This window comes from Stappia sediminis, from assembly GCF_009826895.1.
Taxonomy (GTDB): Bacteria; Pseudomonadota; Alphaproteobacteria; order Rhizobiales; family Stappiaceae; genus Hongsoonwoonella; species Hongsoonwoonella sediminis.
On record NZ_WUMV01000001.1, the window covers coordinates 281511 to 396853 of the forward strand.

The following is a 115343-nucleotide window of genomic DNA, read 5'->3' on the forward strand; positions in this document are numbered from 1 at the left end:
CTGACGGAAATCGTCATCGGCAAGGCGCGCCAGGAGTTGGGGCAACACCTGCCGGCGGAAAAGGAACTGCAAGTCGCCTTCAATATCTCCCCGCGCGACTACAAATACGATTTTCTGCGCCCGCTTTTCGACGGTCACGAGCCGGGGACGGCGCGGCTCGGCTTTATCCTGGAGATCGTCGAAACCGAAAGCTTCGACCTGTCGAGCATCAAGCTTGAGATGATGCGGCTTCGCCGTCAGGGCGTGCGCACCTATATCGACGATTTCGGCGTTGGTTTTTCAAATATCGGCAATCTCGCGGAACTGCCGATCGACGGCGTGAAGCTCGACCGCGGATTTTCCATGGCGCCCGACGGAAGCCTTTGGGCCAATATGCTGCCGCGCGCGCTGGAGCTTATCGGCTCCGCCGGCCACCGGGTCGTCGTGGAAGGCGTCGAAACGGGCGAGCGCTTTGAAATGCTGAAAAAAAACCGGCATGCGACTTTCGCTCAAGGATATTTCATTGCAAGGCCGATGCCGGTGGAGGCATTGGTGGCGTTCCTGAAAACATATCCTGGCAATGGGCCCGCCGGGGAACTTCAACCCGTGACAGCTTCTGCCCTGAATATCGTCGATTTCGGCCGGCTGAAGCGCTGATATCCACCGCATTCGGCATTCCCGCTGATAAGTGCGCTTGCTTTCGCTATATTGGTCCAAAGCGCGAACGGATTCGCGCAAATGCCAACAAACAGAAGCAGCGCCCCATGCCTCAACACCCCGGCGATCCGGCAGGCCGGATCGAGCCTCACTTCGACAACGAACCGCAAGGCGCGGCAAAACCCGGCGGGGGTATCGCGGCGCGCGCGCTTGCCGCCGCAAGTCGGGCGCACGATGTCGCGGATTATCTTGGGGGGTTGAACCCGGAGCAGCGCGAGGCGGTGCTGACACTTGATGGCCCGGTACTCGTGCTTGCCGGCGCCGGTACGGGCAAGACGCGGGTTCTGACGACGCGCATTGCGCATATCATTTCGCAAGGCAAGGCCTATCCGGGGCAGATCCTCGCGGTGACCTTCACCAACAAGGCCGCCCGAGAGATGAAGCACCGCATTGGTGATCTGATTGGCGGCAATGTGGAGGGGATGCCCTGGCTCGGCACGTTCCATTCCATCTGCGTGAAGATCCTGCGCCGTCACGCCGAGCTTGCCGGCCTCAAGTCGAGCTTCACGATCCTCGACACAGACGATCAGCTTCGCTTGATGAAGCAGATCATCCAGGCGGAAGGGCTGGACGACAAGCGCTGGACGGCACGCACCTTCGCGTCGATCGTCGACAGCTGGAAGAACCGCGCGCTGACGCCGGAGCAGGTGCCGGAAGGCGAGGCGCGCGCCTTCGGCAACGGCAAGGGTAAGAAGCTTTATGCCGAGTATCAGGAGCGGCTTTCGATCCTGAATGCGGCCGATTTCGGCGACCTTCTCCTGCACACGATCACGCTTTTCCGCAACAATCCGGATGTTCTGGCCGAATACCAGAAGCGCTTCCGCTATATGCTGGTCGACGAGTATCAGGACACCAACATCGCCCAGTATCTGTGGCTGCGCCTGCTTGCGCAGGGGAACCCGAACGTTTGCTGCGTGGGTGACGACGACCAGTCGATCTACGGCTGGCGCGGTGCCGAAGTCGACAACATCCTGCGTTTCGAACATGACTTCAAGGGCGCGAAGGTGATCCGCCTTGAGCGCAACTACCGCTCGACAAGCAATATCCTCGCCGCCGCCTCGCATCTGATTTCCCATAACGAAGGCAGGCTCGGCAAGACGCTCTTCACCGACTTCGAGGACCCCGATGCCGATCGTGTCATGGTCGCCTCCTCATGGGATTCGGAGGAGGAGGCGCGTACCATCGGCGACGAGATCGAGGCTCTTCAGTCGAAGGGCCACAGGCTCAACGATATGGCCATCCTTGTTCGCGCCTCCTTTCAGATGCGCGAGTTCGAAGACCGGTTCGTTACCCTCGGCCTGAACTACCGCGTCATCGGCGGACCGAAATTTTACGAGCGCATGGAAATTCGCGATGCCATGGCCTATTTCCGCTGTGTTGCGCAGCCGGCGGACGATCTTGCGTTCGAGCGTATCGTGAACAAACCCAAGCGCGGTCTCGGCGAGGCGACGATGAAGATCGTCCACGGCCTTGCCCGTGCGGAGCGTATCCCGATGATGGAGGCTGCCGGCATCCTCTGCCAGACTGAGGAGCTTCGCCCCAAGGCGCGCACGGTCGTCAAGAGCCTGCTGACCGACTTCGACCGTTGGCGCGACCAGGTCGAGACGATGCCGCCGACCGAGCTTGCCGAAATCATTCTGGACGAAAGCGGCTATACGGAAATGTGGCGTCAGGATCGATCGGCGGAGGCGCCGGGCCGGCTCGACAACCTGAAGGAGCTCGTGCGCTCCGTTGGCGAGTTCGAAACGTTTGCCGGCTTTCTGGAGCATGTATCGCTGGTGATGGACCGGGATGCCGGCGTTGATGATGACGCCATCTCGCTGATGACGCTTCATTCCGCCAAGGGTCTTGAATTCGACACGGTCTTTCTGCCCGGCTGGGAAGAGGGGCTCTTTCCCCACCAACGTGCGCTCGACGAGAGCGGGCGTGCGGGGCTGGAGGAAGAACGCCGTCTCGCCTACGTGGGCATAACGCGGGCGAAGCATCGCGCTCGGATTTCCTTCGCCGTCAACCGGCGCATCCACGGCATGTGGCAGTCAACGGTCCCCTCGCGGTTTCTGGACGAACTGCCGGAAGATCATGTCGAGGTCATCGAACCCAATTCCAGCTACGGCGGATATGGGGCGGGCGGCTTCGGGGGATACGGCGCAAGCCGCTTCGACAATCGCGATCCCTTCCAGTCGACCTATTCCACGCCCGGCTGGCAGCGCGCCCAACGCTCCCGCTCGTCGGGAAGCGGCGGGTTCGAGGGCAGGTCCCGTTTTGCGGAACGCAATCACCGCCAGGGGCCGAAGACGATCGAAGGCGAACTGGTTGCGAAATCCGTCTCCGACGTGCCCTCCGGCTTCTCGCTGGGCGAACGTGTTTTTCATCTGAAGTTCGGGTACGGCGAGATCGCCTCGATCGAGGGCAACAAGCTGACGGTCGATTTCGACAAGGCAGGCCGCAAGCGCGTGCTCGACAGCTTCGTCGAACGGCACTGAGCGACTGATTCAAGTCGGCTCCCGCACGTACCGTCTGGCCTGCGGGAGCGGGAGCGGCTATACCTCGCGCCCGGTATTCCACCAATTCAGCTCTTCATCTTCACCGAAAGCACGCCCATGCCCACCATCCGCATTCTCATCAAGGCAGAGGAACTCGAAGCCAAGCGGATCAACGACATTCTCGAACGAACCTTCGAAGACGACGGATATGCCACCGCGATCTTCGAGACCGTGCCGGAAGGGAACGAGTGGGCGGCGGAAATCCTGATTACCGACATGAGCGCCGAAGAGGCGGTGGAGCTTGTGCGCGACCGCGTGGGCGCGGATGCCTTCGCCGCCCCGATTGAGGCGGAGGAGCTTCCCGAAATCAACTGGGTGGAAAAAAGCCTCGAAGGCCTGAAGCCCGTTCGTGCCGGGCGCTTCTTCGTGCACGGCTCGCATGATCGCGACAAGCGCCCGTTCAACGCTCATTCCATTGAGGTTGAAGCAGCGCTTGCCTTCGGAACCGGCCACCACGGGACGACGGCCGGCTGCCTGATCGAACTCGACCGTCTTTTGAACCGCCGCTCCTATAGCCGGATCCTGGACCTTGGCACGGGTACCGGCGTGCTTGCGATTGCGGTTGCGATGATGACGAAGCAGGAGGTGATCGCCACCGATATCGATCCTGTCGCGGTAAGGACGACACTGGAAAATGCGGAAAAGAACGGCGTCGGGCCCCTGGTGAAGGCGTTCGCCGCCAATGGCGTGGACGACAGGCGATTCGGCGAGGAAGGCCCATTCGATCTCGTGGTGGCGAATATCCTGGCAAAGCCCTTGACGAAGCTAGCAAGCCCGCTCTCGCGGCGCATGGCATGGCCGGCTACGCTCGTGCTCTCAGGGCTGCTGGAACATGACGGACCGCGGATCGTCTCCGCTTATGCAACGCAAGGCTTCAAGCTCGCCCGCAAGCGCTCTTACGACGGCTGGCTGACGCTGACCTTCGTGCGCGGCCGGCAGGACGCCTGATAGCGCACCGGGATATGTAATCCGGCAACAAAAAAGGCAGGGTGCGCGCACCCTGCCGTTTTTAGAAGAGACGTTTTCGGCTTCATTCAGATGATCGAGCCGAAACGGCTTTCCCTTTCAAGTTCCTTGCGGTCGTAGCCGTATGCGCTCAGCGTCGCGTCGTCCAGCGAAAGAAGGTAGCCGTTGACATAACGGCGCGCCTGACGCTCGCGAGCTGCGACCATACGGTCGACGGCCTTGTTGAAGAGGCCCTTGCCGGAGCTGCGGCCAGCGCGCAGCGAGGTGGATGTGGTGGTGGCGATAGCCATGATAATTCTCCGTTCTGAAGCATATTCCGCCAAATCGGAACCGGATTTGGCGACAGGAATATGCTCAAGGGATTAATCCTGGAGCGGATTCTCGTCACGAAAGCGCTCAAGGTCTCTTGTCGTTTAAGAGCTTCCTCCCTCAAACTCCGGCCAAAAGTATGGGGAGGCGGAGATATGTTTAGTAGACCTAAATCCGCATGACAGGCTTGCGGATTTCGCATGTGCGAAATGCTATGTTGCAATGCAATCTTAACAATCGACGTGCAGACTGATTTAATTCTGTGCGCCCGCTCCGGTGCCGAGGCGCCGCGCGGAGCCTTCTGGCTTCCATTTGTGCATTTGACGATTGCCTTGGCACGAACGCCGGATTAGCGTCCGTCCATGTTTCAGTCCTTCGATAGCGATAACGATCCGACGAAGGGTGCTGCGCGTGCCGCATCGCTTCGGGCAGAACTGGCCGCTCGCGGCCTGGATGGCTTTCTCGTGCCGCGCGCGGATGCGCATCAGGGGGAATACGTTCCCCCGTCCGAGGCGCGGCTTCAGTGGTTGACGGGATTTGCGGGATCCGCCGGCATTGCGGTTGTCCTGTCCGCCCGCGCTGCGATTTTCGTCGATGGCCGCTACACGATCCAGGTGCGCGAACAGGTCGACACGGATGTCTTCGAGCCGAAGCACCTGATCGAGACCCCGCCCGCCGAATGGCTGAAAGCGGTACTAAACCCGGGCGCTAAACTCGGCTTCGACCCCACGCTTCACACGGTTTCCGCCGTCAGGCGGCTTGAGAAAGCCTGCAAGGCGGCGGGTGCCGAGCTTGTCGCGGTGGAAAACAACCCGATCGATGCTGTTTGGGAAGATCGTCCCCAACCGCCTGTCGGGGCCGTTGCGCTCCATCCTCTTGAATTTTCAGGCGAGGGTGCTTCGTCGAAAATCACGCGGATCGCGGAGGATGTTGCGGCGGCGGGTGCTGATGTCGCGGTGCTGACCCAGCCCGATTCGATTGCCTGGCTCTTCAATATCCGCGGCTCCGACGTAGAACATACGCCCTTGCCGCTCTCATTCGCGCTTTTGCCGGCCGAAGGCCGTCCGACGCTTTTCATCGATGCCCGGAAGCTCACCAATTCCGTGCGGGACTATCTTTCGGCTTTTTGCGATATCTCCGCTCCGGAAGGGCTTTTGAGCGATATCGCCGAGCTTGGAAAGCAGGGCCGGCGCGTGATGCTCGATCCCGATTGGACGGGAGAGGCAATAGCCCGTGCGGCAAGACAAGCCGGTGGAACCATCGTCGAAACGGCCGATCCCGTCCTTCTGCCCAAGGCAATCAAGAACGAGGCGGAGATTGACGGTGCGAGGTCCGCGCACCTGCGCGACGGGGCCGCGTTCACCCGTTTCCTCGCCTGGTTCGACCGCATGGTGCACGAAGTCGAACTGGACGAGATCGCCGTTGCCGAGGCGCTTGAAGGGTTCCGGGGGGAAACCGGCAGGCTGAAGGAGATTTCCTTCGACACGATTTCGGCGGCCGGTCCGCACGCGGCAATTCCGCATTACCGCGTCAGCCGTCAAAGTTCCCTGAAAATCCCGGGGAACAGCCTGTTCCTGATTGATTCAGGAGCTCAATATGAAGACGGGACGACCGATATCACCCGCACCATCGCGGTCGGCGATGTGCCAGAAGAGCAGAAACGCCATTTCACGCTGGTACTGAAAGGGCATATCGCGATAGCCACTGCTCTCTTTCCGGCCGGCACCACGGGCGCGCAACTCGACACACTGGCGCGCCATGCGCTGTGGGCGGCCGGTTACGATTTCGATCACGGCACGGGACACGGCGTCGGCTCCTATCTTTCGGTTCACGAGGGGCCGCAAAGGATCGCGAAGACCGGCACCGTGCCTCTGAAGGCCGGTATGATCCTGTCCAACGAACCAGGCTACTACAAGACCGGCAGCCACGGCATTCGCATCGAAAACCTGGAACTCGTGCGCGAGGCGGTCCCGGTCAAGGGCGGCGACCGCAATATGCATCGCTTCGAGGCGCTGACGCTTGCGCCCATCGATCTGCGGCTTGTGGTGAAGGATCTGCTTTCGCCTGCCGAGGTCGACTGGCTCAATACATACCACGCACGTGTGCTTGCAGAAGTCGGTCCGCTCGTCGACAGCGGCACGCGGGAATGGCTGGAGCAGGCGACGCGGCCCATTTGATGGGCCGCATCCGATATCGATGATTTGATTATAGCGTTTATTCGGCGCCGTGCTTTATGGAGCCGCGCGGCAACGGTGAAGTTACCGCTATGGAATTATATGCCGAAGGGCGATATCGATTATGCGAACCAAGGACTTGCTGCTGGCGCCGCTCCACATCGCGGCATTGGCTTCGGGCGCCAAGTCGTTTTGTGACAATCCCATACTCGGTAGTCCCTGGCTCAACGGGAAGGGGCTTCACCGGCAGCGCATCAAGCTGGCGGAAAACATGTCGGACATGCGGCGCCGGCGGCTTGAAAATCTCGTAAGCGGGCAAGAGGCGGAAAGTTTCGAGAGGGATGGCTTTATCGTCCTGGAAAACGTGCTCGCGGATGACGACTTTGCCCGGCTCAGCAACGAGGTGGAGCGCAACAGGTTCCGCGCAACCGAGATGAAACAGGGCAATGCGGTCACGCGTTTTATTCCGCTGCCGCCCCACCTGCTGAAGAGTTATCCCGCCCTTCGCGATTTCACCGGAGGACGGGTCTTTCGGGATCGCTTGCGCTACGTGGCTTCAACCAGAGGCGACCCGATAACGTACCTGCACACGGTCCTGACCGATCCGGGAAAGGGAAAACCCGATCCCCAAACCGCATTCCACTCCGATACATTCCATGCCACGGCGAAGGCGTGGTTCTTTTTGCGGGATGTGCATGAAGAAGACGGCCCGTTTGTCTATGTGCCTGGATCGCACCGGCTCACGCCCGGTCGTCTGGCCTGGGAGCAAGCTCAAAGCGAGCATGCTGCCAGCCATCCGAACCGGTTGCACGCCCGCGGGTCCTTTCGAGCGACCGCGGATGAAATCCGCAGTATGGGCTTTGGCGAACCACGTAGCCTGGCGGTCCCCGCGAATACGCTGATCGTTGCCGATACGCACGGTTTTCACGCACGCGGCCCAAGCAGTAGGCCGTCGGTGCGGATCGGAATTTACGGGTCGCTACGGCGTAGCCCGTTTCTGCCCTGGACCGGTCTGGACCCGTTCTGCCTGCCCGGAATTGTCGGGCGAAAAGCGGTCATGCATGAGTGGCTGGACCGGAAAATGGCGAACTACAAGGGCAAAAAGCCTAGCCTGCTGGACGTCGGGATGCTCCATCCAGGCGATCCGGCTGTGAGGTAGCCCGCCTGTCTTTCAGGGTTTGCCGGCGCATCCGGTCCCCAAGCACGCATAGATCAGCCGATCACAACGCGAAGGACGAGGAGCGAGCCGACGCCCACCGCGATGACGGCGAGAAGCGGCAGGCGAAACGCTGCGGCCGCCGTGATCACGGTAGCCCCGGCCTCCGCGTATCCGGTTGCGAATGCCGTCGGCGCGATCACGGACATCAGCACGGCGGGCGGTACGGCCTGAAGCGCGGTTTCGATCCGCTTTCCCATCCGCACATGGCTGACGAGAACGAAGCCCGCGATCCTCGTCAAATAGGTCGCTGTCGCCATGCCGAGAATGGCGAAAAGCGTCGTCGGATCGATGCTCATCGCGTATCTCCACTGTCAAAAGCCGCTTCGGGAGCGGGCGGCGCGAGCGTTTCAACGTCGGTTGCGAAGGCGGCGGTCGCCACACCCGCAAGGGCGCCGGCGGCGATGTACCAGGCCCCTTCCACGAAGGTGTGCGTGACAACGGCGGCGATGGTGCTGGCGGCCAGGACAGCGCCTGTCTTCGGGCCTTTCCAGAAACCGGCCACCAGAAAGATGAAAACCGCCGGAAACACGAAATCGAGCCCGTAGCGCGATGGATCGCCAAGGGCGGCGCCCACTATGGAGCCTGTCGTTGTCGAAGCGAGCCACGCGGCATAGAGCGGCAGTGCGAGCCCGGCGTACCATGCAGGTGTGATTGTCCGGTCCATCGCGCGCCTCTCCGCGACCGCCCATATCTCATCCACCAGGAAGAAGGCGGCGACATATTTCTGACCTCTGCTGAAGCGCTTCAGCTTTGGCGCGAAGGAGGCGCCCATCAGGATATGCCGGATGTTCACCAGAAGCGCTGAGAACGTCATTACGCCGATGGAGACGGGGTCCTGCCAGATATCGATTGCGACGAACTGCGAGCCGCCGGCGAAGACGGTGGCGCTCATCAGCGCGACTTCTAGCGGCGACAAGCCTTTTTGAGCCGCGACCGCACCGAACAGCAAGCCGATGGGAAGGACCGCGACGACGATCGGCAGGATCGTGACGGCCCCGGCCGTGGCTTGCCCGAATGGTGTCGAGGTCTGATGCGTTTCATCGGACATGGCTGCGGTTTCCTTCGTGTTGGCGAAGGGATTACACGCAATGCGGCTTTCAGGTCTTGGACAGGATTGCTTGTCTTGAAATCAGGCCGCGATTTTGCCGCGCGCGCGGAAAGTGCCCGGCGTCACGCCACTTCTGGCCTTGAAGTGCCTGTTCAGATGGCTTTGGTCGTAAAAGCCGCAATCGGCCGCAACATCGGCCGGCAACGCACCGGTGGAAAGCAGCCTGCGCGCTGCCCTCACGCGAATATCGGTGAGGTAGGCATGTGGTGTCAGGCCGGTTTCCCGCTTGAAGGCCCGCACAAGATGCGAGCGGGTCAGGCCCGAAACCCTCGACAGTGTCGCAAGGTCGATGTCTTGGGCGAAATTGGCATGCAGATAGTCGCGTATTTCCGCAATTCCGCGCCGGTGCTTTAAAGGAGCGGGAGCGGGCTCGAGGTCCGCATAGCGAGCGAGCGCGGCGGCGAAGACGCCATGCATGGCCTCGTCTTCCTCCAGCTTGCCGCCACCGGCTTCAAGCAGGCGGTGGAGTCTGGAAAATCGCGCGGCGAGTTCCGGATCGGGTGCCATCGGAACCCGGAAGAAGGGGACGGACGTCGCCGGCCGGCCCAGAAGGTCCGAGGCAATCTTCCGGATAAGCGGCACGCTCGGATAGCTCATGCGGTATGCATAGCCGGGGCCGTGAGGTTCGCCGTCATGAACTTCATCCGGATTGACCATGCAGATATCGCCGGGACTTGCGTAGCGCATTTCGCCGCGAATGCGGTAGCACTCGCAGCCGGCCTCTATCGTTCCGAAGACGTAGGTTTCATGCGTATGCGGCGCGTAGGTATGCTCGCGGAAGGTAGCCGACAGGCATTCCAGCCCGTCGAAACGCGCTTCGCGCCAGAATTGCGCCCGTTCGCCGTGCGTGAGCGGCGCTTGCGCAAATGCTTCTGCCTGTGTGACGTTGTCCATAACGGTTGAACCATAGCGAAACTCGCCGGTTTCGTCTTGGACGCAATTGCTCTTTTGCATCCGCCGTTTCGGGTTTCAGCGGTGCTCTTCCTGCTCGGCGGCGATGAGGGCGGAGTTGAAGTACCCTAGTGCGCGGACGTGGCTTGCGTATCCGACGACGTGCTTCTTCTCGTCGCCATCTATCACCGGTAGGCGGGACGCGCCGCTCTGGTCGAAGAGCTTCAGTGCCGTCTCCAGCGTATCGCCCACATGCAGATAAGGCGTGCCCGAGCCGAAGTCGAAGACTTCCGGCTCGCTGTCTTCCGGGATTTTTTCCATGAAATTGGACACATGGACGATGCGCACGAGCCACTTGTGCGAGCCTTCCTGGAGCATCACCCCGCGCATTTCGAGCTGCCAGTGGAAGTAGGAACGCCCATGCACCGCCTGGGTGATGCCGGTGGAGATGGAAACGGCAATGAGGAGCGCGATCGATAGCGCGTAACCGCCGGTAAGTTCGAAGACGATCATCGTCGTCGAAAAAGGCGCGCCCAGAACGGCGGCGGCGACCGCACCCATCCCCAGGATCGCATATAGCCCGTGCGAAGAGGCAAGTTCGGGAAAGGCGGAGGCAGCGATCAGGCCGAAGGCGCCGCCCGCCATGGCCCCGAGATAGAGCGACGGCGAGAATATGCCGCCTCCGAAGCGCGAGGCGAGCGTTATTGCCGTTGCCGCCGTCTTGGCCACAAGCAGGGCGAAAAGCATTGTCAACGGCAGTTGGTGCTTCAATGCGGCATCCGTCGCCTCATAGCCGACGCCCAGCACTTCGGGCAGGAAGATGCCGATCACGCCGACGACGGCGCCGCCGATGACAGGGCGCAGCCAGAGCGGCATCGTGATATTGCGCGCGACCCAGTCCGTTCCGATCAGCGCGAACTGGAAGATGATGGCGACCGCCGCGCAGGTCAGCCCCAGGAGAGCGAATGCCGGGATCTCCCAGTAGGACGTGATCTGATACATGGGGATCACGAAGGCGGCGATATCGCCGAACCAGAGGCGGGACAGGAGCGTTCCGAGCGTCGAGGAGATGACGATCGGAACGAAGGCCGAAAGCGCGTAATGGCCTAGGATCACCTCATGCGCGAAGAGGACGCCGGCGATCGGTGCGTTGAAACTTGCGGAAACGGCACTCGCCACGCCGCAGGCCAGGATGATGCGACGCGCGGAATCCGGCAGGCGGAACGCGCGGCAAAGCGCCATGCCGATGGTCGCGCCAAGATGCACGACCGGGCCTTCCCGCCCCGCGCTTGCCCCGCTGCCCAGCGATACCGCGGTAAGTGCCGCCGAGGAGATGCCGGGCCAGAATTCCAGCCCGCGCCCGCCGTGGGCGCGCGCCTCTATGACGTCTGCCACGCCGTAGGCGCGCTGTTTCGGCTGCAGTTTCTCCAGCCAGATGCCGACGATTAGACCGCCGAAAGTGGGAGCGAGCACGATCGCCCACCATGGCAGATCGCGGGCGGCGGATGCCACGCGTTCGCTCATCGTTCCAAGCCAGGGAACCTGAACCAGATCGATGCCCAACCGGAAAACGATTGCCGCAAGCGCCACGAAAACCCCGATCAGGACCGACAGCCCCCAGATCAGCGGCAGCCGGGTGGAGACGAACAGGCGGATATTTGGCTCGATCCAGCGCCGGGCGATGGTGTATTGGCGCAGAATCGTGCGTTTTATCGGGGTCATGGTCCGTTTTGGCGTGGCGATTTCATCTTATCGAATGCCGATATGGCCGGTACCCGGCCCTTCGTGCAATCGGATAGCGCGGATTTCGGTGCAAAACTACTTTTTCGTCAGCCCGATGCTTCTTCCCAGCCGCTCCGGCCGGCCCAACCCCTCGTGCAGGGCTTTCATGCCCTGAAGGCGCGCCAGCACATCTTCCGGCCAGGGAGCGACCTTGCGAAGGCCCATGTCGACATGAAGCGATATCTGCTCCGACGTTGCCGAAAGGAAGCCTTCCTCCGCGTGGTGAAGTTCCTGGTAGAAGTGCGCCCGCTTTTCGTCGAAATCGATCAGATGGACGCTTGCGCGCACGGGGTCTGCCTCCTGTAGTTCGCGCAAGTAGCAGATGTGCACCTCCGCGGTGAAGAACGAGGCATTGCGCTCCTTCACGTAGTCCGGACCAAGGCCGAGCTCGATGAAGGCTTCGTCCACGCAATTGTCGAAGAGCACGTTGTAAAAGGCCATGTTCAGGTGGCCGTTATAGTCGATCCACTCCGGCTTGACGGTCTGGATCGTTCCGACGAAGGGGGCGGAAGTCTTCGATGCCTCTGACATGGTGTCCGGTGATTCCCTCGGGCTTGGCCGCTCGGACGTGAAGGGCGTAAGCATGTTCGGCTTAACCCTTTGGCCTTGCAGCGTGGTTTTGCTACAGTTGGCAGGACTTGAAGATAAACGTAAAACGCTCCGGCACGCGGTGGCAACAGGAGCGGTGGACGGCGCCGCCCAAGAAGGTCACGGCAATCAGGGCCATGGGGCCTGTCGGTCTTGTTTCCGGGAGAAAGAAAATGTCCCTCGCCTCGTTGCAGGCAACCGTTGAACGGGATCAGGCCGCGATCGACCTGGTGGTGGCGAGGCTCGCGGAGCGTTTCGCCGATCGTTTCAGCACGTCCGATGCCATGCGCGAGCAGCATGGCCATACGACCACCTGGCTGCCGAACCAATGGCCGGACGGTGTCGTTTTCGTGCGTTCCACCGAGGAAGTCGCCGAAATCGTCAAGCTTTGCGCCGAACATGGCGTTGCTATCGTGCCGTTCGGGACGGGGTCGTCGCTGGAAGGGCATGTGAACGCACCCGCCGGCGGCATCTCCATCGACTTGTCGCAGATGAACGAAGTGCTCGAAGTTCACCCGGAGGATCTCGATTGCCGGGTGCAGGCGGGTGTGACGCGCAAGCAGATAAACGAATATCTGCGCGATACCGGCCTGTTCTTCCCGATCGATCCGGGCGCCGACGCGAGCCTCGGAGGCATGGCCGCAACGCGCGCCTCCGGCACCAATGCGGTGCGATACGGCACCATGAAAGATGCCGTTCTGGGCCTTACCGCCGTGATGGCGAACGGCGAAATCATCCGCACGGGCGGGCGGGCGAAGAAATCCTCCGCCGGCTACGATCTCACCCGGCTTTTGATCGGCTCGGAAGGCACGCTGGGCATCATCACCGAGTTGACGCTGCGCCTTTACGGGATTCCGGAAGCGATCGCCGGCGGGGTCTGCGCGTTTCCGGATCTGGAGGCGGCCTGCAGCGCGGTGATCCTGACGATCCAATGCGGCATTCCCGTTGCCCGGATCGAGCTTCTCGATACGCAACAGGTCAAGGCCTGCAACGCCTATTCCAAGCTCGGCCTTGCCGAGAGCCCGACGCTGTTCGTCGAGTTTCACGGCACGGACGCAAGCGTGCGTGAACAGTCGGAACTCTTTGGCTCGATCGCGCGAGAATGCGGCGGAGGCGAGTTTTCCTGGGCGACGAAACCGGAAGAGCGCAGCCGCCTGTGGGCGGCGCGCCATGATGCCTACTGGGCGGCGCTTGGCCTTCGCCCCGGCGCCAAAGGCGTATCCACAGATGTTTGCGTGCCGATATCTCGGCTTGCCGAATGCATCGGCGAGACATATCGCGACATTGAGGAAATGGGCCTGATCGCGCCGATCGTCGGTCACGTGGGCGACGGTAACTTTCACGTGCTTGTTCTTGTCGATGTTGACAGTCAAGACGAAATTGCGAAAGCGGAAGAGTTTGTCGAGCGGCTGAACTGGCGCGCGCTTGACATGGAAGGTACGTGCACCGGGGAGCACGGGGTCGGGCAGGGCAAGATGAAGTATCTCGTCCGCGAGCACGGCGCCGGGCTCGATGTCATGCGAACGATCAAGCGCGCGCTTGATCCGCATGGTATCCTGAATCCCGGCAAGATCGTGCGACTCGACTGAGCAATGGACGACAGATCGTCATGAAATACCATTTTGACGAGCAGACCACAGGTCGGTCCCGGGGCAGGAACGGAGGTTCGCGCTGAATTCGGTCTACATTACAGTCGGCGTAACGCTCATCGTGGCGCTACTCGCAGCGCTTATCGGTCCGTTTTTCATCGATTGGACGGCATATCGCTCCACGTTCGAGGCTTATGGCGAGCGTGTGCTGGGTCATCGCGTCGTGGTGCGCGGCGATGCCGACATGCGCCTTCTGCCCATTCCGACCCTGACTTTCACCGATGTCCGTGTGGGCGAGATCGAGGATCCTCTCCTCGCGGTCTCCCGCTTCGTGGTGCGTGTCGAACTGCCGCCGCTCCTCAAGGGCGAGGTCAAGGTCCTGGACATGACGATGGAGCGGCCGGACCTGAGGCTGTCGCTCGACGAGGCGGGCAGGCTCGACTGGTTCACCGCCGCGCCGCGCCAGAGCGTCCTTTCGGAAATCGATCCGGAGAAAGTCACGCTCGAGCAGGTGGAGATCGTCGACGGTACCGCCACGCTGATCGATGCCCGCAACGGCAAGAGCCACTCGATCACCGACATCGATGCATTGGTTACCGCGCGTTCCCTTCTGGGGCCCTTCAAGGTGGATGGCACCGCGACGATGGCCGGCGAGCGCGCGACCGTGCGTCTCGCCACGGGGCGCCAGCAGGATACCGGCGATATTCGCCTGAAATCCCAAGTGACTCCGGTTTCCGTTCCGGCCGAATTCCTGTTCGACGGCAAGCTCTCGCACACCGACGGACGCCCGAGTTACGAGGGCGTGTTCACAGCGAATTCCATAACGCCCGAAGAGGAAAGGCACCGCGCCTGGCGGGCGGAGGGCGAGTATCTCCTCGACGTCGGCGAAATCGCGTTTTCCGAACTGGTTGCCCGGTACGGACCGGAAGAGCGTCCGGTTACGGTCGAGGGTGAAGGCAAGATCCTGCTTTCCGGCGAAGAACCGCGCTTCGATGTGACGGCGCGTGCCAAGCAGATCGACATCGACCGGTTGCTTGGCGCCGGTCCTCAGGAACCTATCGAGATCTCCGACGCGATCTCGCAGTTGCTTGCTGCGCTTCCCCGCATGCCGCGCCTGCCGCTTGAAGGGCACGCTGTTGTCGATATTCCGGCAACCGTCGTCGGCGGCGGTATCGTGCAGGACCTGACGATCGATGCGAAGACGGCCGGAACGGGCTGGAATATCGCGGAACTCAGGGCGCGTCTGCCCGGGCGGAGCGATATTCTGTTGCGCGGCGATCTAAAGATCGAGCCGAGTCCCAGCTTCCGGGGTAGTTTCGCGGCGTCGCTCGAACAGCCGAACGGCTTTGCCGACTGGTACCGTAAAGGCGTTGCCCTGGCGGAACCGGTAGCACCACTTGCCCTGCAGAGCCGGCTTGATGCAGGGCCGAGCGGCGTGTCGCTCTCCGACCTTGAGTTTCATCTTGCCGATCATGTCGGGCGGGGGACGTTCCGCTTCACGGCGGAAGACGACACCCACAACAGCCTGTATGCGGATCTGGACGCTGAACGTGTCGACCTGGATCAGGTGGCGTTGCTTGCAAGGCTTTTCCTTGCCGACCCTTCGGGCGGCCTTGCGGGTTTTGCGGGCGCCAATACCGATATCGTCCTGAAGCTTTATTCCGATGCTGTGGCGGCTGGCGGCGTAACCGCCAGCGATGTGACGATCGATGCCGCCTATTCGGGGGACGTCCTGACGGTAAACGACGTGACGGCCCGCGATATTGCGGGTGCGCGAATTTCGGCCAAAGGTTTCGTTTCCGACCTTTCCACCAGCCCGCAAGGTGATTTGAGGGCGGATGTCGAGGCCAGCGACCTGACCGGACTGGCGCGTTTGCTCGGCACGATTGCGCCGGAAAACCCGGCTGTTTCAGCGCTGAAACGGACGGCCGGCGCGCTGTCGCCTGCCGAGCTTGACCTGCGTTTCACAGGTGAAGGCCAGGATGAGGGAACCGAAGCCCGGTTGCAGGTTTCCGGCACGGCTGGCGGAAGCGATGTGAGCCTGAGTGCCGGTCTGAACGGCAGGCTCGATTCCTGGCGCGAGGCGGACCTTGATATTTCGGGCAAGCTTGCCGGTCCGGACGGGGCGAAGCTCCTGAAGCAGGCAGGTTTTCGGCTTCTGCCGGTCGCGAGTCTTGGCGAGGGCCGTATCTCTTTCGGCATGAGGGGCGTTCCCGCGGATGTCGTCGATGCGAGGCTGAGAGCGGAAGCGGATGGTGCGTCCGTACTTGCCGTCGGCAAGGTCTCGGCCGGTGCGGACGAACCGTACCGCTATACCGGCAATATCGTTTTGAAAGCTGAAGATATTACGCCCTTCGCGCTACTCGCAGGACGCATGCCCCCGCTGCTTGCGGGTGATGCTTCCGTCGATCTCGCCATGTCGCTGGATGGCGAGGGAGATGCATTCCAGCTTCGCGATATCGCGGGCGAAGTGGCGGGAACGCGCATCCGGGCGGATGTGAACGGCGATCTGAGGCGGGATATTGCGGATCTCCTGCCGAAATTCACCGGTTCGCTTGCGCTTTCAGATCTCGATATGCGGTTTGTGAGCGAGTTGCTCCTTGGCGCCGATCAATGGTCCTCCGTTTCTGCCGATTCGAACTGGCCGGAGGGTTCCTTCGGCGCGGAATTCGTCGACGGTATCGACGTTTCGCTCGACCTTGCTGCCGAGAAAATGACGCTCGGCGGCGGCCTTTCCGCGGATAATGCGTCCGGAAGGTTGCGCCTGAAGCCCGGCGATCTTCTGATCGAGGCGGATGAAGCGGGTTTCGCCGGCGGCAAACTGGCTGGCTCGCTCTCCATCAAGCGCTCCCGCGGCCAGGCTGCGGTGAACGGATCGGTGAGAATTTCGAGTGCCGATGTCTCCTCTCTCGTGTGGCGGCGCGACGGGCGGCCATTGGCGACTGGTGCCCTTGACGTCAATGCCGATTTCGAAGGCGCGGGGCGTTCGATCAACGGTCTTGTCGCCAGTCTTTCCGGCGGCGGTACCTTCAAGGCGGAAAACGGTGAAATCCGGGGCCTCAATCCCGATGCTTTCGGCCTTGTCATCCGCGCGGCCGATGCTGGCCTCGACCTTGAGGACGGCAAGATCTCCGATGCGTTCGAAAGTCACCTGGATGTTGGCGTGCTGCCCTATCAGGCCATCGACGGCAGCTTCGTCATTGCCGGTGGCGTCGCTCGTATCCGCAATGTCAGCGTCGACAACAAGTTGGCCGCGCTCTTCGGCAATGCGCAGGTCGATCTGGCAAAGGAAACCGTCAGCGGCGATTTCTCACTCAAGGTCGATCCGGGTGAAAACGCCGTCACGGGCGCCGAACCGCAGGTCGGCATCGTCCTGGAAGGGCCGCTTTACGAGCCCCGCCGCCATGTCGATATCGCGCCATTCACCGCATTTCTCACGCTGCGGGCCTTCGAGCAGGAAGTCCAGCGGGTGGAGCAATTGCAGGCCGAAATCCTGGAACGCGACCGGCTTGTCCGCGAGTTGAGACGCCTGAAGGAAGAACGTGAACGCCAGGCGCGCGAGGAGGAGGAAGCCGCGCGACGGGCGGAGGAGGCCGCCGCGAAGGCTGCCGAAGGCGAGGGAAGCGAGGTGCCGGCAGGCGACGATGATCCGGCTCCGTCTTCCGGGGGCGGAAAACAGTCCGAAACCCTGTTTGAGCCATTGAACGGGGGAGTGGTGGTCGACGGAGACAACCGGAACGCATCAATTCCCGGGCCGGTAAACAAGCCGGTCGAGGTGCTCGCGCCGATCGTCGTGAATGAGCCGGCGCACGAGGCGCCGGGCGGCGGAGCTGCGTCCGGCGCTGCCGATACCGACGCTGCTGCCGGCACGACGAAACCCGCGACAACGCCTTTCGAGGATCAGATTCGCGCCATTATCCAAAGGGAGAGCGCTGGCGATGCGAATGTGCCGGAAGCGCAGCCAGTTCCCGCGGGAACGGAACTCCCGCCGCTTGACACGCGCGTCATATCCGATCCGCAGTTCGAGCTTCCGGGCGTGCGGAATATTCCGACGCCTCCGGCGCGAATTGATAATGATGTGACGGGTACGGTTGCCAGCCGCCGGGCAACCTCCGGCAGCAGGTCGGCGGTCCGCGCAAGCTCGACCGCAAGGAGTGCTAGCCGCGTTGACGATCCTTCCGAAAACTACAAGCGGCTTCCGGGCGGAAGGATCATCGGCTTTCCAAGCAACAGGTAGCTCCTCAGCCGTCGTCCGACTTTGCGCGGCTGCGGTAATGTTCGAGCACCGTCACGCGCACGGCTGATGAAAGCGCGCTTTCCGGATCCCGGCCATCGTCTATGGATGCAATGAAAGCGGCGAGGCTCATCGCCCTGGAAACGGCGATTTCCTCAAGGGCCGCCCAAAATTCCGGCTCCAGCGCGAGGCTTGTCCTGTGACCGTGCAGGGTGAGCGAGCGTTTCTTCAGGCTCATTCGTCGCCCTGGTCGTTCTGCTCGCTCCGGCGGTGACCTTCCAGCCTGTCGTCCGCCATTTTTCTTTCGGCGGCATCGCGCTTTTTCTCGGCTTTGCTGCGTCCGAAAGCCACGCGGTTTTCCTCCGCGCGTTTTTCCTTTTCGCTGCGCGACCTGGCCTTTCGGGCCCGCCTCAGGTTGACGATTTCGCCGGTCATTTCAAGCACCCGACTGCCTGATCCGAACGCGGCCGCGCGGTCCGGATGCCATGAGATCTTAAACGTCAGGTTTTCTTGCGGAACGCGTCGAGGGAAACGACGTCGGCGCCATTGTCGGCTGTTTCCTTCTTTGTTTCCCCGTCGTCCTGAGAGCCGGCGTCGTCTTCCACTTTCTGAAGTTTCGTGTTTGCCTGCTTCGCCGAAGCTTCGCGTCCATCCGTGAGAGCTTCGATCTTCTCCAGAGTTTCTTCCGCCTTCGCCTCTTCCTCGATCACTTCGCGCAATTCGTCCGGCAGCTCCTCCGCCGTCTTGCCCGGCTCGAATTCCAGCGCGAACTGCACGGAAGGATCGAAAAAGCCCTTGACTGCCGAGAAAGGGATTACAAGGCGTTCGGGAATTCCGCCGAAGGACAGGCCGACCTCGAAGAAATGGTCGCTCACGGCCAGGTCCCAGAACTGATGCTGCAGGACGATCGTCATTTCCTGCGGGTAGCGTTCGTGCAGGCGGTTTGAAATCCGCACGCCGGGCGCGTTCGTGTCGAACGCGATATAGAAATGATGTTCGCCGGGAAGGCCGGTTCGGGTGACCTCCGTCAGGATCTTCTTCACCGCGCCCCTGAGCGCGTCCTGGATGACGATGTCGTATCGGATCAGGTCTTCGGCCATTGACGGTAACCGCTCGCAATCTTTCTCATTACGCACACCATGCCGCGACGCCCGGCAAAAGGGAAGCTCGGTCAGCGATTTCGCCGGCCGCGCCACGCGATTTGCACGAAACTTCATGGAATGAAGTGGAGGCTTCTGTTGCCAGGTGCCTCCGGACCCCGCCTGCCGGTGCTACCCGACAGGACTTAAAGGACTACCGGCACCGCATTACGCGGCGACAGCGTTGTCCATAGCATAGTTGTCATTAGCAACTATTGAGTCGGCCCGATAACGGCGGAACCATGCCGGGCGAAAGCACAGTCTTTACACCCTCGTCGATCCTATTTCGCCCCCACCGGAGCCCGCTTTCTCAACGGGCTCGGGTGGAGGCGCCGGGTACCGCCCCCGGGTCCGAAAGGCTTATTTCACTGACCATTTATCGCCATAGCCGGCGTGAACCGGCAGGTTTTATATAAGCGCTGGGTGAGGTTTAGAAAAGGGGGAAGGTTCGATTGCTTGTGAATGCATGTGAGCACAATCGACACTATATAGAGGGTTCGACGATTTTCGGGGCAATGGGCGCTAGGAGCGTTGGGGGATGAAACTGTCACGGCGCAACATATTGATCGGACTTGTGATTTTGCTCTGCGCCGCGGCCGCCGCAGGCGGTTACAGCTATTACAGGATCTTCTACGGGGCCGATACAGGCCTCGTTTATACCGGTCTCGTAGAGGGAGTGGCCGTCGGCGGTTATGATCCGGTTGCATACTTCAAGAAAGGCGAGCCGGTAAAAGGTTCTCCCGACATCACGCTAAGCTATAAAGGCGCGATTTGGCGCTTCTCCAGAGAAGAAAATCGGGAGCTTTTCCGAAATTCGCCGGACGAATACGCACCTGCCTACGGCGGATACTGCGCCTGGGCCACGGCACAGGGGTATCTTGCGAAGGGTGACCCGAATGTCTGGGATATTGTGGGCGGAAAGCTTTATCTCAACTACGACAATTCGATCCAGGAACGTTGGCACAAGGACGTGCCGGGCTTTATCGACAAGGCGGAGAAGGAGTGGCCGAAGATCGTCGAGGAGAAATCCTGAGACGGCAAATTCGGCGTCAAAGCGGTGAAAAAAGGTTCCTCAAAATTCCGCCGGCGATTTATGGGCCTTGTGTTCGGCGCATCGCGGGCCGACCCTTGAGTGTCATTCGAATCGCGGGAGCCTGACCTTGCGGCAGTATCTTGACCTCATGATACGCATACTCGAAGAGGGCGTGGATAAGTCCGACCGGACGGGTACGGGCACGCGCTCTGTCTTCGGTCATCAGATGCGTTTCGACCTCGGCAAGGGTTTCCCCCTCGTCACGACCAAGAAGCTGCACCTGAAGTCCATCGTTCACGAACTCTTGTGGTTCCTCGCCGGCGACACGAATATCGCCTACCTGAAAGAGCACGGTGTGCGCATCTGGGACGAATGGGCCGACGAGAACGGCGACCTCGGCCCGGTCTACGGCTATCAGTGGCGATCATGGCCGGCGCCGGACGGTCGCTCGATCGACCAGATCGCCAATCTTCTGGAGATGATCCGCAAGTCGCCGGATTCGCGCAGGCTGATCGTCTCCGCCTGGAACCCGGCGCTGGTCGACGAGATGGCGCTGCCGCCGTGCCATTCGATGTTCCAGTTCTACATTGCCGACGGCAGGCTTTCCTGCCAACTCTACCAAAGATCGGCGGACGTCTTCCTTGGCGTGCCCTTCAACATCGCTTCCTACGCGCTCTTGACGATGATGGTGGCGCAGGTGACGGGCTACGAGCCGGGCGACTTCGTTCATACCTTTGGCGATGCGCATCTTTACCTGAACCACATCGACCAGGCGCGCGAGCAGCTTTCGCGCGAACCGCGCCGCCTGCCGACGATGCGCATCAACCCGGATGTGACGGACCTGTTCGCTTTCCGCTTCGAGGATTTCACGCTTGAGGATTACGACCCGCACCCGCATATCAAGGCGGAAGTTTCCGTTTAATCAATGAGTTGAAGGGTTGCTTGATGGTTCTTCCGTCGCGCGTGCGGGCGAAATGGCCCGCCTTGATGTTCGCCGCAGCCGCGATTTTCGCCGGATTGGCGCAGCCTGCCGGAGCTGACGAAAATCGCCCGGTCGTGATCGCACACCGTGGCGCACCGGCCTATCTGCCGGAACACACGCTCGCCGGAAAGGCGATGGCCCATGCCTTCGGCGCGGACTTCATCGAGCAGGATGTGGTGCTGACGAAGGACGGCGTGCCGATCGTCATGCACGACATCACGCTGGATGCGACGACGGATGTGGCGAGCGTCTTTGCGGGCCGGGCGCGCGAGGACGGCAAGTTCTACGCCATCGACTTCACCCTGGAAGAAATCAGGCGCCTCAGGGTCATGGAACGCCAGCGCGACGGGCAGCCCGCCTTCGACGGCCGCTTTCCGCGCGGCGGTGCGACGATATTCCGCGTGCCCACGCTCCAGGAGGAACTGGACCTCATCAAGGGGCTGAACGCCTCGACCGGGCGGCGCGCAGGCGTCTATCCCGAAATCAAGAGCCCGGCGTTCCACCGCGCCGAAGGACAGGACATTTCGCGGGTCGTTCTCAACGTGCTGGCCGAAAACGGCTATTCGGACAAGGATGATCCGTTCTTCCTGCAATCCTTCGACTGGAACGAAGTCCAGCGCATTCGCTCGGAACTCGGTTTCAAGGGAAAGCTGGTCCAGCTCATCGGCGAAAACCGATGGGATCTTGCACCGGATGTCGATTTCGACCACTTGAAGACGCCCGACGGACTGAAGGAAATCGCCGCCGTTGCCGACGGAATCGGCCCCTGGATCGGCCATGTCCTGGACGATACGGACGGAAACGGCGAGGCCGAAGCGCTGAAGTTGGCCCCGAACGCCCAAGACCTCGGCCTCACGATCCACGCCTATACTTTCCGCGCCGACCGGTTGCCGAAATGGGCGGCAAGCTTCGATATCCTCCTGAAAGCGGCGGTGGAAACGGCAAAACTCGACGGCTTGTTCACGGATCACGCCGATCTGGCATTATCCTACCTGAACGGACACGGCGAGTGAGCGGGACCGGCGAGGCAGGCGTGGCGGACAAGGCAGGCGTGGCGGACAAGGTGGGCGAACCGGAAATCGTGCTGATCGCGGCGGTTGCCGACAATGACGTGATCGGCGCGGGCAACGACATGCCCTGGCGGCTGCCGAGCGACCTGCGCCGCTTCAAGAGATTGACGGTCGGACGCCCCGTCATCATGGGGCGCAAGACGTTCCAGTCCATCGGCAAGCCGCTGCCCGACCGCCCCAATATCGTCGTCACGCGCGACGCGTCATTCGACGCCAAAGGAGCGGATGTGGTTGCGACCGTGGAGGCGGCCATCGAGCTTGCGCGACGGCTCGCGCGGGACGGCGGTGCCGACAGCGTAATCGTCATGGGCGGGGGCGAGATCTACCGCGCGACCATCGCTCTCGCCGACCGGCTGGAAATCACGCGCGTTCACGCTATGCCGGAAGGCGACACGCATTTTCCCGATATCGATGCGGGACAATGGCGCGAAACGGCGCGCGAGGGGCCGGAACGCGGCGAGAAGGACAGCGCCGAAGTAACGTACCTTACGTATCGGCGTCGCGTGTAAGCCCGATTACGTCGCCCCGCGTACTTTCATCGCATTGCCGCCTGTCCTAGGATCGGGGCCAACAGAGATCGGCCGCGTATCCGCTTGCGGCCCGAAGGGGAGATTTGACTGATGGATGTCAGAGCCGCCGTTGCGCACAAGGCCGGAGCGCCGCTCACGATCGAGACCGTGCAACTGGAAGGGCCGAAGGAATTCGAGGTCCTTGTCGAGATCATGGCGACCGGCGTGTGCCACACGGATGCCTTCACGCTGTCCGGCGCGGACCCGGAAGGGCTTTTTCCCGCGATCCTCGGCCATGAGGGCGCCGGCATCGTGCGCGAAGTGGGCAAGGGCGTGACGTCTCTGAAGGCGGGCGACCACGTGATCCCGCTCTATACGCCCGAGTGCCGCAACTGCGAATACTGCCTGAACCCCAAGACCAACCTTTGCCAGGCGATCCGCTCCACGCAAGGCCAGGGCCTGATGCCGGACGGAACGAGCCGCTTTTCCATCAACGGCGAGCGGGTGTTGCATTATATGGGCACCTCAACCTTCGCCAATTTCACGGTGCTGCCGGAGATCGCACTTGCCAAGGTGAACCCGGACGCACCCTTCGACAAGATCTGCTATATCGGCTGCGGCGTGACGACCGGCATCGGTGCGGTCGTCAACACGGCAAAGGTGGAGCCGGGCTCCAATGTCGTGGTTTTCGGGCTTGGCGGCATCGGACTCAACGTCATTCAGGGTGCGCGCATGGTGGGGGCCGACAAGATCGTCGGCGTAGACATCAACCCCGGCAAGCGGGAGCTGGCCGAGCGCCTCGGCATGACGCATTTCGTCAACCCAAAGGAGGTGGAAGGCGATCTCGTGGCCCATCTGGTGGATATCACCGGTGGCGGGGCGGATTATTCCTTCGAGTGCATCGGCAAGCCGCAGGTCATGCGCCAGGCGCTGGAATGCTGCCACAAGGGGTGGGGCGAAAGCATCATCATCGGCGTCGCGGGTGCGGGCGAGGAAATTTCCACGCGGCCCTTCCAGCTCGTTACCGGCCGGTCCTGGCGCGGCACGGCCTTCGGCGGCGCGAGGGGGCGCACGGACGTGCCGAAGATCGTCGAATGGTACATGGACGGCAAGATAGAGATCGACTGCATGATCACGCATACGATGCCGCTGGAAGAGATCAACAACGCCTTCGACCTGATGCACGAAGGCAAGTCGATCCGTTCCGTCGTCACGTTCTGAGGTTTCACAAGACCTTGCAATCAGGCGGCGCGGCCCATTTCGGCGACCGTGCTGCCGCTCAAACTCCGAATGATGGAGACGAGGCCATGAGCAACACCGCAACGATCTGGTCGACGGTCCCCGAAAAATCGTCCATCGGCCAACGCATCCGCCACGCGCGCGAGGCGTCGAACCTTTCTTCCGCCCAGCTTGCGCGCAGGCTCGGCGTAAAGACGGCAACCGTCAGCGGGTGGGAAAGCGGACGAACCGAACCGCGCGCCAACCGGCTGACGATGCTGGCGGGTTTCCTGTCCGTCAGCCCCACGTGGCTGCTCTACGGCCTTGGAGAAGCGCCGGCGGACGAGACGTTTTCAAGCGAACTTGCCGTGCTGCAGGCGAGCCTGAAATCGGTCAAGGACCTGCACGAACGCACAGGCCAGGCACTGGTACGGCTGGAAGAGCAGATTGCCCGCCTGAGCCCGGCCAAGGAGCGGTGAAGGATTCTTCGCTGAAACGACGCCGGCTTGCGCCCACCGCGCGACGGCCATCCCGTACGCGGTATGGCGTTTGCTTTACGATGAACGTCACCCCGGACAAGTGAGGCGAAGCCGAGCGATGATCCGGGGGCCAGATATATGACGCGGGCAACGCCCGCACGGAACAATTTTGAAGTGCGCTTGCGCGCATCGGGCACGCTGGATCCCGGCTCTCGCGATGCGCCAAAGCGCACGCGGGCCGGGATGACGTTCTTCGTATATCGATGCTTTTGGCCGTTATTGCGGTATCGTTCCTGTGAATCCGCACGGGATAATACCAGTTGGTTCCGGCCTGACATAAAGCTCTTGTTTGGCCGCTGCCACCGGAGACAATCCAAAAATGACTGAAACGCGGAAAAATCCGCTTCTTTTCACGTGGAAGACGCTCGACGAATTCAGCCCGAGGTGCCTGCACGAGGTTTACCGGCTGAGGGTCGCCGTCTTCATCGTCGAGCAGGACTGCGCCTATCCGGAAATCGACGATCTGGACGTGGGTGCGCTGCATCTCGTCATCAGTTACGCAGAGGGAGACGGGGAGGGCGCGGTCGCGGCCTATTTGCGGCTGATCCACCCCGAGGGTGAGAAGCCGGTGAAGCTTGGGCGGATCGTGGTCGCGCCCGCATGGCGGGGAACGGGGCTTGGACGGCGCCTGATGGAAGCGGGACTTGAGAAGGCGCAAAGCCTTTACCCCGGCAGGCCGGTATTCTTGAGCGCGCAGGCGCAAGTTGTGCGCTTCTATGGCACTCACGGTTTTGAGGCCGTATCGCCGGAATACCTTGAAGACGGCATACCCCACGTGGATATGCTGCGCTCTCCGCAAGAAAACCAAAGCCTGGAAGCACACAAATGACGCTGCAACTGATTTCCAACGCCAGGGCCTTCGGCGGCGAACAGCGGGTCTACCGCCATCGCTCGTCCTCGACCGGGACCGATATGGATGTCGCCGTTTTCCTGCCCGAAGAAGCGCTGAGAGGCGAGCTTTGCCCCACGCTGTTCTATCTCTCCGGGCTTACCTGCACCTGGGAGAACGTGACGGTTAAGGGCGGGGCGCAGCGCCCGGCGGCCGATCACGGCATGATCTTCATCGCCCCCGACACGAGCCCGCGCGGGGAAGGCGTCGCCGACGACGAGGCCTACGACCTTGGCCAGGGGGCGGGGTTCTACGTCAACGCCACGCAAGAGCCGTGGGCGGCGCATTTCCGAATGGAAGACTATGTGGCGCGCGAACTGCCGAAGCTCCTTGCCGAAAGCCTGCCGGTGGATGCGGATGCGATCGGTGTGACCGGCCATTCCATGGGCGGGCACGGCGCGCTGACGCTTGCCATGCGCCACCCGGACGTTTTCCGTTCTCTTTCCGCCTTCGCGCCGATAACCAACCCGCTCGACTGCCCATGGGGGCACAAGGCGCTTGGCGCGTACCTCGGCGAGGACAGGGCCAAATGGGCGGAGCATGACGCCTGCGAACTGGCGCGATCCAGAGGCTTTCGCGGCGATATCCTGATCGACCAGGGACAGGCCGACGGCTTTCTGGAAGAGCAGCTGAAACCCTGGGCGTTCGACGCCGCCTGCCGGGAGGCGGGAATCGACCTCACCCTGCGCCTGCTGGGCGGATACGACCATTCCTACTATTTCATCTCCACTTTCATGGAAGATCATGTCGCCTGGCACGCGCAGCGGCTGTTCGGGTGAGAGATTTCGGCGTTTTGTCGCCTTGAAGTGGGGGTATGCAGACACCACGTGGCAACTGCGGGCCGGAACAGGCAAGGCTGCACGGGGAAGGGGTGTATGATCGACCGAAGCGAGGGGTGCACGACGCGTTGAAAGCGCCGGGTAACTTTCCTATAACCCCAGTCAAGCCAAACATTATCGGCTAAGGTGATGGACTCATAAAGAAGGCTGGAATGGCGCTTAAAACGGCAAAGAGATGCAAGGAGAAGAGCGCGGGGCGGGTCGGCCACCCGGTCGAGCGCTTCGACGAAGCAGGTCGAAGCCGTTTACGCGTCCTTTCAGGATATGGCGGATTTGCCCGGCAACGTCGTTGCAAGCCTTTGAAAACCAGACGGTTTCCTGCAGGCCTGCGCCTCGTATCCGAACAAATCCGCGTATACCATTTCAACCTTGTTTATGGGTCCATCACCTAAGATTCAATAGCGGCTGTCGGCAAGGGGTGCCCCTTCAGGAAACGGCCCACGAAAAAGGATGTCTTGATGCCTTGGAGCAACCAGAACGGGGGCGGCTGGAAGGGCGGCGGAAGCGGCGGCCCTTGGGGCAACCCTGGCGGAGGCGGCGGTGGCGGCCCCTGGGGTGGCGGCCCGCAGCGCGGCGGCGGAGGCGGCAACCCGCCCGATCTGGAAGAGCTGCTCCGGCGCAGCCAGGACAAGCTGAAAACCGTACTGCCCGGCGGCGGCGGAAGCCTGGGCGGCAAGGGGATCGCTCTTGCCATCGCGATCGGCGTGCTGATCTGGCTCGGCACCGGCTTTTACCGCGTGCAGCCCAACGAGGTGGGCGTGGAACTCGTCTTCGGCAAGGTCACGGACCAGACACCGCCGGGCCTGAACTACAACTGGCCCTACCCGGTGGGAACGGTCTATACGCCCGAAGTGCTGCGCCTTCGCGAAATCACGGTCGGCCTTGAGGAATTCGTCACCAGCGGCAACGTGCGCCAGCGCGATGTCACGGAAGAAAGCCTGATGCTGACGGGCGACGAAAACATCGTCGACGTCGACTTCAAGGTGCAATGGCGCATCCGCAACACTCCGGACGACGTTTCGAACTTCCTGTTCAACATCCAGAGCCCGGAAGGCACTGTGAAGGCGGTGGCCGAAAGCGCCATGCGCGAGGTGATCGGCAAGTCGCGCATCGACTCGGTGCTGACCGAAAACCGCGCGCCGATCCAGAACGACGTTCAAACGCTGATGCAACAGGCGCTCGACAGCTACGGCGCCGGCATCGAGATCACCCAGGTGCAGATGCAGAAGGTCGACCCGCCGCAGCAGGTGATCGACGCCTTCCGCGACGTGCAGGCCGCGCGCGCCGACCAGGAGCGCATCCAGAACGAGGCCCAGGCATACGCCAACCGCGTCGTGCCGGAAGCGCGCGGTGAAGCCGCACGCATCACCGAAGCGGCGAACGCCTATCGCGACCAGACGATCGCCGAGGCGAACGGCCAGGCGCAGCGTTTCGTCAAGGTCTACGAGGAATACGTGAAGGCGCCCGACGTGACCCGCGAACGCCTCTATCTCGAAACCATCGAAAAGGTGCTCGGTGCCAATGCGAAGGTGATCATCGACGAGGCGCAGGGCTCGGGCGTGGTGCCCTATCTGCCGCTCGACCAGCTTCGAAACCGGCCGAACACGAACACGGGCTCCGCAACGGGCGGAGGTAGCCAGTGATGAAAAACGGATTTCTCGGAATAGTCGGCATTCTCGCCGTGGCAGCGGCGGCGCTGGCCTATCTTTCGACCTATGTGATCGATCCCACGCGCCAGGCGCTGGTGCTGCAGTTCGGCGAGGTGAAGGAAAGCGTGCGTGACGCGGGGCTGCACGTCAAGGCGCCGCTGATCCAGAACGTGATCTTCATCGACAAGCGCATTCTCGACCTCAACGCGCCGCCGATCGAGGCGATCGCGGCCGACAAGAAGCGCCTCGTCGTGGACGCCTTCGCGCGCTATCGCATCACCAATCCGGTGCTGTTCTTCCAGACGGTGAACAACATCAACGAGGCGAACCAGCGCCTGTCCACCTTCCTGCAATCGTCGCTGCGTACCGAACTGGCGCGGGCCACCTTCGAGCAGATCGTGCGCGACGACCGGGCCGATCTGATGGAAAACATCCGCTCCGACGTCTCAAGCCGGGCGACGGCGATCGGCATCGACGTGGTGGACGTGAAGATCCGCCGCGCGGACCTGCCGCAGGCGAACTCCGAGGCGATCTTCCGCCGCATGCAGACCGAACGCCAGCGCGAGGCGACGGAAATCCGCGCGCAGGGCGAGGAGCAGGCGAGAAGGACGCGCGCGCGCGCCGACCGGACGGCAACCGTCATCCGCGCCGATGCGCAGCGTGACGGCGAAGTCATCCGCGGCGACGGCGACGCGGAGCGAAACCGCATCTTCGCCGAGGCCTACAACAAGGACCCGGAGTTCTTCGCCTTCTACCGTTCCATGCGCGCCTACGAGGACGGGCTCGGCAACGGCAGCGACACCTCGCTGGTGCTTTCGCCGAACTCCAAGTTCTTCCGCTTCTTCAACAACCCGACGGGAAAGCCGGACGGACGGGCGACCCCTTCCGACAATGAGGGAGGCGGACCGCCAATCGCGGGCACGAGGAGCGGACCGGCACTCGCCGAGGGACAATGAGCGACCTCCTTTCGGCCGTCGGCCTGGTGCTTGCGCTGGAAGGAGCGCTTTACGCCGCAGCGCCCGGCGCAATGAAGAACTTCATGCGCCAGGCGCTCGAGATGCCCGATCAGCTCCTTCGGACAGCCGGTGTCGCCGCGCTTGCCGCCGGCGTGTTCGTCGTGTGGCTGGTGCGCGGGTAACGCGGCGGCGCCGGCCGGAACATGGTGATCGTTCAGAAAATGGTGATAAGGACGGATTTGCCGCTAAGTTCCGTTTCGGCCACGTCCGAATTGGGCGATCATGATGAAAATATCCGCCGGGCGTCGCCGGCGTGGTAAAAAACAATCAAGCGGGCGCGGCGCGAGGCTGCGCCCCGCGGTTTTCGAAGGAGAACGGCCCATGGCCAACTCGTTTCCGGCGGCATCCTTCCTGCAGCGGTTCACAGCGGCTGTGGCCGCGTGCGTGATCGCCGCGGGCCTTGCCGTCGTGCCGCCGGCACCAGCGCTTGCGCACGGGCCCGACAGCGTGCCGGACCTCGCCGAACGGCTTCTCGACGCGGTGGTGAACATTTCCACGGCTCAGACGGTGACCGCGCGCCGCTCGGTGCCCCTGCCGCAGGTGCCGGAAGGCTCCCCCTTCCAGGAATTCTTCGACGAATTCTTCAACCGCGAAAACCAGAACGGAGACCAGCCGCGCCGCGTACAGTCGCTCGGTTCCGGCTTCGTCATCGACGGAACGAAGGGCATCATCGTCACGAACAACCACGTGATCGAGGGCGCCGACGAGGTTACCGTCAACTTCAACGACGGCTCGAAGCTGCCCGCCGAAGTGCTCGGTTCCGACTCCAAGACCGATCTCGCGGTGCTGAAGGTGGAGCCTGACACGCCGCTGCCGGACGTAAGCTTCGGCGATTCCGAAGTCCTGCGCGTCGGCGACTGGGTGATGGCGATCGGCAACCCCTTCGGCCTCGGCGGCACGGTGACGACGGGCATCGTCTCGGCGCGTAACCGCGACATCAACTCCGGGCCCTACGACAACTACATCCAGACCGACGCCTCGATTAACCGGGGCAATTCCGGCGGGCCGCTGTTCAACCAGGACGGCGAGGTCATCGGCATCAACACCGCGATCATCTCGCCGTCTGGCGGATCGATCGGCATCGGCTTCGCCATCCCCTCGCAAACGGCGATGCGGGTCATCGACCAGCTTCGCCAATTCGGCGAAACGCGGCGCGGCTGGCTTGGCGTGCGCATCCAGGAGGTGACGGACGAGATCGCCGAAAGCCTCGGCATGAAATCCGCCGAGGGCGCGCTTGTCGCCGGCGTCACGGAAGGCGGGCCGGCTGCGGCCGCCGGGCTGGAGCCGGGCGACGTGATCCTGCGCTTCGACGGACGCAGCGTGCCCGAAATGCGCGACCTGCCGCGCATGGTCGCCGATACGACCATCGGCAAGCAGGTCGAGGTTATCGTCCTGCGCAAGGGCACGGAAGTGACCGTCATGGTGGAGCTTGGCCGCCTCGAGGAAGCCAACCTCGACGAGGCGGTGGGCACCGAAGGCGAGAAGAAGCAGGCCGAACCCGAAAGGGACACCGTGCTTGGCATGGAACTTTCGGAACTGACCGACGAGCTTCGCAAGGAGCACAACATCAACGAGGACGTGAAGGGCGTGCTCGTGGCCAAGGTCGAGCCCGGCTCCTCGGCGGAGGAAAAGCGGGTGCAGGCCGGCGACGTGATCGTGGAAGTGGCGCAGGAGCCCGTCTCCTCTCCCGCCGACGTGGTCAAGCAGGTCGACCGGTTGAAGCAGTACGACCGCAAGTCGGCCCTGCTGCTCCTCGCCAACGGACGCGGCGAACTGCGCTTCGTACCGGTGCGGGTGGAAGAGTAAACGTCTGAAACTTTCGGGCTAACGAAAACGCCGCTTCCGGACCGGGAGCGGCGTTTTTTGTTTGGGCTGATGGTTGTGCGGCAAGGATATTGCCGAGATATCGGTTCTGCGCCGATTTCTTGGCGATTGGAATATCCCTTCGGCGAAAAGTGGTTCAAGTCAGTCACTGATTGCGCTTTTTCCGCACCGCACGGACGGTTTCAGGTGCCTTCGAACTCAGCGTCCTTTTTTGTTTGGGCGAATTGTTATGAGACAGGAGGCTTTCCAATGCCCCCTTCAGACTTCTCTCCGCCCGGCGTCGATCATCTGCATTCATGGCCTCGACATCCAGTTCAAGGCGAAGATGTGCATGATTTTCTTGAATACGCCGGCGTTCGCGGCCGAGATTCTCGTAGCTGTTGACAACCCGGTAGGTCGCCACCGGATAAGCCACGCCTCTCACTTCCGCCATGCCTCGCTCCTCACAGAAGATCGCTTCGCTGACATGCGCGAAGGTTTCGAAAGAGATCAGGATTTCGCCCGGTTCCGCCATTTCTTCGAGCCGGGCGGCGATATTCACGGCACTGCCGACAATGGTGTAATCCATACGGTCTTCGCTGCCGAAATTGCCCACGGTGCAGTAGCCCGTGTGGATGCCCATTCGCACTTTCAGCGGCTTTTCAATGCCGGCTTCGCGCCATACGTCCTGAAGTTCCCGCATTCGGCGACGCATGGCGATCGCCATCATGGCGCAGGCTAGTGCATCGTTCTTTACGCCCGAAGTCTCGGGGTCGCCGAAAAAGATCAGGATCGCATCGCCCACATATTTGTCGATCGTGGCTCCGTGATCGAGAGCGATGCGGGACATCTCGGTCAGGTATTGGTTGAGCAGTTGTGTCAGTTCCTCCGACTCAAGTCGGTCGGCTGTTTCGGTGAAGCGGGCGATATCCGAGAAAAAGATCGTCAGTTTTTTGCGGCTGCTTGCAACCTTCACTTCCTGCTTGCCGGAAAAAATCGAATCATAGACCTGAGGCGAAAGATATTTGGCGAGTTGCTTAGAGAGTTGTTCGAGTGCGCCTGATTTTTCGGCGAGCTTGGTCTCGCGATCGTCTATCACCGCCATGTAATGCATCAGCGAGGTTGAGATTTCTCCGATTTCATCCGGGATCGAGTCTGCGAATGTCCGGTCTCGGGTTTCTGCGAATGTACGCAGGGCATCGCGAATTCGGTCCAATCTGCCGAATACGCGGCGCTTCAGGACATACCAGATGAAAAAGTTTCCGATACCGAACGCAAGCGCCACAACAAAAATCGAGGCGAGGGTGAGCCGCGTGGTGTCGTTTACCCGCGCGACTTGCGCCTCAAGTTCATTACTTGCGCGCCAGAACGTATTGCTGGCGCTGCTGAGCAGCCGGTTGGCGACAAGCGAATTCTCTTCAGCGAGAGCCTTGATCCTGAATTCGTTCGCCAGTGCCGATGCTTTATCGGAATAGACTTTGTCCTTCTGCCCGGACCAGAACTCGACGAATCTCCGAGCGGTGACGACCCGCTCGTCGACATTTTTTGACAACGAGTTGTCGCCGGCCGCAAGTGTCTCGATCAGGACTTGAACATCCGAGTCGATCTCGTCCTGGTTATGCGATAGACGGGCGCGGTTAGGATCGAGGAGCAAATTCAGGGTTTTAAGGATGGCCCTGCTCCCGACTTCCCCCACGCGCGCCAAAAAGATCGCATCACCATCGGGCGCTATCCCTTCCCGCTGCGCGCCCGTGCCTTTACCATCTGACAGGACCTCAAGCAGCCCGCGCAGGAAGATTTCGTGATCCTCGAGCCGTTCGCTGATCGCGATCTGTTCACGCACAACATCAGTCAGGGCTGCCAGATTGGCAGTCAGGAGATTTCCATTTTTCCGAAGGGTGTTTGAGGGGCCCTCATCCCCATACAGTCCGTCGAGTTCCTCGATCAGTGTTCTCTGCGAGTTCTCCTTGTCATTGATGCGAGAAAGTAATGTGTCGAATTCACTTCGCGAGGGGTTGCTGCTAAGCGCCGGTGCGATTGAACTGGTCGCAGAGGCCTCCTGGGAAAGCTGGGCAAGTTTTACCAATCGAGGGAGAGCGTTATCGCGCAACTGCGAAAGTTCCGACCGTATTTCGAACAGGCGGACGGTCATCACGATCAGTCCCATCAACACGAGACCCGCGATGCAGGCAAAAATGGCGAATAACAGGGTCGAGATGCGCCGTCGCACCCTTGTTTCCACGATGTCGGGGGGCGCCACAGCAGGGGCCCGCTAACGGAAGGGCGGGGTGTACAACAAGCCGCCATCCTTCCAGAGCCGGTTGGCCCCGCGTTTCATCTTCATTTCGCTGCCTTCGCCGAGATAACGATCGAAAATCTCGCCGTAGTTCCCCGCACCCGAGATGACATTGCGGGCCCAGTACGGCGACAGGCCTACGGCTTTGCTGCCGGGGCTCTCATCAACTCCGAGGAGCCGGCGTGCGACCGGGTCGCGACTTTCCAGGTGATCGCGATAGTTCTTGCTCGTGATGCCCTTTTCCTCGGCAAGGATGGTGGCGAAGATCGCCCAGCGAACGACATTCCCCCACATCATATCCATTGCGCTGACATAGGCGACGAGCGGCTCCTTCGAGATGATCTCGTCGTGCAAGACATAATTGTAGGGGTCGTCCATCGCTGCGGACCGCATAGTCGCCAGCGCAAACCGATCCGTGGTGAGCAGGTCGCATCGCCGCGAGAAAAATGCGTCGTTACGGCCTTGCGAAGATTCGAATGCTTCAATGCGCCAGGAAAGGCCATGAAGTGCAATATAATCCTCAAGATTGCCTATCGTCGTGGTGGCTCGGGATACGCAAACGGTCGCGTCGGAAAGCTCCGTAAGAGCACCTTGAACCGTGCCCCGGTGCGACATGAAGCCTTGCCCGTCATAGTAAAGCACAGCGGCGGGCGTCAGCTTCAAGGACATGTCCCGGGAGAAGGTCCATGTGACATTCGACACGTAGATATCGACTTCCCCTTCGGAGACGCTCTGCAATCCGTAACGGATCAGCGTCGGCGACATTTCAACCGCATTGCGGTCGCCAAAGAGCGCAAGTGCCACAACCCGGCAGAATTCGGGGAAAAATCCCTCATATCCGGTTTCGCCAATACGCGTATCGCCGACAAGACGGTTGCCGATCGCGCATTTTACGTAGCCACGCTCTCGCACGCGGTCGAGGATACTTTCAGACGCCGCCGTGGCTTCGCCAAATGCTAGCGAAAAAAGAAGTGCTGAGAATACAATAGTAGCCGTGAAAGGTTTCATGAACGACCTCCCCGGTTCATCATATTGTAGCACAGGTTATGCATACGAGCGATCCGAGCGCGTCTTGCCAAGAAAAGTGGTTGCTTTTCCTTTATGGGTCCAGACCCCAGGTCACGTGATCGTACGCGGCGCCGATCCTGAAGGTACAATCTGGCTCGGACGTTCCCGCGTTGATCCTGTTTATTCCGCTCAATTCCAGGACCCAGTTGGCCCCCGATGCAGCCAAGCCGATCCGGATTCCGCATGCGCGGGCTACGTACGATTGAACCTTCGGCCCGGCAAGCGCGAGGCAATCGGGCGGCGAAATTCATCTGTGGCGGGCTCGGAGCTATCGTTCAAATCGTATTCCGCTAACGGCTACTCCGCCCCACTCCCGCCATCCCACCCAAGCCCTCACAGCTGTGCTACCCTCATTCCGTAACGGCAGATTTCGACTACGGCACGGGAGAAAATCATGACCGCGATGAACATCGTCCGCGCAGTGGTGAAGCCCGGGTGCGAGGAGGAGTTCCTCAAGATCCACCGGGAAAGGGAACTCGACGGTTTCGAGGGCTTGCGCTTCATGCGCCTGGTGAAGACGGGCGAGCGGGAGTTCATGTTCGTTGGCGAATGGGAAAGCATGGACGCCCTTGTTGCCGCGCGGCCGGCGATGGTTGAATCGCTCGACAGAGTGCGGCACATGCTGGATGACCTCGGCGGCGACCTTGGCGTCACGGACCCGCGCTCCGGCGAGGTTGTCATCGAAAGGCGGCCATAGGCGATTTTACCGGGATCGCCGCCAGCGCAAATATCGGCGTGCCTTGCGGCACCCCGCAAGGCCGAAACCCGAACGGCCACAAGCGGAAACATTCATAATTTTCAGTAACGTTACGGCAATATTCTGCTTTGGCGGAAAGCGCCCTTGCGGCAAGATAGCGCCTTGGGGCTCGTGCCTGTGCCGCCGCCGATTGCCTGTCACCCGGCGCACGCTGGCGCGCCCTTTCATGCCGGAGTGGGAGGAGGGATGCGTAATGCCGGCGAGCGCGGCCTGCGCATTTGAAACGCTGATCTCCGCCTTCAACGGCACCCTGCCGCCGGAAGATGCGTGGGACGATGTCATCAAGACGGCGAACCGCCACCTTGTCGCGCCCGCGCTTTTCGCTTCGCTGCGGGAGAGCGGGCTTCTCCAAGACGTTCCGCAGGAGGTGCGCGCTTATCTGGCATTTCTCCACGAACGGAACGAGGAACGCAACCGCCGCCTGCGAGCGCAAGCCGCACAAAGCATCGAGGCGATGAACGCGGCCGGGATCGAGCCGCTTCTTATCAAGGGAACGGCTCTCCTGATGCTGCTTGACGATGAGCGCCTGGGAAGCCGGATGATGAGCGACATCGATCTGGTGGTGCCGGAAGCGGACAGGGACGCGGCGCTGTCGCAAATCGGGCAGCTTGGCTATGCGGCGATTGAGGATTCTTCCGGTCCCCATGCGCTGGGAAAGTTCTCCCGCCCGCAAGACGCGGGCGCGCTCGACCTGCACAGCCGCCCTCCCGGGCCGCAGGCCCTGTTTGCGAAAGATGCGCCGGACGCGCGCCGCACGGTCGGGCAGGGGAAATTGCGGTTCGTCGTCCCCACTTCCGAGGAATGGATCGTGCAGCTTGTCGCCCACGACATGATCCGTGATCGCCGCCTGTTCACCGGGATTGTCGATCTTCGCAGGCTTCTTGATTGCCGCGAGATCCTTTCCATGGGCAGGACGGTGGATTGGGAGAGGGTTCGCCACCGGCTTTCATCGCCGATGCTGGCGCTCGCCCGCGACGTGTTCTTCCTCAATCTGGAGCGCTTCGCGGGTGTGCCGGTCAGCGGGCGCAAGGCGGGCGCTCTCGCGCGCCTTTTCCATCGCCGTCAACTGGCGATCGAATGCAATTCCTCGTTTCGCCGAATGGATGCCCGCGCGATTTCAACGCTGCTTGCGGTCTGGAGAGGAGCGCGCGGGATGAAACCGCAATGACGAACGACTCGCTCCGCAGGATGGCACCAGCCCCGGAAAACGGCTTCCTGCCTGCAAATGGCGTGCGGTACTGCAGGCTTGGCGAGGATTGCCTTGTCTTCGACGAGGCGGCTCAGGCGATTTCCCGTCTCGATCCGCTTTCCGGTGCGCTCTGGGAAGCGCTTGCTGCGGGCCGCGCACGAGAGGAAATCGCGCGGGACCTTGCCGATGCGCTCGGGCGCGGCATTGGCGAGGCGGAAGCCTTCATCGCCGCCTGTTTCGACGAGTGGAGGGCGCGGGGACTGCTGAATGGCGGGGAAGGCGAGCGGGCGGACGCGCCGGCGGGACCCGTCGGCCGCATGGCCCCAAGGCGGAAGGTTTCCGCCGGCAAGGCCTACCTGATTGGCGGGCTGACTTTTTCCGTGAGTTTTCCGGATGCCGAGACTTTTTCCGCCTGGGAGGCGGTGGCCGGTCATATGCGAACCGGCGCGTCCGGCAGGGGTGCCATCGCGATCTCCGTGCTGAGGGATGGTGCCGGATACAGGATCGACCATCCGGGCAGAACGGAAAGGGGGCTTGAGGACGCGAGTGCGGTTGCCGTCCATCTGAAGGAACAGGTGCTGCGCATCATTCTGGCGGAGACGGTCGGCGGATTCGCGCTTCACGCCGCCGCGCTCGAACTTGATGGAGCGGCCATCCTGATTGCCGGAGGCTCGGGCCGGGGCAAGACGACGCTTGCCGCCGCCCTCCACGCCAAAGGGCTTCCTGTTATCTCCGACGACGTGGTGCTGATCGAACCCGCGCGGCTCGCCGTTGGCGGATTGGCCTTCGCCTTCGCGGTGAAAACGGGCGGTGCCGGCGTGCTGGATCCGCTGTCTGGGGGACTGTCCACCGAACGGGAATTTCTGCGCCCGGACGGCAAGATGGTGAAATACCTGCGTCCGCGCCGCTGGTCGGCGGGTGCGGCCAGGATTGGGGCGATCGTCTTCCCGCGCTTTACGCCCGGCCACCCTTGCACAATCGCACCCTGCACCAGGGCCGACGCGCTTACGACGCTGTTAAGCGAAGCGGTGAACACGGACCACCGGCTTTCGCGCGAAGGATTTGCAGCGTTATGCGCCTTGCTCAAGGATGCCGATTGCCTCGTCGCCGATCATGGCGATGCCGCGGAGGCTTCGCGCCGGCTGCTGGTCCGGCTTGATGATGGACCGGCATGAAACCTGCCTGTTCAGGATGGTTCCGCCAGAGCCGTTTATTCTCATTTGGACAGGCCAGGGGGGCCTGAATGCTCGTGGTTCTTGTCGCCATAGCCCCAACCCGGCTTGCCGCCGGACCCGGCGATGGCCGGAGAGTTCATGGTCGTATGAAGCAGGAGCGTTACCGCCGGAGGCGTGAAGGCCGCGAAACGGCCAGCGCGCGCGAGAAACTCCCGACGCCCCGGATCAGCTTGATCTGAAGAACCGGCTTTGTCGGTTGACTGGGCAGACTTGTTACACACCGCTGAATACTCCTGCAAACATAAGTGTTTCAATTTATACTCGGGAAGGCTCGGTTGCGAGACAGGAAAAACTGAAGAGATATAGTTTGATGCGAAATAGAAAAACTATTCCCATCCAATCTCGTTGGCTGAGGTCTTTCGATTTGCCGTATTGATGGAAAAATTGAAATAATATAGAAGTAATTCCGATCGAACTCGAAGCGAATTAAATTCAGCACGTTAAATTAATAGATCCGGCTTGCCGCACGGTTCCGAAAGCCAGGCCAAGGGCAGCCGAAAGCGGACGTTCGGGGCGGATATTGCCAGTCGCAGCGCTTTCGAAAATGAAGCCTTCTCGAGCCTCAGGGTCTGGACCCTAATCCCGCGCCGCAAATTCACCGACGGAATAGCCCTGAAGATAGAGCAGGGCCGTCAGGTCGCCAAAGTCGATGCGCGCATCCGCCTGTTCGGCGACCCTGGGCTTGGCGTGATAGGCAACGCCGAGGCCGGCAAGCTCGATCATGGCAAGATCGTTCGCCCCGTCGCCGACGGCAAGGGTCTCGTCCAGATCCAGGCCCTTTTCGCCTGCAAGCTCCTGCAGGCGTGCCCGCTTGGCATCACGCCCGAGGATCGGCTCGGCGACCTTGCCGGTCAGTCTGCCGTCGTCCGTCAGAAGCGTGTTGGCGCGGTTCTCGTCAAAGCCGATCTCAGCCGCGATATGTGTCGTGAAGGCGGTGAAGCCGCCGGAGACGAGTGCGCAATAGGCTCCGTTCGCGCGCATGGTGGCAACGAGCGTGCGCGCGCCGGGCGTCAGCGTGATGCGGTTTTCGATGACGCTTGCGATCACCGAGGCTTCGAGCCCGGCGAGCAGGGCCACGCGCTCGCGAAGGGCGGGCTCGAATTCGATCTCGCCGCGCATGGCGCGTTCGGTGATGGCCGCGATGCGGTCCTTCAGGCCAAGCTCGGCGGCGAGTTCGTCGATGCATTCCTGGCCGATCATGGTGGAATCCATGTCGGCAATGAGAAGACGCTTGCGCCGTGCAGCACCCGTCTGCGCGAAAACGTCGATCGGGCGCTCCTTCACGGCCTCGCGCATGTTCGCCGTCGTCTCGTGGGGCGGCGTGCCGTCCACCAGCGCAAGATCGACGGCGATACGCTCATTGAGCACACGCGCTTCACCGGCTATGGAGAAGTGTTTTCCGAGCCGCGCAATGAGCTGGTCGTCGATTGCCTTCGCGTTCGGTTCGGAAACGAGAGTGGCGATCAATGGCATGCTGGCGGGTACTCGCGATGGATTTCGGAAAGGCGTGAGGGTGAATTTTTCTTCGCTCCTGATAGCGGGGCCGACGGCAAGCGGCAAGTCCGGCCTGGCATTGAAACTTGCCGAAACGCTGAATGGCGCCATCGTCAACGCCGATTCAATGCAGGTCTACAAGGACCTGCGGGTGCTGACCGCACGGCCGACCGTGGACGAGGAAAAGCGCGCGCCGCACCTGCTCTACGGACATGTGGATGCCGGGCGCGCCTATTCGGTGGCGCAGTGGCTGGCCGATGCGCAATCGGCAATCGCGGATGTCGCCGCCATGGGCAGGCTGCCGATCTTCGTCGGCGGTACGGGGCTTTATTTCAAGGCGCTCACCGAGGGCTTGTCGGAAATCCCTCCGATCGACGAGGCGATACGCGCGCACTGGCGCGGCGAGGCGCAAAATCTCGGCCGCGAGCAACTCCACCAGCTGCTGGCCGAGCGCGATCCGGAGATGGCCGAACGCCTGGAGCCCGCCGACACGCAGCGCATCGTACGCGCGCTTGAGGTGATCGATGCGACCGGCCGTTCTCTTGCCGAATGGCAAAAAGCCAGGACGGCGCCGCTCGTTGCGCCGGAATCCGCCATTCGCATCGTGCTTGCGCCCGACCGCGCCTGGCTGCACGAGCGTATCAACCGGCGCTTTGCGGAAATGGTCCAGCAGGGCGCGGTGGAGGAGGCCGTGACGCTCACCGCGCGCGGCCTTGACGCTTCGCTGCCGGCGATGAAGGCAATCGGACTGCGCGAACTGGCAAGTGCCGATTCAGGCGAGATTTCCCTGGAGGAGGCGACAGAGCGTGCGAAAACCGAGACCAGACGCTACGCGAAACGGCAGGAAACGTTTCTGCGCGGCCAATTGAAGGACTGGCGACGCGTGGACCCGCTGGATATTGATATTAAAGGACTATCACGCGAACTCACGAAGGCGTGATAATTTGCCGTGCTCGCGTTCACAGAAATGCCGCAGCGTTGATATATGGATTGCGCGGAAAAAATTGGACGAAACGGAATTGCGTCACCATTTACTCACGATTAGACTTTAGTCTAACTAACGATGCATCACGCGCCCGTGAGCGGTATAAGGCTGCGAATCGCGTGCCAAGCTGCGAAAATAGATAACCAGAACCCTAACAAGGCCGAATAACGGCCGTAGCCGAGCGGGACGATTTGGGGAAAGGCTCCACCGCGAGCCAAAGGAGGAATAAATGGAAACTCCGACAATTTTCGAGACGGAAAGGTTGCGCGTTCTCGGTTTCTCGATGTCGGATCTCCCTCTGTTGAAAGCCCTTCACTCCGACCCGGAAGTAAACCGGCACCTGGTGCCGGGCGACGAGATACAGTCGGACGCGGAAGCGGCCGAACGGCTCGACAATTTCATTCATAAGCAGGAGCGCTTCGGCTTCGGCCAGTGGAAAGTGGAAACGCTCGACGGCGAATTCGTCGGCCGCGCCGGCTTCCTCGTATTCGAACAGACCTCCGAAATCGCCCTCTCGATCTGCCTCGGCACGAAGCACTGGGGACAGGGATACGCGTCCGAGCTCGCCCCGAAGTTGATCGACTGGTTTTTCGAGAACACCTATTACACGCATCTCATCGCCTTCGTGCTCGCCGGAAACGAACCGTCACGCCATGTGATGGAAAAGGCCGGCTTCACCTGCACCAAGCGCGTGCTGATCGACGGAAGGCCCTACGACAGGCTGCAGGTGCTTGCGCCGGCTATCGCGCGCCGCTATCCCATGACGGCATGAGCCTTGGGTAATCTCGACGCATCCCGAAAGCATCCTTGTTGATCGAGCTTGTGCCTGTCAGACAACTCGCGGTCCGCCTGACGGGCGCGGCATGGCGTTTCGAAGCCGAAAACGCGGAAAAGATCGATGCGCATTGGCAGAAGCTGACGGCTGGAAATCCGCATTTGTGGAACGGCCGCGTGATGAAGCTTGCAAGCTTCGAGATTGACGGCGGCGTGTTTCGCGGCTCGATGGTGGAAGCCTCCTACGCGGCGTTCCTGGCCTGGCGCGACTGGAATTATCCCGACCCTCATATTCGAAACCTTTTCGGCTCCGCCGTCATCCGCGCGCGCGGCGGAGAGCTGGTGTTCGGCAAGATGGCCGGCCATACGTCCACGGCAGGCCAGGTCTATCCGCCCGGAGGCAACCTCGATCCGGACGACCTGCGCGAGGACGGCGAAGTGGACGTGGCCGGCTCAATCGTCAGGGAGCTTGGCGAAGAGACGGGGCTGGATGCGGGCGAAGCATTGACGCACTCGACCTTCGCACTCTTCGACGGGCCCAGGATCTCGATCTCCCGCCTGTTCGAATTTCCCTATTCGGCAGCCGATATCGTGGCAAGGATCGACGAGCACAACGCCCGCGAGGAACGCCCGGAACTGGAAGAGGCAATCGTCCTTGCCAAACCTTCCGACGCCGACGGGCTGACCATGCCGCCATTCGCACGCGCTCTCGCGGACCGGCTGCTGGCAAAATGATTTGCCCCTGTTCTTGACGCTGGAAACGCGGCGGCTGCCATGCAACAGTGCGGCCCGAATTTCAGGATCGAGAAAGAAGGTTTCGCCGATGGCCCGCCGCTATGCCCTGCTCGACGTTTTCACCAATCGCGCGCTTGCCGGCAACCCGCTTGCCGTGGTGCTGGACGGTGAAGGCCTTTCTGACGAACGCATGCAGGCTATCGCCAAGGAATTCAACCTTTCGGAGACGGTCTTCGTGCTGCCCGCGGAAAACCCCGCCCATTCGGCGAAGGTGCGGATCTTCACGCCAGGGCGCGAGCTTCCCTTCGCCGGGCATCCGACCGTCGGGACCGCGATCCTGCTGGCGCACGAGCGCTTCGGCGACGTCGAGGGAGATGCCGATGCCGTCGTCGTGCTGGAGGAGAAAATCGGCAACGTACGCTGCGGCGTGGTGCTGAAGGGCGGAGCCGCCGGGTTCGCGGAATTCGACGTGCCGAAGCTTTCCAGCCCAAGCATGCCCGTCGGCGCGAAGGAGCCGATCGCGGCCGCCCTTGGCCTGTCCCCGCATGAAGTCGGGTTCGAAAACCACGTGCCTTCCTGCTTCGAGGCGGGCGTGCCCTTCGCGTTCATTCCCGTCGCGAACCTCGATGCCCTGTCTCGCGCCAAGCCGCAGATGCAGGACTGGGACGGCGCCTTCGCAGCCGAACCGCACCGCGACGTCTACGTCTATTGCCGGCAGACGACGGCGCATGATTCCGCCTTTTCCGCACGCATGTTCGCGCCCACGATGGGCATTGTCGAAGACCCGGCGACGGGCGCGGCGGCAGCCGCTTTCGCCGGCGTCGTCCGCCATTTCGACGAGCTTCTGGACGGCACGCATTTCATCCGCATCGAGCAGGGCTACCACATGGGCCGCCCGTCGCTGATCGATCTCGAAATCGATCTCGACAACGGAAAGCTTCACGGTGTGCGCATCGGCGGGCAGGCGGTCGTCGTCGCGCGCGGCGAGCTTTATCTTTGAGGCGGAGTATCTTGCTTTGCCGCAAGGGATGCGCTACCAGTCTTTGCGTTAACGCTTTTCTAGCGTTTGCGGCCGACCATCTTGCGGCCGATTTCGCTCACCGGGCGGAATTCGAAACAGGCAAGCGCCAGAGCCAAGGACTTGAGCACGAGCGATGATCGCCAAAGGTCACATTGCAGGTTCCAAAACGAACGCAATTGACGCGATCCGTGCGCGCGCGCTTGGCCGCGACCTCCTCCTACTCGGCGACCTCCTCCTTAGATGCCCCTGAGCGTCGGCTGACCCAATAGTCGAGGACGGGCGCTTAGGGGATGAATAACGTTTCACCCGACAGATTTTCGCGCCCCGCCCTGATTGCCCAGGGATGATCAAGGCTCCGGCGGCGGCGCAGGCAGCTTGAGGAAGTTCGATCCATGACCGCTGAAAGCAACAACGGCGCGGTAGCCGCGAGCGACGAAATCCGCATCTTCGACACCACCTTGCGCGACGGCGAACAGTCGCCCGGCGCATCCATGACGCTGGAAGAGAAGCTGCAGGTCGCCGAAATCCTCGACGACATGGGCGTCGACATCATCGAGGCGGGCTTTCCGATCGCCTCCAACGGCGACTTCGAGGCGGTCTGCGAGATCGCCAAGCGCACGAGACGTTCCGTCATCGCGGGGCTGGCGCGTGCCATCCACGCCGATATCGACCGCGCGGGCGAGGCGGTGCGCCATGCCGAACGCGGGCGCATCCACACCTTCGTTTCCACCTCGCCGATCCATCTGCAGCACCAGATGAACAAAACGCAAGAGCAGGTGCTCGACATCATCACCGACACGGTGACGCGCTCGCGCAACCTGATCGACGACGTGGAGTGGTCGGCGATGGACGCAACGCGCACGCCGATCGAATACCTCTGCCGCTGCGTCGAGGCGGCAATCAGGGCGGGGGCTACGACGATCAACCTGCCGGACACCGTCGGCTATGCGACGCCGGAGGAATACCGCGCGATGTTCGAGACGATCCGGGACCGCGTGCCGGACGCCGACAAGGCGATCTTCTCCGTCCACTGCCATGACGACCTGGGGCTGGCGGTCGCCAATTCGCTGGCGGGCGTCGCGGGCGGGGCGCGGCAGATCGAATGCACGATCAACGGCCTCGGCGAGCGCGCGGGCAACGCGGCGCTGGAAGAGATCGTCATGGCCGTGCGCACGCGCGGCGACGTTCTGCCCTATAGCTGCAACGTCGATCCGAAGTATCTGACGCGCGCTTCCAAGCTCGTTTCCGCCGTCTCGGGCTTTCCAGTCCAGTACAACAAGGCGATCGTCGGCAAGAACGCCTTTGCCCATGAAAGCGGCATCCACCAGGACGGCATGCTGAAGAACTCCGAGACCTACGAGATCATGCGCCCCGAGGATGTGGGCGTGAAATCGACCTCTCTGGTCATGGGCAAGCACTCCGGCCGCCACGCCTTCCGCGACAAGCTGAAGGAGCTGGGCTACGAGGTCGGCGACAACGCCTTCCAGGACGCCTTCCGCCGCTTCAAGGAACTGGCAGACCGCAAGAAGCACGTCTACGACGAGGACATCGAGGCGCTGATCGAGACCGAGATCGCGACGCAGGGCGAGCAGATCAAGGTGATCGCGCTGACCGTGATCGCCGGGACCGGCGGGCCGCAAAAGGCGATCCTGACGATGGATATCGACGGGCGCCACGAAACCCGCGAGGCAACCGGCGACGGCCCGGTGGACGCGACGTTCAACGCCATCAAGGATATCGTGCCGCATGACGCGACGCTGTCGCTCTATCAGGTGCATGCGGTGACGGAAGGCACGGACGCGCAGGCGGAAGTTTCCGTGCGCCTCGAGGCGGACGGGCGCATGGCGACCGGCAAGGGCGCCGACACCGACACGCTGGTCGCCTCCGCGCGTGCCTACGTTTCGGCGCTCAACAAGCTGCTGGCCCGCCAGAACCGGCCCGGGCATCAGGAGCTGCGGGCCGTTTGAGGCAGTTCTACGTAGATAGCCAGCTATAAAAAAGGCCCCGGAAATTCCGGGGCCTTTCGCTTTCGCTTCCGCCGGGCCTCACCGAATGAACGTGCCGGCCCTCAGTTCGTTGAAGGCCTGGGCGAGTTCCTCGCGCGTGTTCATGACGATGGGGCCGTGCCAGGCGACCGGCTCGCGGATCGGCGCGCCGGAAACGAGCAGGAAGCGGATGCCTTGCTCGCCCGCCTGAACGACGACTTCATCGCCAGTGTCGAAGACGACGAGCGTGCGGTTGCCGCTTTCATCGCGGATGTTCAGCTCTTCGCCCTCGAATTCCTTTTCCGTCAGCACGCCGAAGGGCTTCGATGCATCGCGGAAGGTGCCGGACCCGTCGAAAATATAGGCGAAGGCCTTGCGGTAGGTGTCGACCGGAAAGGCCTTGCGCTTGCCGGCGGGCACGAAGATATCGAGATACTGCGGCTCGGCTGCAATGCCGTCGACCGGCCCGCGCTTTCCCCAGAACTCGCCGCAGACGACGCGCACTGAGGTGCCGTCATCATCGACGATGACGGGAATGTCGGCGCCCTTGACGTCCTGATAGCGCGGCTCGGTCATCTTCAGCGAGGAGGGCAGGTTCGCCCAGAGCTGGAAGCCGTGCATGCGGCCTTTCTCGTCTCCCTTCGGCATCTCCTGATGGAGAATGCCGCGACCGGCTGTCATCCACTGCACGTCGCCCGCGCCGAGCGAACCGGCGTTTCCAAGGCTGTCGCCATGGTCGACGGTGCCAGCAAGGACATATGTGATCGTCTCAATGCCGCGATGCGGATGCCAGGGGAAGCCGGCCTTGTAGTCCTGCGGGCGCTCGTTGCGAAAATCGTCGAACAGCAGGAACGGATCGGCAAGATCGGGATCGCCGAAACCGAAGGCGCGGTGAAGATGTACGCCGGCACCTTCCAGCGTGGGCTGGGCGCTGCTCAACTGCTTGACGGGGCGGATGGACATGGGCTGTCTCCTGATTTCACTTGAAGCCAATGTAGGGCGGAAAGTGCCCGGCTTACAGGTGGGCAGGGGGAACGGTATGTTCACCAGCTGCGAACGATACCATTCCCGGCCATATTCAGTTGCGCAACTGCGGCCAGAGGCTGACGGGATCGACCCGCCTGCGGTTCTCGAACGCTTCAAGATGAAGATGGGCGTGCCTCTGGGTCGATCCGCTCTTGCCGACGGTGGCGAAGGCTTCGCCTTTTTTCAGCCGGTCTCCGGGGTTCACCGAATAGCTGTCGACATGGGTGAAGAGCGCCCGGCGCGTCCCGTCGACGGAGCGCAGTTCCACGCCCTTGCCGTAGCGCGGCTCGCCGCGAAAGAGATCGCTCGCCTCGACGACGATCATGTCTTCCGGCGTGAAGATCGGCGTGCCGATAGGTGCCGCGATATCGACGCCTTTGTGGAACGTCCCGTCCTTGCGAATGACGCCGAAGGACACCGCCAGACGGCCCTTCACGATATCGACCGCGCCGGGCCCGGCAAGGGAAGAGGTGGCAAGCGAGGCTCCGACGCCTGTCAGCGCGAGCGAAAAAGCAGCGGCAAATGCAAAGGAAAAGCGGCTTTTGCGGGCGGGAAACCGGCCCTCCAGAATATTCGTCATTCTCATCTTTTCGGTCCTGAATTGGAGAGTTGAGAAAGTGGCAGGCGGGCACGGCATTACCCGATCCGTTGGGATGCGCAGGGCCGACAGCAGGATTCTTGCATAGGCCCTGCGCATTTCTTTTGGCGCTTTATCGAGAGCGGCCGCATCGGCGCGGAGCTCCGCCGCCAGACGCCACCGCCCGGCCAGAGCGCGCGCGAAGGGGTTGAACCAGAAGATTGCCACGATCAGCGAAAGAGCAGCTGCGACTTCGGGATCGCGGGCCTTCAGATGCGCCTCCTCATGCGCGACGATCATTGCAAGCTGTTGGGGTGAAGAAGTGAGAACCAGCGCCTGCGGGAGGACGATGGACCGTCGCCATCCCGCAATCACGAAAGCGGGAATGGGAGTGTGCGTGATACCAACCGGCCAGGCGCTTCGTGGCAGGGCGGGATCGGGCGTGGCGTTCGCGGCGATTGCCGAAAGCCGCTGCCATGTGCGCGACAACCGGAGCAAGTGAACCGCCGCGCCGAAGACATAGAGTGTGATGGCGATACCGGCGCAAAGGGTTTGCCATCGAAAGGATGGGCGCGGATGCGCCAGACCGGCCTGCATTTCGGCCGGGGCGTGAAGAGCGATGCCGCCCTGCAGCGCCGAAAGACCGGACAAAGGCTGAAGTGCCGGCAGGACCGGCAACCCCAGCCGGATGCCCGCAAGCATCAGGATGACGGGTACGACCAGGGAGACGATCAAGGCCAGATGGAAGGATGGACTCACGCGCAGGGAGGGAGCGGCTTTCGTCAATGCGACGGCGCCAACCCGGAGAACGCCGCCCCAGACAAGACTGAAGGCAAGCGCGGCGAGGAACATGGTCATGCGTCGTCATCCTTCGCCAGAAGCGCTTCCAGTTCGCGAAGCTCGTCGTCGCTCAAAAGGTCGCTTCCCGAAAAGGTCGAGACGGGAAGGGGCGCCTTCAGCCCAAGGACATTCTCGACGAAATCGCGCGTCATCGCGGCGATGGTCGGCAGCTTTTCGGCGCTCGCCTGATAGACATTGATGCCGTGAAGATCCCGCCGGGAAACGAGACCCTTGGCGACCATGCGATCGAGCGTTTTGCGCGTCGAGGAAGGCGACCAGCCGAGTTCACCGGCCACCATCTCATGCAGTTCGCGTGCGCTCAGTTCTTCCTTCTGCCACAAGGACCTGAGAAGAAGGAGCTCGCTCGCAGAAGGTTTCATTCCGGATTCTGCCTTGATCGTGGAATCGATGTCGCGAAGATGCGACATACGTCGCGCGCCGTCAATCCGAATCCGCTCTTTCCATCGCCGTCCGGTTCTGGCACTGTCCGCGAGCCTTTGTTCAGCCAAGGCACATCGGTACGGTATCCTGCGGCTTTCGGCCGCCGCGGGCCCGATTCCCTGTTCATGAAATTCCTGCCCACGCGAGTATCCAGTTGCGCCCCATGCAGCCAATTTTGAATGTCAGTGGACTGTCCAAGACCTATGACAGCGGCTTCGAGGCGCTGAAAAAGGTCGATCTTGCGATCAACCGGGGCGAGGTCTTCGCGCTTTTGGGCCCGAACGGCGCTGGCAAGACGACGCTGATCAGCATTATCTGCGGCCTCGTGAACCCGAGCGCCGGGAGCGTTACGGTGGACGGAAACGATATCCTTTCCGATTACCGCGCGGCGCGCAGCCTGATAGGCCTTGTGCCGCAGGAACTGACGACGGATGCCTTCGTCACCGTCTGGCAGACGATCTCCTTCTCGCGCGGGCTGTTCGGCAAGCGCAAGAACCCGGACTACCTGGAGAAAGTGCTGAAGGACCTGAGCCTGTGGGACAAGAAGGACGCGCAGATCATGACGCTTTCGGGCGGCATGAAACGACGTGTCCTGATCGCCAAGGCGCTTGCGCATGAGCCGCAGATCCTTTTCCTCGACGAGCCGACGGCCGGCGTCGATGTGGAACTGCGCCGCGACATGTGGGAGGTGGTGCGAAAGCTGCAGCAAACGGGCGTCACCATCATTCTCACCACGCATTACATCGAGGAAGCCGAGGAAATGGCCGACCGGGTGGGCGTCATCTCAAGGGGTGAGATCATTCTGGTGGACGAAAAGGCGGAGTTGATGCGCAAGCTCGGACGCAAGGAGCTGACGCTGCATCTGCACGATCCGCTGGATAGCCTTCCCGCCTCGCTCAACGGCCACGACCTGGAGCTTGCCGGCGAGGGGTACGAGATCGTCTACCACTACGACACGCAAGGGGAGCGGACGGGCATCACCTCGCTCCTCAAGGACCTTGGCGATGCGGGCATTCGCTTCCGCGACCTGCAGACAAAGCAAAGCTCGCTTGAAGAAATTTTCGTAAGCCTTGTCAGGGGACGCAAATGAACCTGCGCGCGATTCAGACGATCTACCTGTTCGAAATGGACCGCATGCGGCGCACGGTCGCCCAAAGCGTGATTTCTCCGGTGATTTCCACCGCGCTCTATTTCATCGTCTTCGGTTCGGCGATCGGCTCGCGCATTCAGCAGATCGACGGCGTGGACTATGGCGCCTTCATCGTGCCGGGCCTGATGATGATGACGCTTTTGATGCAAAGCATCTCCAACGCGGCCTTCGGCATCTATTTTCCACGCTTCGTCGGGACGGTCTACGAAATCCTGTCAGCGCCGATATCCGCCATGGAGATCGTGGTCGGCTATGTCGGCGCGGCGGCGACGAAGTCCCTGATCATCGGGCTGATCATCCTGGCGACCGCGCATTTCTTCGTGGCGATCGAAATCCGCCATCCCGTCTGGATGCTGGCGTTCCTTGTGCTGACGTGCGTCACGTTTTCGCTGCTCGGTTTCATCATCGGCATCTGGGCCGACAATTTCGAGAAGCTGCAGCTTGTCCCGTTGCTGGTCGTGACCCCGCTCGCGTTTCTGGGCGGCAGCTTCTATTCCATCAAGATGCTGCCGGAGTTCTGGCAGACGGTCACGCTGTTCAATCCGGTCGTGTACCTGATCTCCGGCTTCCGCTGGAGCTTCTACGGACAGGCGGATGTCGGCATCGCGGTCAGCCTGTCGATGACCTTCGCGTTTCTGGTCGTCTGCCTTGGCGTCGTCTGGTGGATCTTCAAGACCGGCTACAGGATGAAACCGTAATTGCACAGGAAAGCGAATTCTGTAGGCTGCGGTGAACGGGTTTTCGGATTTTGTAAAGGTTTGCCGATGGGCAGCGCGCGTATCCGCACACGTTTGAACGGCTTTGTCGCAGCTCTTGGCCTGCTTGCGCTTGCCGCCTGCCAGAGCGTGACGCCGCAAGGTGCCGCCAGCGTTCCGTCCTCCACGACGGCGGCTCCGGCGGTCGCAGCCGTCAATACCCTCTCGCTGGCCCCGGTTCCCGCAAAGGCGGAGGCGAGGGCGCGCGCGGAAATCGTCATCGACGCGCGTTCCGGCAAGGCACTCTACGAACTTGACGCCGATGCGCCGCGCTACCCGGCCTCGCTCACGAAGATGATGACGCTCTACCTCCTGTTCGAGGAGGTATCGGCGGGCAAGCTCAACCTCGACAGCCCGCTCAGGGTATCGGCCAATGCCGCCTCGCAGCCGCCGGCGAAGATTGGCGTGAAGGCGGGCTCGACAATCAGCGTGAAGGATGCCGCCCAGGCGATCGCCGTAAAATCCGGCAATGACGTTGCCGTGGTGATCGCGGAAAACATCTCCGGCTCGGAACGGGCGTTTGCCCGCAAGATGACGCAAAAGGCCCAGGCGCTGGGCATGCGCCGCACGCGCTTCGTCAATGCTTCCGGCCTGCCGGATACCGCACAGGTGACGACGGCCCGCGACATGGCGACACTTGCGCGCGCGCTCAAGACCCGCTTTCCGCAATACGCGAGCTACTTTCGTGCCCGCTCCTTCAGCTACGGCGGGCGAACCTTCAAGGCGACCAACAACCTGCTTGGCCGCGTGGCCGGCGTCGACGGCATGAAGACGGGCTATATCCGCCTGTCGGGCTTCAACCTCGCAGCTTCCGCCCGGCGCGGGGGAAAGAGCCTCATCGTCGTCGTCATGGGCGGGCCGAGCGAAGGCGCGCGCGACCGGCGGGTCGCGGAGCTGATCGAGGAAAATTTCTGATCTTTTACGCGGCCGCCGGCGATAGCTCGATCCGGTCGCGGCCCCGGTTCTTCGCCAGATAGAGGCAGTCGTCGGCGATCTTCATGACCGCGTCGAAATCGGGATGCGACGAGCCGGCGTGATAAATGCCGGCCGAGACCGTCAGCCGGTAGCCGTCTTCGGTGACGTCGAGCGCTATTGCGGAAACCGCTTCGCGGACCCTGTCGGCGATCCGGGCGGCTTCCTCGCGCTCGATATCGACGAGGAGGGCGGCGAACTCCTCGCCACCGAGGCGGGCGAGACAATCCTGCGGGCGAAGGGCGTCCCGGATCGCGCTGGCGCAGAGCCTCAGCGCCTTGTCCCCGGCGGCATGGCCGAAACGGTCGTTCACCTGTTTGAAGTGGTCGATGTCGAACTGGACGATCGCGAAACGCGGTGCCTTGTCGTCTTCAAGCAACGTGTGCAGCCGGTTTTCGAAGTCGCGCCTGTTGTAGACGCCGGTCAGCGGATCGCGAAGGGCCGCTTCGCGCTGTTCCGCCGCGTTTCGCTCGTAAGCGATGGTGAGCGAAAAGGCGCCGCTGGAACTCGTATAGACCAGCGCGACGACAAGATGCAGGACGAGCATCATGTCGTCCGGAAGCTGATAGGCCATCTCGTTCCCTTCCAAAATCCCTTGCAGGACGCGAAGGGCAAACGAAAGGCCCATGAGGGAGTAGCTGAAAACGAGACCGTAGCGCGACAGGAGCCCGTCTCGCCTGTCGCGGAAGAATTCCGCCGCCGTGCCGAGGGCCAGGATCGCCAGGATCAGGTTCACCACCGTATAGACGGCCCCGTAGGAGGCGATGAACCAGGGGACGGCGCAAAGGGCGGCGAAACATGCGAATGGCGCTACCGCATAACCAAGCGGCATTTCGCGGCCGGCGAATTCACGCGCGCCGCACCAGCGCAAGGTGAACCCAAGGATCAACAGCCCGTTCGGGGCCACCACTATAACCGAGGCTGGCAGGTGCGGTTCTGCCATGAAGAAGATCAGCGATACGCCGAGCAGGAGGTTGGCGACCGCCCACGACTTCCAGTAACGCGCGTCGGGCTGCTCCAGCCAGGTTGCGTAAAACGCCGCCGCGAATACGAAGAGAATGATGGCATTCGCGGCAAACAGCGAAAAATTGTCCATCCGGTTCCGCCCCAGATACCCCCCTGAAAGGAAGCGGCCTGCTCTATCGACCGGGAATCGATACCGCCTTGAAAATTTACGTTAGGTACGAATTGGGTATTACGAAACCGCAGGACCGGTCCAGAGATTATGGAAACTAGCGTCTGGAATAGTTAACGGCCCGCCAATGGCGGGCCGTATATTTCGGTGTAATTCTGGCTTTCAAAAGTCTCAGTTCCGGGACTTGTCGACCAGCGCGCCCTTCTTGATCCCCCGCGTCCTGCCGATAGGCAGGCGCAATGCGAGAATCCGTGATCGAGAAGGGCAGAGCCGACCTCAGTTCCGGGACTTGTCGACCAGCGCGCCCTTCTTGATCCAGGGCATCATGCCGCGCAGCTTCTCGCCGACTTCCTCGATCTGGTGAGCGTCGTTGAGACGGCGCGTCGCCTTGAAGCGCGCCTGGCCGGCCTTGCACTCCTGCATCCACTCGGAGGTGAACTTGCCGGTCTGGATGTCGGTGAGGATGCGCTTCATCTCCGCCTTCGTCTCGGACGTGACGACGCGCGGGCCGGACATGTACTCGCCCCATTCCGCCGTGTTGGAGATGGAATAGTTCATGTTGGCGATGCCGCCCTCGTAGATGAGGTCGACGATGAGTTTCACCTCGTGCAGGCACTCGAAATAGGCCATTTCCGGAGCGTAGCCGGCTTCAACCAGCGTCTCGAAACCGGCACGGATAAGTTCGACGAGGCCGCCGCAAAGCACGGCCTGCTCGCCGAAGAGATCGGTCTCGCATTCTTCCTGGAAGGTGGTCTCGATGATGCCGGAGCGTCCGCCGCCGACGCCGGAGGCATAGGCAAGCGCGACATCGAGCGCATTGCCCGAAGCGTCCTGATGGACGGCGACAAGGCAGGGCACGCCGCCGCCGCGCTCGAACTCGCCGCGCACGGTGTGGCCCGGGCCCTTCGGCGCGATCATGATGACGTCGACCGTCGACTTCGGCTCGATCAGCGCGAAATGGACGTTGAGGCCATGGGCGAAGGCGATCGCCGCGCCGTCGCGAATGTTGTCGGCGATGTGATCCCGATAGATGTCGGCCTGCAGCTCGTCAGGCGTCGCCATCATCATGACGTCGGCCCAAGCGGCTGCTTCGGCGACGGTCTTGACCTCGAAGCCGTCGGCCTCGGCCTTGAGCGCCGTCGTGGAGCCCGCACGCAACGCGATGGCGACGTTCTGCACGCCGGAGTCCTTGAGGTTCAGCGCATGGGCGCGGCCCTGCGAGCCGTAGCCGATGACGGCGACCTTCTTCGACTTGATCAGATTGAGATCGGCATCGCGATCGTAATAGACACGCATCGGATCATTCCTTCCTTGGGTTGTTGTTCACTCGTTCATGCGCCGGCCCCGAAGAGCCGGTAGAAATGGCCCACCGCCTTTTTGGCGCGGGCGGAAAAATCAGCCTCCGCATCGCTCAAGCGATCGCCGAGCAGGAGGCGGCCATGAAGATCTCCGACGATGAGGCCGTAAAGCGCCTGATAGGCAGCCTCCACATCGTCGAATGCAAGATACCGGTGCCTGCGGCCGAATTCGAGAAGGGCGCGCGCGCGCTGGCCGATCGGCAGGCGCCCACGCTCGAGAAGTAGCCGGCCGAGCGGCGCGCCGTCGCGGCTTGCGTGGGATATCGCCAGGCGGTTGAGCGCAAGCGAGGTGTCGCCGGCGAGAACCGTCAGCAGGTCTTGCGCGAACGTCTCGAGCTCTTCGCGAAAAGCATCGCGACCATGGGCGGCGAGGTCATCGGCGATGCGCACCTTGCTTGCCTGGTAGGCGACGACGCCGGCAAGCAGGCCGTCCCGGTCGCCGAACCATTTGTAGAGACTTTCCTTGGAGCAATTCGCGGCCCGCGCGAGACCAGCCGTGGTCAGGGCCTTGTCGCCTCCTTCCACCAGCAGCTTGAGGGCGACCGCTAGAACCTCGCGCTGGCGCGGCGTGAAGGCACTATGCGTCTTCATGTCCTCAGCCTTGCGCGAATTCGTCGGTTGTTCCAGCACTGATGGCGCCCCGGCTTGCTGACCAGCTTGAGATGCGAACTGTACCGTACGGTACGCATCCGAAGTGATAGCGGAACGCTTGCAGGGGAGCAAGCGGAAATTACGATATCTGTCGGGAAAAGATGCGCATGGACCGCGCCACCGCGCTTGTGCAGACCCCATGCCATGGCCGAAGGGTATTGGTTTTGGAAGTAAATATCGAGTTGCGCGTTATCGTAGCGTTAAAGCAGTGCGGGAAGACGAATCCGGTGTTGTTTTGGCATCACGCCGGCCTAACAGCTCAATTACGAAAAAATAACGGGCTTTAGAAGAATTTACTTCCACACCAATCCTTTAGGACAAGAAGAATTGATGCCCACCGAGGCAAGCGGACGAGTGCCGGCCGACTTTCTGCGGCCCGCGCTCACGGTACACTATCTTTGCGCCTATTATTCACAGTTCGCGCATTTGAAAGTCGCCCCCAGAACGCCGGAGCTCTGGGCCGCGTTTCATTTTTGCCGCGCCGTTAAACATCGGAAAATAAACGGCTATTGCGAATTTCCGCTGAATTCGGGGACCGTGAGAATTGATGCATCGAACGTCGCGCTGGCGCGAAAGCTTTTCGGGGTAGCCATCCTCAAGGTCTATGAAAAACATCGGTGCGCCGAACCGCTGCTCGTTCCCGTGCCGTCGAGGGACTCGGTAAGAAAGGCAAATTTCCGCACACTGGATATGCTCAAAGGTTCCCTAACGTTAGAAATGCGTGATTTGATAGCCTCCGCCTTGCGCTTTCACAGTGACCTGCCGCCGGTTTCCGGAACCGGCGCGAGGGAAAGGAATGCGATTTTCGACGCACTGAAAATCGCGGCCGAGGTTGGGGGCCGCAATGTGATCCTCGTCGACGACATCGTCACGAGCGGCAATACCTTGCTGGCGGCTTCAGATGCAATCGAGGCCGCGGGTGGCAAGGTCGTTTGCGCGGTCGCATGCGGGCGAACGGTCAAGAACCGGATCAGGGCGTTCAAGCTGCGTTCGTTCGAACTCGTGCGGAAAAGACAGCCGGAAGAGCCTAGCCCGGTTCAGGCATGAAACCGGCTGAGAATCCAGACGCGATCAACGCGAGGAAAGCGCAAGCGAGCCACCGAACGCGATCATGATCGACCCGATGATGCGGCGCACCACCCTGATCACGCGTGGGTTGTGAAGGTAACGGCGCAGCCAGCCGCTGGCGAAAGAAATGAGAATGTGTTTGGCGAAGACGATGCCGCCGTAAGTGAGTGAAAGGATGATCACCTGCGGTAGATACGCCGACTTCGAAGAGAGAAAGGGCGGAAAAAGTGCCGAGATGAGGAATAGGGCCTTCGGGTTTGTCACGGCGACAAGAAAGGCTTCCGATACGAGGCGCAGTCGCGATGGCGAGGCATCCAGGCTCGATACGCTGCCTGCAAGCGGTGACTTGCCGAGCCAAAGCCGCATTCCGAGGTAGCAAAGATAGGCTCCGCCCAGCAGCTTCAACAGGAGAAAAGCTGCGGCGGACGCGGCGATCACCGCTGCCAGGCCGAACGAGACGACCATGCCGACGACGATCATGCCGGCCGAATTGCCCAAGGCCGAAAAAAACGCCGCGCCATGACCGAAACGCAGGGTATTGCTGAGCGCCAGCATCGCCGAAGGACCGGGGCTCATCACCGGCACGATGGTGACGACGATGAAGAGAAGCCAGGTTTCGATCGACATGGCGGATCCGTTCGCTCCGTTTTCCGCTTGGACGTGGTAGGCGGTGCGGAAGGGAGCCCGCCCTGCCGGCGAAGTCAATATCCGCAGCGTAAGGTAGCTTGAAGGCAGATTTCGCCGCGCAGGTAGCGGCAAATGCCGGAAGGCTTTTGGACGTACTTCCCGGCGGCTCGCATTTTCTACTCGATCAATCCTCCGGTGATGGAACCGATGCGCTGGTCTGACCGTTAAACAGATGTGCGCGGCGGGACGACAGGCATAAATGGCGGTTTTGCCGCCTAGAGCATATCCCGCGAAATCCGGATCGGATTTCTCGACAAGGATATGCTCAACGCATTGATTCTGGAGCGATTTCTCATCACGAAAGCGACCCTGCTTTCGTGGAAGGCGCTCTGGCGCGGATGACGCCGATGATAATTCGGTGTCCGCCGAAGTCCCGTCGCATGAAAGTCAAACTGATATTGGAGGATTTCATGTCGGTCAGTTTTATCGGCGACATCAAGCTTTCCAGCTACGCCAAAAAGAAGATGGAGCAGGAAAAGGCTTCGATACTTGGACGCGTGGGCCATTCAGGCGCGGGCGATCAGGCCGATCCGGAAAGCACGCTTGCACCCAACTACATCGGTGAAACCAGGGAAAGGGCGCGTGATGGGCATTGAAGTTGGCGGGTTGCTCGGTCTGCTCGTGCTTGCAGCCGATATCTACGCTATAATCAAGACCATTGGTTCGGGCGCGAGCACGGGCGCAAAGGTGATCTGGACGCTGGTGATCCTGATCCTGCCCGTACTGGGCGTCATCTTCTGGTTCCTGTTCGGCCCCTCCGAACGAGCCATCGCGGGCTGAGCCAACACAAAAAAGGAGGCTTCGACGATGATCGACAGGCTCCCCCAGGTTTCCGGCCAAACGCCGGTTCCTAACGAATACGCGATACCCTACGGCCACCCTGACGAAGTCTTGCGCGATCCGACGCTTTCGGAAGCGCAGAAGCGTGGTGTCCTTAACCGATGGGCCGATGACGTACGCATCGCGGCAAGGGGTGAGGAGCATACCGTCTCCTGGGATCCGAAAGCCCTGATGCGGGAGATCGACAGGGCGATTGCAAAACTTGCGCCACCGTCCGACGTGTGACCGGCAGCTCGCGGTTGACCGTGCATCTGGTCTGCCGGATAGTTCTGCGCGCCGGACCATCCCGGCCGGCACCACTATCCGGACAGGTTTATGGACATCGCCGCACTGCTGATTTTCGCCGGGGCCCTGATCGTGGCCGCGGGGTCGCCGGGGCCGAGCATCGCCGCGCTTGTCGCCCGCGTATTGGCGCGCGGCGCGCGTGACGTCCTGCCGTTTCTCGCCGCCATGTGGATCGGCGAGGCGATATGGCTGTCTCTTGCTGTCTGGGGGCTTTCGGCGCTTGCCCAGTCGTTCCAGCCGGTCTTTGCCGCGATCAAATGGTCCGGCGTTGCCTATCTGCTTTATCTCGCCTGGAAAATGTGGAGCGCGCCGGCCAATATCGAGGCGTCCGGCACACCGCCCAAGCGCGGCGGGCTGCGCATGTTCGCCGCCGGCCTTGCGGTCACGCTCGGCAACCCGAAGATCATGGTGTTCTACGTGGCGCTTCTGCCGACGATCATCGACGTCGCGTCGCTGACCATCGCCGGCTGGGTGGAACTGACCGCGACGATGGTCGTGGTGCTGATCGCGATCGATCTTGCCTGGGTCTTTCTTGCCGCGCGCTTGCGCGTTCTCCTGAAAAGCCCGGCGGCGATGCGCATCGCCAACCGCTGCAGCGCCGGAATGATGGCGGGCGCCGCCACCGCGATCGCCTCGCGGTAAGCGGTTAGAGCCGGAGCCGATCAAAGGTGCTTGTACATGACCGTCGTGGGATCGTAGCGATCCTCGACCGTATCCCGGCAGAAACCGGGAATGATGCCGGCGGTTTCATACCCAAGCGAAGCGTAAAGCGGCTCCGCCGCATCGCCCGTGCGCGTGTCGAGCGTAATGAGCGTGCGTCCAAGGCGGCGCGCATGAGCCTCCAATGCGCCCATCAGGCCGCGCGCAAGGCCATGCCCCCTGAAATCGGGATGCACCATCAGCTTTGCGACTTCGGCGCGATGGGGTTGATTGGGCGGCGTTCCATGGTCGAGCTGAACCGTACCCACGATGCGACCGTCCACTTCGGCGATGAACAGGACGCGTGTGCCGGCGCGAACATCAGGCAGGATCCTTGTTCGCCAGAAACCCTCGCTGTCGGCCATTGAAAACGGCAGGACGAAATTGATGCTGGCACCGGCGTGAACGCAATCGCGCATGAGAGCGGCGAGTTCGCCCAAACGGGGCTCGACGCCTCCCGCCGGCAGGATGGAGATTTCGGCGGCTGATCTTTCCGGCATGGTGCCTCACACGATGAAGAGGTGATACTTCGCGCCCTGATCCTCGGGCGTTGAAAAGGTACTAGGCCCCGACAGGCAGTAGCGCAGACAGTCGCCCGGGGTCAGTTCGTGGCCGACACCCTCGACGGTGACGTCCAGCCGGCCCTCGATCAGCAGGAGATGATGCTCCAGGCCGGGACGCGGCGGCGCGTCATACTCGATCACCACGCCAGCAGGCAGCGTGCACGCCAGAAGTTCGCCGGCTAGCGAGGCGGCGGGCGGGGAAACGCTTAACCTCGCAAAACCCGTTTCCGGGTCGGACCAGAAGGGCTGGGCATCGCGGCGCACCAGCGCTTCGAAGCCGTCTTCCACCATGCGGATCAGCCGGGACATCGGCAGCTGGTAGGCCGCGCAAAGCCTGCCCAGCACGTTGGCGGTCGCGCTGACTTCGGCGTTTTCAAGCCGCGAAAGAGTTGCGCGGCTGACCTTGGCGCGTTTTGCAAGCTCATCGAGAGACCAGCCCCGCTCGCCGCGCAGCACCTTGAGGCGTTCCGCTATACGCTGGTCGATCGTTGAATTTTCGTGTTGTTGTTGTCCCATATACGGGAAAATATCCCGAATATGAAATTGAATCAATCGAACTTGTCTAAAATGGGGCGCCGATCGCCCGATTGACTGATTATCGAGACGTTTCTGGCCAAAAACAAAGGAAATTTCCCGCGTCCAGAAGTTGCATCAAAACAAAAGAAGTATGATATCGCGTAATTTTGTGGCTGATGCGCAACGCCCGAAAAGGAATTGTCCCCTCGAGGCCCCATAAACCTCGATTTTACTTTTGTGCCCGAATCTCGGCCTGAGGCGAGTCTACCTCGCTCCTGTCGAACTCGGGGAGAAAATCAATGTACTTTCCTGCAAGGTTCGGCCGCCTCGCAGCGGCTGCTGCGGCGTTTTATGTGTTTTGCGTTCTGACGCCCCAGGAAATCAACCCTTTCGTGTCGCCGGCACAGGCAGTGCAGGCGCTCAAGATTCAGAAATCGGCCAAGGCGCCGAAAGGCTTCGCGGCAGTATGCGGACGCTACCGCTGGGCCTGCTCCAGCAGGGGCGGGAAGGTCAGCGATTCCAGAAAGCTTCAGCTTGCGCGCAAGATCAATTCGAGCGTCAATCGCAGCGTGCGCTCCGCGACGGATGCGGCACTCTACGGACGCGAGGAATTCTGGACCTTGCCGCGCAAGGGCCGGGGCGATTGCGAGGATTACTCGCTTCTCAAGATGAAGCAGCTGATCGAAGCGGGTGTCCCGGCTCGTGACCTGATGCTCGCCACGGTCCTGACCGGCAGTGCGCAGCATCATGTCGTGCTGGTCCTGCGCACGGGTGAGGGCGACTATTTCCTCGATAATCTCAGGGGATCGCTCAGGACCTGGGAGCGCTCGGGCTATACCGTGGTGAAGATGCAGAACCCGCGGCGCAAATCGTCCTGGGGGCTGGTTCTCAAAGGGCCGCTGGCGGCGAGCGCCGACACGAAAACCGGCTCGAGCGTGGCTGCCTTGCGCTGATTGCGCATAAGCCGCAAGGCCGATTTTCCGGATAAAGCCAAACGGGAGGCATCCTGATCGGACGCCTCCCGAACGTTTTCCTAAATCCGGCCCCGGGCATATGTGCCCGAGGGCGCGAAAGGGATGCTATTTCTTGCCGGCCACACCGCCTCGACCATGGCCGCCGCCCTTTCCGGTGTTGCCGTCGTCGGCCGAGTGACCGCCCTTGCCGGGGTCCTCGCCAGCGTTGCCTACGGGCGAGTCGTTGCCGGGATTGCCAGCAGCGCCGGAACCACCGTTGCCGCCGCCGCCGGAGCCACCGTTGCCGCCGCCGCCGCCGGAACCACCGTTGCCGCCGCCGCCGCCGGAACCACCGTTGCCGCCGCCGCCGGAACCACCGTTGCCGCCGCCGCCGGAACCACCGTTGCCGCTGCCGCCGGAACCACCGTTGCCGCCGCCGCCGGAGCCGCCATTGCCGCCGCCGCCGGAGCCGCTGTCGCCAGAGCCTCCGCCAGTGTTGTTGGAGACAACGCGTCCGTTTATATTTCGCGATTCATTTTCGTCTGCCAACGGCAGGTTACTGATCGCAGCGGTCGCGAAATCGGTGCAGATTTCTGCGTTTTCCGCAGTCAGCCGGAAGAAGCCGAAGTTATTGAAGCATTCCATCGGCACGCCATAGCGATTGGCGCTCATCCGCTGAAAGATTGTCTGCGCATCGGCGCTTGGCAAACCTGCGAGCGAGGCCAATACGAAGGTCAGGCTGGCAGCCGATGCCAGCAGCACTGTCTTGCGCACTGCTTTCCTGGCTGTAAACTTCCGACCGCCGGTTTCTTTAGTTCTCAGGGCTTTTCGTGAACCCTCGAGGGAATTCGAACCTACGCGATACATTGAACTACGCCTTCCCAATTACTCGTTACCATCATGCCTCTTGGGAACGTTCCTGAGAGGTTATGGGTTATTTACAAATTATCAACCAATGTATTCGTTGTAAATTCTCATAAATATTTAAATATATTTAAGGTAAACTTCAAAGGCGGCGGTACTTTCGGCGGCGAAACTGAAGTCCGCTTGGTGATTGCGTCCTCTATGCCAAAAGGACGTGCCAAAGCGTGCGATTCAAAGATCTATTCGATTTCAGGTTTCATTAACCAAGAACTAAACTTTTGATCGCGCCGGGTGCGCTCGGGCTAACCCGTGGTGAAGATGCGGAATCCGCGGTGCAGATCGTCCTGGAGTGATTGTTGAGCGTGGCGCGATCAAATGGGACGCCTCAAGCGTGGCTGCCTTGGGCTGATTGCACATATGCCAAATGGCCGATTTTCCGGGCAGACGAACGGAAGGCGCCCGAACCGGACGCCTTCCGCAAATTTTCAGCTGATATTTCGGCATCTGTTTGAGGGTAGGCGGCTCTAGTTTCCGCCAGTCCCGCCGGCGCCTCCGCCGGCACCGCCGCCCGCGCCTGAGCCCGTGCCGCCCGCTCCGCCGGAACTGCCGCCGCTGCCGCCGTTGCCGCCAGCGCCGCCGCCCGAAGTGCCGCCGCTGCCGGACCCGCCGGTGCTGCCGCCGCCCGAACCGCCGGTCGATCCGCCACCCGAACCGGTGCCGGTTCCTCCGCCCGTCCCGGCACCGCCGCCGCCATCACCGCCGCCCGTGCCGCTGCCGCTGCCGCCGGAGCCGCTGCCCCCGGAGCCGCTTCCGCTGCCGCCGCCGGAGCCTGAGCCCGATCCGCCGCCGGAACCGGAGCCGGAACCACCGCCGCCGGTACCCCCGCCACCGCCGCCGGTGCTTCCGCCGCCGCCGCCGTTGTCGCCGCCCCCGGAGCCCCCGTTGTTGCCGCCTGAACCCCCGCTGGAGCCCCCGCCAGTGTTGTTGGAAACGACGCGTCCGTTTACATCCCGCGATTCATTTTCTTCCGCCAGCGGCAGGGGGGTGGTGGCCGCTGTTGCGAAATCGGTGCAGATTTCCGCGTTTTCCGCCGTAAGTTTGAAGAAGCCGAAGCTGTTGAAGCACTCAGCCGGCACACCATAACGCTTGGCACTCATGCGCTGGAACATGTTCTGAGCTTCCGCGCTCGGCAGGCCGGCAAAGGCCGTCAGCGCAAATGTGAAGCCGGCCGCAGTAGCAAGCAGTAGTGTTTTGCGCAAGGTTGTCTTGGCTGAGGGCTTCGGGCCGTCAACCTTTTGATTTTCCAGGATATTTCGAGGAGATTCAAGGGTATTCGATCTTACGCGATACATTGGACGACCCCTTCCCACATACTCATTACTAACGCTCCCCTTGCGATATGTGACGAAGGGGTGGTGGTGAATTAATAATCTATCAACCAATCTATTCTCTGTAAATTCGTATAAAGCTTTAAATTTATTTAAGGTGAATGCGAATCTTCGTGCTGGCTGCAGTGTTGAAATATCGCGCCGGTCGGTTTGAGTTAAACCGCAGTGGCAACCGACCTGGCAAAGACGCCTGATGCAAAGGCATTTTCGTGTTCGCGGAGCCGGCCTTGATCGTCGCACATCGACATTCATGACGTGAGGGTCACCGCCGCCGAATTGAAGCGTATCGCCACCGTACCGCCCGGGGCGGAAATTGAGGGCCTGTTCGTTCATGGCGGCGACCTGCTGAACGATTTCGCAAGGGCAAGCTTCGGCGTTATTTCCAGTGCCGATTTCAATGCGGCGGAGATCGCGCCGCCGAAGAACGTTCATTCCGAAATCGACGAGACCGCGCGCCGATGCCGGTGCGTCAGTATCGACATTTGCACGACATTCGCCTTGACTGGTAAGCCGCAACTATCGCTCAGCCCCGGTCTTTAAACTTGTTGACGGAAGGCGCAGAAAATAAGAAAATAAAAAGTAGAGGCGAAGTAAACGCTTCTTACAATCTAGCATAGCACTGATCTGGTGACGAAAGTTGCCGGTGGAAATCAATCGGATATAGAGCGGGCAGACAAAATCCAAACGTCTTCGCCCATCTGATTGAACGGGCGGCGGGCCGTTTCCCGGGACGGCACCGCCGCCTATTATTTTGGGCTTTGGTTTGGCGAAGGGGGCGGTCCGGCGGCCGCTACGCGAGTTTTCCGAACGCTCTGGCGTGGAATTCCTCTGAAACATGCATCTTCAATTGCTGAGCCGTGGGCAGGCATTCCGCCGAGAATCTCTGCGTGGCATCCAGCGTGCTCATTCGGATGACGGCCTCCATCGAGCGAACCCCGTGGACGTAGCCTTGCTCATGGATGAATGCGGATGCGACGTTGTGGTCGATCTTGGCTTCTCCGTCTGTTTTCTGGCCAGCGAAAATATGCTTCGCCCTGATGTAGAGAAGGTCGCGCAGTACAATAGCGCGCTTCATGGCAAACCTGCGTGCGGCGGAGTTGGAGAACATCTGCGAAGATTCATAGGGTTTCTTGGGTGTGATCCCCTGCACGTCGATATGCGCCTGCAGTCTGCTCAAAAAGTCCGTTCCCTTCGTCGCGGGATCCTGTTCTGCCAGTTTCTTGAATTCGTCGAAGGAGTGTGTCGTCCCGCCGGCAAATACGAATATGGATTTTCCGATTGGGTGCGTCGTGTGACCCGAGGTGAACACACCGTCCTGGAGTGGGGCGAGAAAGCGTTTGAGCCAGAAAAGCTTTTCATCTCCGACCGTGCAGTCAAACTCGTCAAAAAAAAGGACTGGCACTTTGCCTTTCAGTCTCAAATCCCGCGCTTTCTGGAAGAACGGCGCAATGTCGTCCGGATTGTTCAACCCAGCAAGATTGCAATCGATGAAGCTGTTGTCGGTAAGCTCTTTGGCCCGACTTTGGAACGTTTCGAAAACGCTTTTGACCGTGAATCCCTTTCCGGCGCCGGGGGGACCGAAAACTGCCAATCCTATCGGAGTTTTCCCGCGACGGTCATCGGCAATATAGGAATTCGTAAGCCGCCGAATTGTTCTCAGGCTTTCGATTTCTCGACGCGAGATTGTCTTGATCTTCCCAATGTTGCAGATGGGCAAATTTATTTGTGTTTCTCCCCCGATCGACTCTCCGGATTTCCGTATCGCGACGGTTTTACCGTTCTCAACATACTGAATGAAAGGTTTGGCGGTTTGCGGGAAATCGCGCTCCAGTATGTCGAACAGCTCTTTTTCCGGATTCTCAAGCCACTCCTGATCCAGTGACAGGCATGTTAGTTCGTAGTTTTTCTGGTCTTTATTTAATCGCGCCTTGTCTTTGTCATTCATGGCACGGAGGTAGGGATTGTCGAATATGTCGGGTCTATGAGAGTTGGGCATTGAAGCTTCGGGCTTCCTGTCGCTCTCTTTGGCCTTGGCATTCGAGTTATCCTTGGCGGGAAGCGCAAAAACAGACTCGTGAAATGTCAGGTTCGTAATCTGTTCCTTGATATCCTTTCGCGTACCTATCTTTTCAAACATGTTTTCTTCGTTTACCGGGCTAAATCCGCATTGAAGAACACGTTGCTTTGCTATCAGCGAATATGTGAGCAATATTTCTATTTCGCCGTTCTCAAAGGATAGACGTCCCTTGTCTTGCAATATGTGATAAATGTTAGCCGCCAAAGCGCTGGTAAAAATCGATTGCGCGCCAGGCATGAAACCATCAAATCGTGTGCGGAATTCTCCTTCGCTACGGTTGATCGAGAAAAGCAGGACGGAGCGCTCGACGACTATCTGATCATTTTTCCTGTTTATCTCGAAATAGGCTGTGGCGTCATAGTCGAAAGTCACGATTAGATGCTTCGGAAGGTATCGGATACGATTGCTTTCAATATGTCTGATAATGTCTTTTGCCGATTGGCCCCAGGAGAGAGAACGAGTGATTGCAAGGTCTCTCCTGCGTAAATCCTGAGCGTCCATGATGAGTATCGTACGGCTCGAACAACATTCTAGAAGGTCCTCATAAAATGGAAACTCGTCGGGAGAACTGTTATTGGTTTCAGGAAATATTGTTTCGGGTTCATGCGTCTTGACTATCACCCATGGTGCGATTCTTTCCTCAGATGCGGCTAGCTCTTCCTTTAGAGGTTCAATTCCGTTCCGCCTCAATTCCGTTCCGCAATCATTGAAAATTAGAAGCTTAGGATCCTTGTCCTTTTCGAATACCACTCTCGGAGAGTTTGGATTGACCTCACCGTTGCCTTCCGCCGGTGGCTCAAAAAGATGGCGTAAGAGATTATTTTTCTTATGCCGGCTATTCGGCAAGGTGAACCCGGAGTTTCCGCTTTCGGTAATCCGATAGGATCCGTCTTTTCCTTTGTTCAGGCGATAGTGGAGGTTCAGGAAATCACGAAAATCATTGGGATCAGCAGCCAGTTTTTCGCGCTCCGCCTTCAGTCCCTTGAAATTCGTTTTCCATGGTTCCTCGCTTGCGAGAACTTGGTCGGTTTTGAAGCCTGATTTCCAGACTGTTAGCGCCATCGATATTCCGCGCTCGAGCAGATAAGCTCCGCCGAAATGGCGCGCGACAAACCGATTTGGGAAGCGATTTTCGAGCGCCGGATAGGGAAACGCCTCCTCGTCCGAACTACGTAAATACTCCCAATATTTTCCGGAATATTTGTCCGTAAATTCATATTCGTAGTTGTCTATAGCGATGTCGCCGTAAATGCGAATGGTCATGACAATAGGCCTTTCTAATATCAATAAAAAATATGTTATTAGAGGCATATAATATCATCAAGAAATATTTGAATCAGTTTGATTGTGTGGGGCTTTTGCTTGCTTTGATGTTCGCTACGGCTGCGGCGCATTTGGCCTGGCAAGGCCGTTCCAAACGAAGGTTCATTTCTGCCCGATAACTTCCGCCCATTTCTGCGACCAGGCGCCGAGGGGAACAAGCATCGAGTAAAGCTCCTCTCCCATCGCGGTTGCCCGGTATCCATTTTCCGAGCGTTCCACGAGGCCCGCCTCGCGGAGTTCCTTCAGCCGCTTGTTGAGAACGGTGGGCGATACCGAACCGCAGAGTTCCTGCAGGCCCCTGAAGGTGCTGGGCCCGTGTTTGTTGAGGGTCCAGAGAATGCCCATCGCCCACGTGCGCCCCAGAAGGTCGAAGACGGCCATGATCGGCTCGCCGGATTTCGAGCCGCGCACCGGTTGGCCGGGAAGGGGGATCGCGATCATGTTACTCCTCTTGCTACATTATACGTAGCAATGCCTGGTTCATTCGTGTATCCGTTTGCTACGCAATTGATAGCATCGACGGGACGATCCGCAAATGGCGATCCTCGCACTTTCCGCAGCACTTGGCGCTTCCTTCACGTGGGCGGCGGCGGGCCTCATTTCTCATGTGCCGGCCATGCGGCTTGGCTCGTTCGAGTTCACGCGGGTTCAGCTCATCAGCTCCTCGGCGATCCTCGCCGCGCTCGTCACCGCGGCGGGAGGCTGGGTGACGGTCGATTGGGGACACTGGTCGGGTTTTGCCGGAAGCATCCTGTTTGGCGTGCTCATCAGCAATCTGGCAATGGCGGCTTGCCTGCGGCGTGGCGGACCGAGGCGCACCCAGCTTCTGATGTCGATGAACGCACCGATTTCAGCAATCTTCGGCTATTGGCTGCTTGGAGAAACACTGACTCCCTCCGCCTTGCTTGGAGCCGGGTTCGCGCTTGCCGGACTTTGCCTGGCGATCCTTTTCGGGCGGTCGGACTCAAAGGAACTGGAGCCAGTGGAGGGTACGCTTGCCGGCGTGGTCATTTTCGGGCTCGTCGCGGCGGCATCCCATGCGGCGGGCCTGATTGCGCTCAAGCCCGTTCTGCTATCGGGAACCGATCCGCTTGCCGTCTCGGCCCTTCGCACCGGCGGGGGAGCCTTCGCGATTTCGCTGGTCGCGCTCTGGCCGGCAAAATCGTTCGAGCCCCTTATGAAGCCCGATGCAAGGCTTGTCGCCTGGACCATCCTGCCCGGCGTCATGGGCTATGTGGTCGCCGTCAGCCTGCTTCTCTATGCGCTGGCGAACTTCAATACCGGGATCGCGGCTGTGCTTGGTTCTCTTTCGCCCGTGCTGATCCTGCCGATGATCTGGCTGACCAAAGGTGCGATGCCACGTCCGCAGGCCTGGGCGGGCGCTTTGCTCGTGGTTTGCGGGATCGCGCTGATCATTTTCGGATAACGGCAAGAAACCTTCCGCACCGCAGTAGAACTACGAGGTGCTGAAATGCTGCTGTGCGCGGTAGTCTTTTGCCATGTTCATGGAAGAGCGGAACGCGGGCAGATGACAAAACATGTTTCCGAGAGGGTGCCAAAGCTGAAAAACGCGGATATGAACCTGCGTCTCGACAAGGAAACTTACGAGAAAAAGCTCGCGGAGCTTCAACGCAAGCTTGCGCAAATCCAGCAGGCCTATCTTTTTTCCGGCCAGTCGGGCGTGATTGTGCTGGAAGGGTGGGACGCTGCCGGAAAGGGCGGCACGATACGCCGGATTTCGGCGGCGCTGGACCCGCGCAGCTTCAAGGTCTGGCCGATCGGCGCGCCGCGCCGCTATTATCTTGCCCGCCACCATCTGCTGCGTTTCATGGAACGCCTTCCGCCATCCGGCGCGATTACCGCCTTCGACCGGTCATGGTACGGGCGCGTACTTGTGGAACGCGTCGAGGAACTGACGCCCAGGCAGCGCTGGCAGGCGGCCTATCGGGAAATCAACGATTTCGAGCGAATGCTCGTCGATGACGGAACGCGCGTGGTCAAGCTCTTCTTCCATATCACGCCGGAGGAGCAGCTTGCACGCCTGGAAGAGCGCGTGAAGAACCCGCTCAAGCGGTGGAAGCTTTCCTACGAGGACTTCAGGAACCGCAGCCACTGGGACGAATATTCCGAGGCGATAGACGAAATGTTCGACAAGACGTCGACGGCCGTTGCGCCGTGGCATCTCATCCCGGCGAACAACAAGAAGTACGCCCGGATCGCGGCGATGAAGGAAATCGTCGGATGTTTCGGCAAAGGCGTCGACCTCGATCCGCCGACGCTCGACGAAAGCGTGCTGGCGGAAGCGCGAAAGCACTTCAATCTCAAGCCGGATCTTCTGGAGAGCCTCGCCGGCAGGACGGAGTAAATCCCGCCCAAGGCCTGGCGAGCGGCCTGCGGTTGCGTTCGATCAAGGACGAACCTTTTCTGCCATACATACTTGGGAAATGGTTGAGCAATCCGCGGGCAAGGTCGACATCATCGGATGCGAAGAGGCCGGCACGCTTCCGGGCCTCTTTTATATGCGCGCCGGTCGATGCCCGCACGACTGCGCTTATCGCGAGTTTCGTGGCGGGCGATGGACGGATTTCGACTGGTCCGAAATGACGGATCGGGTCGGCCATTTCCGTTCATGCCTTGAAACTCTCGGGCTCAAGCGTGGAGACCGTGCCGCCGTCCTGCTGGCGAATGGTACCGACTGGGTGGTCTTCGACATCGCCGCCATGGCGAGCGCTCTGATAACGGTGCCGCTTTATGCCCACGACAGCCCGCAGTCGGTCGCTTTTATCCTGAAGGATTCCGGTGCGCGGCTTCTTTTCACGGACGACGAAGCGCGCTGGGCCGCCATCCGGCCATACCTTGAGGATTGCGGAACGCTTGAATATGTCTGGCTTCGCGACGGGTCGTCCGCGACGCAAGAAGAGATGCCTTCCAAACCGAAGGTCATCGCATTCGCCGAGTTGGGCGATGATGTCCCTGCGGGCGATGCCACGCCGCTTTGCGAAAGCGGCGATATCGCAACCCTTGTATATACCTCTGGCACAACAGGGCCTCCCAAGGGCGTGATGCTGACGCACGAGGCGCTTTTGTGGAACGCCGAGGCGGTCACGAAATTTATCCCGCCGCTCAGGAGCGACGTCTTTCTTTCGCTCCTGCCGCTCGCCCATACGTTCGAGCGGACGATGGGGTATTACCTGGCGATGATGGGCGGAGCTTCGGTGACATATGCTCGGTCGATCGAAACGTTGCGGGAAGATCTGCGCCACATTCGCCCGACGATCCTGATCGCGGTGCCGAGGCTCTATGAGCGAATTCATGACGGGATCCTTAGCAAGGCGCCGGGCGGCCTGAAACGAGCGCTCATGGGTCGCGCGGCGGAACTCGGCTGGCGACTGTTCGAGGCGCGCCACGGAAGGGGCGCGCGTCCGGGCATGCTCGAAAGGCTCGTGTTGTGGCCCTTGCTGCGCCGTCTGGTGGCCGCGCCTGTGCTTGAAGCCTTCGGTGGGCGCTTGCGGGTCGCCGTCAGCGGCGGTGCGCCCTTGACCGTCGACGTCAGTCATTTCCTCATCGGGTTGGGGTTGCCTCTCGTGGAAGGGTACGGCCTCACGGAAGCCTCGCCCGTGGTAACCGCTACGACGCTTGAAGACAGCCTGCCCGGCTCGGTCGGCAGGCCGCTGACCGGCCTGGAGGTGAAGATAGGGAAGGGGGGCGAACTTCTCGTCCGCTCGCCTTCGCTCATGAAGGGGTACTGGAAGGCACCCGATGCGACGCGTGAGGCGATCACGGAGGATGGCTGGCTCAGAACAGGCGATATTGCCGAAATCCGCGACGGCCGCGTCTTCATCGTCGGGCGGCTGAAGGATCTCATCGTGCTTTCGACCGGAAAGAACGTGGCACCCGGGGAAATCGAAGCGGCGATCCGTGCAGACCGGCTGTTCGAGCAGGTCTGTGTCATCGGCGATAGCCGACCCTGCCTTGCCGCTGTCGTGACCTTGGATGCCGGCGAATGGGCGGCGTTTTGCGAAGCCAACGGGCTGAGCCCTAAAGATCCGCACAGCCTGGCGGCGCGATGTGCCGTTCTGAAAAGAATAGACGGCCTTACCGCTCACCTGCCAGCCTACGCTAAAGTGCGGGCCATATACCTCTCGCTTTCTCCATGGACGATAGAGGATGGCATCCTGACGCCAACGCTGAAAGTCAAACGGCACGCGATCGAAAAGCGCTATGAGCAAGAAATCCGGAGCCTTTATGAGGAACTCGAAACAGCCGGCAAAAGAACCGCCGCTGAAGGTCGTTGAGGCGGAAGCGGTCGATCCGCGTACGCTTTCGCCGCCCGAGCGGCGAGAGCTGTTCGACCGGTTGTTCACGGTGCACGAAGCGATATTTGCCGGTGTCGACCGGAAGGATTTCGCCAAGGCCCTGATGCGCGACGATGCCAGAAGAAGCCGTATCCAGCTTTATCGGGACGAGTTCGGGCATATTGTCGGCTATTGCGCCGTGCATGTGCTTGAACGCCGCTACAACAGGCGGGTGATTGCGGTTTTGCGCGCCGAGGCGGGGCTCCTTCCTGCCTATCGCGGATCGGGAATGACGCTGTGGTTCGGTGCCAAGGAAGCCTTTCGCTACAAGGCGTGTCACCCCTTTCGAACGGTCGTTCTCTTCACAATCGCTGTTCATCCATCGAGCTTTCACATGATGAGCAAGTATTTCTGGCGCTGTTACCCCTATCCTGGACGAAAGATACCGTTGCGCTGGCGCAAGCTTCTCATCTTCCTGGCCCGCACCAGTGAAGACGAACCCGTCGATCCGAGCGAGCCGTTGATCCTCTACGACCGGTGGATCACCCGCGAGAGCGCTCAAGATGCAGTTGCCTGGCGCGAGAGCACGCATGAGGATGTGAGATACTTTCTGGCGATCAACCCGCGTTACCACGAGGGGGAGGGCGTTGCTTTCATGGCACCGCTTTCCATTCCGAACCTCGCCGTCTCGCTTGTGCTCTACCTCTGGCACTTCCTGCCGCTGGCGATCAGGCGCATGACCGGCCGCCACACCCGCGCAGGCCCTCCGAAGGGAGCTGCAAAAGCGTAAGCACGATCGCCGCGTCGAAAATCCGCAAAAGACCCTGCGAGCGGAACGGGCAAATCGATACAAAGGTCTTTGTTTATGTTAATTTTCCGCTGCGGAAGGAAAATACGCGAATACGAACCATAACGCCTTCCGCAGATTTGGTCGCTCGAACGTCTCAAGGGAGGCAGACAATGGCGACATGGACTCCTGACCCCAGTTTTTATCCATCCCCCCGCATGGCCATGAAGGCGCCGCAGGAAAAGCTTGCCTATGTGGCGGCTTTCGATCCGGACCGGAAGAAACCGGATGCGATCGCGGTCGTCGACGTCGACCCCGCTTCGGGCAGTTACGGCTCTATCGTCGGGCAGACGGATATGCCTGGCGCCGGCGACGAGTTGCATCACTTCGGCTGGAACGCCTGCAGCTCGTGCCTGTGCCCCAATGCGCCGCATCCGCATTCGGAACGGCGCTATCTCGTGGTGCCGGGTCTGCGCTCGTCCCGGCTGCATTTCCTCGATATCAAGCCCGATCCGAAGCATCCGAAGATCGTCAAGACGATCGAGGCAGAGGAGATTGCGGAAAAGACGGGCTACTCACGTCTGCATACGATCCATTGCGGCCCGGAAGGGATCTACGTGAGCGCGCTCGGCAACCCGGAAGGGGACGGGCCGGGCGGAATTTTCCTTGTCGACCATGAAACCTTCGAGGTGCGCGGGCGCTGGGAAGTCGAACGCGGTCCCCAGGAACTGGCCTACGATTTCTGGTGGCACCTCGGTTTCGACACGATGGTCACCAGCGAATGGGGAACGCCCAAGACCTTCGAGGGGGGGCTGATCCCGGAAGTGCTGCTCGGAGCGAAATACGGCCGCCGGATTCACTTCTGGGACCTGCACAAGCGCAAGCACCTGCAGGAAATCGACCTGGGCGACAAGTACCAGCTCGTGTTCGAGCTTCGCCCCGCGCACGACCCGACGAAAGCCTACGGGTTCGTCGGCGTGGTCATCAGCCTTGAGGATCTCTCCTCGTCCATCTGGACCTGGTACAGGGAGGGCAACAAATGGGCGATCAAGAAGGTGATCGATATTCCGGCCGAACCCGCCGATCCCGATCAGCTGCCCCCGCTCCTGAAAGGCTTCAAGGCGGTGCCGCCGCTTGTCACCGACATCGACCTTTCGATGGACGACCGCTTCCTCTATGTCTCGTGCTGGGGTACCGGCGACATGCACCAGTATGACGTGAGCGACCCCTTCAACCCGAAGCTGACCGGCAAGGTGCGCATCGGCGGCATCGTCTCGAAGGCGACGCATCCGGGTGCGGCGAACGGGGCGCTGAACGGCGGGCCGCAGATGGTGGAGATCAGCCGCGACGGGCGGCGGATCTATTTCACCAACTCGCTCTATGGCGCGGTTGACCCGCAGTTCTATCCCGAAGGCATAGACGGCTGGATGGTGAAGCTTGACGCCGGCGAAAACGGCGGCATCGAATTCGATCCGAAGTTCTTCGTCGACTGGCCGAAGGGGCATCGTCCGCATCAGGTGCGCCTTGAAGGCGGGGACTGCTCGTCAGATTCCTACTGCTATCCGTAGGGCGGCGCTTCGATGCGGTTTGAACACGGGCTGCGATGACGATCTGGCCCTGGCTGACACTTGTGGGGTTGGGCGCCTATCACGGGCTCAACCCCGCCATGGGCTGGCTGTTCGCGGTCGCTCTCGGCCAGCACCGCAACAGCCGGCGCGTCGTGTTTTTGTCCCTGATCCCGATCGCGCTGGGCCATGCCGCGGCCATCGCCACGGCCGTCGCGCTCGTCGTCGGGCTCGGCGTCTTCCTCGATGCGGACCTGATCCGCATCGGCGGCGGCGTTTTGCTGATTTTCTGGGCGGTTTATCACCAGGTCTATGGCCATCGTCACAAGGTGCGCTTCGGCATGCAGACGGGGATGGTCGGGCTCGGCGTGTGGTCGTTTCTCATGGCGACCGCGCACGGCGCCGGGCTTATGCTGGTGCCGGTGCTGATCCCGCTTTGCCTTTCGGGAACGCCGGCGCAGGAACTGACGGCGGCGGGTTCGCTGGTCATTTCGCTCGCCGCCGTAACCGTCCACACGCTTTCCATGCTCACGGTCACGGGCGTTATCGCGCTGAGCGTCTATCAGTGGCTCGGCCTTGCGTTTCTCCGCCGCGGCTGGATCAACCTCGATCTGCTTTGGACGGTCGCCCTGGCGGCGGCGGGTGTCATCCTCATTGTCTTTTGAACATTCGCGGCGGAAGGGCGGTGTTCGGCCACGTAATCGCCGCCGTAGCGTAATTTCCTGTATAATCGAGATGCGCGGGGAAACCGGGCAGCGATCAAGAACCTGCCGATGCCCGGCCCCGGATGAAGGAGGCGCGGCATGGAACGTCGGCTCGCCGCGGTCCTGGCTATCGACATGGTCGGTTATTCCCGTCTCGTCGGCGAGGACGAGCGCGGAACGCTTGCCGCCTTCCGCCGCCACCGGAAGATGATTTTCGCCCCGGCAATCGCCCGCCACCACGGGCGCATCATCAAGCTGACCGGCGACGGCGCGCTGATGGAATTCGCAAGCGTGGTGGATTCCGTCGCCTTTGCCGTCGGAGTTCAGCTTGCGCTTCTCCAGGATAACGAGGGGCAGCCGGAAGAGCGGCAATGCCGATATCGCATCGGCATCAATATCGGCGACATCATTCCCGACGAGGAGGACATCTACGGTGACGGCGTGAACCTCGCCGCGAGGATGGAGGGTGTGGCGGAGCCGGGCGGGGTTTGCATGTCGGGGCCGGCCTATCAGCAGGTCAAGGGCAAGATCGACCTCAATTTCGAGTTCGTCGGCGAAAAAAATGTAAAGAACATCGCAGAGCCTGTCGCCTGTTATCACGTCGTCATGGACGACAAGGCCCGCGCACTTGCAAGCGCACCGTCGGATGAAGAGCCTGCGGCGAGGGCGAAGTCGCGTCTGAAACTTGCGGCCACCGCCGTTGTGGCGCTTCTGGTTGCGGGCGGGGTCGCATTCTGGTGGCAGGACCTCTTGCCCGTTGACGGGACGGCGGCAGTCGGTACCGAGAAACTTCCCTTGCCCGACAAGCCTTCGATCGTCGTCATGCCGTTCGCGAATGTCAGTGGCAGCGATGACAACGACCATCTCGCCAGAGGCCTTACCGACGATCTCACAACGGAGCTTTCCAAGGTTTCGGGCATGTTCGTGATCGCCCGCAATTCGGCCTTCAAGGTAGGCGAAGAGGAGGGCGATCTATCCAGGGTGGCCCAGAAGCTTGGTGTGCGCTACGTCCTTGAAGGCTCGCTGCGCCAGGCGAAATCCCGTTTGCGCGTCAACGTGAAGCTGATCGAAGGCGATACGGGGCGTTCGCTCTGGGCGGAACGTTACGACCGCGAATATGCGGATCTCTTCGAGGTTCAGGACGATGTCATCGGGCAGATCATTTCGTCACTTGCCGTGAAACTCACGCGTGGCGAGGAAAACAACCTGGCGCGCATACCGACGGGCAACCTGGAGGCCTATGACAACTACCTCAGGGCCGAGCAGGAGGGCTTCTATTTCGTCGACGTCGACACCTATCGCCGCGCGCTTGACTACTACCAGCAGGCGATCCGGCTCGATCCCGATTTCGCCGACGCCTATGCCGGTATCGCCCGGATCGCGGTCGATGTCTGGCGGTACGATTACAATTTCATCTGGACGACCGCCGTTGCCCGCAAGATCGCTTATGACGCGGCCGGTTATGCACTGAACCTCGATCCCGACAATGCCCGCGCCCATTCCGTGCTGGCGCTCCTGCAACTTGTCGACAAGCGGCCGGTGGAGGCCACGCAGTCCGCGTTAAGGGCGGCGGAAATGCAGCCGAACGATCCTGAAGCGCTGGCCAATCTGGCGCTTGTGCTTGTCCATACCGGCAACCGCGCGCGGGCGGTGCGCGAGCTGGAGAAGGCGTTGAGGCTGGATCCCGAACCGCCGCCGCCGCTGCGCCTTCTGGCGGGGGTCGTCTACTACATTGCACGCGATCACGAGCGCGCCATTCCGTACCTAGAGGCCGCGCAGGATGCGCTGCCGAACGCCGAACCCGCACCCGAATATCTGGCGGCCGCCTATTCGCACACGGAAAACCTGCCAGGCGCTCAAAAGGCCGCGGAGCGTCTGCGCGAGCTGTTTCCGGTGACCAATCTCACCTACTACGGCTATTTCTACGATTACTGGAACGAGGTTGACCGGTTGCACCATATCGACGGGCTGAGGGTGGCCGGCATCAGTGAATGGCCATTCGGTTTCGAGGGCAAGGAGGAAGACCGCGTTGCTGGCGACGAGCTGCGTGAGCTCGTGAAAGGCAAGACGTGGGCCGGAAATCACAAGAACGGCGCGGCCTTCATGCAGTATTTCGATGATTCTGGGAATACGGCCTACAGGAGCGTGAACGCAACCGTGACCGGTGAGGTGGAGGTGAACGGCTCCAAGCTTTGCCAGAAGTTCGAGGGGAATTTTCTCGATCGCAAAATCTGCGGCTATGTCTACCGGAACCGGGAAGGCGCGGGAGGCGACTGGGACTATGTTCACGTCAGCCCGTTTGCGCTGAGATATTTTTCCGTTTCGGACCAATAAAAAGCGGGCCGGAATGAGCCCGCTTTCTTCAATTCGAAGCTTGATGCGCTCTACTTCCAGACGCCGGCCTGTTTCTCCTTGGCCAGGACTTTCTGGACCATCGGCCAATGCTTCTGGGATTCGGTGACCTTTTCGGGATGTTCTTCAAGGCCCGCGGCCGCACCGGGATCATAGTTCAGGTAGAGCTTGCCCTCGATGATGCGCCAGGCCTGCGGGTCTATGTTCGTCGTGATCGTTCCGAAGGATACGCCGTCGGCGCAATGCCCGCCATATTGCGGAGCGTATTTTACCGGCGCGCTTTTGAAGAGATCGCGGTTTTCGGCACTTGAGAACTGCCAGGTCGCGCCAAGCCAGTCGTAGGAAAATTCCTTGCTGCCTTTGATGGCCTTGCTCTCGGTGAAATAGGCGACCGGATCGTAGCCCTTGATCGCGACATTGCCGAAATAGCCTGTATTGACGAATTCGCTGGCCGCGGCCGGCAGGGCGACCACCGCCGCGAACGCCAGCGCGGTCGCCTTCATGCCAATCCGTCTCGTCGGACCGTACTTCAACATCGCTTCTCCTCCGTAACCTTTTCGAGCCGCGATTAAGCCGCGCTCATTGATGGCGTTTCGAACACTCGGTGAAGAGCCAATCGCCGACGACATCCGCCGGTTGGCATTGCGCGCCCGCATTCATCAGCAAGCCCGCCGCTTCCCAGTGCTCGCGCCAGCCGGCCTGGGTCAGCGGCGTATAGCCGTTGCGTTCGCCTGCCTCTATGTCCGCCTTCCTGTCGATCAGAAAGGCGACGATATCGGTGTGTCCCTCTTCGGCGGCCGCATGCAGCGGCGTCATCTTGTAGAAATTGTCCGCCTGATTGACATCGGCCCCGCTTTCCATCAGCCGCCGGACGATCGCAAGATGCCCGCCGTAGGCCGCCGCGTGCAGGGCGGTCAGGCCCCCCTTGTTTCGCACGTTCGTGTCCGCGCCCTGTTCGACCAGCAGGGCCACGATGTCTTCATGTCCGGCAAGTGCGGCTATCAGCAGGGGAGGTTCGCCAGCGTCATCGGGGGCTGAAAGTTCAGCGCCTTCGGCGATCAGTTGCCGGGCCTTTTCGACATCGCCCGCGCCGGCGGCATCGTGCAGGGGATCTGCAACGGCGAATGTCGCGCCGAGCAGAAGTGCCGTCAGCGATGCAAGCAACATCTTCATGGATATCACTCCGCCCCCCCATCCACATGGGCGGAAAGTATTAAGTATTTACCACGATGTGTTTACGTCGGGCAAGATGCGGCGTGTCTGGGGTGGCGGGGCTTTTATATTTTCGGATGTATGAAAATTAACTTTCTGGGCTGAATAACTTATCAATTTTCGCCTGTTGTATTATTTGTTTGTTCGATCGTCGTTGCTTTATGGTGCTTGATCTAAGCAAAACGCCTTGCGCCCGGCAACGTGTGCAGCACCTCCCGGACATTGGCGAGTCTCATGCGTTTCAACGTCAGCCAGATGGATGCGCCTGCAATATTCGATGTGTTGGAGCGCGCGATGGACTGTTGTCATCGCACATGACCTAACGGCAGCATTAAAAAGAGGTGACAAATCGTTCTTGAGTCAAACTGAGATACGTCGTTCTTGAGAAGGGGAAGCTCATGAAAATACTTTTGGTTTTGTTTTTTTCATGATTTCCGACCCTACCGTGTGACGGGCCAGGTCGACACGTCCACATTCGCAAGCCTCTGGAAGGAGGGGGCGAGCTTCGCCTTATCCCCCTATCCGCCGTATCATCCATACTACCCGTATCCGTATACCTATCATCCGGGCGCAGCGGGCGCGGCAGCGGCGCAGCCGGTCTATGTCTACCCCATACCCTCGGGACCGATTCCGCCGTATTGTTACGTCAATAGTTCGCATACGCAGATGATCTGCTCGGTGCCGCTGCCACAGTAATGACTGGCATATCGCCAAGCTACGTGCCTGGATCGCAGGGGAAAATATTAAAATGGCGAACCGTAAATTTGTATTCGGTAAAACGTCGTTCGTATTGAGTTTGTTTGCGGTCAGCTATGTCGGCATAAATAACGTGGCCGCCCAGGATATATCCAGTGCCTATACAAAACTTGATTTCGAACATTCATGCGGTTTCGTCAGGAAAACGGAAGAGGGAATGTCCGTTGCCAAGACGTGCCCGGGATACGGCACTTATGTCGTCCACTTCGCGGAAGGCGACTTGAGGCAATCCGCGACATTCAGCCACTCCGGCATCGGGCCGAGGCGCGATTACTGGCAGAGTTTTTCGGAATGGAACTCGGCCAGCGACACGATCGAATGGCGGCTCGCCGACGGCCGGCCCTACGCCACGATCCTGAGGTGGTTCATCGACAACGTCGATCCGAACACCGGTTCGGCGGATGAAAGCCATCGCGGCCAGGTTCTGGTGATTTCAACGGTCGCCGAAACGGAGCCAGAGCAAGGCTGCGTTGCGGGCTACGTGGATGCGCGGGCGAACCGGGCTGCCAATGAAATCGCCCGCCGGGTCGCCGATGAGATCGCGCGAACTTTCGACTGCGAGCGCGACGAACCGCGCTATCACGGCGAGCGCGGCCCCTTCTCGGGAACCCCGTCCTGAGCCATCGGCGAAAAAGTTCATTGAGAATTCCAGAATGTCCGGATAGGACGCCAAATCGTCCGAATTGAATTCCTTTCGTTGCCAGCTTTGATGGAGCGCGCCATGGCCGCCATGTCCCACACTTTCACCCATGCGATCACGCGGGCACCGGGGATAAGTGTCACCAAAGGATTGAGGGCCGTCGATACCGGCGCACCCGACCTGGAACGCTTTAGGGCGCATCATCAAGATTACGTTGAAGTACTTCGGTCGACCGGCGCGAAAGTGACGGTGCTGGAGCCCCTCGAAGACTATCCCGACGCCGTTTTCGTTGAGGATACCGCACTCTGCCTGCCGGAGGGCGCGATCGTCATGCGGCCCGGCGCACCGTCGCGTCTTGGCGAGGCGGCGGCGATGGCGCCGGTTTTGCGTAAATTCTACGGCGATGTGCTCGCCATCGAAGGGCCCGGCTTCATCGAGGGCGGCGATATTCTGACGACCGAACGCGAAATCCTCGTCGGGCGGTCGGCAAGAACGGATGGAGCCGGTATCGAGGAACTTCGCGGACTCGTTTCACGCTGGGGTTATGCGGTCCGCGAGGTCGAAACGCCGGAAGGCGTGCTGCATTTCAAGACGGACTGTTCGCTCGTCGATGAGGAGACGATCCTTGCGACCGAGCGGCTTGCGGCGAGCGGCTGCTTCGAAGGCTACCGCGTGATCTTGACGGGCGAGGGCGAGGAGGCGGCGGCCAATTCCATCCGCTTCAACGATCTCATGCTCGTTCCGGCGGGATTCCCGAAGACCGCGGAACGTCTCTCCAATGCGGGATATGAAATACGCGAGATCGGCAACTCGGAAGCGGCCAGGCTCGATGGTGGCATGTCGTGCCTGTCACTGAGATTTTCTCCGGCAAAATAATCCCCGCTCCCGCAACCTGCGATAGAGTTCATCCATGGCGCCGGGCGGACACGGTTCGTTTCCGGCAAGACTTCGCAGCGCGGGATGCACAGCTATGGACTTCAATCGTAAGATATTTTTCGATTACATTCGCCCACCTATCTTCAACGGCAGTATCGGCGAAAGCGCGGTTGCCAATATCGGAAAGATCCTCGACCACTGGTTCGAAAATCATGCCGAAAACCCGCCCGCTCAACTGGCTTATGTGCTGGCGACCGTCTTTGCCGAAGTCGGGCGCAACATGGCGCCGGTTCGGGAAAGTTTCGCCGACAGCGACGAAGAGGCGCGTCAGAAGCTGAGAAACCGCACCTATGCCGCGCCCGCCGGACCTCACGACCATTCGTACTACGGCCGGGGTTATGTGCAACTGACCTGGCTCAAGAACTACCAAAGGCAAAGCGACAAGCTTGGAATCGACTTCGTGAAGGACCCGGACAAGGTCCTGGAGACGGAAAACGCGCTGAAAATCCTGGTCGAAGGCATGCTCGACGGCGACTTCAACGGCGAGGGCCATGGCCTTTCATATTACGTAAATGACAAGAAACAGGATTTCGTCGAAGCGCGAAGGACGGTGAACGTTCAGGATCGCGCGCATGAAATCGCAGGTTATGCGAGAGCCTTCCTAGCGGCGATCGAAGCGGCGGCAAACGGCATCGCCGTGTCCGAGCGCAAGGAGCCGAGCGTCAAGAAGGCCGAAAAGGACCGGGAGCGAGAATACTTCCTGAGTGCGAAGCAGCAGGAAAAACTTGCCGTCGTGATGGACGACAAGCTCGATATTCCTTTCGTATCCGATGGATCGGAGCGGCAGATTTTCCTGAAGATTGTCCAATCGATAGACCGGAACGTTTTCAGGGTCGTGCCGGAGGAAATCGTCAGCATCGTCAACAAGGGCGATTCCGTTATCAGCCCCGAGGTTTACCAGGGCATGAAGGAATATCTGGCGTCGTTTCTGGGCGATATTGTTCCGGTGCCCTTCCTTCCGGGCTTCATCAAGCGGGAAATTCTGGAATATGCCATCGACATCATCCTTCGAGCGCTCTCTGAGTTCACGACGATCGACGATCTGCTGGAGGATGTGCTGGGCGAAAAGCTGGCTGCTTGAAATGGGCGGGCGTGGAAACCAAAGCGCTTTCCAAGAAAGCGGGACCGCTTTCTTGGTTCAAGAAAACGCTTCAGAATCAATGTTTTGAGCATATCCTTGCCGCGAAATCCGATCCGGATTTCGCGGGATATGCTCTAGGGAGCGTTGCCGTCCTGTTTTTACCCCGCGAATAGCATTCTCAGGCCAGCGCCCGCGGTTATTCCGAACGATGCGACAAGCAAGGAAACGCCATCGATATACCAGCGCCATTCCGCCCGCAGCATATCCAGCATCTCTGCGTTTTTCTGCCTGAAGAAATCCGCAGTTTGCGCCTGGATGAGTTCATCGTCACTCGCGATCAGCGACAGCCGGCATAACTCTTCGCGCACGCTGATGGATCGCCATGCCCCCATGAGCAGAAAGAAAGACCCCACGCCGCCGCAAAGATCGGAAACCAGTTTGCCGGGCGTGGTTACGCCCCAGTTTGTAGCGGTCATTACGGCGATCGCCGCAATCACGAGCACCAAACGGGTGAGCCACCAATTTCGCGGCGGCATGGTTATTTCGTCATTCTCGTGAGTATCGCACATGGGGCGCCATCCCCGATAATGAAATGGAAAAACCGGTCTTAAGTGAAAGGCGGGAAGCTTGGGATTCTCAGGAAGCTCGGTATGCAGCCTTCCGTTCTTTTCGAGGAAGCTCCGCGGACACAAGCTCATCCGGCGTCGAATAGGGTTCCGTCTCCGGAGGCTTCGAGTGAGCGCTAACGTCAATCTCGAAATCCAGTCGATAGGCGATTTCCGCAAGGGTTTTCAGATTGGGGGCATGACGGATCTGACCGCTTTCAAGCTGAGAAACCCGCCCGGGCGTAAGCCCGAGGATTTCCGCAAGCTCGCTGCGGCTGAGCCCGCGTGCCTCGCGCATCGCCTTGATCAAGTCCGCATTGCGTTGAACGTAACGGATGGTGGCATCGGCCACCCGCACTTCATCCACACTGGTGCCGACGATCTCGGCGACTTGATCGGCACTCAGGTCGAGGTTCGAGAGATCAACCTGAGTTTCCTGCTTCACGTTGCTCATACTCTGCTTCCCAGTCTCTGCCGATCTACCGTAACGTCCAGTGCGTATTCAGATTGCCGCGCGCCGCCCGTGAAGGTCGCGAAGACGTGCAGAACGGTCGTTCCATTGCCGGCGTGTTCATAAGCCAGCCAGATCTGGCGCCGTCCCTGTTCCGTGTCGAACGGATCGCTTATCCAGACGTAGAACTCGGGATTGGAATCTTGCGCGGTGCCGAATGCGTCAGGCGCGCGCCGTCCGCCATCAATATCCGCCAACCGTCTCATGAGTTCGATACGGACCAAGGACGGAATTTGGGAATCCTCCAGCACCGCACGGAATTCATCCCTGGAAGAGCTTCCACGATGATCAATATATCTCACCTGAACCTCTTTATAGCAATAGCTAATTAAAATAGCAATAGCTAAAATCTATTGCCCTAAGGTTATATTATAGCCCAACCCTGTGTTGCACGCGACCGGGTAATTGCACTCATGCGGTATTTGGGGAGGGGCCAATGAAAATCGGGCGTCCGATGAAGCCGATTGTCATTGGCCATCACCCGCAAAGAACCCTTCCAGTTCGGCGAAGCCCATCGCCTGTTCGGAGAAGCGGAAGGTGCCGTCCTTGCGCATCTCGCGCGCTGCCTGGACGAAGGCCCCGAAGGCAAGACGGGCGAGGGCCGAGCCGACGCTGATCCGCTTGACGCCGACTTCCGCGAGGTCCTGCATGCCGAAGGTCGCCCCCGGCATGCCCATCACCACGTTGACGGGTTTGGAAACCGCGTCGCAGACGGTTCTGATCGTATCGAGATCATGCAGGCCGGGCGCGTAAAGCACATCCGCGCCTGCCGCCTCGAACGCCTGAAGGCGTTTGATGGTGTCATCGAGGTCCGGACGGTCCCAGAGAAAATTCTCGCATCGCGCGGTGAGCACGAAATCATGGGGCAGGGAGCGGGCGGCCTCGCAGGCGGCCTGAATTCGCTCGACCGCGAGGCCGAAATCGTAGATCGGGTCGCCCCGGTCGCCCGTGTGATCCTCAAGCGAGCAACCGGCAAGCCCGATCTCGGCGGCAATGCGGATCGTCTCGGCCGCACTTTCCGGGCTGTCGCCGAAGCCTTTTTCAAGATCCGCCGAAACGGGAAGGGGCGTTGCCTTGACGATCTGCCGGCAGTGGCCAAGCGTCGCCTCCCGGCTCACCGCACCTTCCGCAAGCCCCAGTGAAAAGGCCATTCCGGCACTGGTCGTGGCAAGCGCCTCGAAGCCCATGGCCGCCAGAATCCGCGCGGTGCCGATGTCCCAGGGGTTCGGGATGATGAAGGCGCCCGGACCTTCGTGCAATTTCCGAAATGCGCGGGGCTGCTTGTCCATTGTCCGTTCCTTCGCCGCGATTGTCCGGCGGGAGCCTAGCGCGGGGAGGTTTGATCGTTCAAGAACAAAAAGGGAACAATTTTAGGTGATCGGCGATGCGAGGCAGGTGCTTTTAGCGACGCATTTATATGAAGCCGGCGAACTGCTCCTGTCATGCCCGCGCAGGCGGATATTCAGTGATCATCGCCCAGTCTCTGGGGATTAAAAGTATATCGTATCGATAGCGTTAATCATTTGTTTCACCGAAGAAATCGGCGAAACATCTAGAAAAACTGAGATGGTGTTTCTGCTTGTTGCGATAGGCCTGGCGATTCAAAGATAAGGAAAAGGGTGACGAGATTCTAAGGGAGATGCTCAACACTCAGCTAGATCTGTGGGATAAGCGGAAGGACGGCAACGAAGAAGGGAAAAAAGATTCGCTACACCCAAAAATTTGTAGTTCACTTCCCGAATGACAGAAGAAAATATCATTCCAGATACCATCAACATCCCTCAAGGCACGATCGAAGGGTGGTTATCCATACCTTCCAACGAGACAGTTGAGATTGCAGTTACGAGGCAGGACTTGGACAATTTATTTTTCGCTATAAATCATATGGTTACTGCGAACGGCGCATTGCAGCAGTGTCTTATTAGCTATAGCAATGGAAATTTAGAAGCTGCCAACCAACATATGGTTGAGTCGCAACGCGCTAACGCAAGTAGCTTAAATAGTCTGCGATTGCTTTTTAACGCGCTGATGTCGAATGCAGCTGCCGCAAGAACGAGGGGTCAGTGATGTCTGACTCATCACCATCGGCAGAGGACTACACGAGGCCAAATGTTGTGAAATTTCCCCCGCATTTATTTCAGGAAGGATCGGAAGCCCACGGTCCGATAACTGGCGGAGGTGGAGGCACAGGAATGAGTGATGGTGAGAGAATATCACGCCTTGAAACGCACTTTGAGTATATCCGCAAAGATCTGGACGATATCAAATCGGATCAGAGGGAAGTGCTGCAAAGAGTACGTGACTTGCCCTCAAAGGGTGATTTGTGGGCATGGAAACTACAGTGGACAGCAATTGCTGTGGCCGCAATTGCAATTATTGTTGGCGGGATTATCGGCGGATTAAGCTGGATTAAATCCGATTCTGCGCCTGTTTACGTGCCTACGCAGGAGTTACCTCATCAGTCACTAGACACAAATACTGGGAACTAATTTTCTGCGCAGTTTTAGGAAGCTTTTCGCCTTCGCTTAAGCGCATGAGGTTTTGTGAAGCCGGCAATAGGTGAGGCGTTTTCCGCGAGCACTTGCTGCTAACCTGCCAGCGTACTCCTTGCCTCTCACGCAGGCAGTTCCCCCAGCGCCACTCGGTAAAGGCGCACGGTTTCGGCGAAGCCGTAAATAAGGGCGTCCGCCGTGAAGCCGTGACCGATTGAAACCTCCCGCAGGAACGGCATTTCGGCAACGAGCGGCGGCAGGTTGAGAAGGGTCAGGTCATGCCCGGCGTTGACGCCGAGGCCTGCCTTATGCGCGGCCTTGCCCGTGGCGACGACCCTTGCGCGCTCGCGCTCCGCCGCTTTTTCATCGTCGTAACAGGCGCCATAAGGGCCGGTGTAGATCTCGATCCTCTCCGCTCCAAGCTGCGCGGCAAGCTCCGGCGCTTCCGGGTCCGCGTTGACGAAGAGCGAGACGCGCACGTTCCACTGTTTCGTCTGCCGGGTGACGGCGGAGACGATTTGGCTGTCGCGGGCAAGGTTCCAGCCATGATCCGAAGTGAGCTGGGTGGGATCGTCCGGGACATAGAGCACCTGGTGCGGGCGGTGCTTTTCCACCAGATCCAGGAAATCCGGGCTCGGATACCCTTCAAGGCACAGTTCCTTGTCGGGGAACTCGTCGTTGATGAGGGCGGTCAGGTCCGCGACGTCGCTCTTGCGGATATGCCGCTCGTCCGGACGCGGGTGGACGGTGATGCCCTTCGCGCCCGCCTGCATGGCGATGCGCGACATGTCCACCACGCTCGGCCACGGAAGGTCGCGCCGGTTGCGCAGCATGGCAACGGCATTGACGTTGACGGACAGGCGGCTCTGGTCGCTCATCTTTTGGCTCATTCGAAAGAGGGTAGTTTGAACAAAAGAGGGTAGTGCAAAAGAAAACGGGACGAACAGTGCCGCCCCGCTTTTTTTAATGGTGCCAGACCATTAGCGCATGTCCCCCAAAAGTGGATGCCGGTATTGGGATAAGGACATGCGAAATATCAATAAGTTAGAGCCTGTCCACCCGCAATTGGCGGATGGCGGCCGTGCCCGGTTTCAAAGCGCCTGCGCACCGCGCTGGAGGGCGGCGACGCCCGTGCGCGACACCTCGATCAGCCCGAGCGGGCCCATGATGGAGATGAACTGCTCCACCTTGTTCGTGCGGCCCGTGATCTCGAAGACGAAATGCTCCGTCGTCGCGTCGATGACGGTGGCGCGGAAGGCATCGGCAAGCCTGAGCGCCTCAAGCCGCTTCTCGCCAAGGCCCGCGACCTTCACCAGCGCAAGCTCGCGCTCAAGCGGCTTGTCCTGGTTCTGGTTGTGCGCCTCCACCGTCAAATCGGTAACGCGGTGGACGGGCACCAGACGCTCAAGCTGATGGCGGATCTGCTCGATCACCTGCGGCGTGCCCGTGGTGACGATGGTGATCCGCGACAGGTGCTTTTCATGCTCGGTTTCCGACACCGTCAGGCTGTCGATGTTATAGCCGCGGCCCGAGAACAGCCCGATGACGCGGGCAAGCACGCCCGGCTCGTTATCCACGAGAACGGATAGCGTGTGCGTTTCTTCCTTCTCGCTCACCTCTGCCATGAAGTAGGCGGAAGGCGCGTTGAGGTTTTGTGCGTTCATTTTCTTTTTCCCTTGCGCGGCTCAGACGAGCGCCTTGCCTTCCTTGCTGATGGCATTGGCCACCGCTTCGTCGTTCGCCTCGTCCGGCAGGAGCATTTCGTTATGCGCCTTGCCGGAAGGGATCATCGGGAAGCAGTTGGCTAGATTGGCGACGCGGCAGTCGAAGATGACGGGCTTCGGCGTTTCCAGCATCTCCGCGATCGCATCGTCGAGAGCGGCCGGCTTGTCGACGCAGATGCCGTGCCAGCCATAGGCATCGGCAAGTTTCACGAAGTCCGGCAGGCTGTCTGTATAGGAATGCGACAGGCGATTGCCGTGCAGGAGCTGCTGCCACTGGCGAACCATGCCCATGTACTGGTTGTTGAGCACGAAGACCTTGACCGGCAGATTGTACTGGGTCGCCGTCGACATCTCCTGGATGTTCATCATGATCGACGCATCGCCCGCGATGTCGATGACCAGCGCATCGGGGTTCGCGACCTGCGCGCCGATCGCCGCCGGCATGCCGTAGCCCATGGTGCCGAGGCCGCCCGACGTCAGCCACCGGTTCGGCGCCTCGAAACCGTAGAACTGCGCGGCCCACATCTGGTGCTGGCCGACTTCCGTCGAGACGAAGGTCTTGCGGTCCTTCGTATGCTCGTAAAGCCGCTGGATCGCGTATTGCGGCATGATGAAATCATCCGACGCACGGTAGGCGAGAGAATTGCGCGCCCGCCAGGTGTCGATCTTCCCGCCCCAGGCCTTCATCGCCGACTGGTCGAGTTTCTTTCCGCTAGCGCGGAAGATGCGGACCATATCCTCAAGCACGTGGCCGACATCGCCAATGATCGGCAGGTCGACGGAAACCGTCTTGTTGATCGAGGAGGGGTCGATGTCGATATGGATCTTGCGCGAGCCGGGCGAGAAGGCGTCGAGCCGGCCCGTGATCCGGTCGTCGAAGCGTGCGCCGACGTTGATCATCAGGTCGCATTCGTGCATGGCCATATTGGCTTCATAGGTGCCGTGCATGCCGAGCATGCCGAGCCACTGCTTGCCGGAGGCCGGATAGGCGCCAAGGCCCATCAAGGTGGAGGTGATCGGAATGCCGGTGATCTCCACCAGCTCGCGCAGCAGCGCGCAGGCCTGCGGGCCGGAGTTGATGACGCCGCCGCCGGTGTAAAGCACCGGGCGCTTCGCGGAAGCGATCATCTCCACCGCGTGGCGGATCGCCTCGATATCGCCCTTGATTTGCGGGCGGTAGGACTTATGCGCGATGTTGTTGCTCGGGCCTTCGTAGTCGCCGGTCGCGAACTGGATGTCCTTCGGGATGTCGACGACGACCGGGCCGGGGCGCCCGCTCATCGCGACATAGAACGCCTCATGCATGATGCGCGGCAGATCCTCGATCCGCTTGACCAGCCAGTTGTGCTTGGTGCAGGGCCGGGTAATGCCGACCGTGTCGCACTCCTGGAAGGCGTCGTTGCCGATGAGATGGGTTGGAACCTGACCGGTGATGCACACAAGCGGGATGGAATCCAGCATCGCGTCGGTCAGCGCGGTGACCATGTTGGTGGCGCCCGGACCGGAGGTGACGAGAACGACGCCGGGCTTGCCTGTCGAGCGCGCGTAACCTTCCGCCGCATGGCCCGCGCCCTGTTCGTGGCGGACAAGGATATGCTCGATATCGTCCTGCTGTATGATCTCGTCGTAGATGGGAAGTACGGCGCCGCCGGGATATCCGAAAACGTGTTTGACCCCTTGGTCCCTCAAGGCTTGCAGCACCATTTCGGCGCCTGTCATTTCCCGTCTCATCTTTTCTTTCCCTGGCCTGTCCCGCCTGGCCTTTTCATGGTTGGCGGAACTAATCTGCGTTTGGTCGATCTGGTTCAGGCAATAAAAAAGGCCCCCGAGGAGGCCTGATCGCGCGCTAGCCCTTCCGGACGATGGTCACATCGCCCAGGCAGCGCGCCTTCCTACTACGAGAATAAGCTGGGCGGTCGTTTTCGCCACGGCTCACCTTGCTCCGGTTTGGCCGGGCGATTGAGATCGATTACCCGACTTCGGTTTCAGATGCGGCGCAAACTATCCCCGGCCCGATGGAGGGTCAAGCGCTAATGTCACGAAATTTCACGTAACCCCTTCATGGCTTGGCGAATGTTGCGCCAGGGCGCGAAGAGGAGGGGGCGGGGCGCGCGGATGCGCTGGCAAGAAGCGAGGTGGGCAAGGGGAAGGACCGGCAAAGGGCGCGCGCGGATTTCGCCTCGCTCGCACGGGCTTTATCCCCAGTTGAAAAAAGCGCTGCTTTGGCCTTGCAAGAGAAGAAAAGGCCCGATATATACGCCCCACATCGCGAGGCGCCGGGCGCAAGCCAAGGCGTTGCGGCCATGGCCAAAATGGCCGAAAATGCGATGCTAGCCGATACGGCGAACGGGTGTATAGCTCAGTTGGTAGAGCAGCTGACTCTTAATCAGCGGGTCCAAGGTTCGAGTCCTTGTACACCCACCAAAATTCCCGAAACCTGGCATCGGAACAGGATTGAGTGAATTTCACTTTTCCGCGTCCAGATCGAAAGCTATTGCTTCGAAGCGCCTTTCATAGGTGACTACAGTCATCCACCCAAGATTGAGAAAAGTCGAAATTTGCAGCGGATTCGCTGCGCCGTTTACCATCACGGCCGGAAGTTAATCAGGGTGCCTGCATGCCAGCTTGCAGGAGCCGAGAAGACGCCGCGCGCAGGCTGTTCAATTCGGCCTTGTACTAGGGTCAGGACCCTAAGAAACGCCTACTAATTAGTTCGGGCACTTTGTAAGCATACGGCCCGAAGCTGCCTGCGGTGCTCTGCGCGCCGCAGCCCTGGTTCAAGCCCGAAGCGGACGTTGAAGTGTCGTCCTTTTTGCGTTCGGAGACAGCTCTTTGCGTTCGGAGGCAGCTCTTTCTCACGGCAAAAGCACAAGTTTGCCCGCGTATTTCTTCGATTTGAAATCCGCCTGGGCCTCGGCAATGTCGCGTAGCGGGTAGGTCCGGGCGATGATCGGCTTGACCCGACCTGAAATCACCAGGTCGATCAAGCCCAAGAATACGGCTCGCGACATGAAGGAGCAGCCGTGAATGGTGATGTCCCTTAAGTAGATCTCACGCAAGTCCGCCTCGACAATCGGCCCCGCAATGGCGCCCGACACAGCGTAGCGCCCACCCGGCTTCAGAGATCGAATCAGGTCGGGCCAGATATCTCCGGCTACAACGTCGATGACGACGTCATACTCTTCTGTGGGGATTGCCGCCGAGCGCGGCAGGGTCTCGCTCGCACCCGACTGCTGCACGATCCCAGACTTCTCCTCCGCAGCAATCCCGGTCACCCGGGCGCCGAGAAGCGTTGCCAGCTGCACCGCGGCCAGCCCGACCACGCCGGACGCTCCGGTCACCAGGATTTTCTGTCCCTCGCGCACTCCAGATCGAACGAGGAGATTATGGGCCGTGCCGAAACCGCATGGAATCGCCGCAATCTCCTCGTCGGAAAGCGATGACGCGCTGACGTCGAAAACCTCATCTTCCCGTAACAGGCAATATTCGGCGAAAGCGCCATCCAGTTCCGAGCCGAGCGCCACGAAGGCAAATGGGTTGTCCAGCGTCGGTCTTGGAATGTTGATCTGGCTGGTCACTCGCGCGCCGGTCTTGACGGTCGTGACACCGTCACCCAAGGCGACGACGCGGCCGCAAATGTCACCTCCCTGGATGCGTGGGAAGTCGATCGTGCCACCCCAACCGCCGGCCTCGACATCAGAACCGCCGGTCATGTCCTCGGTCGCACCGGAGACTTCGGAAGAATACCAACCGATGCGAGTATTGATGTCGGTATTGTTCACGCCTGCCGCCAGAACTTTCACCAGCACCTCGCCCGCACCGGGAGAAGGCACGGGAATATCGTCCCGCCATTCCAAGGCATCCGGACCACCGTGCCGGGTCAGATAGACGCCTGACATGAGTTTTGGGAACATGGGCCGCCCCGCAATATGTTCGGGCTTCCTGAAACCCGAAGCATTATTTTCAGGATAGGTTTGTTGGACTTTTCTGGCAACGATCGCCACCGGCCGGAGCATGCAGGGCCTTGCCCTTGAACACCGCGCGGCTGATTTCCACTCCGTATGCTCAAAGGGGTTTCAGCTGTCACTGCCTGACCGCTTCGTTCAAATGATCATCTGCAGCCCGAAGTTGATGCGTGGAGCGGGGCGTCGAACAGGCGAAGGGCGTCGTCGGCGACGAGCTCGGCGTTTGTCAGTTTCAAATCATGGTCACATGGCACTGATCCGTTCGGCGCGCTATCCTGATTTTGGGCAGCCGTTGGGAGGACGCGATGCTTGAATTCGAACATGTCGATGAAATCGACCGGGTGCTGCGCGGCGTGGAAACCGGGCGCGACAGCCTGGTCACGGAGAGCTGGCGACGTTGCGTTCAGACATATGGCATGGATCCCTCGCGGCCGGACCCGGCCCATGTCGTTACGGAGACCGAGCTGCGCGAGCACCGCGAGCAGTCGGAACGGCTCATCGCCACGGCGCGCTCGGGCCTCCAGACGCTTTTCCAACAGGTCGCGGGACAGAACTATGTTCTGCTTCTTGCCGATGCAAAGGGTGTTTGCGTCGATTTCTTCGGCGATCCGCGCTTCGAGGATCAATTGCGGCAGGCCGGACTCTATCTCGGCTCGAACTGGACCGAGGACCTGGCCGGAACCTGCGGTGTCGGGTCCTGTATCGTCACCGGGAAAGCTATCACCATCCATCAGAGCGACCACTTCGGGCTTGCGCATATGCCGCTGTCCTGCACCGCTGCCCCGATCTTCGATACCAAGGGCGAGTTTTCTGCTGTGCTCGACATCTCGCTCTTGCGTTCACCTTCGCCGAAATCCTCGCAGAACCTGGCCATGGGGTTGGTGACCGCCTCGGCGCGGCGGGTTGAGATGGCCAACTTGATGGCGATGACCCGGCGAGATTGGGTGCTGCGCTTCTCGACCAGCCCCGAGTTTCTGGAGGTCGATCCCGAAGCCGCCGTGGCGCTCGACGCAGCGGGCCGGATCGTCGGTATGACGTCGGGGGCACGGAGAGCGCTGGACCCCGAGGCGGGCGGCAGCCTGATCGGCTCACGGATCGACGATTGGCTGGAATTGTCGGTGGATGACCTGCCGGACCTCATGCGCGGACGGCCCACAGAGGAGCGGGTGTTGCGGCTGAAGGACGGGCGCCGCCTGTTCGGCCATGCCATCGCACCTCAGACCCCGCAGATGATCACTGCACTCAGGCAGCGCGAAACGACCCTGCCTGGAGCGCTGGGCAGCTTCGCCGGGGCCGATCCGGCACTGGGGCGCCTTCTGGAGCAGGCAGCGCGCCTGGCGCCAACGCAGGTGCCACTGCTGATCACGGGTGAGACCGGTACCGGCAAGGAAAGACTGGCCCGTGCCATCCATGTAGCCGGACCCAAGAACCGCGGCTTTCACGCCATCCGCTGTACCGGACCGGGCGCTGTCGAGTCCCTTGCCGACGCGGCGCCTGGCACACTGTTCCTGCGCGGGATCGAGGACATGCCGCTGGACGGGCAAGCCGCCTTGCTGACGCTGCTCGACCGGCGGACCGATCTTCGCGTCGTGGCATCCTGCCGCTGTGCCGCCTCTGAGCTGTCGAGCGCTCTTCGCGACGACTTGTTCTATCGCGTTGCGGGTGCCACCCTGGCGTTGCCGCCGCTGCGTCACCGGTCCGATCTGGACTGGCTGATCGACCGTCTGCTGCGCTGGCGTTGCTCTGCCGATATGCGTCTTTCCCCCGCAGCTCGGGCCGAGCTGAAATCGCGCGTTTGGCCGGGAAACATACGGGAGCTGGAACAGCTTTTGGATGTCGCCATTGCCATGTCGGAAGGATCAGTCATCGACCTGCCGGACCTGCCAGCCGCGCCGAAGCGGGCCGGGCCGGAGCCTGACGACATCGACGATCTGGAAGCATTGATGGCGGCCTGCGGCTGGAACATGGCGCAGGCGGCAAGGCGATTGGGCGTGAACCGCTCGACCGTCCTGCGGCGCATCCGCAAGGCGGGCCTTACGCCACCAGCCTGACGCAACATGGCCGTTGCAAGCCGTTGCGCACGCAACGGCGCACGGGGTTCAATCCCCATTTGCCCTGCGTCATGCCCGGATGCCGTTGCCTGCGGGCGCGTCCCCTTGATAATCGCGGTGCTGGAGGAACAGCTCAAGGTACGAAAGGGAGGAACACATGCTCGATAAGTCTGTTGCCGGCCGGACCCAGGCTTTTCTGGATGGATTCGGCGCCGCACTGGCTCAAAATGACATCGCCAAGGCGCGGGAGATGTTTCTGGACGACTGTTATTGGCGCGACCTTGTAACGTTCACCTGGAACGTCAAGACAGTCGAAGGCAAGGACCAGGTCGAGGACATGCTGAAACACCAACTGGCCGCGACCAAGCCCAGGAACTGGAAACTGGCCGAGGACGAGATCCCTACCGAGGACGATGGCGTCACAACCGCCTGGATCCAGTTCGAGACCGAAACGGCGCGGGGCTATGGCCTCGTTCGCCTGAAGGACGGCAAGATCTGGACCCTGCTGACCACGATGGTCGAGCTGAAGGGGTACGAGGAGCCAGCAGGCTTCAAGCGCCCGCTCGGGGCCAAGCACGGGGCCGGGAAGAACCGCGAGACCTGGAAGGAAGAACGTGAACGCGAGGTTGCCGAGCTTGGCTACAGCACCCAGCCTTACTGTCTGATCATCGGCGGCGGTCAGGGAGGCATCGCTCTGGGTGCCCGCCTGCGCCAGCTCGGTGTGCCGACAATCATCGTCGAGCGCAACGACCGGCCCGGAGACAGCTGGCGCAAGCGCTACAAGTCGCTCTGCCTGCACGACCCGGTCTGGTACGATCATTTGCCTTACATCAAGTTCCCCGAGAACTGGCCGGTATTTGCGCCCAAGGACAAGATCGGTGACTGGCTCGAAATGTATACCAAGGTAATGGAGCTCAACTACTGGACCCGCACCACTGCCAAATCCGCCAGTTTCGACGAGAAGACGGAGGAATGGACTGTCGTAGTGGATCGCGACGGTGAGGAAGTCGTGCTGCGTCCCAAGCAGCTTGTCATGGCGACCGGAATGTCCGGCAAGAAGCGGATGCCCGACTTTCCCGGCATGGGCAAGTTCAAGGGCGTGCAGCAGCATTCGTCGGAACACGAAGGCCCGGACAAATGGAGCGGCAAGAAGGTGGTCGTCGTTGGCTCCAACAACTCGGCCCACGACATCTGCGCCGCGCTTTGGGAACACGACGCTGACGTGACCATGGTACAGCGGTCGTCCACACACATCGTGCGGTCGGACACGCTCATGGAGATCGGTCTCGGTGCACTCTACTCCGAAGAAGCGGTCCGCAACGGTGTGACGACCGAAAAGGCCGATCTGATATTCGCCTCGCTGCCATATCGGATCCTGCACGAGTTTCAGATACCTGCCTATGCGCAAATGAAGGAACGCGACGCCGCGTTCTACGAGGGTTTGGAAAAGGCTGGCTTCTGGCTCGACTGGGGGGACGACGAATCCGGCCTTTTCATGAAATACCTGCGCCGCGGCTCTGGCTATTACATCGACGTAGGCGCGAGCCAGCTCATTATCGACGGCGAGATCAAGCTCAAGCGCGGCCAGGTCGTCTCGCTCGACGAGACCGGGGTCAACCTTGACGACGGCAGTCATCTCGACGCCGATCTCGTTGTCTACGCCACCGGCTATAACTCCATGAATGGCTGGGTGGCGGACCTGATGGGCCAGGAGATGGCGGATACCCTCGGCAAATGCTGGGGCCTCGGCTCCGATACCACCAAGGATCCCGGACCCTGGGAGGGTGAACAGCGCAACATGTGGAAGCCGACACAGGTACCGAACCTGTGGATGCACGGCGGCAACCTGCACCAGTCGCGCCACTACTCGCAGTTCCTGTCGCTGCAGATCAAGGCGCGGATGGAGGGGATCCCGACACCAGTTTACGGGCTGCAGGAAGTCCACCACCTGGGCTGATAAATTGGCTTTCGGCCAATCCTTGAGGTCGGGCACGGCGCTTCACTGCCTGCGGTGAGCCAGCGTGTCCGGCCCCTTGTTAGCGCAGGGCGAGAGTTGCCAGAGGTAGCCTTCGCAGGAAGTCGCGTTTGATCGCTTGAACAGGCCGGGGATGTTTGCGGCGCTTGGAAACGATATATGTTCAGCGTTGTTCAGGCACTGCGGCAAGCTGCACTCTTGTGCTTAGCAACGACGCGGCGGCTGAGCTCGGTCCGACCAAGATCTCGAACTCGCCCGGCTCTATGCAAGGAGAGAGATCGGTCCCGAGGAACGTGAAAGCATCCGCCGGGACGGCGAACCGAACAATTCCGCTCAAGCCGGGAGCGAGATTGATCTTCTCCACGCCCTTAAGCTCAAGAATTGGGCGAGCGACGCTGGCGACGGGGTCGTGCAAGAACAGCAGTACAGTCTCCTCGCCGGCAGCTGCGCCGACGTTTGTCACCTTGACTTCGACAGTGAGAGTTTCATCCGGCAGCAGTTGAGCGGGTTCGGCGCGTAAATCACTCAATGCAAATTGCGTATATGACAAGCCGTGCCCGAACGGGAATAGCGGCTCGACTGTCAAATCAACGTATTTGCTGGTGTCGTGCGAGGCGGGGTCGGCCGGCCGGCCGGTGCGGCGCTGCGAATAGAAGACGGGGACTTGCCCAACGTCCACCGGCCAGGAGACCGCCAGGCGCCCCGTCGGGTTCCAGCGTCCGCTGAGCACGTCGGCGATGGCGTTGCCGGCTTCGCTGCCGAGGAACCAGGTGGCGAGCACCGCATCCGCCCTGTCAAATAACCAGGGGACGAGCAGCGGGCGTCCTGACGACAGCAAAACCGCTGTTGGCTTGCGCAAGTCAAAAACGGCTTCAGCGAGTTCCCGCTGGCGGCCGGGCAAGTCAGGTCGGCCGCGGCTCGCCGCCTCGCCGCTCATAAGGGCGGCCTCACCAAGCGACAGCACAACGAAATCGGCATCGCGCGCGACTGCGACGGCAAATTCAATACCGCTGACATCGCAGCTATCGATGTCAACGCCGCGTGCATGTCGGATCTCGGCAGCGGGAAAGGCGTTGCGGACCGCTTCCAGAATACCGACTACTTCCCGGGGATTGCCGGCTGAGGCCCAGGGGCCGAGCATCTCGCAGCGCGCGTCCGCCAGTGGTCCGACAAGCGCGATACGCCCCGTCTCGGGAAACGGCAACACACTATTGCGGTTCTGCAAAAGTACGATGGATCGGCGTGCGGCTTCGAGCGCCAAAGAGCGTCGCTCCGCACTTAACGGAAGAGCTTCCTTGTTGTTGCCGCCGACTTGACGCCGGTATGGATCATCGAACAGGCCCAGCGACCATTTGAGCTGAAGCACGCGCCGCACCGCGTCGTCGATTTCGCCCATGGCAACGCGGCCGCGCTCGAGCGCGGTCGCCAGCCCGCGCTCGTAGGCCGCGCCCATGAGATCGATGTCGATGCCGGCCCGCAGCGCCAATGCGGCCGCGTCCGCGACGTCGGCTGCGACCCCGTGGCTCATAAGTTCGGTGATGGCGTTGTAGTCGCTGATATAGATGCCTTCGAACCCCCATTTGGCGCGTATGAGGTCGCGAAGAACCGTGACGTTGGCACTCATTGGAATGCCGGCAAGATCGGTGAATGCAGGCATGATCGAGCTCACGCCTGCGTCGACTGCGGCCTTGAACGGAGGCAGGTAGGTTTCGAGCAGGGTTCGCTCGGAAATGTCGACCGAAGCATATTCGCGCCCGGCCGTTACCGCTCCGTAGGCGCCAAGGTGCTTGGCGGTCGCGGCGATGCTCGTTGGCGCAGAAAGATCCTGGTCCTGGAACCCGCGGACCTTGGCAACGGCGAAATGCGATGCAAGCCAGGGATCCTCGCCCGGGCTTTCGGCCATGCGGCCCCAGCGTGGATCGCGTGTCACGTCGAGCATCGGCGCGTAGGTCAGGCTGAGCCCGTCGGCCGTCGCCTCCTCGGCGGCGGCGCGCGCCGTGCGCTCCCACAGTTCCGGATCGAACGCTCCCGCCTCGGCCAGCGGGATGGGAAAAATTGTCCGATGGCCGTGCAGGACGTCGGCACCAAACAGAAGGGGGATACCGAGGCGCGTTTCTTCGATGGCGACGCGTTGAATTTCATCGGTCTGTCGCCTGCCCCACAGGTGGGAAACGGTGCCGGCCCGGCCTGCCCGAACCGCAGCGACGCATTCCGCGGGGATACGCGGACCGTTTTTAGTCTGCTCGGCCATAACGAGGGTCAGCTGGCCGATCTTTTCCTCGATCGACATTTCATCTACGAGCGCGTCCAGTCGATGATTTGTTTCAGTTTTCATGCTCGTGCCGCCCAGCGCCGGACTCCCGCTCAAGTAAATGTAATGATGTACGCTCATGTAAATGCAATCATGCAGCGGTTTGCCGCTTTTTTCTGGCTGATAGCCGCAGTGGCCCAGATCCTTGCACCGAGGCAATATCGCGCCGCTGCCGTGATCCGGAGATGTCTTCGTTATGACGATCCCTGATGACGCGCCAACATCCCATGTTGCGGGGAGTCGGCAAGACCGCGCGGCTTGGCGAAGCGTTTTTGCACAACTCGGCTCTCTGCTGCATGCGCTCGGGGCTTCAACGGAACGGCGGCGATTGGTTCTGCTGGCATTGGGTATCGTTCTCGTCCTGATCGCCACCGTGGCCGGTCAGGTCAGACTAAACCTCTGGCAAGGCAGCTTCTACGACGCACTGGAACGCAAGGATATACAGGCTTTCATGCAACAGATCGTGGTGTTCCTCGCCATAATCAGTGTGCTGCTGACGCTGGCCGTCGGCCAGACCTGGTTGCAGGAAATGATAAAGGTCAGGCTGCGTGAATGGATGACGCACGACTTGCTGGACGAGTGGCTGATGGGCAACCGCGCCTACTGGATGCAGTTCGCCGGCGAGATTGGCATCAACCCGGACCAGCGTATGCAGGAGGATGCGCGCCATCTGACGGAGCTTTCCGCGAGCCTGGGCATCGGGTTTCTGCAAGCCTCGCTGCTTCTCGTCTCATTTCTCGGGGTGCTCTGGGTGCTGTCGGAGCAGGTCATGTTCTCGCTCAATGGCCACAGCTTCTCCATTCCCGGCTACATGGTCTGGTGCGCTCTTGCGTTCGCGACCGCAGGCTCCTGGTTGAGCTGGTGGGTCGGGCGCCCGCTCATCCAGCTCAATTACGATCGCTACAGCGCCGAGGCCGACCTTCGTTTCGCCATGGTGCGGGACAACGAAAACGCCGAGGGTATCGCGCTACGTGACGGCGAGAAGGATGAGCGCAAACTGTTCGACGGAACGATCGATCGTCTAATCGGCGTCATGTGCCGGTTGGCCAACGGCCTTGCGCGGCTGACCTGGGTTACGTCCGGATACGGCTGGCTCGCGCTTGTGGCACCCATTCTCGTTGCCGCTCCCGGCTACTTCGGCGGCAGCCTGTCGTTCGGCGGCCTCATGATGGTGGTGGGCGCCTTCTTTCAGGTTCAACAGTCGTTGCGTTGGTACGTCGACAATTTTGCCGGGATAGCGGATTGGCGTGCCACGCTCTCGCGCATCGTCAACTTCCGGGATGCCCTGCTGAAAGTCGACGAAATGCACCGCAATGTTCCGCGGATCGCGATGTCCGCGAGCGCTTCCGGCAATCTGGTACTGGACGACGTCACTCTCTATCTCCCCAATGGCCAGGCGGCCCTGGACGCGCCTCATATCGAGGTGGCACCGGGCAAGCATGTCCTGATTGTCGGCGGTTCGGGATCGGGCAAGACTGCGCTCGTCCTGGCGTTTGCCGGACTATGGCCCTGGGGCACCGGCACAATTCGCATGCCCGCGCAGGAAAGCGTGCTGTTCTTGCGCGAGCGGCCATATCTGCCATTGGGCACGCTGCGATCCGTCATGGGATATCCTGCGCCGCCAAAGCCGATCGACGATGCGATGATCTGCGGGGCGCTCAAGCAGGTCGGGCTCGAGTATCTGGACGCTTCGCTCGACCGCGAGGAGCGATGGGACAAAACCCTGGCTCTCGACGAGCAGCAGCGCCTTGCTTTCGCGCATCTCCTTATCTACGCGCCGAAATGGGTTTTCCTCGACGATGCCCTGAGCGCTCTCGATGAAAAGCAGCGTGAGGAGCTGATGGCCGTCTTCTACGGCCCCCTGTCCGGAACGACCGTTATCAGCACCAGCCGAATGCCTGAGCAGGATCACTTCTACAACCGGACTTTCAATCTTCGCCGGCTTCCGGGCGGCGAGCGCCTCCCGGTCCAATCCAAAGACAGCCGGAATGCAGCTCCAGATGCGATTGCGGCGCAGGCGCCTGTCCAAGCCTAGGTCACCAATATGACACAAGGGGTCCGACGGTCGATGAAGCACTTGCTCGAGCTGGACGATGCCGCACTGCTCGAACTCGTCCAGAGGCAGACCTTCGGCTACTTCTGGGATTTTGCGCATCCCGTCAGCGGGCTAGCGCGCGACCGCAGCGGCCCGTACTTCAGGTATCATGTTGATCTGGTCGCAACGGGCGCGTCCGGGTTCGGCATAATGGCGATCGTCGTTGCCGCCGAACGTTCCTGGATCACGCGTATCGAGGCTCTGCGCCGGGTCTTGCGGATGGCCCGGTTCCTCCGCAGGGTCAAGCGGCACCACGGCGTCTTCCCGCATTTTTTCAATGGCAGAACCGGAGCAACTATTCCATTCTCAGACAAGGACGACGGTGGCGATCTCGTCGAGACGTCATATCTCGTCGCGGGCCTTCTTGCCGCGCGCCAGTATTTCGACCGCGACACCGGCGAGGAACGCGAGCTTCGTCAACGCATCGACGAGCTCTGCCAGGACGTAGAATGGAGCTGGTACACGCGGGGCGGCTCCGACGTTCTTTTTTGGCATTGGAGCCCGCATCACGGCTGGGAGATGAACCTTGAGATCCGCGGCTGGAACGAGTGTCTGATCACGTATGTGCTCGCCGCGTCCTCCAGCGCCCACGCGATATCCGCCGACGTCTATCATCGCGGATGGGCCGGCGGTCCCGACTTCAAGAACGGCAAGGAATTTTACGGGATACATCTGCCGCTGGGGCCGGACTACGGCGGCCCGCTGTTTTTTGCACATTACTCGTTCCTGGGGCTCGATCCGCGCTTGCTCACAGACCGCTACGCTGACTACTGGGAACAGAACGTCAACCACACGCTCATCAATCGTGAGCATTGCATTCGCAATCCGCAGGGCTGCGAGGGATATGGGCCCGCGTGCTGGGGGCTCACCGCCAGCGATGACTATTTGGGCTATCACGCCCACTCCCCCGCCAGCGACATGGGCGTCATCTCGCCGACGGCGGCACTGTCGTCCTTTCCCTATACGCCCGAGCATTCAATGGAGGCCCTGCGACATTTCTGTGCCGTTCACGGCAAAAGGATCTGGCGCGAATACGGCTTCGTGGATGCGTTCAGCGAGACGCGGGGCTGGTATGCGAAATGGCACGTCGGCATCGACCAGGGGCCGATCGTCATAATGATCGAGAACCACCGTTCGGGCCTCATCTGGAAGCTGCTCATGAGCTGCCCGGAGGTCCAGAGCGCCTTGCTCCTGCTCGGCTTCACGGCTCCCGAACTCAGGTGAAGGAGCGACTTGGATCTCAGATAGGCGGGATCGAAAGATGACACTCGAAAGGGAACGAGCCTGGTGGCAGCGGTCGGTCATCTATGAGGTCTACCCGCGCTCGTTTCAGGACATCAACGGCGACGGTATCGGCGATCTTCGGGGCATCATCGCGCGGGCAGACTATCTGGCATGGCTCGGCATCGACGCGGTGTGGATTGCACCATTCTATCGTTCGCCGATGGCGGACTTCGGCTATGACATCGCAGATTACCTCGATGTCGACCCCATATTCGGCACACTTGCCGATTTCGACAGGCTGGTTGCGGCGCTGCACGCCCGCAGTATCCGCATCATCCTCGATTTCGTTCCGAACCATACCTCCGATCAACACCCGTGGTTCAAGGAGGCGCGCAGCTCGCTCGATAGCGCGAAACGCGACTGGTACATCTGGCGCGATCCGAAAGCCGACGGGGGGGCGCCGAACAACTGGCAGTGTTTCCCGGCCGGTAGCGCATGGGAACTCGATAGAGCGACCGGTCAGTACTATCTGCACTCCTTTCTGGCTCAGCAGCCGGATCTCAACTGGCGCAATCGCCGCGTGCGCGAAGCCATGTATGATGTATTGCGCTTCTGGCTCGACCGCGCCGCAATGCTTGCCGGAGCCGGATTGTTGGCGCTTTCGATGGCAATTGCCGTCTTTCTCGATAGCTATTGGATGCTGCTGGCGCTCTGGTTTGCGGTCGGCATGGCCTATTCGCTGGCGCAAGTGCCATCCGGGCGGCTGTTGCGGCGTTCCGCGCATGAGGCGGACCGGCCTGCGATCTATGCCGCCCAATTTGCGCTGTCGCACGCCTGCTGGCTGGTGACGTATCCCCTGGCCGGCCGGTTCGGCAACCTTGCGGGCCTGTCCGCCACAGCCCTGGTACTGGCGGGGATTGCGGGTTTCGCAACGGCCGTGGCGATGTGGCTCTGGCCTGCGGACGACCCGGAAGAGATCGAGCATCAACACCGCGAACTGCCGCCGGACCATCCTCACCTGAAAAAGGGAGAGAGGTCCGCTCAAAAACGTCACCGCCACGCATATGTCATCGACGAGCTGCACCCCACCTGGCCGACTTCGCATTGATGGGATAACGGCCGGTCGGGCTCAGGCTCGATCTATTGCTTGTCGGTATAAAGGCCGGTCCACTTGTCGTCGCCACGATCGAGATCTATCTTCAGTTTTTTGCACTGGCCAAACTCGATCGAACCCCTCTCTGAGGCCCATAAGCGGTGGGATAGGGCGCTCGTCGGATCGTGCCAGTAGTAGACGCCCTGTATGCGGACAGGCAACTCGCCCTTGTTGGCAAGGCCGTCGCAATCGCCGAACGCCCCTCGGGGGGTATGCGCCGTAACCCTTAATCATGGATCGCCGTCAGGTAGGTGGCGGCGAACTTGTCGATACCGACGATTTGCCGCGTCGTGGAATTCACCCTGGTTGCGTGGCCATCAATCGCGCAGAAAAGACCGGGCGCTCCGCCTCGACCCCGTCCAGCATGGCCGCTGTCGGTAGATCATCGCGAAACGCGTTGAAACGAATGCCATGGCCGGGAATAACGTCGACGTGCGGGTTTCCGTCTCATCTTCGCTCTTCACAGGGCTTTGATGATCCAAAAATTCTTCCATCGAAATTGATCGCTTCTGTATCGCGCGATTGCCGACGGCTTGCGATCTATGCCTGTTCGCCTGCGCGCCTCACAATCAGAAAGCCGGTGGAGGAGATGAAACCCGCGGTCGCCCAGTAGGTAACCCATGCCTGGGGGCTCGTGCCGGACGATTCCACGAACATTGCAAACCCCATTTGTGCCGAGAAGAACAGGAAACCCGATACGATGATTGCCACACCGTATTCCGTGTAGCGTTCCAGAACGCGAAAGATGGCGGCAACGACGAGCATTAGAACGGTCGCGTTATGAGCCACCGTCCCCGCGGCGGCATGTTGATGATGTCCGGTGAAGACCAAAGCTGCAACCGCGACGCCCACTACAACGGGAAGCGAAGGGGGGATATTGCCCGCCCTGAGAATGACAAGACCGCACAAGCCAAGCGCCAGTACAAGGCCCATGAGTCCAACATGCTCTTGTTCCGCATGTCCGGCCCCGTCGAATATGCCCAACGGGGGATGCATGATGAAAGTATCCACCAGGATATAGATCGCACCGGCGCAGATTGAGAGCCATGCTTCAATTCTCGTGAGGCGAACTCCCTTGTCGCCGGAAAGTATGGCGAATGCACCAAGCGCCACCAGAAACGCGGAAGGTCCGAGATGTCCAAAAAATTGATCGACCACATTCCGTTCCCGGCTGGGCACAAGCAATATCCATAGCGTAACGGCCGCAAGAAACTGCAAGGCCGAGATAGCCCAAATGAACCGGTTTCGACTTTTCTCCATCTGACCGCCTCCCTCACCCTCGAAACGAAGAATATATAAAGCAATCAGGAAAGGATATTAAGCGAACCTGATAATCGTATGCCCCTTTTGACGCTGTATATAAACGGATTTTCTTTCTTCTCTGCTTGCAGAAGTTGCTGGCGAGCGGGTTCGGTGGCAAGGCGCGTGCTTGTCGTGGCGGTATGCGGTTTCGGTGACGATGTGCTCAAGACATTGATTCCGGGTGGTTTTCTTGTCACGAAAGCGGTTCCGATTTAGTAGAAAGCGCAACTGACAAACGTCGCGGAAAACTCGAGACCGCCATCATCGCGACGCGAACTGGTTATAGCCCTCAAGCTGAAGCCGCTGGAAGGCTGGGTATGAGTGCTGATCGAGGGGCTATTGGCGTTTGCGGCCGGATCCGGATTTTCCGCAGCTTCCAAGTTCCGCCATTTGGACTATCGGTCTGCTGACAGGCATCAATCTGCTTTCGTAGGGTTGGGCTTCTTTCTTCATCGCTCCGGCTGCAGGCATCAGATCTGCCGCTCATTCCCTGTTCCGCCGTGAAAGGCACCCACAAGGTCCATATGTGACGCGAAAAAAGCGTTCTCTCCGACCATCCGGCTGACGCCATATCGGTCCAGCTCGGCCCTTACCTCCGGCTCGACCATGACGAATACGAGCCGGATTCCCCGTTTCTTTAGGTAATCGCAAACCGTAACCAGCGCCTGTCCGGCCGAAAAATCGACCTCGTCGATCGCGGAAGCGTCTATGCAGAACCAACGCAGGTCGCGCTCGGTCTCGGTGAGCGACACGACCTCTCTCGAGAACTGTTCCGCATTGGCATAGTACATGCTGTGCGAAAAACGATAGACGAGAAGTCCGGGCTCGAGTTCGCCCGGATTATCGATCGGCTGGGCGCGCCATCCGATCCCGTCCGCTTTCACAAGGACGGCATTCTTCGGTCGATAGCCCCTGCGTGTGTGGTTGATCAGGGACAGGGCCATCGCAAGCAGCACGCCCTGTTCGACGCCAACCAGAACCACCACCGCGGCGGTGACAAGAGCCACCCAGAACTCCGACCGCGCCTGACTGAAAATCTTGTGCATGCCCCGAATGTCGATCAGATCGATGCCGATCATGAACACGACAGCGGACAAGACGGCTTGCGGCATCAGGGCCAGCGGACCCGTGAGGAACAGGATTACGACCAGCACCACGGCGGCAGTCACCAGCTGCGCGAGCTGATTGCGCCCGCCGGCCCTGTCGACCATCTCGGTCTTGGTGGGGCTGCCGTTGACAACGAAAGTGCCCGATAGACCGGCGCCGAGATTGGCCAGACCGAGACCGACCAGGTCGGTGTTTTCGTCGAAGCGCTCGTCATATCGTGCGGCATAGGCAATGGACGTGGCGGCGCTCTGGGCCAGGATGACGACAACCATGGAAAGCGCGGTCGGCAGCAAATTCTGGATCAACTGCCAGTTCCATTCCACGTCCGGCAGGCCGATCGTTGGAAGACCGCTGGGGATCGTTCCAAGTGTGGAGATGCCATAGGATTCAAGATCCATCGCCCAGCTTGCGGCGATGACGCCGACCACCGCCAGCAGCGGGCCCGGGATCCGCGGCGATATACGACGGCATCCGATGATCAAGATGAGCACTGAGGCTGCGACGGCAAAGGTGGGACCGTTGATCCGGCCGAGTTCGTGCAGCGCGCGGGTTAGCTTCTCCGCCGTCCCGTGACCGCCGTCATCGATCCCCAATAGCCTCGGCAATTCACCGAGAGCCACCTGGATGCCGACACCAGTCAGAAAACCCACAAGCACGGTGCGCGAGAGAAAATCGGCCAGGAATCCGAGACCTAGAATGCGCGCCATGATGAGCAGCAACGCCGCCAGCAGCGCCAGTAGCGAAGCCAGCGCCACATATTCGCTGGAGCCTGTTGCGGCAATTCCGGCCAATCCGGATGCAAGGATCGCGGCGGTTGCTGAATCGGCGCCGACGACAAGATGTCTTGAGGAGCCGAACAGCGCAAACAGCGCCATCGGAATGAGGATGGTGTAGAGCCCGGTGATGACCGGAGTTCCCGCGATCTTGGTGTATCCCATCACCTCGGGGATCGCGAGGCTGGCAAAGGTCAGTCCGGCCACTATCTCCGCCGGAACGTCCGCCATGCGGATCGGCAACATGCCTTGAAGGAAAGGCAGCCTGAATTCCCTGGTCGTGGATTTCTGGGAGGTCATCGATGCCGTCTGCTGATCTTGGTAGCATGGCCGCCGCGCCCGGCAGCCGGGATTCAGGCATTTGTCTTCACGGTCTCGGGTCCTTCGCGAGCGGTCCTGATTTCGTCGTGGGCCTTTTTGTCGGAGCGGTTTTCCGCCTCGGTCGGGGCCGGCTCTTGCTGGCCTTCGTCGAGATAGGGCGTATCCGTCAGCCCGTCCGCGCGCAGATAGTCCTCCAGGACGCTCCAGATTGTTATGAACAGCCCGGCGATGACGGGTCCGATGATCAGGCCGACGGCACCGAATATGGCAAGGCCGCCAAAGGTGCTGACAAGAACCAGAAGGTCGGGCATCTGGGTATCGCGGCCGACGAGAACGGGGCGCAAAATGTTGTCGACGGTTGTCACGGCGAGAGCGGTCCAGGCGGCAAGGCCCGCCGCGGCAAGATACTGCTCGTTGACGGCCAGCACGATGACGCCCGGGACAAGAACGAGCGTTGGTCCGATACCGGGAATGACGGAGAGGACCGCCATCACGCAACCCCAGAAGGCGGCGCCGGGCAAACCGGTCGCCCAAAAACCGAGCCCTCCAAGAAACCCTTGCGCGACGCCGATCAGGAAGGTGCCCTTGATCGTGGCCCGGCTGATGGAAATGACCCGATCGCCAAGCGTTTTCTGGACGCCCTGAGGAAGGCCGGAATGCGCCAGCATCTGCCGGAACATGTTGGACCTCTGCGGCAGAAAGAAAATCATGGCATAGACCATGATGAACAGATCGAGAAAGAACCGCACCGTGCCCCTGGTCGCCTGGGAGAGAACCGACACGAACAGGTTGGCGATCTCGCCGGCTGCTTCGCTGATCTTGGCGGCGATCCGCGCGCTCAGCGCGGCAAAATCGAGCTTGAAGGGAATCCAGGCCGGAAGGGAGGCTTCTATGGCTTTCAGATCGAGGGTTTCCGCCCACAAGGTGACGTCCGCGGCAACACTCACCGCCTGCTGGGCGCCAAGCACAATCACCGCAATCAGGGGCAGCAATACGCCCGTCGATAGCGCCAGCAGGGTCAGGGCAACGGCAATTTTCTGACGCTTGCCCACATGTTCGTGAATCCAGCGGTAAATCGGTGATGCCATCGCGCTGAAGATCGCGGCCAGAAACAGCGCGATCAGGTAATCCCAGACAAGACCCAGAAAAACGGCGCCGATGGCAAGCGCGGTCATTCCCACCAGAAGAAGTTGAAACTGGGCCTTGCCGAGCCGCACTCCGGCTGCCGGAACACTGGTGTTTTCCATCACGACCTCGTGCCGACCGTTCAATGCGTCGTCAGCGTAAGATCAAACCGGCTGGCGGTATAGTGCAATTGGTGCAGGCAAAGTCTTGCAGGGCGGTTGAAGATGGCGACCTGCCGAATTCACGAGATAAGTGTAGCAATCGCCAAGATGTTGCCGTGCTGAACTGGAATTGCGAACAGAGCATATCCCGCAAAATCCGACCCGAATTTCGCGACGGGAATTCGCTCCGGTTGAGCCTGCGGGAGCGGGCAGGTTTCACGTTCGGACACCGCCTCATCCAGGCGTATTCGGGAGAACCGAACTTGGTATCGCCCTTGTCTTGCGCGGTAAAATTGGTACCCGCGCGAAGACAAGAGCGATTTGCCCGACTATTCGAAGGTGTCGCCATGGGTCGCGTGGCCGACGTCGAAGCATGGGCGCTTTTTCAAGCGGTCACGAGGCATCCTGCGTTCATGAGCCCGCCTGCCGGCGTTACCGCTTCAGCGGGTCTGCTCGGCGCGTCCGGCCCGTTTTCTGCCGGTAACCATTGCGCGGACCAGGTTTTCGCGGTGCTCGAAGCTTGCCACGGCAACGCCTGCCAGATGCAAGCCGACAAGCAGCAGCGCGAAATTGGCGAGTGCTTCGTGAACCTCCTCCACCCATTCGACGCCCCAATAGGCATCGGTGGTCATCATGATACCCGTTGCGCAGATACCGCCTATGGTGACGATCAGCGCCACGACCATTGCACCGCCCGCGGGATTGTGGCCGATGTAGCGTTTGGCTTTCAGCCTCGCCGTATCGGCCAGATATCCGGCCACTGCCGACGGCCGATAGATGAAGTCCGAAAACCGGGCGTATTTGGTTCCGACAATTCCCCAAACGATGCGAACGCCGAGCAGGCCGGCGATGGCATAGCCGGTCGCTTCGTGAAGCGTCTTGAGTTCATCGCCTGTCAGCCAGGCGATGGCAAACGTTGCCGCCAGCGCCCAATGAAATATCCGCACGAGCGGATCCCAGACACGTACGGTGCCGGAGCTTGCGTCTGCCGATGCCGTCACCGGCGGCATAACGCCGCCGGCTTGGGCTGCTTCCCTGACGGCTGACATCAGTCGTCCCGATCGCTCTTCAGCATCTCGCCGGTCACGGGGTGGACGTAGGCCTCGATGCGGTGGCCGTCCTTGTCTATCGCGTAGATTTCATAGGCGCCGTCTTCCACCTTGACCTGGCGCACGTCATAGCCCTCCGCCTTGTATTTCTCCGTCACCTGGGGGATGGAGAGCCATTGATCGCGCGGGGCGTTGATACGCAGGTCGTCGTCACCCGAGGCGAATGCGGCTCCCGCGCCGGCTGTCAGAAGTACGGAAAGGGAAGATGCGATCAGAAACTTGTGCATGGGATAAACTCCGTTTTCGATGTGTGAAGCGGCCTCCTGCCGCCCGACGCAACGGACCATGCTCGAAATGTCCTGACGCCACGCTGTTGATGCATGTCAGCGAATTGTCAGTCTGTATGGGGTATTGATCCCGATTGATGAAAACCCTGTCCGACAAACGCTTCATTGCCCTTGTCGCCGCCGCCGTCCTTTCCGGCGGCGTGACCGCGCTTGCGGATGACGGTAAATACGATGACCATAGCGACCATGAGCGTGCGCGCCATGCTTTGGAAAAGGGTGAGGTTCGCCCCCTTGCCGATATCCTCGACAGCGTGGGGGGCGATCTTGGCGGCAAGCTCGTGGGCGTCGATTTCGAACGCGAAGACGGACGATACGTTTACGAATTCAAGGTCATAACGCCATCTGGCCGATTGCGCGAGGTGTATGTTGATGCCAACACCGCGCAGATCCTCAAGAGCGAGGACGAGTGATGCGCATTCTCCTCGTCGAGGACGAGCCGCGGATCGTCGCCGATGTCGCGACGACCTTGCGGTCCGCGGGCTACGTGGTGGAGATCGCCGATAACGGCGAGGATGCGTGGTTTCTCGGAGATACGGAGGACTACGATCTCATCGTTCTCGATCTCGGCCTGCCGAAGCTTGACGGTCTCGCGGTTCTCAAGCGCTGGCGTCACGCAGGGCGCACCATGCCTGTACTCGTTCTCACCGCCCGTGGAGCCTGGGCGGAACGGGTGGAAGGTATCGACGCCGGCGCGGACGATTACCTGCCGAAGCCTTTTCGCATGGAAGAGCTTATCGCCCGCGTGCGCGCCCTGATACGCCGGTCCACGGGCAACGCCTCATCGCTGATCGAGGCGGGGTCGCTGAGCCTTGACGTAAAGCAGATGCGCCTTGCCCGAAACGGTGTGCCGGTCTCCCTTTCCCCGCTCGAATACCGCCTCGTAGCCTATCTCATGCATCACAAGGGGCGGGTGGTGCCGCCGGGCGAACTTCTCGAACATCTTTATGGCGACGACGACGCGCGCGACCCCAATGCCCTGGAGGCCGTCGTCGCGCGATTGCGCAAGAAGATCGGTGCCACCGGCACGATCGAGACGCGCCGTGGCTTCGGCTACGCGATACCAGACGATGCGAAATGACCCGTGGTTCGCTGCGCCTTCGCCTGCTTGTCGCCGGGGCCGCGTCGATACTGATCGCCCTTGGTGTTTCCGTGCTCGGCCTGATGTTTTTGTTCGAACGCCATGTCGAACGGCGTGTGGAAGCCGAGCTTGGCGTCTTTCTCGACCAGATCGTGTCTGCGCTCGACAAGACGCCGGAAGGAACGCTTGTCTTGTCGCGCGATCCTGCCGATCCGAGATTTCGCGTTCCGCTTTCCGGGCTCTACTGGCAAGTCGATACGGGTGACGGTCTCATTCGCTCCCGTTCATTGTGGGACACGCAATTGCAGCTTCCAGCGGACGAGCTCTCGAATGCAGGGGTTCACCGGCACCGCATCGACGGGCCCGCGGGACAGCGGCTGATCACCCTGGAGCGCAGCGTTCTCCTGCCCACGCCCCTCGGCGGGGGCAAAATCCGGGCTGCGGTCGCGCTCGATGCCGCCGACGTCACGGCCGCGACCATGGCATTCGCAGCCGATTTGCTGCCCTACCTCGCGGTATTCGCGCTGGTCCTGATTGTTGCGGCCTATGTGCAGGTCTCGGTCGGCCTTCGTCCGCTCGCCGCGATCCGCCGTCGCCTTGCCGCCATCGGCGAGGGCCGCACGTCCCGGGTCGGCACGGGATTTCCCGACGAGATCCTCCCCTTGGCAAGGGAACTCGACGGTTTGCTCGAGGCAAGGGAAATGCAGGTGGAGAGGGCGCGAGCACGCGCGGCGGATCTGGCGCATGGCCTGAAGACACCCCTTCAGGTGCTGATCGGCGACGTAAACCGCCTGCGTACGAAAGGGGAAACGGTAATTGCGGACGAAATTGACCAGGTGGTCGACACCATGCAGCGCCATGTCGAAAAGGAACTCGTGCGCGCACGCGTGGCGGCGGGGGCGCTGGATGCAACGGCGGATGTTGCGAGTGTTATCGAACGCGTTCTTTCCGTGGTCGGCCGAACGCCGGAAGGGGCAAAGCTTAACTGGTCGCTCGACATGGCAGACAAGGCGGTGGCGCGCGTCGACCCCGACGATCTGGCCGAAGCCCTCGGCAATCTTCTCGAGAATGCGGCCCGTCACGCCCGCAGCCGGGTCGTTACGACGGTGCGCCTGCAAGGGCAGATGCTGTCGATCCGGATCGTCGACGACGGACCGGGTATCCCGGAAGACAGGCTCGCCGAAATGACACAACGCGGTGCGCGCCTGGATAGTGCGGGAGATGGGGCGGGGCTCGGCCTCGCGATCGTGCAGGACATCGCGGAAGCGTGGGGCGGCAATCTGCAAATCTCCAACGCCGGGCCGGGATTTGAAGCGACACTGGCGCTCGAGCGCGCCAGCTCACATTCCCCGGCATAAGCCCTGGCGTCGAAACCTCCGCCGTCATCATTGCAGAACGCGGTGCGCGAATGCGCGAGGGCGGCGATCTTATTTTCCGGCTTCGTGATAAGGCACAGGCTTGGGAGCGCGCCCTTCGATCACGGCGTCACGATATCCCGTTCGCCCGTTGCAGGGTACGAACATATTCGACAATCTTGGCGATATCGTTTTCCGTCAGGCCCTCGACCGGCGGCATGTCGCCGAAGGGCCAATGATGGGCGCGCACGCCACGTGCCGCCGCAAGATAAAAAGCTCCATCCGCATGATGTCCCGGCTCGTAGATTTTATGAACCAGGGGAGGGCCGAAGCCTTCCCTGCCGGCGGCATTCTCGCCGTGACAACTTGCGCAATTGGCGGAAAACAGGGCTTCGCCGGCCTCGGCAACGCCCGTCATTTCCGGCACCTCGACTGAAACGATAGCCTTGCCGGCTGGCGCCTTGCCGGTGTCTCGGCTTTCGAAGCCGAATCGATAGGCGACGGCAGCGGCCGCCGCGATGCCGACCAGAAGCAGAATGCCCTTTTGCTTCATGCGTCGTGCTTCCCGGCAAGGTCGTCGATGATCGGGCACTCCGGGCGGTTGTCTCCGCTACAATGCGAGACGAGGTGTTTCAGGGTTGCCTCGAGCGATTTCAGTTCGCGGATTTTTTCCCTGATCTCCGAAAGCTTCGCATTGGCAATGGTCTTGACGTCCGCACTGGAGCGTCCTTCATCGTCGTAAAGCGACAGAAGCTGGCGGCATTCATCGATCGTGAAGCCGAGGCTTCTTGCACGCTGAAGAAATCGCAGCCGGTGCACATCCTGAACCGAATAATCCCGGTATCCGTTTTCCGCACGGCCCGGTTTGATGAGGCGGATATCCTCGTAGTACCGGATCGTCTTCGCGGGAAGGTTCGACTTTTCCGATGCGTGACCGATGTTCATTGCCTAGCCCTCAAGCGCCTTGCGGCGTTCCTCGTATTCGGCCACGTCAATCTCGCCACGGGCCAGGCGCAATTTCAACGTTTCCAGCGCGTCGCCGCTTTTCTTCGAAGCGTTGTCCCGATCCATGAACCAGCGCACGGCAATGACGACCAGAAAGATGATGAGCGCCCAAAACAGAAACATCATCCCGAAGCCCATGAATCCGAAACCGTAGCCATCTCCCCACATGTGGCCATGGTAACCTCGGAAGTCGTTCGATTGTGCCACTGCGGCGCCATTCATCGCCGCAAGCAGCGTCATGCCGCCGAGGGCCGTAGATAGATACCTGTTCATTTTTCTCTCCATTTCGCTTTTTTGAAATTCATGCGTTGACCCTAGAGCCGTTCTCCGAGCAATAACCTGTTGGGGAAATAACCGATTGATATACCTCAATTTTATAGGCCTCTTTTCAGGTTGCGATAATCCTCGCTTGCTTTCCCTTACGTTTATTGCGCCGTCAAAGCCGGATGTTTCGGAGCCTCAACGAATTGGTGATGACCGAGACCGAGGAAAGGCTCATGGCGGCCGCCGCGATCATCGGCGAAAGAAGCGTCCCGAATACCGGATACAGCACGCCGGCGGCGATCGGCACGCCGAGCGCGTTGTAGACGAAAGCGAAGAACAGGTTCTGCTTGATGTTCCTGATCGTCGCCTTCGCGAGCTTTCGCGCGCGGACTATGCCGTTCAAATCTCCCTTGACGAGCGTGAGGCCGGCACTTTCCACCGCGACGTCCGCCCCGGTGCCCATCGCGATGCCGACATGGGCGCTCGCAAGAGCGGGAGCGTCGTTCACGCCGTCGCCCGCCATGGCGACGGAACGGCCCTTTGCATGGAACTCCTCCACCAGCGCCTGTTTGTCTTCCGGCAGCACCTGCGCCCGCACATCGTCAATACCGAGCTTTCCGGCGACCGCGCGCGCGGTTCGCTCGTTATCGCCGGTTGCCATGATGATCGTCAGGCCAAGCTCGTGCAGCGCGCGGATGGCATCCGCCGTCGTTTCCTTGACCGGATCGGCCACAGCCAGGAGCCCGATCAGTTTACCTTCGCAAGCAACGAACATCGCCGTCTTGCCTTTGTCGCTCAGGTCTTGGGCCTTGTCGGATAAACGGTCCGTGGCAATGCCGAGATGGTCCATCATCGCCCGGTTGCCGAGCGCAACGGACTTGCCGGCGATTTCCCCGGTCACGCCCTTGCCTGTAATGGCTTCGAACTCTGAAGCCGATGAAAGCTCAAGGTTGCGTTCGCGCGCGGCATCGACGATCGCATCGGCAAGAGGATGTTCCGATCCCCGCTCAAGGCTTGCGGCAAGCCGCAGGACATCCGCCTCATCGCCATTCTCGGCGATGACATCCGTGAGCTTCGGCTTTCCCTCCGTCAGCGTTCCCGTCTTGTCGACGATCAGCGTATCGACGTGGGCGAAGCGTTCCAGCGCCTCGGCATCCTTGATCAGGACGCCCGCCTGCGCGCCGCGTCCGGTCGCCGTCATGATCGACATCGGCGTCGCAAGCCCCAGCGCGCAGGGACAGGCGATGATCAGCACGGACACCGCCGAAACGATGGCGAAGATCATCGATGGCGGGGGCCCGAAGATCGCCCAGACCACGAAGGCTACGACCGCGACAAGCACGACGGCGGGAACGAACCATGCCGCAACGCGATCCGCCAGCCCCTGAATCGGCGCCCGCGACCTTTGCGCCTTCGCCACCATGTCGACGATGCGTGAGAGCATCGTGTCCGCGCCGACGCGTTCGGCCACCATGACGAGCGTTCCGTTCTTGTTGAGCGTGCCGCCGGTGACGCTGTCGCCGGCTTCCTTTTCGACCGGAACGGGCTCTCCGGTGATCATGGACTCATCCACCGACGAGCGGCCTTCGGCGATGCTGCCGTCGACGGGAATGCTGTCGCCAGGGCGAATGCGCAGCCGGTCGCCGGATTTCACCTCATCCAGCGGCACTTCTTCCTCGTTCCCGTCAGCAAGGATGCGCCGCGCGGTTTTCGGCGCAAGGTCGAGCAGCGCGCGGATTGCCGAACCCGTGCGCTCGCGCGCGCGCAACTCCATCACCTGACCAAGGAAAACCAGCGCAATGATGACGGCGGCGGCTTCGAAATAGACCGGCACATGGCCGCTTTCCATCCGGAATGAAGCGGGAAACGCCCCCGGAAAGAGCGTCGCCACCACGCTGTATCCATAGGCCGCACCGACCCCGAGGCCGATGAGCGTCCACATGTTCGGGCTGAGGTTGACGAACGAATGATAGGCGCGCTCGAAGAAGGGAATCGCCGCCCAAAGGACCACCGGCGTCGCGAGCAGGAACTCGAGCCAGACGGAAACGCCTTCGCCGAGCCAGCCTCGAATGGGAATGCCGATCATCGGCCCCATCGTCAGCACGAGAAGCGGGATGGCGCATGCCGCACTGATCCAGAAACGGCGGGTGAAATCGACCAGTTCCGGGTTCGGGCCCTCGTCGCCGGAAGGAACGCCCATCGGCTCGAGCGCCATGCCGCATATCGGGCAGGACCCCGGCTCGTCGCGGATGATTTCGGGGTGCATCGGGCAGGTGTACTTCGTGCCGGACGGCATAGGCTCCGGTTCCGGCCTGTCTCCCAGGTATTTCCGAGGGTCTTCGACGAACCTGTCGTGGCACCTTTGGCTGCAGAAGAAATAGCGATGGCCGGCGTGATCGCGGGAGGGCGTGTCCTCGCCGGGCGTTACCTTCATGCCGCAGACGGGATCCGTGACCGAATGCGCGTGTTCGCCGTGAGCATGACCATGGCCATGCGCGCGCTCAACGTTGCTGACGGAGGATTCGCTTTCTCGACCGTTCATCTGTTCGCCTTTCGGCTCATGGAACAGTCCAATAGATAATTATTCCAGTGACTGGAAGGTCAAGTGTCTCTCGTCCTTTTCGGGAGTTGGCGTCCTCCAGGCTGATATGGCGAAAGAAAAGGCCGGCGCGAAGGCCGGCCCATAATGCCCGTTACACGGTGCGCTATCCGTACACCTGATTGGGCAGCCAGGTAATGATCTGCGGGAAGAGCATGCAAAGCGCGAGCCCTATGAGCTGTATCGCCAGGAAGGGAAGCGCGGAGCGGAAGATGTCGGACATCGGAATGGAGTCCGGCGCGACACCGCGCAGGTAGAAGAGCGCATAGCCGAACGGCGGCGACAGGAAGCTCATCTGCATGTTCACCAGATAGATCACGCCGAACCACAGGACGAGATCGTCAGGACTGTCCAGGCCGAAGGACGCCGCCCCGAGCGCCTTGACGATCGGCACGAAGATCGGCACGCACAACAGCAGGATGCCGACCCAGTCGAGGAACATGCCGAGCACGATCAGCACGATCTGCATGAGGATCAGGATGCCCCAGGGGCCGAAACCCGTTCCCTGCAGAGCGCCTTGCACGAACTCCTGCCCGCCTTCCAGCACGTAGAGGCCGACGAAGATCGTCGCGCCGAACATGATCCAGATGACCATGGCCGATGCCTTCAGCGTGGTTATGCAGGCCTCGCGCACCGTCGGCCAGTCGAGCTTGCGGTGGATGGCGGCGACGATGAATGCGCCGAAGGTGCCGATGCCGGCGGCTTCCACGGGCGTTGCGATGCCGGTGAAGATGACGCCCAAAACGATGACGATAAGCGCTATAGGCGCGGACATCTTGGAAACGAGCGAGACTTTCTCGCGCGTCGACACGCGCTCTTCGACCGGAATCGGGGGGCCGAGTCTGGGGTTCACGTAGGAGCGGATGGTCACATAGAGGATGTAGAGGCCGGAAAGCATCAGCCCCGGAAACACGGCGCCGATGAAAAGCTCGCCGACGGACTGTTCGGCCACGACCGCGTAGATGATAGCCAGGATCGATGGCGGGATAAGGATGCCGAGCGTGCCGCCTGCCATGATGGAGCCCATGGCGATCTTTGGGTCGTACTGGCGCTTGAGCATGGCCGGAAGCGCGATGATGCCCATGGTCACGACGGCGGCGCCGATCACGCCGACCATCGCCGCGAGGATCGTCGATGCGATGATCGTGGCGGAGGCAAGCCCGCCCTTGATGCCGCCCAGCACCTTGTAGATGACATCGAACATGTCGTTGATGATCCCGGCTCGCTCCAGCATTGCTGCCATGAAGATGAAGAGCGGGATCGCCGAAAGCTGATAGTTCGTCATCAACGGGAAAATGCGGCTCGGCACGATATTGAGCGCTTGCGCATCGCCCAGGACGAAGAGGAAGACGCACGCAAGCCCGCCCGTGACGAAGGCGAGCGGCAGCCCCGCCATCAGAAGGACCAGCAGGGACCCGAACATGATGAGCGTCAGCCACTCGATGGAAAGTTCAAGACCCATTAGTCAGCCTCTTTGACGGTATTTGCGCTGTTGAAGACGGTACGGACGTCCTGCGCGATCTTCGAAATGCCCTGCAGGACGAGCAGCAGCCCGCCGACGACCATGACCCATTTCATCGGCCACAGCGGCACCTCCCACTCGTTGAAGGAAATTTCGCCCCAGCGGATGTTCGGGTCCGTCCATTGGGAAAGCGTGATCCGCGACAGCATCTCGAAAAAGCCCGTCTGGCCGCGTGCCCAGTCGGAAACGACGCTGTTGCCGGAAGGGGCTGCAATCGCATCGAAGGCGAAGATGTAGCTGGTCACCAGAAGCGTGCCGGCGAAGATGAAGAAGAAGACGGACGTCAGCAGATTGACGATCGCCCGGCGGCGCGAGGACATGGCGGCGTAGAAGACGTCGACGCGCACATGGGCTTCCGTCAGCATCGCGTAGGAACCGGCGATCAGATACTGCATGCCGAACATGAGGTACATCGCCTCATGCGCCCAGTTCGTCGGCGAATTGAAGACGTAGCGGGCGATGACCTCGTAATAATAGACGAAGACGGCGATCACGGCCCAGTAGCTCACGAACTCGCCGGCGTAGAGCGACAACCGGTCTATCCAGCCGGTCCAGCCTTGCGAAACGTGCTCGATATCTTCCTTTTGCTCCTGGGCCTCAATCGCCGCTAGCGCCTGCTCGGCTTCCGAAACCGGCTCCTCGTGAATGCCGGCATTGGCGCGGGCGACCATCGAGGGAAGGAGAATGGCATCTACGGCCATGAGGGCGAGGATGAGATAGAAGGCGTAGGATGCGGCATTGTGCCAGAACGAGCGCTGCCCGCGCACCTCTTCGGCGACCGGTCTCATCGCCTCGAGCTCGGCGCGCGCCTCTTCGATCCTGGCCTGGCCGCTCTCGATCCTTCGTTCGGCACGCTCAAGCTGACGCTCGGCGCTGCGTTTGGCGAAGGAGCCTTCTTCCGCCGCTTCGGCGTCGGCCCTCAGCTTGTCGAGATCGGCAAGGGCGGTCTCGACGCGCGGTTCCTCGCGCTCGATCGTGCGTTCGGCGATGCGCAAGGTGTTGTTCGCGTCCGAAAGTACGGAGCGCGCATCGTTCGCCGCGCCGTTGGCGTAAAGGATGAATCCGAAGATCGGGATGAAGATCAGCCCGAGCAGGCTTTTGAGATAGAGGCGGTGCAGGCCGATCAACCCGCCGGTGATAAGGATCATATAGCCGAGCGGCAGCGAATATCGCCCGCTTTTGGTCTTTGGCCGGCGCGCAAGCCACATGGCGGCCAGCGGGAAGAAGATGAGGCCGAGCCAATAGGCCCAGTGCGGCAGCGTGAAATCTAGGCTTGGCATTCAGGCACCTGAAGGCGGGAGATGACAGGCGTAATGCCTGCGCGGAGAGATCTCCGCGCAGGCATTTTTCCGTGTGTTGAGTTGCTCAAAGCTTGAGTTCGTGACCTTCCAGCAGTTCCGGCGACACGTAGCCGAGCGAGCCGGAGGTCATGTAGTCCAGCTGGATCTTGAAGATACGCGCCGAATCCTTGTCGCGATTGGCATATTTGAACCAGATCGGCACCGCGACCTCGGTCATCAACTCCACATCGTCCTGCGTCAGGCGCGTCACTTCCGTACCGTCTGCCTCGAACTTCGCCCAGGCTTCCTGATCGGCCTTCTGGATCTTGGCATGGTGCAGGTCGGAATAGACGTGCGTTTCCATCTCCACGAACTGCCTCATCTGGTCCGACAGCGCATCCCACGAGCTTTGCGAGACCGTGATGTCCATAAGGTCGACCGGCTGGTAGAGCGACATGAAACCCGGAGGGCCCATGGAGATGTATTTCGTCACCTGCGAGAAGCCGAGGGCATAGTTCACCGCCGGGCCCACATAGTCGGCAACGTCGATCGTGCCCTTTTCCAGCGCGGGGAAGATTTCCGAGCCCGGCAGAACGGTCGTTTCCGCGCCGATCTCGGTGAAGACTTCAGCCACCATGCCGCCCGGCAGGCGCATCTTGCGGCCGCGGAAATCGTCGATCGAACGGATCGGCACCTTCGAGTGGATGATATTCGGGCCGTGATGGACGGGGCCGACGTAGTGCATGCCCTGCGCGGCATAAAGCTCGCGCGCGATCTCAAGTCCGCCGAGGCCGTAGAAGAAGACATCCCACTCATGCGGGTTGCGAAGGCCGAGCGGGTAGGACGTCAGGAACGTCGCAGCCGGGATGATGCCCTGCGCGTAGATCGTGAAGGGGTTCACCGCGTCGAGCACGCCGTTCTTCACAGCATCGAAAAGCTGGAAGTCGCCTACGACGTCATTCGCGCCGAAGGGTTCGAACGCAAGTTCGCCGCCCGTCTTCTCGACGATCGTCCCGCACCAGTCCTTGAAGATCTGAAGGCCCGCGCCGCCTGGCCATGAAGTCTGGATCTTCCAGGTGGTGCCTTGCGCCTGCGCATTGGCAATATGCGGCGCCGCCAGCGCGCTTGC

Annotated in this window: 106 protein-coding genes, 1 tRNA gene, 1 other RNA gene and 1 pseudogene (2 of these 109 cut by a window edge); 60 read left to right on the forward strand and 49 right to left on the reverse strand. The window is 60.9% G+C overall.

The genetic code is table 11. From position 1 onward, the window contains the following. The 3 genes from GR183_RS01310 to GR183_RS01320 form a co-directional block, all read left to right on the forward strand. Positions 1-636 carry the 3' end of an EAL domain-containing protein gene (locus GR183_RS01310; RefSeq protein ID WP_208999720.1) on the forward strand. 1062 nt of this gene lie to the left of the window's left edge, so 636 of the gene's 1698 nt are visible here — the last part of the coding sequence; the start codon falls outside the window, past its left edge; it ends in the stop codon at positions 634-636. Positions 637-743: 107 nt separating this feature from the next. Next, positions 744-3179: an ATP-dependent helicase gene (locus tag GR183_RS01315; RefSeq protein ID WP_160773779.1), complete on the forward strand. Its 2436-nt coding sequence runs from the start codon at positions 744-746 to the stop codon at positions 3177-3179. A gap of 117 nt (positions 3180-3296) precedes the next feature. After that, on the forward strand, positions 3297-4187 hold the full coding sequence (locus GR183_RS01320) for a 50S ribosomal protein L11 methyltransferase (RefSeq protein WP_160773780.1): 891 nt from the start codon (positions 3297-3299) through the stop codon (positions 4185-4187). 86 nt (positions 4188-4273) lie between these two features. Here the strand turns inward: GR183_RS01320 and GR183_RS01325 are convergent, their stop codons facing one another. Beyond that, entirely contained in the window at positions 4274-4495 is a 222-nt protein-coding gene (locus GR183_RS01325; RefSeq protein WP_160773781.1) for a hypothetical protein, read from the reverse strand. A 381-nt stretch (positions 4496-4876) separates the two neighbouring features. Here GR183_RS01325 and GR183_RS01330 point away from each other — a divergent pair, with 381 nt between their 5' ends. Both GR183_RS01330 and GR183_RS01335 read left to right on the forward strand, forming a co-directional pair. Beyond that, on the forward strand, positions 4877-6691 hold the full coding sequence (locus GR183_RS01330; RefSeq protein ID WP_160773782.1) for an aminopeptidase P family protein: 1815 nt from the start codon (positions 4877-4879) through the stop codon (positions 6689-6691). 136 nt (positions 6692-6827) lie between these two features. Beyond that, on the forward strand, positions 6828-7847 hold the full coding sequence (locus GR183_RS01335; RefSeq protein WP_208999721.1) for a phytanoyl-CoA dioxygenase family protein: 1020 nt from the start codon (positions 6828-6830) through the stop codon (positions 7845-7847). A 53-nt stretch (positions 7848-7900) separates the two neighbouring features. Here GR183_RS01335 and GR183_RS01340 read toward each other — a convergent pair whose 3' ends face one another. From GR183_RS01340 to GR183_RS01360, 5 genes are all read right to left on the reverse strand, one after another. Beyond that, the gene (locus GR183_RS01340; RefSeq protein WP_160773784.1) at positions 7901-8203 is read right to left on the reverse strand and encodes a branched-chain amino acid transport AzlD family protein; all 303 of its coding nucleotides are present in this window, start codon (positions 8201-8203) and stop codon (positions 7901-7903) included. Further along, on the reverse strand, positions 8200-8955 hold the full coding sequence (locus GR183_RS01345) for an AzlC family ABC transporter permease (RefSeq protein ID WP_160773785.1): 756 nt from the start codon (positions 8953-8955) through the stop codon (positions 8200-8202). The genes GR183_RS01340 and GR183_RS01345 overlap by 4 nt, the downstream gene beginning before the upstream one ends. Positions 8956-9036: 81 nt before the next feature. Beyond that, positions 9037-9909, reverse strand: a complete 873-nt coding sequence (locus GR183_RS01350; protein ID WP_160773786.1) for an AraC family transcriptional regulator — start codon at positions 9907-9909, stop codon at positions 9037-9039. Between the two features lie 75 nt (positions 9910-9984). Further along, the gene (locus GR183_RS01355) at positions 9985-11628 is read right to left on the reverse strand and encodes a chloride channel protein (protein ID WP_160773787.1); all 1644 of its coding nucleotides are present in this window, start codon (positions 11626-11628) and stop codon (positions 9985-9987) included. A 96-nt stretch (positions 11629-11724) separates the two neighbouring features. Then, a complete protein-coding gene (locus tag GR183_RS01360) occupies positions 11725-12219 on the reverse strand; it encodes a thioesterase family protein (protein WP_160773788.1) in 495 nt (164 codons plus the stop codon). Positions 12220-12449: 230 nt separating this feature from the next. Between GR183_RS01360 and GR183_RS01365 the strand changes: the two genes are divergently transcribed. Then, positions 12450-13865: an FAD-binding oxidoreductase gene (locus tag GR183_RS01365; protein WP_160773789.1), complete on the forward strand. Its 1416-nt coding sequence runs from the start codon at positions 12450-12452 to the stop codon at positions 13863-13865. A gap of 121 nt (positions 13866-13986) precedes the next feature. Further along, a complete protein-coding gene (locus GR183_RS01370) occupies positions 13987-18102 on the forward strand; it encodes an AsmA family protein (RefSeq protein ID WP_160773790.1) in 4116 nt (1371 codons plus the stop codon). A gap of 4 nt (positions 18103-18106) precedes the next feature. Here the strand turns inward: GR183_RS01370 and GR183_RS01375 are convergent, their stop codons facing one another. The 4 genes from GR183_RS01375 to ssrA form a co-directional block, all read right to left on the reverse strand. Then, a complete protein-coding gene (locus GR183_RS01375; protein WP_160773791.1) occupies positions 18107-18337 on the reverse strand; it encodes a ribbon-helix-helix domain-containing protein in 231 nt (76 codons plus the stop codon). After that, positions 18334-18534, reverse strand: a complete 201-nt coding sequence (locus tag GR183_RS01380; protein ID WP_160773792.1) for a DUF4169 family protein — start codon at positions 18532-18534, stop codon at positions 18334-18336. Before GR183_RS01380 ends, GR183_RS01375 begins: the two co-directional genes overlap by 4 nt. A gap of 65 nt (positions 18535-18599) precedes the next feature. After that, the gene (locus GR183_RS01385) at positions 18600-19199 is read right to left on the reverse strand and encodes an SspB family protein (protein WP_160773793.1); all 600 of its coding nucleotides are present in this window, start codon (positions 19197-19199) and stop codon (positions 18600-18602) included. A gap of 124 nt (positions 19200-19323) precedes the next feature. Then, positions 19324-19680, reverse strand: a transfer-messenger RNA (tmRNA) gene (ssrA, locus tag GR183_RS01390). A gap of 96 nt (positions 19681-19776) precedes the next feature. On the opposite strand from ssrA, the gene GR183_RS01395 reads away from it, so the two are divergent. The 13 genes from GR183_RS01395 to GR183_RS01450 all read left to right on the forward strand — a co-directional run bounded on the left by GR183_RS01395 (position 19777) and on the right by GR183_RS01450 (position 30788). Next, complete coding sequence (locus GR183_RS01395) at positions 19777-20271, forward strand: YHS domain-containing (seleno)protein (RefSeq protein WP_160773794.1); 495 nt, start codon at positions 19777-19779, stop codon at positions 20269-20271. Positions 20272-20398: 127 nt separating this feature from the next. Then, the gene (locus GR183_RS01400; RefSeq protein ID WP_160773795.1) at positions 20399-21193 is read left to right on the forward strand and encodes a thymidylate synthase; all 795 of its coding nucleotides are present in this window, start codon (positions 20399-20401) and stop codon (positions 21191-21193) included. Positions 21194-21216: 23 nt separating this feature from the next. Next, a complete protein-coding gene (gene glpQ / locus GR183_RS01405) occupies positions 21217-22266 on the forward strand; it encodes a glycerophosphodiester phosphodiesterase (protein ID WP_208999722.1) in 1050 nt (349 codons plus the stop codon). A gap of 50 nt (positions 22267-22316) precedes the next feature. After that, positions 22317-22832, forward strand: coding sequence for a dihydrofolate reductase (locus tag GR183_RS01410; protein ID WP_312846770.1), 516 nt, complete (start codon positions 22317-22319; stop codon positions 22830-22832). Between the two features lie 111 nt (positions 22833-22943). Further along, complete coding sequence (locus GR183_RS01415; RefSeq protein ID WP_160773797.1) at positions 22944-24053, forward strand: S-(hydroxymethyl)glutathione dehydrogenase/class III alcohol dehydrogenase; 1110 nt, start codon at positions 22944-22946, stop codon at positions 24051-24053. 86 nt (positions 24054-24139) lie between these two features. Then, entirely contained in the window at positions 24140-24529 is a 390-nt protein-coding gene (locus tag GR183_RS01420; RefSeq protein ID WP_160773798.1) for a helix-turn-helix domain-containing protein, read from the forward strand. Between the two features lie 379 nt (positions 24530-24908). Further along, a complete protein-coding gene (locus GR183_RS01425) occupies positions 24909-25418 on the forward strand; it encodes a GNAT family N-acetyltransferase (protein WP_160773799.1) in 510 nt (169 codons plus the stop codon). A gap of 2 nt (positions 25419-25420) precedes the next feature. After that, entirely contained in the window at positions 25421-26257 is an 837-nt protein-coding gene (gene fghA, locus GR183_RS01430; RefSeq protein ID WP_160774179.1) for an S-formylglutathione hydrolase, read from the forward strand. Positions 26258-26469: 212 nt separating this feature from the next. Further along, a complete protein-coding gene (locus GR183_RS21735) occupies positions 26470-26709 on the forward strand; it encodes a hypothetical protein (RefSeq protein WP_208999723.1) in 240 nt (79 codons plus the stop codon). Positions 26710-26775: 66 nt separating this feature from the next. Continuing rightward, complete coding sequence (gene hflK / locus GR183_RS01435; protein WP_160773800.1) at positions 26776-27960, forward strand: FtsH protease activity modulator HflK; 1185 nt, start codon at positions 26776-26778, stop codon at positions 27958-27960. Then, a complete protein-coding gene (gene hflC, locus GR183_RS01440; RefSeq protein WP_160773801.1) occupies positions 27960-28922 on the forward strand; it encodes a protease modulator HflC in 963 nt (320 codons plus the stop codon). The genes hflK and hflC overlap by 1 nt, the downstream gene beginning before the upstream one ends. Beyond that, positions 28919-29104 carry a DUF2065 domain-containing protein gene (locus tag GR183_RS01445; protein WP_160773802.1) on the forward strand — a complete coding sequence of 62 codons (186 nt, stop codon included), beginning with the start codon at positions 28919-28921 and terminating at the stop codon, positions 29102-29104. Before hflC ends, GR183_RS01445 begins: the two co-directional genes overlap by 4 nt. A 199-nt stretch (positions 29105-29303) precedes the next feature. Further along, positions 29304-30788, forward strand: a complete 1485-nt coding sequence (locus GR183_RS01450) for a DegQ family serine endoprotease (protein ID WP_160773803.1) — start codon at positions 29304-29306, stop codon at positions 30786-30788. 163 nt (positions 30789-30951) lie between these two features. Here GR183_RS01450 and GR183_RS21740 read toward each other — a convergent pair whose 3' ends face one another. Continuing rightward, complete coding sequence (locus GR183_RS21740) at positions 30952-33015, reverse strand: adenylate/guanylate cyclase domain-containing protein (RefSeq protein ID WP_312846756.1); 2064 nt, start codon at positions 33013-33015, stop codon at positions 30952-30954. A 42-nt stretch (positions 33016-33057) separates the two neighbouring features. Continuing rightward, positions 33058-34089: a type 2 periplasmic-binding domain-containing protein gene (locus GR183_RS01460; RefSeq protein ID WP_160773804.1), complete on the reverse strand. Its 1032-nt coding sequence runs from the start codon at positions 34087-34089 to the stop codon at positions 33058-33060. A gap of 454 nt (positions 34090-34543) precedes the next feature. On the opposite strand from GR183_RS01460, the gene GR183_RS01465 reads away from it, so the two are divergent. The 3 genes from GR183_RS01465 to GR183_RS01475 all read left to right on the forward strand — a co-directional run bounded on the left by GR183_RS01465 (position 34544) and on the right by GR183_RS01475 (position 37270). Further along, the gene (locus GR183_RS01465) at positions 34544-34846 is read left to right on the forward strand and encodes a putative quinol monooxygenase (protein ID WP_160773805.1); all 303 of its coding nucleotides are present in this window, start codon (positions 34544-34546) and stop codon (positions 34844-34846) included. 253 nt (positions 34847-35099) lie between these two features. Further along, a complete protein-coding gene (locus tag GR183_RS01470; protein WP_160773806.1) occupies positions 35100-36074 on the forward strand; it encodes a nucleotidyltransferase family protein in 975 nt (324 codons plus the stop codon). After that, on the forward strand, positions 36071-37270 hold the full coding sequence (locus tag GR183_RS01475) for a phosphoenolpyruvate carboxykinase (ATP) (protein WP_160773807.1): 1200 nt from the start codon (positions 36071-36073) through the stop codon (positions 37268-37270). The genes GR183_RS01470 and GR183_RS01475 overlap by 4 nt, the downstream gene beginning before the upstream one ends. A gap of 636 nt (positions 37271-37906) precedes the next feature. Here the strand turns inward: GR183_RS01475 and serB are convergent. After that, positions 37907-38803, reverse strand: a complete 897-nt coding sequence (gene serB / locus GR183_RS01480) for a phosphoserine phosphatase SerB (protein WP_160773808.1) — start codon at positions 38801-38803, stop codon at positions 37907-37909. Between serB and miaA the strand changes: the two genes are divergently transcribed. The 5 genes from miaA to GR183_RS01505 all read left to right on the forward strand — a co-directional run bounded on the left by miaA (position 38787) and on the right by GR183_RS01505 (position 44306). Next, the gene (miaA, locus tag GR183_RS01485; protein ID WP_312846757.1) at positions 38787-39764 is read left to right on the forward strand and encodes a tRNA (adenosine(37)-N6)-dimethylallyltransferase MiaA; all 978 of its coding nucleotides are present in this window, start codon (positions 38787-38789) and stop codon (positions 39762-39764) included. The two genes, serB and miaA, sit on opposite strands and share 17 nt — an antisense overlap. Positions 39765-40038: 274 nt before the next feature. After that, positions 40039-40581, forward strand: coding sequence for a GNAT family N-acetyltransferase (locus GR183_RS01490; RefSeq protein ID WP_160773809.1), 543 nt, complete (start codon positions 40039-40041; stop codon positions 40579-40581). Positions 40582-40616: 35 nt separating this feature from the next. Next, entirely contained in the window at positions 40617-41318 is a 702-nt protein-coding gene (locus tag GR183_RS01495; RefSeq protein ID WP_160773810.1) for an NUDIX domain-containing protein, read from the forward strand. A gap of 88 nt (positions 41319-41406) precedes the next feature. Beyond that, positions 41407-42318, forward strand: a complete 912-nt coding sequence (locus GR183_RS01500; RefSeq protein WP_160773811.1) for a PhzF family protein — start codon at positions 41407-41409, stop codon at positions 42316-42318. A 413-nt stretch (positions 42319-42731) separates the two neighbouring features. Further along, entirely contained in the window at positions 42732-44306 is a 1575-nt protein-coding gene (locus tag GR183_RS01505; protein WP_160773812.1) for a 2-isopropylmalate synthase, read from the forward strand. Between the two features lie 78 nt (positions 44307-44384). On the opposite strand, the gene GR183_RS01510 is transcribed toward GR183_RS01505, so the two are convergent. The 3 genes from GR183_RS01510 to GR183_RS01520 all read right to left on the reverse strand — a co-directional run bounded on the left by GR183_RS01510 (position 44385) and on the right by GR183_RS01520 (position 47147). Continuing rightward, positions 44385-45287, reverse strand: a complete 903-nt coding sequence (locus GR183_RS01510; protein ID WP_160773813.1) for a pirin family protein — start codon at positions 45285-45287, stop codon at positions 44385-44387. Between the two features lie 115 nt (positions 45288-45402). Further along, the gene (locus tag GR183_RS01515) at positions 45403-46785 is read right to left on the reverse strand and encodes a M23/M56 family metallopeptidase (protein ID WP_160773814.1); all 1383 of its coding nucleotides are present in this window, start codon (positions 46783-46785) and stop codon (positions 45403-45405) included. Beyond that, positions 46782-47147, reverse strand: a complete 366-nt coding sequence (locus GR183_RS01520; protein WP_160773815.1) for a BlaI/MecI/CopY family transcriptional regulator — start codon at positions 47145-47147, stop codon at positions 46782-46784. Before GR183_RS01520 ends, GR183_RS01515 begins: the two co-directional genes overlap by 4 nt. Positions 47148-47371: 224 nt before the next feature. Here GR183_RS01520 and GR183_RS01525 point away from each other — a divergent pair, with 224 nt between their 5' ends. The 3 genes from GR183_RS01525 (at position 47372) to GR183_RS01535 (ending at position 50028) form a co-directional block, all read left to right on the forward strand. Further along, a complete protein-coding gene (locus tag GR183_RS01525; RefSeq protein WP_160773816.1) occupies positions 47372-48298 on the forward strand; it encodes an ABC transporter ATP-binding protein in 927 nt (308 codons plus the stop codon). Beyond that, complete coding sequence (locus GR183_RS01530; RefSeq protein ID WP_160773817.1) at positions 48295-49056, forward strand: ABC transporter permease; 762 nt, start codon at positions 48295-48297, stop codon at positions 49054-49056. The genes GR183_RS01525 and GR183_RS01530 overlap by 4 nt, the downstream gene beginning before the upstream one ends. Positions 49057-49122: 66 nt before the next feature. Further along, positions 49123-50028 (forward strand): D-alanyl-D-alanine carboxypeptidase family protein, encoded by a 906-nt coding sequence (locus GR183_RS01535; RefSeq protein ID WP_160773818.1) that lies wholly within the window; start codon positions 49123-49125, stop codon positions 50026-50028. Between the two features lie 4 nt (positions 50029-50032). On the opposite strand, the gene GR183_RS01540 is transcribed toward GR183_RS01535, so the two are convergent. The 3 genes from GR183_RS01540 to GR183_RS01550 all read right to left on the reverse strand — a co-directional run bounded on the left by GR183_RS01540 (position 50033) and on the right by GR183_RS01550 (position 53169). Further along, positions 50033-51181, reverse strand: a complete 1149-nt coding sequence (locus GR183_RS01540) for a GGDEF domain-containing protein (protein WP_160773819.1) — start codon at positions 51179-51181, stop codon at positions 50033-50035. A gap of 315 nt (positions 51182-51496) precedes the next feature. Then, complete coding sequence (gene ilvC, locus GR183_RS01545) at positions 51497-52516, reverse strand: ketol-acid reductoisomerase (RefSeq protein ID WP_160773820.1); 1020 nt, start codon at positions 52514-52516, stop codon at positions 51497-51499. 35 nt (positions 52517-52551) lie between these two features. Beyond that, positions 52552-53169 carry a TetR/AcrR family transcriptional regulator gene (locus tag GR183_RS01550; RefSeq protein WP_202395786.1) on the reverse strand — a complete coding sequence of 206 codons (618 nt, stop codon included), beginning with the start codon at positions 53167-53169 and terminating at the stop codon, positions 52552-52554. 390 nt (positions 53170-53559) lie between these two features. On the opposite strand from GR183_RS01550, the gene GR183_RS01555 reads away from it, so the two are divergent. Continuing rightward, positions 53560-54276, forward strand: coding sequence for a ComF family protein (locus tag GR183_RS01555; protein WP_160773822.1), 717 nt, complete (start codon positions 53560-53562; stop codon positions 54274-54276). A gap of 24 nt (positions 54277-54300) precedes the next feature. Here GR183_RS01555 and GR183_RS01560 read toward each other — a convergent pair whose 3' ends face one another. Then, on the reverse strand, positions 54301-54924 hold the full coding sequence (locus GR183_RS01560; RefSeq protein WP_160773823.1) for a LysE family translocator: 624 nt from the start codon (positions 54922-54924) through the stop codon (positions 54301-54303). A 470-nt stretch (positions 54925-55394) separates the two neighbouring features. Here GR183_RS01560 and GR183_RS01565 point away from each other — a divergent pair, with 470 nt between their 5' ends. The 4 genes from GR183_RS01565 (at position 55395) to GR183_RS01580 (ending at position 56751) form a co-directional block, all read left to right on the forward strand. Then, the gene (locus tag GR183_RS01565; RefSeq protein WP_160773824.1) at positions 55395-55580 is read left to right on the forward strand and encodes a hypothetical protein; all 186 of its coding nucleotides are present in this window, start codon (positions 55395-55397) and stop codon (positions 55578-55580) included. Further along, positions 55570-55764 (forward strand): PLD nuclease N-terminal domain-containing protein, encoded by a 195-nt coding sequence (locus GR183_RS01570; protein ID WP_202395787.1) that lies wholly within the window; start codon positions 55570-55572, stop codon positions 55762-55764. Before GR183_RS01565 ends, GR183_RS01570 begins: the two co-directional genes overlap by 11 nt. Positions 55765-55791: 27 nt before the next feature. Then, on the forward strand, positions 55792-56049 hold the full coding sequence (locus GR183_RS01575) for a hypothetical protein (protein WP_160773825.1): 258 nt from the start codon (positions 55792-55794) through the stop codon (positions 56047-56049). 90 nt (positions 56050-56139) lie between these two features. Further along, positions 56140-56751 carry a LysE family translocator gene (locus GR183_RS01580; RefSeq protein WP_160773826.1) on the forward strand — a complete coding sequence of 204 codons (612 nt, stop codon included), beginning with the start codon at positions 56140-56142 and terminating at the stop codon, positions 56749-56751. A 20-nt stretch (positions 56752-56771) separates the two neighbouring features. On the opposite strand, the gene GR183_RS01585 is transcribed toward GR183_RS01580, so the two are convergent. Next, positions 56772-57308 (reverse strand): GNAT family N-acetyltransferase, encoded by a 537-nt coding sequence (locus GR183_RS01585; protein WP_160773827.1) that lies wholly within the window; start codon positions 57306-57308, stop codon positions 56772-56774. A 6-nt stretch (positions 57309-57314) separates the two neighbouring features. Then, the gene (locus GR183_RS01590; protein WP_160773828.1) at positions 57315-57887 is read right to left on the reverse strand and encodes a helix-turn-helix domain-containing protein; all 573 of its coding nucleotides are present in this window, start codon (positions 57885-57887) and stop codon (positions 57315-57317) included. A gap of 299 nt (positions 57888-58186) precedes the next feature. Between GR183_RS01590 and GR183_RS01595 the strand changes: the two genes are divergently transcribed. Beyond that, the gene (locus tag GR183_RS01595) at positions 58187-58840 is read left to right on the forward strand and encodes a transglutaminase-like cysteine peptidase (RefSeq protein WP_160773829.1); all 654 of its coding nucleotides are present in this window, start codon (positions 58187-58189) and stop codon (positions 58838-58840) included. A 126-nt stretch (positions 58841-58966) separates the two neighbouring features. Here GR183_RS01595 and GR183_RS01600 read toward each other — a convergent pair whose 3' ends face one another. Continuing rightward, positions 58967-59707 (reverse strand): hypothetical protein, encoded by a 741-nt coding sequence (locus GR183_RS01600; protein WP_160773830.1) that lies wholly within the window; start codon positions 59705-59707, stop codon positions 58967-58969. A gap of 521 nt (positions 59708-60228) precedes the next feature. Next, positions 60229-60963, reverse strand: coding sequence for a hypothetical protein (locus GR183_RS21640; protein WP_202395788.1), 735 nt, complete (start codon positions 60961-60963; stop codon positions 60229-60231). Between the two features lie 384 nt (positions 60964-61347). On the opposite strand from GR183_RS21640, the gene GR183_RS01610 reads away from it, so the two are divergent. Continuing rightward, positions 61348-61632: a hypothetical protein gene (locus tag GR183_RS01610; protein ID WP_160773831.1), complete on the forward strand. Its 285-nt coding sequence runs from the start codon at positions 61348-61350 to the stop codon at positions 61630-61632. Between the two features lie 250 nt (positions 61633-61882). Here GR183_RS01610 and GR183_RS01615 read toward each other — a convergent pair whose 3' ends face one another. Together GR183_RS01615 and GR183_RS01620 are read right to left on the reverse strand one after the other, a co-directional pair. After that, positions 61883-64432, reverse strand: coding sequence for an AAA family ATPase (locus tag GR183_RS01615; protein WP_160773832.1), 2550 nt, complete (start codon positions 64430-64432; stop codon positions 61883-61885). Between the two features lie 162 nt (positions 64433-64594). Next, the gene (locus GR183_RS01620; protein ID WP_202395789.1) at positions 64595-64933 is read right to left on the reverse strand and encodes a winged helix-turn-helix transcriptional regulator; all 339 of its coding nucleotides are present in this window, start codon (positions 64931-64933) and stop codon (positions 64595-64597) included. Between the two features lie 94 nt (positions 64934-65027). On the opposite strand from GR183_RS01620, the gene GR183_RS01625 reads away from it, so the two are divergent. The 7 genes from GR183_RS01625 (at position 65028) to GR183_RS01655 (ending at position 74177) form a co-directional block, all read left to right on the forward strand. Continuing rightward, positions 65028-65918 carry a DMT family transporter gene (locus GR183_RS01625; RefSeq protein ID WP_160773833.1) on the forward strand — a complete coding sequence of 297 codons (891 nt, stop codon included), beginning with the start codon at positions 65028-65030 and terminating at the stop codon, positions 65916-65918. Positions 65919-66020: 102 nt separating this feature from the next. Then, a complete protein-coding gene (locus GR183_RS01630) occupies positions 66021-66857 on the forward strand; it encodes a polyphosphate kinase 2 family protein (RefSeq protein ID WP_160773834.1) in 837 nt (278 codons plus the stop codon). A gap of 79 nt (positions 66858-66936) precedes the next feature. Next, positions 66937-68787, forward strand: a complete 1851-nt coding sequence (locus tag GR183_RS01635) for an AMP-dependent synthetase/ligase (protein WP_160773835.1) — start codon at positions 66937-66939, stop codon at positions 68785-68787. Then, positions 68738-69577 carry a hypothetical protein gene (locus tag GR183_RS01640; RefSeq protein WP_160773836.1) on the forward strand — a complete coding sequence of 280 codons (840 nt, stop codon included), beginning with the start codon at positions 68738-68740 and terminating at the stop codon, positions 69575-69577. The genes GR183_RS01635 and GR183_RS01640 overlap by 50 nt, the downstream gene beginning before the upstream one ends. Positions 69578-69747: 170 nt before the next feature. Further along, complete coding sequence (locus GR183_RS01645; RefSeq protein ID WP_160773837.1) at positions 69748-71142, forward strand: selenium-binding family protein; 1395 nt, start codon at positions 69748-69750, stop codon at positions 71140-71142. A gap of 35 nt (positions 71143-71177) precedes the next feature. Further along, the gene (locus GR183_RS01650) at positions 71178-71804 is read left to right on the forward strand and encodes a hypothetical protein (RefSeq protein WP_160773838.1); all 627 of its coding nucleotides are present in this window, start codon (positions 71178-71180) and stop codon (positions 71802-71804) included. Positions 71805-71942: 138 nt separating this feature from the next. Continuing rightward, complete coding sequence (locus GR183_RS01655) at positions 71943-74177, forward strand: tetratricopeptide repeat protein (RefSeq protein WP_160773839.1); 2235 nt, start codon at positions 71943-71945, stop codon at positions 74175-74177. 50 nt (positions 74178-74227) lie between these two features. Here the strand turns inward: GR183_RS01655 and GR183_RS01660 are convergent, their stop codons facing one another. After that, complete coding sequence (locus tag GR183_RS01660; RefSeq protein ID WP_202395790.1) at positions 74228-74731, reverse strand: YHS domain-containing (seleno)protein; 504 nt, start codon at positions 74729-74731, stop codon at positions 74228-74230. A gap of 43 nt (positions 74732-74774) precedes the next feature. After that, positions 74775-75368 (reverse strand): ankyrin repeat domain-containing protein, encoded by a 594-nt coding sequence (locus GR183_RS01665; protein WP_160773840.1) that lies wholly within the window; start codon positions 75366-75368, stop codon positions 74775-74777. Positions 75369-76320: 952 nt separating this feature from the next. On the opposite strand from GR183_RS01665, the gene GR183_RS01670 reads away from it, so the two are divergent. The 3 genes from GR183_RS01670 (at position 76321) to GR183_RS01680 (ending at position 78820) form a co-directional block, all read left to right on the forward strand. Continuing rightward, positions 76321-76782, forward strand: a complete 462-nt coding sequence (locus GR183_RS01670; RefSeq protein WP_160773841.1) for a hypothetical protein — start codon at positions 76321-76323, stop codon at positions 76780-76782. Positions 76783-76884: 102 nt separating this feature from the next. After that, entirely contained in the window at positions 76885-77679 is a 795-nt protein-coding gene (locus tag GR183_RS01675; protein ID WP_160773842.1) for a dimethylarginine dimethylaminohydrolase family protein, read from the forward strand. A gap of 94 nt (positions 77680-77773) precedes the next feature. Continuing rightward, positions 77774-78820, forward strand: coding sequence for a hypothetical protein (locus tag GR183_RS01680; protein ID WP_160773843.1), 1047 nt, complete (start codon positions 77774-77776; stop codon positions 78818-78820). Between the two features lie 158 nt (positions 78821-78978). Here the strand turns inward: GR183_RS01680 and GR183_RS01685 are convergent, their stop codons facing one another. From GR183_RS01685 to GR183_RS01700, 4 genes are all read right to left on the reverse strand, one after another. Further along, positions 78979-79389, reverse strand: coding sequence for a hypothetical protein (locus GR183_RS01685; RefSeq protein WP_160773844.1), 411 nt, complete (start codon positions 79387-79389; stop codon positions 78979-78981). A gap of 67 nt (positions 79390-79456) precedes the next feature. Then, on the reverse strand, positions 79457-79879 hold the full coding sequence (locus tag GR183_RS01690) for a helix-turn-helix domain-containing protein (protein WP_160773845.1): 423 nt from the start codon (positions 79877-79879) through the stop codon (positions 79457-79459). Beyond that, on the reverse strand, positions 79876-80238 hold the full coding sequence (locus GR183_RS01695; protein WP_160773846.1) for a hypothetical protein: 363 nt from the start codon (positions 80236-80238) through the stop codon (positions 79876-79878). Before GR183_RS01695 ends, GR183_RS01690 begins: the two co-directional genes overlap by 4 nt. A gap of 165 nt (positions 80239-80403) precedes the next feature. After that, on the reverse strand, positions 80404-81225 hold the full coding sequence (locus GR183_RS01700) for an isocitrate lyase/PEP mutase family protein (protein WP_160773847.1): 822 nt from the start codon (positions 81223-81225) through the stop codon (positions 80404-80406). A 451-nt stretch (positions 81226-81676) separates the two neighbouring features. Here GR183_RS01700 and GR183_RS01705 point away from each other — a divergent pair, with 451 nt between their 5' ends. Next, a complete protein-coding gene (locus GR183_RS01705) occupies positions 81677-82003 on the forward strand; it encodes a hypothetical protein (RefSeq protein WP_160773848.1) in 327 nt (108 codons plus the stop codon). Between the two features lie 125 nt (positions 82004-82128). After that, on the forward strand, positions 82129-82425 hold the full coding sequence (locus GR183_RS01710) for a hypothetical protein (protein WP_160773849.1): 297 nt from the start codon (positions 82129-82131) through the stop codon (positions 82423-82425). A gap of 125 nt (positions 82426-82550) precedes the next feature. Here GR183_RS01710 and GR183_RS01715 read toward each other — a convergent pair whose 3' ends face one another. The 3 genes from GR183_RS01715 to GR183_RS01725 all read right to left on the reverse strand — a co-directional run bounded on the left by GR183_RS01715 (position 82551) and on the right by GR183_RS01725 (position 85883). After that, the gene (locus tag GR183_RS01715) at positions 82551-83306 is read right to left on the reverse strand and encodes a pyridoxine 5'-phosphate synthase (RefSeq protein WP_160773850.1); all 756 of its coding nucleotides are present in this window, start codon (positions 83304-83306) and stop codon (positions 82551-82553) included. 213 nt (positions 83307-83519) lie between these two features. Continuing rightward, entirely contained in the window at positions 83520-84092 is a 573-nt protein-coding gene (ilvN, locus tag GR183_RS01720; RefSeq protein ID WP_160773851.1) for an acetolactate synthase small subunit, read from the reverse strand. A 21-nt stretch (positions 84093-84113) separates the two neighbouring features. Continuing rightward, positions 84114-85883: an acetolactate synthase 3 large subunit gene (locus GR183_RS01725; RefSeq protein WP_160773852.1), complete on the reverse strand. Its 1770-nt coding sequence runs from the start codon at positions 85881-85883 to the stop codon at positions 84114-84116. Between the two features lie 617 nt (positions 85884-86500). On the opposite strand from GR183_RS01725, the gene GR183_RS01730 reads away from it, so the two are divergent. Beyond that, positions 86501-86576: transfer RNA gene (locus GR183_RS01730), tRNA-Lys, on the forward strand. Positions 86577-87007: 431 nt separating this feature from the next. Here the strand turns inward: GR183_RS01730 and GR183_RS01735 are convergent. Beyond that, positions 87008-88168: an alcohol dehydrogenase family protein gene (locus GR183_RS01735; RefSeq protein WP_244313576.1), complete on the reverse strand. Its 1161-nt coding sequence runs from the start codon at positions 88166-88168 to the stop codon at positions 87008-87010. A gap of 254 nt (positions 88169-88422) precedes the next feature. On the opposite strand from GR183_RS01735, the gene GR183_RS01740 reads away from it, so the two are divergent. Both GR183_RS01740 and GR183_RS01745 read left to right on the forward strand, forming a co-directional pair. Beyond that, entirely contained in the window at positions 88423-90168 is a 1746-nt protein-coding gene (locus GR183_RS01740) for a sigma-54-dependent Fis family transcriptional regulator (RefSeq protein WP_160773853.1), read from the forward strand. A 157-nt stretch (positions 90169-90325) separates the two neighbouring features. Continuing rightward, entirely contained in the window at positions 90326-92125 is a 1800-nt protein-coding gene (locus GR183_RS01745) for an NAD(P)/FAD-dependent oxidoreductase (RefSeq protein ID WP_160773854.1), read from the forward strand. A 181-nt stretch (positions 92126-92306) separates the two neighbouring features. Here GR183_RS01745 and GR183_RS01750 read toward each other — a convergent pair whose 3' ends face one another. Beyond that, positions 92307-94478 carry a glycoside hydrolase family 3 N-terminal domain-containing protein gene (locus tag GR183_RS01750; RefSeq protein WP_160773855.1) on the reverse strand — a complete coding sequence of 724 codons (2172 nt, stop codon included), beginning with the start codon at positions 94476-94478 and terminating at the stop codon, positions 92307-92309. Between the two features lie 304 nt (positions 94479-94782). On the opposite strand from GR183_RS01750, the gene GR183_RS01755 reads away from it, so the two are divergent. The 4 genes and pseudogenes from GR183_RS01755 to GR183_RS21855 all read left to right on the forward strand — a co-directional run bounded on the left by GR183_RS01755 (position 94783) and on the right by GR183_RS21855 (position 98881). Beyond that, the gene (locus GR183_RS01755) at positions 94783-96489 is read left to right on the forward strand and encodes an ABC transporter ATP-binding protein/permease (protein WP_160773856.1); all 1707 of its coding nucleotides are present in this window, start codon (positions 94783-94785) and stop codon (positions 96487-96489) included. Positions 96490-96522: 33 nt separating this feature from the next. Continuing rightward, a complete protein-coding gene (locus GR183_RS01760; protein ID WP_202395791.1) occupies positions 96523-97773 on the forward strand; it encodes a glucoamylase family protein in 1251 nt (416 codons plus the stop codon). 37 nt (positions 97774-97810) lie between these two features. Then, positions 97811-98398: pseudogene (locus GR183_RS21850) on the forward strand (alpha-amylase family glycosyl hydrolase); the annotation flags it as partial. A gap of 6 nt (positions 98399-98404) precedes the next feature. Beyond that, positions 98405-98881 carry an MFS transporter gene (locus tag GR183_RS21855; protein ID WP_260513339.1) on the forward strand — a complete coding sequence of 159 codons (477 nt, stop codon included), beginning with the start codon at positions 98405-98407 and terminating at the stop codon, positions 98879-98881. A gap of 585 nt (positions 98882-99466) precedes the next feature. Here GR183_RS21855 and GR183_RS01770 read toward each other — a convergent pair. From GR183_RS01770 to GR183_RS01790, 5 genes are all read right to left on the reverse strand, one after another. After that, positions 99467-100084 carry a hypothetical protein gene (locus GR183_RS01770; protein ID WP_160773859.1) on the reverse strand — a complete coding sequence of 206 codons (618 nt, stop codon included), beginning with the start codon at positions 100082-100084 and terminating at the stop codon, positions 99467-99469. 614 nt (positions 100085-100698) lie between these two features. Then, on the reverse strand, positions 100699-102408 hold the full coding sequence (locus tag GR183_RS01775; RefSeq protein ID WP_160773860.1) for a SulP family inorganic anion transporter: 1710 nt from the start codon (positions 102406-102408) through the stop codon (positions 100699-100701). 53 nt (positions 102409-102461) lie between these two features. Beyond that, a complete protein-coding gene (locus GR183_RS01780; protein ID WP_160773861.1) occupies positions 102462-103676 on the reverse strand; it encodes an AI-2E family transporter in 1215 nt (404 codons plus the stop codon). A gap of 479 nt (positions 103677-104155) precedes the next feature. Then, positions 104156-104764 carry a cytochrome b/b6 domain-containing protein gene (locus GR183_RS01785; RefSeq protein ID WP_160773862.1) on the reverse strand — a complete coding sequence of 203 codons (609 nt, stop codon included), beginning with the start codon at positions 104762-104764 and terminating at the stop codon, positions 104156-104158. After that, positions 104764-105051: a PepSY domain-containing protein gene (locus GR183_RS01790; RefSeq protein ID WP_160773863.1), complete on the reverse strand. Its 288-nt coding sequence runs from the start codon at positions 105049-105051 to the stop codon at positions 104764-104766. Before GR183_RS01790 ends, GR183_RS01785 begins: the two co-directional genes overlap by 1 nt. Positions 105052-105188: 137 nt before the next feature. Here GR183_RS01790 and GR183_RS01795 point away from each other — a divergent pair, with 137 nt between their 5' ends. The 3 genes from GR183_RS01795 to GR183_RS01805 are packed head-to-tail and all read left to right on the forward strand — an operon-like array spanning position 105189 to position 107547. Beyond that, entirely contained in the window at positions 105189-105521 is a 333-nt protein-coding gene (locus tag GR183_RS01795) for a PepSY domain-containing protein (protein WP_160773864.1), read from the forward strand. Further along, positions 105521-106189 carry a response regulator transcription factor gene (locus tag GR183_RS01800; protein WP_160773865.1) on the forward strand — a complete coding sequence of 223 codons (669 nt, stop codon included), beginning with the start codon at positions 105521-105523 and terminating at the stop codon, positions 106187-106189. The genes GR183_RS01795 and GR183_RS01800 overlap by 1 nt, the downstream gene beginning before the upstream one ends. Further along, on the forward strand, positions 106186-107547 hold the full coding sequence (locus GR183_RS01805; RefSeq protein WP_160773866.1) for a sensor histidine kinase: 1362 nt from the start codon (positions 106186-106188) through the stop codon (positions 107545-107547). Before GR183_RS01800 ends, GR183_RS01805 begins: the two co-directional genes overlap by 4 nt. Before the next feature lie 127 nt (positions 107548-107674). Here the strand turns inward: GR183_RS01805 and GR183_RS01810 are convergent, their stop codons facing one another. The 7 genes from GR183_RS01810 to dctP all read right to left on the reverse strand — a co-directional run. Next, a complete protein-coding gene (locus tag GR183_RS01810) occupies positions 107675-108097 on the reverse strand; it encodes a c-type cytochrome (protein ID WP_160773867.1) in 423 nt (140 codons plus the stop codon). Further along, positions 108094-108489, reverse strand: a complete 396-nt coding sequence (gene cueR, locus GR183_RS01815) for a Cu(I)-responsive transcriptional regulator (protein ID WP_160773868.1) — start codon at positions 108487-108489, stop codon at positions 108094-108096. Before cueR ends, GR183_RS01810 begins: the two co-directional genes overlap by 4 nt. Positions 108490-108492: 3 nt before the next feature. Beyond that, positions 108493-108822, reverse strand: coding sequence for an SHOCT domain-containing protein (locus GR183_RS01820; RefSeq protein WP_208999724.1), 330 nt, complete (start codon positions 108820-108822; stop codon positions 108493-108495). Between the two features lie 163 nt (positions 108823-108985). Then, positions 108986-111355 (reverse strand): heavy metal translocating P-type ATPase, encoded by a 2370-nt coding sequence (locus GR183_RS01825; protein ID WP_160773869.1) that lies wholly within the window; start codon positions 111353-111355, stop codon positions 108986-108988. 163 nt (positions 111356-111518) lie between these two features. Next, complete coding sequence (locus GR183_RS01830; RefSeq protein WP_160773870.1) at positions 111519-112874, reverse strand: TRAP transporter large permease; 1356 nt, start codon at positions 112872-112874, stop codon at positions 111519-111521. After that, positions 112874-114214 (reverse strand): TRAP transporter small permease subunit, encoded by a 1341-nt coding sequence (locus GR183_RS01835; protein WP_160773871.1) that lies wholly within the window; start codon positions 114212-114214, stop codon positions 112874-112876. Before GR183_RS01835 ends, GR183_RS01830 begins: the two co-directional genes overlap by 1 nt. Positions 114215-114299: 85 nt before the next feature. Then, positions 114300-115343, reverse strand: the 3' portion of a protein-coding gene (gene dctP / locus GR183_RS01840) for a TRAP transporter substrate-binding protein DctP (protein ID WP_160773872.1). It continues 57 nt past the right edge of the window; only the last 1044 of its 1101 coding nucleotides appear in the window; its start codon lies beyond the right edge, outside the window — the gene reads right to left on this strand; its stop codon occupies positions 114300-114302.

Bases quoted from the DNA above. Each gene is read 5' to 3' on its own strand.
- GR183_RS01315 (WP_160773779.1), top strand. From the start codon at position 744: ATGCCTCAACACCCCGGCGATCCGGCAGGCCGGATCGAGCCTCACTTC.
- GR183_RS01320 (WP_160773780.1), top strand. From the start codon at position 3,297: ATGCCCACCATCCGCATTCTCATCAAGGCAGAGGAACTCGAAGCCAAG.
- GR183_RS01325 (WP_160773781.1), bottom strand. From the start codon at position 4,495: ATGGCTATCGCCACCACCACATCCACCTCGCTGCGCGCTGGCCGCAGC.
- GR183_RS01330 (WP_160773782.1), top strand. From the start codon at position 4,877: ATGTTTCAGTCCTTCGATAGCGATAACGATCCGACGAAGGGTGCTGCG.
- GR183_RS01340 (WP_160773784.1), bottom strand. From the start codon at position 8,203: ATGAGCATCGATCCGACGACGCTTTTCGCCATTCTCGGCATGGCGACA.
- GR183_RS01345 (WP_160773785.1), bottom strand. From the start codon at position 8,955: ATGTCCGATGAAACGCATCAGACCTCGACACCATTCGGGCAAGCCACG.
- GR183_RS01350 (WP_160773786.1), bottom strand. From the start codon at position 9,909: ATGGACAACGTCACACAGGCAGAAGCATTTGCGCAAGCGCCGCTCACG.
- GR183_RS01355 (WP_160773787.1), bottom strand. From the start codon at position 11,628: ATGACCCCGATAAAACGCACGATTCTGCGCCAATACACCATCGCCCGG.
- GR183_RS01360 (WP_160773788.1), bottom strand. From the start codon at position 12,219: ATGTCAGAGGCATCGAAGACTTCCGCCCCCTTCGTCGGAACGATCCAG.
- GR183_RS01365 (WP_160773789.1), top strand. From the start codon at position 12,450: ATGTCCCTCGCCTCGTTGCAGGCAACCGTTGAACGGGATCAGGCCGCG.
- GR183_RS01375 (WP_160773791.1), bottom strand. From the start codon at position 18,337: ATGAGCCTGAAGAAACGCTCGCTCACCCTGCACGGTCACAGGACAAGC.
- GR183_RS01380 (WP_160773792.1), bottom strand. From the start codon at position 18,534: ATGACCGGCGAAATCGTCAACCTGAGGCGGGCCCGAAAGGCCAGGTCG.
- GR183_RS01385 (WP_160773793.1), bottom strand. From the start codon at position 19,199: ATGGCCGAAGACCTGATCCGATACGACATCGTCATCCAGGACGCGCTC.
- GR183_RS01395 (WP_160773794.1), top strand. From the start codon at position 19,777: ATGAAACTGTCACGGCGCAACATATTGATCGGACTTGTGATTTTGCTC.
- glpQ (WP_208999722.1), top strand. From the start codon at position 21,217: ATGGTTCTTCCGTCGCGCGTGCGGGCGAAATGGCCCGCCTTGATGTTC.
- GR183_RS01415 (WP_160773797.1), top strand. From the start codon at position 22,944: ATGGATGTCAGAGCCGCCGTTGCGCACAAGGCCGGAGCGCCGCTCACG.
- GR183_RS01420 (WP_160773798.1), top strand. From the start codon at position 24,140: ATGAGCAACACCGCAACGATCTGGTCGACGGTCCCCGAAAAATCGTCC.
- GR183_RS01425 (WP_160773799.1), top strand. From the start codon at position 24,909: ATGACTGAAACGCGGAAAAATCCGCTTCTTTTCACGTGGAAGACGCTC.
- GR183_RS21735 (WP_208999723.1), top strand. From the start codon at position 26,470: ATGGCGCTTAAAACGGCAAAGAGATGCAAGGAGAAGAGCGCGGGGCGG.
- hflK (WP_160773800.1), top strand. From the start codon at position 26,776: ATGCCTTGGAGCAACCAGAACGGGGGCGGCTGGAAGGGCGGCGGAAGC.
- hflC (WP_160773801.1), top strand. From the start codon at position 27,960: ATGAAAAACGGATTTCTCGGAATAGTCGGCATTCTCGCCGTGGCAGCG.
- GR183_RS01445 (WP_160773802.1), top strand. From the start codon at position 28,919: ATGAGCGACCTCCTTTCGGCCGTCGGCCTGGTGCTTGCGCTGGAAGGA.
- GR183_RS01450 (WP_160773803.1), top strand. From the start codon at position 29,304: ATGGCCAACTCGTTTCCGGCGGCATCCTTCCTGCAGCGGTTCACAGCG.
- GR183_RS01460 (WP_160773804.1), bottom strand. From the start codon at position 34,089: ATGAAACCTTTCACGGCTACTATTGTATTCTCAGCACTTCTTTTTTCG.
- GR183_RS01465 (WP_160773805.1), top strand. From the start codon at position 34,544: ATGACCGCGATGAACATCGTCCGCGCAGTGGTGAAGCCCGGGTGCGAG.
- GR183_RS01470 (WP_160773806.1), top strand. From the start codon at position 35,100: ATGCCGGCGAGCGCGGCCTGCGCATTTGAAACGCTGATCTCCGCCTTC.
- GR183_RS01475 (WP_160773807.1), top strand. From the start codon at position 36,071: ATGACGAACGACTCGCTCCGCAGGATGGCACCAGCCCCGGAAAACGGC.
- serB (WP_160773808.1), bottom strand. From the start codon at position 38,803: ATGCCATTGATCGCCACTCTCGTTTCCGAACCGAACGCGAAGGCAATC.
- GR183_RS01490 (WP_160773809.1), top strand. From the start codon at position 40,039: ATGGAAACTCCGACAATTTTCGAGACGGAAAGGTTGCGCGTTCTCGGT.
- GR183_RS01500 (WP_160773811.1), top strand. From the start codon at position 41,407: ATGGCCCGCCGCTATGCCCTGCTCGACGTTTTCACCAATCGCGCGCTT.
- GR183_RS01505 (WP_160773812.1), top strand. From the start codon at position 42,732: ATGACCGCTGAAAGCAACAACGGCGCGGTAGCCGCGAGCGACGAAATC.
- GR183_RS01510 (WP_160773813.1), bottom strand. From the start codon at position 45,287: ATGTCCATCCGCCCCGTCAAGCAGTTGAGCAGCGCCCAGCCCACGCTG.
- GR183_RS01515 (WP_160773814.1), bottom strand. From the start codon at position 46,785: ATGACCATGTTCCTCGCCGCGCTTGCCTTCAGTCTTGTCTGGGGCGGC.
- GR183_RS01520 (WP_160773815.1), bottom strand. From the start codon at position 47,147: ATGAAACCTTCTGCGAGCGAGCTCCTTCTTCTCAGGTCCTTGTGGCAG.
- GR183_RS01525 (WP_160773816.1), top strand. From the start codon at position 47,372: ATGCAGCCAATTTTGAATGTCAGTGGACTGTCCAAGACCTATGACAGC.
- GR183_RS01530 (WP_160773817.1), top strand. From the start codon at position 48,295: ATGAACCTGCGCGCGATTCAGACGATCTACCTGTTCGAAATGGACCGC.
- GR183_RS01535 (WP_160773818.1), top strand. From the start codon at position 49,123: ATGGGCAGCGCGCGTATCCGCACACGTTTGAACGGCTTTGTCGCAGCT.
- GR183_RS01540 (WP_160773819.1), bottom strand. From the start codon at position 51,181: ATGGACAATTTTTCGCTGTTTGCCGCGAATGCCATCATTCTCTTCGTA.
- ilvC (WP_160773820.1), bottom strand. From the start codon at position 52,516: ATGCGTGTCTATTACGATCGCGATGCCGATCTCAATCTGATCAAGTCG.
- GR183_RS01550 (WP_202395786.1), bottom strand. From the start codon at position 53,169: ATGAAGACGCATAGTGCCTTCACGCCGCGCCAGCGCGAGGTTCTAGCG.
- GR183_RS01555 (WP_160773822.1), top strand. From the start codon at position 53,560: ATGCCCACCGAGGCAAGCGGACGAGTGCCGGCCGACTTTCTGCGGCCC.
- GR183_RS01560 (WP_160773823.1), bottom strand. From the start codon at position 54,924: ATGTCGATCGAAACCTGGCTTCTCTTCATCGTCGTCACCATCGTGCCG.
- GR183_RS01565 (WP_160773824.1), top strand. From the start codon at position 55,395: ATGTCGGTCAGTTTTATCGGCGACATCAAGCTTTCCAGCTACGCCAAA.
- GR183_RS01570 (WP_202395787.1), top strand. From the start codon at position 55,570: ATGGGCATTGAAGTTGGCGGGTTGCTCGGTCTGCTCGTGCTTGCAGCC.
- GR183_RS01575 (WP_160773825.1), top strand. From the start codon at position 55,792: ATGATCGACAGGCTCCCCCAGGTTTCCGGCCAAACGCCGGTTCCTAAC.
- GR183_RS01580 (WP_160773826.1), top strand. From the start codon at position 56,140: ATGGACATCGCCGCACTGCTGATTTTCGCCGGGGCCCTGATCGTGGCC.
- GR183_RS01585 (WP_160773827.1), bottom strand. From the start codon at position 57,308: ATGCCGGAAAGATCAGCCGCCGAAATCTCCATCCTGCCGGCGGGAGGC.
- GR183_RS01590 (WP_160773828.1), bottom strand. From the start codon at position 57,887: ATGGGACAACAACAACACGAAAATTCAACGATCGACCAGCGTATAGCG.
- GR183_RS01595 (WP_160773829.1), top strand. From the start codon at position 58,187: ATGTACTTTCCTGCAAGGTTCGGCCGCCTCGCAGCGGCTGCTGCGGCG.
- GR183_RS01600 (WP_160773830.1), bottom strand. From the start codon at position 59,707: ATGTATCGCGTAGGTTCGAATTCCCTCGAGGGTTCACGAAAAGCCCTG.
- GR183_RS01615 (WP_160773832.1), bottom strand. From the start codon at position 64,432: ATGACCATTCGCATTTACGGCGACATCGCTATAGACAACTACGAATAT.
- GR183_RS01620 (WP_202395789.1), bottom strand. From the start codon at position 64,933: ATGATCGCGATCCCCCTTCCCGGCCAACCGGTGCGCGGCTCGAAATCC.
- GR183_RS01625 (WP_160773833.1), top strand. From the start codon at position 65,028: ATGGCGATCCTCGCACTTTCCGCAGCACTTGGCGCTTCCTTCACGTGG.
- GR183_RS01630 (WP_160773834.1), top strand. From the start codon at position 66,021: ATGACAAAACATGTTTCCGAGAGGGTGCCAAAGCTGAAAAACGCGGAT.
- GR183_RS01635 (WP_160773835.1), top strand. From the start codon at position 66,937: ATGGTTGAGCAATCCGCGGGCAAGGTCGACATCATCGGATGCGAAGAG.
- GR183_RS01640 (WP_160773836.1), top strand. From the start codon at position 68,738: ATGAGGAACTCGAAACAGCCGGCAAAAGAACCGCCGCTGAAGGTCGTT.
- GR183_RS01645 (WP_160773837.1), top strand. From the start codon at position 69,748: ATGGCGACATGGACTCCTGACCCCAGTTTTTATCCATCCCCCCGCATG.
- GR183_RS01650 (WP_160773838.1), top strand. From the start codon at position 71,178: ATGACGATCTGGCCCTGGCTGACACTTGTGGGGTTGGGCGCCTATCAC.
- GR183_RS01655 (WP_160773839.1), top strand. From the start codon at position 71,943: ATGGAACGTCGGCTCGCCGCGGTCCTGGCTATCGACATGGTCGGTTAT.
- GR183_RS01660 (WP_202395790.1), bottom strand. From the start codon at position 74,731: ATGTTGAAGTACGGTCCGACGAGACGGATTGGCATGAAGGCGACCGCG.
- GR183_RS01665 (WP_160773840.1), bottom strand. From the start codon at position 75,368: ATGAAGATGTTGCTTGCATCGCTGACGGCACTTCTGCTCGGCGCGACA.
- GR183_RS01670 (WP_160773841.1), top strand. From the start codon at position 76,321: ATGTCCGTTGCCAAGACGTGCCCGGGATACGGCACTTATGTCGTCCAC.
- GR183_RS01675 (WP_160773842.1), top strand. From the start codon at position 76,885: ATGGCCGCCATGTCCCACACTTTCACCCATGCGATCACGCGGGCACCG.
- GR183_RS01680 (WP_160773843.1), top strand. From the start codon at position 77,774: ATGGACTTCAATCGTAAGATATTTTTCGATTACATTCGCCCACCTATC.
- GR183_RS01685 (WP_160773844.1), bottom strand. From the start codon at position 79,389: ATGTGCGATACTCACGAGAATGACGAAATAACCATGCCGCCGCGAAAT.
- GR183_RS01690 (WP_160773845.1), bottom strand. From the start codon at position 79,879: ATGAGCAACGTGAAGCAGGAAACTCAGGTTGATCTCTCGAACCTCGAC.
- GR183_RS01700 (WP_160773847.1), bottom strand. From the start codon at position 81,225: ATGGACAAGCAGCCCCGCGCATTTCGGAAATTGCACGAAGGTCCGGGC.
- GR183_RS01705 (WP_160773848.1), top strand. From the start codon at position 81,677: ATGACAGAAGAAAATATCATTCCAGATACCATCAACATCCCTCAAGGC.
- GR183_RS01710 (WP_160773849.1), top strand. From the start codon at position 82,129: ATGAGTGATGGTGAGAGAATATCACGCCTTGAAACGCACTTTGAGTAT.
- GR183_RS01715 (WP_160773850.1), bottom strand. From the start codon at position 83,306: ATGAGCGACCAGAGCCGCCTGTCCGTCAACGTCAATGCCGTTGCCATG.
- ilvN (WP_160773851.1), bottom strand. From the start codon at position 84,092: ATGAACGCACAAAACCTCAACGCGCCTTCCGCCTACTTCATGGCAGAG.
- GR183_RS01725 (WP_160773852.1), bottom strand. From the start codon at position 85,883: ATGAGACGGGAAATGACAGGCGCCGAAATGGTGCTGCAAGCCTTGAGG.
- GR183_RS01735 (WP_244313576.1), bottom strand. From the start codon at position 88,168: ATGCTCCGGCCGGTGGCGATCGTTGCCAGAAAAGTCCAACAAACCTAT.
- GR183_RS01740 (WP_160773853.1), top strand. From the start codon at position 88,423: ATGCTTGAATTCGAACATGTCGATGAAATCGACCGGGTGCTGCGCGGC.
- GR183_RS01745 (WP_160773854.1), top strand. From the start codon at position 90,326: ATGCTCGATAAGTCTGTTGCCGGCCGGACCCAGGCTTTTCTGGATGGA.
- GR183_RS01750 (WP_160773855.1), bottom strand. From the start codon at position 94,478: ATGAAAACTGAAACAAATCATCGACTGGACGCGCTCGTAGATGAAATG.
- GR183_RS01760 (WP_202395791.1), top strand. From the start codon at position 96,523: ATGAAGCACTTGCTCGAGCTGGACGATGCCGCACTGCTCGAACTCGTC.
- GR183_RS21855 (WP_260513339.1), top strand. From the start codon at position 98,405: ATGCTTGCCGGAGCCGGATTGTTGGCGCTTTCGATGGCAATTGCCGTC.
- GR183_RS01775 (WP_160773860.1), bottom strand. From the start codon at position 102,408: ATGACCTCCCAGAAATCCACGACCAGGGAATTCAGGCTGCCTTTCCTT.
- GR183_RS01780 (WP_160773861.1), bottom strand. From the start codon at position 103,676: ATGGAAAACACCAGTGTTCCGGCAGCCGGAGTGCGGCTCGGCAAGGCC.
- GR183_RS01785 (WP_160773862.1), bottom strand. From the start codon at position 104,764: ATGTCAGCCGTCAGGGAAGCAGCCCAAGCCGGCGGCGTTATGCCGCCG.
- GR183_RS01790 (WP_160773863.1), bottom strand. From the start codon at position 105,051: ATGCACAAGTTTCTGATCGCATCTTCCCTTTCCGTACTTCTGACAGCC.
- GR183_RS01795 (WP_160773864.1), top strand. From the start codon at position 105,189: ATGAAAACCCTGTCCGACAAACGCTTCATTGCCCTTGTCGCCGCCGCC.
- GR183_RS01800 (WP_160773865.1), top strand. From the start codon at position 105,521: ATGCGCATTCTCCTCGTCGAGGACGAGCCGCGGATCGTCGCCGATGTC.
- GR183_RS01805 (WP_160773866.1), top strand. From the start codon at position 106,186: ATGACCCGTGGTTCGCTGCGCCTTCGCCTGCTTGTCGCCGGGGCCGCG.
- GR183_RS01810 (WP_160773867.1), bottom strand. From the start codon at position 108,097: ATGAAGCAAAAGGGCATTCTGCTTCTGGTCGGCATCGCGGCGGCCGCT.
- cueR (WP_160773868.1), bottom strand. From the start codon at position 108,489: ATGAACATCGGTCACGCATCGGAAAAGTCGAACCTTCCCGCGAAGACG.
- GR183_RS01820 (WP_208999724.1), bottom strand. From the start codon at position 108,822: ATGAACAGGTATCTATCTACGGCCCTCGGCGGCATGACGCTGCTTGCG.
- GR183_RS01825 (WP_160773869.1), bottom strand. From the start codon at position 111,355: ATGAACGGTCGAGAAAGCGAATCCTCCGTCAGCAACGTTGAGCGCGCG.
- GR183_RS01830 (WP_160773870.1), bottom strand. From the start codon at position 112,874: ATGGGTCTTGAACTTTCCATCGAGTGGCTGACGCTCATCATGTTCGGG.
- GR183_RS01835 (WP_160773871.1), bottom strand. From the start codon at position 114,214: ATGCCAAGCCTAGATTTCACGCTGCCGCACTGGGCCTATTGGCTCGGC.